The 83,149-nt window shown below is 68.4% G+C and carries 76 protein-coding genes, 2 tRNA genes and 1 pseudogene; 28 read left to right on the forward strand and 51 right to left on the reverse strand.

The window, feature by feature from the left end; all coding sequences use genetic code 11:
* Positions 1-11 precede the first annotated feature (11 nt).
* A complete protein-coding gene (locus HGK58_RS13185; RefSeq protein WP_349236224.1) occupies positions 12-749 on the reverse strand; it encodes a class I SAM-dependent methyltransferase in 738 nt (245 codons plus the stop codon).
* A gap of 100 nt (positions 750-849) precedes the next feature.
* Between HGK58_RS13185 and HGK58_RS13190 the strand changes: the two genes are divergently transcribed.
* Positions 850-1,467 carry a 3'-5' exonuclease gene (locus HGK58_RS13190; RefSeq protein ID WP_168628070.1) on the forward strand — a complete coding sequence of 206 codons (618 nt, stop codon included), beginning with the start codon at positions 850-852 and terminating at the stop codon, positions 1,465-1,467.
* Between the two features lie 106 nt (positions 1,468-1,573).
* Here the strand turns inward: HGK58_RS13190 and HGK58_RS13195 are convergent, their stop codons facing one another.
* Positions 1,574-3,064: a CoA-acylating methylmalonate-semialdehyde dehydrogenase gene (locus tag HGK58_RS13195; protein WP_210422946.1), complete on the reverse strand. Its 1,491-nt coding sequence runs from the start codon at positions 3,062-3,064 to the stop codon at positions 1,574-1,576.
* 108 nt (positions 3,065-3,172) lie between these two features.
* Positions 3,173-4,087: a LysR family transcriptional regulator gene (locus HGK58_RS13200; RefSeq protein ID WP_168628072.1), complete on the reverse strand. Its 915-nt coding sequence runs from the start codon at positions 4,085-4,087 to the stop codon at positions 3,173-3,175.
* 72 nt (positions 4,088-4,159) lie between these two features.
* On the opposite strand from HGK58_RS13200, the gene rmuC reads away from it, so the two are divergent.
* Together rmuC and HGK58_RS13210 are read left to right on the forward strand one after the other, a co-directional pair.
* A complete protein-coding gene (rmuC, locus tag HGK58_RS13205; protein ID WP_168628073.1) occupies positions 4,160-5,470 on the forward strand; it encodes a DNA recombination protein RmuC in 1,311 nt (436 codons plus the stop codon).
* 237 nt (positions 5,471-5,707) lie between these two features.
* A complete protein-coding gene (locus HGK58_RS13210) occupies positions 5,708-6,202 on the forward strand; it encodes a DUF2087 domain-containing protein (RefSeq protein ID WP_168628074.1) in 495 nt (164 codons plus the stop codon).
* Positions 6,203-6,288: 86 nt separating this feature from the next.
* Here HGK58_RS13210 and glpX read toward each other — a convergent pair whose 3' ends face one another.
* A complete protein-coding gene (gene glpX / locus HGK58_RS13215; RefSeq protein ID WP_168628164.1) occupies positions 6,289-7,227 on the reverse strand; it encodes a class II fructose-bisphosphatase in 939 nt (312 codons plus the stop codon).
* 221 nt (positions 7,228-7,448) lie between these two features.
* On the opposite strand from glpX, the gene fbaA reads away from it, so the two are divergent.
* On the forward strand, positions 7,449-8,474 hold the full coding sequence (gene fbaA, locus HGK58_RS13220; protein ID WP_168628075.1) for a class II fructose-bisphosphate aldolase: 1,026 nt from the start codon (positions 7,449-7,451) through the stop codon (positions 8,472-8,474).
* 140 nt (positions 8,475-8,614) lie between these two features.
* On the opposite strand, the gene HGK58_RS13225 is transcribed toward fbaA, so the two are convergent.
* From HGK58_RS13225 to HGK58_RS13240, 4 genes are read right to left on the reverse strand one after another with little or no spacing between them, the layout of a single operon-like run.
* Positions 8,615-9,748 (reverse strand): hypothetical protein, encoded by a 1,134-nt coding sequence (locus HGK58_RS13225; protein WP_168628076.1) that lies wholly within the window; start codon positions 9,746-9,748, stop codon positions 8,615-8,617.
* Positions 9,741-10,952 carry an ATP-binding protein gene (locus tag HGK58_RS13230; RefSeq protein WP_168628077.1) on the reverse strand — a complete coding sequence of 404 codons (1,212 nt, stop codon included), beginning with the start codon at positions 10,950-10,952 and terminating at the stop codon, positions 9,741-9,743. Before HGK58_RS13230 ends, HGK58_RS13225 begins: the two co-directional genes overlap by 8 nt.
* A 35-nt stretch (positions 10,953-10,987) precedes the next feature.
* Positions 10,988-11,527 carry a DUF6264 family protein gene (locus HGK58_RS13235; RefSeq protein WP_168628078.1) on the reverse strand — a complete coding sequence of 180 codons (540 nt, stop codon included), beginning with the start codon at positions 11,525-11,527 and terminating at the stop codon, positions 10,988-10,990.
* Entirely contained in the window at positions 11,524-12,564 is a 1,041-nt protein-coding gene (locus HGK58_RS13240) for a 4-hydroxy-3-methylbut-2-enyl diphosphate reductase (protein ID WP_168628165.1), read from the reverse strand. Before HGK58_RS13240 ends, HGK58_RS13235 begins: the two co-directional genes overlap by 4 nt.
* Positions 12,565-13,087: 523 nt before the next feature.
* On the opposite strand from HGK58_RS13240, the gene xseA reads away from it, so the two are divergent.
* The 5 genes from xseA to HGK58_RS13265 are packed head-to-tail and all read left to right on the forward strand — an operon-like array spanning position 13,088 to position 17,292.
* Entirely contained in the window at positions 13,088-14,365 is a 1,278-nt protein-coding gene (gene xseA / locus HGK58_RS13245; RefSeq protein WP_168628079.1) for an exodeoxyribonuclease VII large subunit, read from the forward strand.
* 10 nt (positions 14,366-14,375) lie between these two features.
* Positions 14,376-14,600 (forward strand): exodeoxyribonuclease VII small subunit, encoded by a 225-nt coding sequence (locus HGK58_RS13250; protein WP_193508984.1) that lies wholly within the window; start codon positions 14,376-14,378, stop codon positions 14,598-14,600.
* Positions 14,597-15,232, forward strand: coding sequence for a DUF4245 domain-containing protein (locus tag HGK58_RS13255; RefSeq protein WP_168628081.1), 636 nt, complete (start codon positions 14,597-14,599; stop codon positions 15,230-15,232). The genes HGK58_RS13250 and HGK58_RS13255 overlap by 4 nt, the downstream gene beginning before the upstream one ends.
* The gene (locus tag HGK58_RS13260; RefSeq protein ID WP_168628082.1) at positions 15,232-15,876 is read left to right on the forward strand and encodes a carbonic anhydrase; all 645 of its coding nucleotides are present in this window, start codon (positions 15,232-15,234) and stop codon (positions 15,874-15,876) included. Before HGK58_RS13255 ends, HGK58_RS13260 begins: the two co-directional genes overlap by 1 nt.
* 9 nt (positions 15,877-15,885) lie before the next feature.
* Positions 15,886-17,292, forward strand: coding sequence for a class II fumarate hydratase (locus HGK58_RS13265; RefSeq protein ID WP_168628083.1), 1,407 nt, complete (start codon positions 15,886-15,888; stop codon positions 17,290-17,292).
* A 200-nt stretch (positions 17,293-17,492) separates the two neighbouring features.
* Here the strand turns inward: HGK58_RS13265 and HGK58_RS13270 are convergent, their stop codons facing one another.
* From HGK58_RS13270 to HGK58_RS13285, 4 genes are all read right to left on the reverse strand, one after another.
* Complete coding sequence (locus HGK58_RS13270) at positions 17,493-18,263, reverse strand: hypothetical protein (protein ID WP_168628084.1); 771 nt, start codon at positions 18,261-18,263, stop codon at positions 17,493-17,495.
* Positions 18,264-18,301: 38 nt separating this feature from the next.
* A complete protein-coding gene (locus tag HGK58_RS13275) occupies positions 18,302-19,633 on the reverse strand; it encodes a PhoH family protein (protein ID WP_227411771.1) in 1,332 nt (443 codons plus the stop codon).
* A 195-nt stretch (positions 19,634-19,828) separates the two neighbouring features.
* The gene (locus HGK58_RS13280; RefSeq protein WP_168628085.1) at positions 19,829-20,962 is read right to left on the reverse strand and encodes an aminotransferase class V-fold PLP-dependent enzyme; all 1,134 of its coding nucleotides are present in this window, start codon (positions 20,960-20,962) and stop codon (positions 19,829-19,831) included.
* 15 nt (positions 20,963-20,977) lie between these two features.
* The gene (locus HGK58_RS13285; RefSeq protein WP_168628086.1) at positions 20,978-21,763 is read right to left on the reverse strand and encodes an isoprenyl transferase; all 786 of its coding nucleotides are present in this window, start codon (positions 21,761-21,763) and stop codon (positions 20,978-20,980) included.
* Between the two features lie 75 nt (positions 21,764-21,838).
* Here HGK58_RS13285 and HGK58_RS13290 point away from each other — a divergent pair, with 75 nt between their 5' ends.
* Positions 21,839-22,573 carry a hemolysin III family protein gene (locus tag HGK58_RS13290; RefSeq protein WP_168628087.1) on the forward strand — a complete coding sequence of 245 codons (735 nt, stop codon included), beginning with the start codon at positions 21,839-21,841 and terminating at the stop codon, positions 22,571-22,573.
* On the opposite strand, the gene HGK58_RS13295 is transcribed toward HGK58_RS13290, so the two are convergent.
* Complete coding sequence (locus HGK58_RS13295) at positions 22,554-22,850, reverse strand: hypothetical protein (RefSeq protein ID WP_168628088.1); 297 nt, start codon at positions 22,848-22,850, stop codon at positions 22,554-22,556. The two genes, HGK58_RS13290 and HGK58_RS13295, sit on opposite strands and share 20 nt — an antisense overlap.
* Positions 22,847-23,761 carry a mycothiol conjugate amidase Mca gene (gene mca, locus HGK58_RS13300; protein ID WP_349236225.1) on the reverse strand — a complete coding sequence of 305 codons (915 nt, stop codon included), beginning with the start codon at positions 23,759-23,761 and terminating at the stop codon, positions 22,847-22,849. Before mca ends, HGK58_RS13295 begins: the two co-directional genes overlap by 4 nt.
* Before the next feature lie 89 nt (positions 23,762-23,850).
* On the opposite strand from mca, the gene HGK58_RS13305 reads away from it, so the two are divergent.
* The gene (locus HGK58_RS13305) at positions 23,851-24,249 is read left to right on the forward strand and encodes a DUF4307 domain-containing protein (protein ID WP_168628089.1); all 399 of its coding nucleotides are present in this window, start codon (positions 23,851-23,853) and stop codon (positions 24,247-24,249) included.
* Between the two features lie 80 nt (positions 24,250-24,329).
* Positions 24,330-24,815 carry a transcription elongation factor GreA gene (gene greA / locus HGK58_RS13310; RefSeq protein WP_168628090.1) on the forward strand — a complete coding sequence of 162 codons (486 nt, stop codon included), beginning with the start codon at positions 24,330-24,332 and terminating at the stop codon, positions 24,813-24,815.
* Positions 24,816-24,831: 16 nt separating this feature from the next.
* On the opposite strand, the gene ilvA is transcribed toward greA, so the two are convergent.
* Both ilvA and HGK58_RS13320 read right to left on the reverse strand, forming a co-directional pair.
* A complete protein-coding gene (gene ilvA, locus HGK58_RS13315; RefSeq protein WP_193508994.1) occupies positions 24,832-26,064 on the reverse strand; it encodes a threonine ammonia-lyase in 1,233 nt (410 codons plus the stop codon).
* Positions 26,061-27,206 (reverse strand): AI-2E family transporter, encoded by a 1,146-nt coding sequence (locus tag HGK58_RS13320; RefSeq protein WP_168628092.1) that lies wholly within the window; start codon positions 27,204-27,206, stop codon positions 26,061-26,063. The genes ilvA and HGK58_RS13320 overlap by 4 nt, the downstream gene beginning before the upstream one ends.
* A 125-nt stretch (positions 27,207-27,331) precedes the next feature.
* On the opposite strand from HGK58_RS13320, the gene HGK58_RS13325 reads away from it, so the two are divergent.
* Both HGK58_RS13325 and HGK58_RS13330 read left to right on the forward strand, forming a co-directional pair.
* A complete protein-coding gene (locus HGK58_RS13325) occupies positions 27,332-28,546 on the forward strand; it encodes a crosslink repair DNA glycosylase YcaQ family protein (RefSeq protein WP_168628093.1) in 1,215 nt (404 codons plus the stop codon).
* A gap of 7 nt (positions 28,547-28,553) precedes the next feature.
* Positions 28,554-28,814 (forward strand): thioredoxin family protein, encoded by a 261-nt coding sequence (locus HGK58_RS13330; RefSeq protein ID WP_168628094.1) that lies wholly within the window; start codon positions 28,554-28,556, stop codon positions 28,812-28,814.
* Here HGK58_RS13330 and HGK58_RS13335 read toward each other — a convergent pair.
* Both HGK58_RS13335 and HGK58_RS13340 read right to left on the reverse strand, forming a co-directional pair.
* On the reverse strand, positions 28,811-29,701 hold the full coding sequence (locus tag HGK58_RS13335) for a M48 family metallopeptidase (protein ID WP_168628095.1): 891 nt from the start codon (positions 29,699-29,701) through the stop codon (positions 28,811-28,813). The genes HGK58_RS13330 and HGK58_RS13335 overlap by 4 nt on opposite strands.
* Before the next feature lie 110 nt (positions 29,702-29,811).
* The gene (locus HGK58_RS13340) at positions 29,812-30,378 is read right to left on the reverse strand and encodes a LemA family protein (RefSeq protein ID WP_168628096.1); all 567 of its coding nucleotides are present in this window, start codon (positions 30,376-30,378) and stop codon (positions 29,812-29,814) included.
* A gap of 146 nt (positions 30,379-30,524) precedes the next feature.
* Here HGK58_RS13340 and HGK58_RS13345 point away from each other — a divergent pair, with 146 nt between their 5' ends.
* Together HGK58_RS13345 and HGK58_RS13350 are read left to right on the forward strand one after the other, a co-directional pair.
* Positions 30,525-31,268, forward strand: coding sequence for an ABC transporter ATP-binding protein (locus tag HGK58_RS13345; RefSeq protein WP_168628097.1), 744 nt, complete (start codon positions 30,525-30,527; stop codon positions 31,266-31,268).
* Entirely contained in the window at positions 31,265-31,999 is a 735-nt protein-coding gene (locus HGK58_RS13350; protein WP_168628098.1) for an ABC transporter permease, read from the forward strand. The genes HGK58_RS13345 and HGK58_RS13350 overlap by 4 nt, the downstream gene beginning before the upstream one ends.
* A 4-nt stretch (positions 32,000-32,003) precedes the next feature.
* Here HGK58_RS13350 and HGK58_RS13355 read toward each other — a convergent pair whose 3' ends face one another.
* The 3 genes from HGK58_RS13355 to HGK58_RS13365 are packed head-to-tail and all read right to left on the reverse strand — an operon-like array spanning position 32,004 to position 35,967.
* Positions 32,004-33,407 (reverse strand): GH1 family beta-glucosidase, encoded by a 1,404-nt coding sequence (locus HGK58_RS13355; protein ID WP_168628099.1) that lies wholly within the window; start codon positions 33,405-33,407, stop codon positions 32,004-32,006.
* Positions 33,404-34,723, reverse strand: coding sequence for a D-arabinono-1,4-lactone oxidase (locus tag HGK58_RS13360; RefSeq protein ID WP_349236226.1), 1,320 nt, complete (start codon positions 34,721-34,723; stop codon positions 33,404-33,406). Before HGK58_RS13360 ends, HGK58_RS13355 begins: the two co-directional genes overlap by 4 nt.
* Complete coding sequence (locus HGK58_RS13365) at positions 34,720-35,967, reverse strand: alanine racemase (protein ID WP_168628100.1); 1,248 nt, start codon at positions 35,965-35,967, stop codon at positions 34,720-34,722. The genes HGK58_RS13360 and HGK58_RS13365 overlap by 4 nt, the downstream gene beginning before the upstream one ends.
* Before the next feature lie 158 nt (positions 35,968-36,125).
* Between HGK58_RS13365 and HGK58_RS13370 the strand changes: the two genes are divergently transcribed.
* Entirely contained in the window at positions 36,126-38,162 is a 2,037-nt protein-coding gene (locus HGK58_RS13370; RefSeq protein WP_168628101.1) for a hypothetical protein, read from the forward strand.
* Here the strand turns inward: HGK58_RS13370 and HGK58_RS13375 are convergent.
* The 8 genes and pseudogenes from HGK58_RS13375 to hisS form a co-directional block, all read right to left on the reverse strand.
* A complete protein-coding gene (locus HGK58_RS13375) occupies positions 38,159-38,851 on the reverse strand; it encodes a DedA family protein (RefSeq protein WP_168628102.1) in 693 nt (230 codons plus the stop codon). The genes HGK58_RS13370 and HGK58_RS13375 overlap by 4 nt on opposite strands.
* A gap of 327 nt (positions 38,852-39,178) precedes the next feature.
* Positions 39,179-39,252: transfer RNA gene (locus HGK58_RS13380), tRNA-Leu, on the reverse strand.
* A 49-nt stretch (positions 39,253-39,301) separates the two neighbouring features.
* Positions 39,302-40,615 (reverse strand): annotated as a pseudogene (locus HGK58_RS13385) (NAD(P)/FAD-dependent oxidoreductase); the annotation flags it as partial.
* Positions 40,616-40,624: 9 nt separating this feature from the next.
* Positions 40,625-41,869, reverse strand: coding sequence for a S8 family serine peptidase (locus tag HGK58_RS13390; protein ID WP_349236227.1), 1,245 nt, complete (start codon positions 41,867-41,869; stop codon positions 40,625-40,627).
* Positions 41,866-42,393 carry a DUF501 domain-containing protein gene (locus tag HGK58_RS13395; RefSeq protein ID WP_168628105.1) on the reverse strand — a complete coding sequence of 176 codons (528 nt, stop codon included), beginning with the start codon at positions 42,391-42,393 and terminating at the stop codon, positions 41,866-41,868. The genes HGK58_RS13390 and HGK58_RS13395 overlap by 4 nt, the downstream gene beginning before the upstream one ends.
* Positions 42,390-42,902 carry a septum formation initiator family protein gene (locus HGK58_RS13400; RefSeq protein WP_168628106.1) on the reverse strand — a complete coding sequence of 171 codons (513 nt, stop codon included), beginning with the start codon at positions 42,900-42,902 and terminating at the stop codon, positions 42,390-42,392. Before HGK58_RS13400 ends, HGK58_RS13395 begins: the two co-directional genes overlap by 4 nt.
* A 163-nt stretch (positions 42,903-43,065) precedes the next feature.
* Positions 43,066-44,346 (reverse strand): phosphopyruvate hydratase, encoded by a 1,281-nt coding sequence (gene eno, locus HGK58_RS13405; protein ID WP_168628107.1) that lies wholly within the window; start codon positions 44,344-44,346, stop codon positions 43,066-43,068.
* Between the two features lie 73 nt (positions 44,347-44,419).
* The gene (gene hisS / locus HGK58_RS13410; RefSeq protein ID WP_168628108.1) at positions 44,420-45,673 is read right to left on the reverse strand and encodes a histidine--tRNA ligase; all 1,254 of its coding nucleotides are present in this window, start codon (positions 45,671-45,673) and stop codon (positions 44,420-44,422) included.
* 43 nt (positions 45,674-45,716) lie between these two features.
* Here hisS and HGK58_RS13415 point away from each other — a divergent pair, with 43 nt between their 5' ends.
* Positions 45,717-46,295: a phosphoglycerate transporter gene (locus HGK58_RS13415; RefSeq protein ID WP_168628109.1), complete on the forward strand. Its 579-nt coding sequence runs from the start codon at positions 45,717-45,719 to the stop codon at positions 46,293-46,295.
* A gap of 85 nt (positions 46,296-46,380) precedes the next feature.
* Here HGK58_RS13415 and HGK58_RS13420 read toward each other — a convergent pair whose 3' ends face one another.
* Positions 46,381-46,902 carry a ferritin gene (locus HGK58_RS13420; protein WP_168628110.1) on the reverse strand — a complete coding sequence of 174 codons (522 nt, stop codon included), beginning with the start codon at positions 46,900-46,902 and terminating at the stop codon, positions 46,381-46,383.
* A gap of 9 nt (positions 46,903-46,911) precedes the next feature.
* Positions 46,912-47,589 (reverse strand): MazG family protein, encoded by a 678-nt coding sequence (locus HGK58_RS13955; protein ID WP_168628111.1) that lies wholly within the window; start codon positions 47,587-47,589, stop codon positions 46,912-46,914.
* 54 nt (positions 47,590-47,643) lie between these two features.
* Here HGK58_RS13955 and HGK58_RS13430 point away from each other — a divergent pair, with 54 nt between their 5' ends.
* Both HGK58_RS13430 and HGK58_RS13435 read left to right on the forward strand, forming a co-directional pair.
* Positions 47,644-48,411, forward strand: coding sequence for a type II CAAX endopeptidase family protein (locus HGK58_RS13430; RefSeq protein WP_168628112.1), 768 nt, complete (start codon positions 47,644-47,646; stop codon positions 48,409-48,411).
* Between the two features lie 42 nt (positions 48,412-48,453).
* Positions 48,454-50,547, forward strand: coding sequence for a RecQ family ATP-dependent DNA helicase (locus tag HGK58_RS13435; protein WP_168628113.1), 2,094 nt, complete (start codon positions 48,454-48,456; stop codon positions 50,545-50,547).
* Positions 50,548-50,623: 76 nt separating this feature from the next.
* Here HGK58_RS13435 and HGK58_RS13440 read toward each other — a convergent pair whose 3' ends face one another.
* The 8 genes from HGK58_RS13440 to HGK58_RS13475 form a co-directional block, all read right to left on the reverse strand.
* On the reverse strand, positions 50,624-51,991 hold the full coding sequence (locus HGK58_RS13440; protein WP_349236228.1) for an MFS transporter: 1,368 nt from the start codon (positions 51,989-51,991) through the stop codon (positions 50,624-50,626).
* Between the two features lie 148 nt (positions 51,992-52,139).
* Complete coding sequence (gene mfd, locus HGK58_RS13445; RefSeq protein ID WP_168628114.1) at positions 52,140-55,697, reverse strand: transcription-repair coupling factor; 3,558 nt, start codon at positions 55,695-55,697, stop codon at positions 52,140-52,142.
* Positions 55,698-55,886: 189 nt separating this feature from the next.
* A complete protein-coding gene (gene pth, locus HGK58_RS13450) occupies positions 55,887-56,465 on the reverse strand; it encodes an aminoacyl-tRNA hydrolase (protein ID WP_168628115.1) in 579 nt (192 codons plus the stop codon).
* Positions 56,466-56,474: 9 nt separating this feature from the next.
* Entirely contained in the window at positions 56,475-57,119 is a 645-nt protein-coding gene (locus HGK58_RS13455; RefSeq protein ID WP_168628116.1) for a 50S ribosomal protein L25/general stress protein Ctc, read from the reverse strand.
* A gap of 193 nt (positions 57,120-57,312) precedes the next feature.
* Entirely contained in the window at positions 57,313-57,828 is a 516-nt protein-coding gene (locus HGK58_RS13460; protein ID WP_349236229.1) for a gluconokinase, read from the reverse strand.
* A 4-nt stretch (positions 57,829-57,832) separates the two neighbouring features.
* The gene (locus HGK58_RS13465; protein WP_168628117.1) at positions 57,833-58,711 is read right to left on the reverse strand and encodes a carbohydrate ABC transporter permease; all 879 of its coding nucleotides are present in this window, start codon (positions 58,709-58,711) and stop codon (positions 57,833-57,835) included.
* On the reverse strand, positions 58,708-59,634 hold the full coding sequence (locus HGK58_RS13470; protein WP_349236230.1) for a sugar ABC transporter permease: 927 nt from the start codon (positions 59,632-59,634) through the stop codon (positions 58,708-58,710). Before HGK58_RS13470 ends, HGK58_RS13465 begins: the two co-directional genes overlap by 4 nt.
* A gap of 107 nt (positions 59,635-59,741) precedes the next feature.
* Positions 59,742-61,019 (reverse strand): sugar ABC transporter substrate-binding protein, encoded by a 1,278-nt coding sequence (locus HGK58_RS13475; RefSeq protein WP_168628118.1) that lies wholly within the window; start codon positions 61,017-61,019, stop codon positions 59,742-59,744.
* Between the two features lie 115 nt (positions 61,020-61,134).
* On the opposite strand from HGK58_RS13475, the gene HGK58_RS13480 reads away from it, so the two are divergent.
* Both HGK58_RS13480 and HGK58_RS13485 read left to right on the forward strand, forming a co-directional pair.
* Positions 61,135-62,004: an SDR family NAD(P)-dependent oxidoreductase gene (locus HGK58_RS13480; protein ID WP_349236231.1), complete on the forward strand. Its 870-nt coding sequence runs from the start codon at positions 61,135-61,137 to the stop codon at positions 62,002-62,004.
* 8 nt (positions 62,005-62,012) lie between these two features.
* Positions 62,013-62,759, forward strand: a complete 747-nt coding sequence (locus HGK58_RS13485) for an FCD domain-containing protein (protein WP_168628119.1) — start codon at positions 62,013-62,015, stop codon at positions 62,757-62,759.
* A 46-nt stretch (positions 62,760-62,805) separates the two neighbouring features.
* Here the strand turns inward: HGK58_RS13485 and HGK58_RS13490 are convergent, their stop codons facing one another.
* Together HGK58_RS13490 and HGK58_RS13495 are read right to left on the reverse strand one after the other, a co-directional pair.
* Positions 62,806-63,846, reverse strand: a complete 1,041-nt coding sequence (locus HGK58_RS13490) for a zinc-binding dehydrogenase (RefSeq protein ID WP_168628120.1) — start codon at positions 63,844-63,846, stop codon at positions 62,806-62,808.
* On the reverse strand, positions 63,843-64,838 hold the full coding sequence (locus HGK58_RS13495) for a sugar phosphate isomerase/epimerase (protein ID WP_210422949.1): 996 nt from the start codon (positions 64,836-64,838) through the stop codon (positions 63,843-63,845). Before HGK58_RS13495 ends, HGK58_RS13490 begins: the two co-directional genes overlap by 4 nt.
* Positions 64,839-64,967: 129 nt before the next feature.
* Between HGK58_RS13495 and HGK58_RS13500 the strand changes: the two genes are divergently transcribed.
* The 3 genes from HGK58_RS13500 to HGK58_RS13510 are packed head-to-tail and all read left to right on the forward strand — an operon-like array spanning position 64,968 to position 67,731.
* Positions 64,968-66,005: an Ldh family oxidoreductase gene (locus HGK58_RS13500; protein ID WP_168628121.1), complete on the forward strand. Its 1,038-nt coding sequence runs from the start codon at positions 64,968-64,970 to the stop codon at positions 66,003-66,005.
* Positions 66,002-66,940: an NAD(P)-dependent oxidoreductase gene (locus tag HGK58_RS13505; protein WP_168628122.1), complete on the forward strand. Its 939-nt coding sequence runs from the start codon at positions 66,002-66,004 to the stop codon at positions 66,938-66,940. Before HGK58_RS13500 ends, HGK58_RS13505 begins: the two co-directional genes overlap by 4 nt.
* Positions 66,941-66,993: 53 nt before the next feature.
* Positions 66,994-67,731 carry an orotidine 5'-phosphate decarboxylase / HUMPS family protein gene (locus tag HGK58_RS13510; protein WP_210422950.1) on the forward strand — a complete coding sequence of 246 codons (738 nt, stop codon included), beginning with the start codon at positions 66,994-66,996 and terminating at the stop codon, positions 67,729-67,731.
* A gap of 101 nt (positions 67,732-67,832) precedes the next feature.
* Here the strand turns inward: HGK58_RS13510 and HGK58_RS13515 are convergent, their stop codons facing one another.
* A complete protein-coding gene (locus HGK58_RS13515) occupies positions 67,833-69,254 on the reverse strand; it encodes a hypothetical protein (RefSeq protein WP_168628123.1) in 1,422 nt (473 codons plus the stop codon).
* Positions 69,255-69,366: 112 nt separating this feature from the next.
* Between HGK58_RS13515 and gndA the strand changes: the two genes are divergently transcribed.
* Positions 69,367-70,809: an NADP-dependent phosphogluconate dehydrogenase gene (gene gndA, locus HGK58_RS13520; protein ID WP_168628124.1), complete on the forward strand. Its 1,443-nt coding sequence runs from the start codon at positions 69,367-69,369 to the stop codon at positions 70,807-70,809.
* Between the two features lie 113 nt (positions 70,810-70,922).
* On the opposite strand, the gene HGK58_RS13525 is transcribed toward gndA, so the two are convergent.
* From HGK58_RS13525 to glmU, 7 genes are all read right to left on the reverse strand, one after another.
* Entirely contained in the window at positions 70,923-72,281 is a 1,359-nt protein-coding gene (locus HGK58_RS13525) for a CoA transferase (RefSeq protein WP_168628125.1), read from the reverse strand.
* 9 nt (positions 72,282-72,290) lie between these two features.
* Positions 72,291-73,535, reverse strand: coding sequence for an APC family permease (locus HGK58_RS13530; RefSeq protein ID WP_168628126.1), 1,245 nt, complete (start codon positions 73,533-73,535; stop codon positions 72,291-72,293).
* A 10-nt stretch (positions 73,536-73,545) separates the two neighbouring features.
* On the reverse strand, positions 73,546-73,998 hold the full coding sequence (locus HGK58_RS13535) for a hypothetical protein (protein ID WP_168628127.1): 453 nt from the start codon (positions 73,996-73,998) through the stop codon (positions 73,546-73,548).
* Between the two features lie 118 nt (positions 73,999-74,116).
* Positions 74,117-75,766 (reverse strand): catalase, encoded by a 1,650-nt coding sequence (locus tag HGK58_RS13540; RefSeq protein ID WP_168628128.1) that lies wholly within the window; start codon positions 75,764-75,766, stop codon positions 74,117-74,119.
* Positions 75,767-75,862: 96 nt separating this feature from the next.
* On the reverse strand, positions 75,863-77,557 hold the full coding sequence (locus HGK58_RS13545; RefSeq protein WP_168628129.1) for a long-chain-fatty-acid--CoA ligase: 1,695 nt from the start codon (positions 77,555-77,557) through the stop codon (positions 75,863-75,865).
* A complete protein-coding gene (locus tag HGK58_RS13550) occupies positions 77,557-78,534 on the reverse strand; it encodes a ribose-phosphate diphosphokinase (protein ID WP_168628130.1) in 978 nt (325 codons plus the stop codon). The genes HGK58_RS13545 and HGK58_RS13550 overlap by 1 nt, the downstream gene beginning before the upstream one ends.
* 34 nt (positions 78,535-78,568) lie before the next feature.
* Positions 78,569-80,002 carry a bifunctional UDP-N-acetylglucosamine diphosphorylase/glucosamine-1-phosphate N-acetyltransferase GlmU gene (glmU, locus tag HGK58_RS13555; protein ID WP_168628131.1) on the reverse strand — a complete coding sequence of 478 codons (1,434 nt, stop codon included), beginning with the start codon at positions 80,000-80,002 and terminating at the stop codon, positions 78,569-78,571.
* 104 nt (positions 80,003-80,106) lie between these two features.
* On the opposite strand from glmU, the gene HGK58_RS13560 reads away from it, so the two are divergent.
* Positions 80,107-80,178 (forward strand) — tRNA-Gln (locus HGK58_RS13560).
* A 39-nt stretch (positions 80,179-80,217) separates the two neighbouring features.
* Complete coding sequence (locus HGK58_RS13565) at positions 80,218-80,712, forward strand: MarR family transcriptional regulator (RefSeq protein WP_168628132.1); 495 nt, start codon at positions 80,218-80,220, stop codon at positions 80,710-80,712.
* A gap of 16 nt (positions 80,713-80,728) precedes the next feature.
* Here the strand turns inward: HGK58_RS13565 and HGK58_RS13570 are convergent, their stop codons facing one another.
* Together HGK58_RS13570 and HGK58_RS13575 are read right to left on the reverse strand one after the other, a co-directional pair.
* A complete protein-coding gene (locus HGK58_RS13570; protein ID WP_168628133.1) occupies positions 80,729-81,085 on the reverse strand; it encodes a TraR/DksA C4-type zinc finger protein in 357 nt (118 codons plus the stop codon).
* A gap of 179 nt (positions 81,086-81,264) precedes the next feature.
* Positions 81,265-83,082: an ABC-F family ATP-binding cassette domain-containing protein gene (locus HGK58_RS13575; protein ID WP_168628134.1), complete on the reverse strand. Its 1,818-nt coding sequence runs from the start codon at positions 83,080-83,082 to the stop codon at positions 81,265-81,267.
* Between the last annotated feature and the right edge of the window lie 67 nt (positions 83,083-83,149).

Consider the following 83,149-nt stretch of genomic DNA (forward strand, 5'->3'; position numbering starts at 1 on the left):
CGACCCCGACGCTACAGGCGAACGGCTCGGTAAGCGTGCGTCACATACGGCAGGTCGATGGTGCCGCTGTCGGCCAGCTCGGGCAGGGCGTCGGTCAGTTCGCGCAGCTCGCGGTCGATGCGCTCTTGGTTTGCGGCGTCCGCCCCGATGTAGAAGCTGCGCGAGCGGGCTAGATCCAGGATGCCGTCGGCCGAGAACGGCTTGGCCCAGTGGAATGTCTTCTCCTCGAGCACGCCGAACGGTTCGTGCACGATGGTGTCGCCGTTCGTGATCATGCGCTCCGCGACGCTCACGTGGCAGATCTCGCCGAACCGCCGGACCCATTCGACGCTCTCGTCGCGCACGTTCCAGATGAGTCCGAGCCGACCGCCGGGTCGCACCACTCTGCCCACCTCGGCCGAGGCGGCCACCGGTTCCACCCAGTGCCACGCCTGCGCGAACAGGGCCGTGTCGACGCTCGCATCCGGCAACGGCAGTCGCTCGGCCGAGCCGACGAAGGTGGGGACCCCGGGCACCGCGTCGTGCAGGCTGCGCAGCATCTCGGCATCCGGGTCCACCGCGACCACCTCGCGACCGTCTGCCACCAGCTGGCGGGTGAGCTTGCCGGTGCCGGCGCCGATGTCGGCAACCCGCTTGGGTGAATCGTCGAGCAGCCAGGCGACCGCCTCCTCCGGGTAACCCGGGCGGGCGCGCTCGTAGCTGCCGGATGCCCGGCCGAAGGATTGAGACAACGGTTGCTGTTTCGTCACGACACCATCGTTGCGTATCGGGGCGCCGTTCCGCCGCCGATCCGCAGGTGAGCGGGGCGTCGCTTCCTGTGGCGTCCGAGGCCCGTGAGACGATGCGCCCATGGCACTGAACTTCACCGCAATCGACTTCGAAACCGCTAACGGGAGCCCGGCATCCGCCTGTTCGGTCGGTTTGGTGAAGGTGCGCGACGGCAAGGTGGTCGACAAGACCGGCTGGTTCATCAAGCCTCCGCTGGGTGTCGACCACTTCAACGAGTGGAACGTGCGCATCCACGGCATCACGCCGACGGATGTCGCGGACGCGCCGCTGTGGGAGCTGCAACTCCCCGACCTGATCGCCTTCGCCGACGGAGATCCGCTGGTCGCCCACAACGCCGGCTTCGACATGGGCGTCATCAAGTCGGCGTGTGCGGCGAGCCTGATCGCCTGCCCGGACTTCGAGTACCTGTGCAGCCTGCAGGTGGCGCGCCGTACCTACAACCTTGACTCGTACCGACTGCCGGTCGCGGCGATGGCTGCCGGATTCGAGGACTTCGACCACCACAACGCGCTCGCCGACGCCGAAGCGTGCGCGGCCATCGTGGTGCACGCGGCGAAGCGGCACGACGCGCTCGACGTCGCGCACCTCGCGCAGATCGCCGGGGTGCGGATGGGCGCGATCGGCGTCGGCGCCCTCACCGCGGCCGCCGAGCGCACCGGGAGCATGGCGCTCAGCTGAGGCCTTGGGCCTTAACCCGTCTCAAGGAATTTTGGCTTCAAGCGCCCTGTTTGGGGCATCCGGATGCTCCGGTGACCGAAGTCTCCTTGAGACGGGTTAAGCGTGCCTAGTTGTGCTCCGGGAAGCCCAGGTTGATGCCACCGTGCGACGGGTCGAGCCAGCGGCGGGTCACTGCCTTCTCCTGCGTGAAGAAGCGCACCCCATCCGGGCCGTATGCCTTGGTGTCGCCGAAGAACGACGCTTTCCAGCCGCCGAACGAGTGGTACGCGACCGGGACCGGGATCGGCACGTTGATGCCGACCATGCCTACCGACACCTCGCGCTGGAAGCGCCGTGCGGCACCACCGTCGTTGGTGAAGATCGCGGTGCCGTTGCCGTACGGGCTCGAGTTGATGAGCTCGACACCCTCCTCGAAGCTGCCGACACGCAGCACCGACAGCACCGGGCCGAAGATCTCGTCCTGGTAGATCTTCGATGTCGCCGGCACCTTGTCGATCAGGGTCGGACCGAGCCAGAACCCGTCCGGCTCGCCGTCGACCTCGGGGTCGCGGCCATCGACGACCAGCTCGGCGCCGTCACCGTTCACCGAGTCGATGTAGCTCTTGACCTTGTCCCGGTGCTCGCGCGTGATGAGCGGGCCCATGTCGGTGCCGCGCATCCCGTCGCCGGTCCTCAGCCCCTTCATCCGCTCGCCGATCTTTGCGATGAGCTCGTCCGCGATGGTGTCCACCGCGATCAGCGCACTGATCGCCATGCAGCGCTCGCCCGCCGAGCCGAAGCCCGCGTTGACGGCGGCGTCCGCGGCCAGGTCGAGGTCGGCATCCGGAAGCACCAGCATGTGGTTCTTCGCGCCGCCGAGAGCCTGCACGCGCTTGCCGTGCTTGGCCGCGGTCTCGTAGATGTACTTCGCGATCGGAGTGGAGCCGACGAACGAGATCGCCTTGACGTCCGGATGCTCGAGGATCGCATCCACCGCGACCTTGTCGCCATGCACGACGTTGAGCACGCCCTCCGGCAGACCGGCCTCGGTGAAGAGACGGGCGAGCCAGTCGGATGCGCTCGGGTCCTTCTCGCTCGGCTTCAGCACCACGGTGTTGCCCGCCGCGATCGCGAGCGGGAAGTACCACAGCGGCACCATCGCCGGGAAGTTGAACGGGCTGATGATGCCGACCACGCCGAGCGGTTCGCGCGTCGTGTAGACGTCGACACCGGTGGAGACGTTCTCGCTGTACTCGCCCTTGAGGAGATGAGGGATGCCGACCGCGAATTCGACGACCTCTAGGCCGCGCGAGATCTCGCCGTGCGCATCCGAAAGCACCTTGCCGTGCTCGGAGGTCAGGATCTGCGCGAGCTCGTCGCGGCGGGCGTTGAGCAGCTCGCGGTAGTTGAAGAGGATCGCCTGGCGCTTCGCGAGCGAGGTCTCTGCCCACGCTGGGAAAGCGGCCTGAGCGGAGGCGACGGCATCGCTGACATCGCCAGCGGTGGCCATCCGCACCTCCTTGGACGTGGTGCCGAGCGCCGGGTTGAACACCGGCGCGGTGCGGGTGGATTCGCCCTCGAACGGGCGACCGGAAACCCAGTGGTTGAGGATGGTCATCACTAACCGTGCTTTCTCGTCATTGAAGTGCCTTGCACCCAGTCTGCTCGGCCGCGAGTCTGCATTCAAGGAGAGAAGGCGCACTGTGCGTGTGCGTTTGTGCACGCCTCAGCGCACGGGCGGCACCAACTCGTGGCTGCGCTCCCGCACTTCGCGGTGCAACGCCTCACGCACGATCGCGACTGGCTCGAGCATGAGGTTGTCGCGGCGGCCGGCCAGTGAGTACTGCAGCCGGATGTCGACCTCACGCGGCAGCACAGGCACCAGCGCCGCATCCGGTTCGGCCATGAACGCGTGCAGCAGGCCGATCCCGGCGCCGCGACGGGTCGCCTCGAGCTGGGCGAACACGTTCGTCGACCCGAATCCGACGTGGCCGCCGAGCACCGGCACCAGGTCGAGGTCGCGCACCGTCAGCAGCGCGTCGACGTAGTAGACAAGCGGATGCGCGTGCAGGTCGGCGAGCGAGCGGATCGGCGGATGCGCGTCCAGGTAGGACTGCGACGCATAGAGGCGCAGCGCGTACTCGGCGAGCGGCTCGAGCGGCAGGTGCACGCTGGAGGCGCCGCCGATGGTGACCGCCAGATCGAAGCCCGAGCTGCGCAGGCTGAGCGGACGGGTCGAGGTGACGAGCTCGATCGTGATGCCCGGATGCTCATCCCGCACCCTCGTCAGGGCGGGTGCCGCGATCGCCGCACCGAACGCATCCGGAGCGACCACACGCACCGTGCCAAGCGCCCGGCCGGCGCCGCCCGACGCGGCGGCCAGCACCTGCTCGACGATCTGCTCGATGCCTGCCGCGCGGGACGTGATCTCGCGGCCGATGGCGGTGAGCTCCCATCCGTCGGCGCCGCGGTCGAGCAAGCGAGTGCCGAGGGACTGCTCGAGGCGGCTGATGCGCCGCCGCACCGTGGTGTGGTCGACGCCGAGGAGCGAGCCGGCCGTCACCAGCCGGCCGGTGCGCGCGACGGCCAGCAGGAACCGGATGTCATCGACGCTCACCTCGCTGGGTGTGCCACGGGTCATGAGCCAACTTTAGGACGCCGCACGCCGACGGATGTGACCGCCGATGTCCGAGGCCGCTGAGACACTGGGTCCATGGACCCGATCATCGCTCTTCTCCTCGGACTCGTCGTCGGACTCGCAATCGGTACGGTCGTCGGCGCACTGGTGGTGCGCTCGCGCTCGGCCGGCACTGCCAACGGTGCCGACCCGGCGGTGCTCCAGGCGCAGCACCAGGCGGCGCTGGCCGAGCTCCGCGCGCAGGAGCTGGCCGCGCAGGCCGCCCTCGGCAGCGAGCTGGCGTCGGTGCAGGCGACCGCGGATGCGTTGCGCGAGCAGGTGGTGTCCCTCCAGACCCAGCAGCGGGAGCTGGCCGAGCGGCAGCGTGCCGAGCAGCAGGCGCAGGCGGAGCGCGAGCGCGCCGAGAGCAAGGTGCTGCAGCTGCTGACCCCGGTGCAGGAGACCCTGCGCACCATGCAGCACAAGGTCACCGAGCTCGAGACTCAGCGGGAGCGCCAGCACGGCGAGCTGTCGCAGCAGCTGAAGTCGGCGACCGAGTCGGAGGAGCGACTGCGCAGCACCGCCGAGGCGCTCGCATCCGCGCTCAAGAGCAACAGCACGCGCGGCGTGTGGGGCGAGACGCAGCTGCGGAACGTCGTGCAGGCGGCCGGGCTGATCGAGCGGGTCGACTTCGACGTGCAGTCGCAGGTGAGTTCGGATGCCGGGGTCGGCCGCCCCGACATGGTCGTGCACCTGCCCGGAGGCAAGAACATCGCAGTTGACGCGAAGGTGCCGTTCAACGCCTACCTGGAGGCGAGCCAGATCCCGGTGACCGCGACCGGCGACGAGGGCGCCAAGCGGGAGGCGCTGCTCGGTCAGCACGTCAAGGCGATGCGGTCGCACATCGACGCGCTGGCCAGCAAGGCGTACTACGCGGGGCTGGATGCGTCGCCCGAGCTGGTGATCGCGTTCATCCCGAGCGAGTCGCTGGTGTCGAGCGCGATGGAAGCCGACCCGGCGATCATGGACTACGCGTTCGGCAAGCGGGTCGCCCTCGCGTCGCCGGTGACGCTGTGGTCGGTGCTGAAGACGGTGGCGTTCAGTTGGCAGCAGAACGTGCTGACCGAGGATGCCAAGCTGCTGTTCGACCTCAGCCGCGAACTGTACGGGCGCCTGTCCCGGCTGTCCGACCACATCGAGAAGCTGGGGCGTTCGATCGAGCGCAGCGTCAAGGACTACAACGCATTCGTCGGCTCGATGGAGCGCCAGGTGCTGCCGAGCGCTCGCAAGCTCAGCGCGCTGGACGAGTCGCGCGTGCTCGGCACCCTCACCGGCATCGAGGAGGCGCCGCGCGAGCTGACCGCGTTCGAGCTGACCGCGGTGGGCGCTGCCGACGCGGCTGACTGACCGCGGCCGGCGAACGCCGCGCGAATGTGCGAGAGCGCGTGCAATATCCGGTGCTCTCGCACAATCGGGCCGCGCTCACACCCCGCCAACCCCGGATGCACCATACGCGCCCGTTCCGGACATCCGCGGGCCTTTCGCTCCCCCGCGCCCGTTCCGGACATTCGCGCCAGGTCCGCGGGGCGCGGATGTCCGCACGAGGCGCGCTTGGGCGGATCGAGCCCGCCTACGATCGAAGGCATGTCGAATCAGTGGAGGCGTGTAGCTGCCGCCCTCGCGAATCCGGATGCCAGGCGCGTCTACGCGGAACTGGTCGCCGCGGAAACGGCAGCGCCAAGTGTCGCCAAGCGCGACAGGGCCATCCGAACACTGGCGACAGCCGGACTGATCGAGCCCGACGCATCCGGAACCCCACGCACCAACCCGACAGTCTTCGCCGACCTGCTTGCCGAAGCCGCCGAACCGCGTAAGGAAGGGGTCGACCGGTTCATCGTCGACGGGCGGATCGCCCAGTACCCGGCACGTCCCACGGAGCGCCTGGAGGTGCTGCGCTGGGCGGTTGGAACGGCGGTGACACCGGATGAGGTGCTCACCGAGTCCGAGGTCAACGAACGGCTTGCGGAGCTGACGGACGACTTCGCAACCCTGAGGCGCTACCTCGTGGATGCCCGGCTGCTCGAGCGCACGCCATCCGGAACGTCCTACGCGCGGACCGCCCCGACCGACCGCGCCTGAGTCATCCGCGGGTCGAATTCGACCAGCGCGCGGAAGGTGCACCCGCGCGAGGGTCTCGTGGCACGCGCATCCGCAGCGCTAGCGGCCTACTCGTCCAACCACTTCGAGACCAGGTGATCCGCCGAAACCCGACGGATGGTGCCCGACTTCGAGCGCAGGATGATGCTCTCGGTGTGGATGATCGGCCCCTTGCGCTGCACGCCCGCGACCAGCTCACCGTTGGTGACGCCTGTCGCGACGAAGAAGGTGTTGTTGCCCTTGACCATGTCGTCCAGGCTGAGCTTCGCGTCGACATCCAGTCCGGCCGCGATCGCGCGCTGCCGCTCAGCGTCGTCGCCCGGCGCGAGGCGCCCCTGCATGAAACCACCAAGCGCCTTGATCGCGCACGCGGTCGTGATGCCCTCGGGGCTGCCGCCGATGCCGACGCACAGGTCGATGCGCGACCCGTAGCGTGCCGCGTTGATGCCACCGGCCACATCGCCGTCCAGCATGAGCCGGGTGCCGGCGCCGGCAGCACGAATCTCATCGATCAGCCCGATATGGCGGGGCCGGTCCAGCACGGCGACGATAATGTCGCTCGGCTCCTTGCCCTTGGCTTTCGCCAGCTCCCGGATGTTGTCCCCGATCGACTGGTCGATGTCGATGACACCGTGCCCTTCCGGCCCGGTGACGATCTTGTCCATATAGAACACGGATGACGCATCCAGCATCGTCCCGCGCTCGGAGACCGCGAGCACCGACAGCGCGTTCTGTCGCCCCGCCGCGGTGAGCGACGTCCCGTCGATCGGGTCGACCGCGATGTCGCACGCCGGGCCCTCGCCGTTGCCGACGAGCTCGCCGTTGAACAGCATCGGCGCCTTGTCCTTCTCGCCCTCGCCGATCACGATCAGACCGTCGAACTCGACCGTGCCGAGGAACTTGCGCATCGCATCCACCGCGGCACCGTCCGCCGCGAGCTTGTCTCCCTTGCCGATGTACGGCCAGGCGCGGATCGACGCCGCTTCTGTCGCGCGCACCAACTCCATGGCGAGGTTGCGGTCGGGCTGTTTGATCTTGTCGGCTGTATCTGCGCTCACACGGCAACCCTATTGACAGATTGCGGGTTCCTCACGGGCAGAGCGCCCGAAAGAACTCAGTAACTTTCGCCGAGAGGCAAGTTGAGCGCGCTTTACAGCATGCGCCCAGTGCTCTCACCATGACCACTCAATAGACTCGGGGCACGACCGTCTGCGTAGAAGGAGATGCAATGCCCGTCGCCACCCCGGATCAGTACGCCGAAATGCTCGACAAGGCCAAGTCCAACGGATTCGCCTACCCGGCATTCAATGTCTCGTCATCCCAGACCGTCAACGCGGTGCTCCAGGGCCTCGCCGAAGCCGGTTCCGACGGCATCATCCAGGTCTCGACCGGTGGCGCCGACTACTTCGCCGGCCAGAGCGTCAAGGCCCGCGCATCTGGCGCTCTCGCGTTCGCCGCATTCGCCACCGAGGCCGCCAAGAACTATCCGATCAACATCGCCCTGCACACCGACCACTGCCCGAAGGACGCCCTTGACGGGTTCGTGATGCCGCTGATCCAGGCATCCGAGGAGCAGGTACGCGCCGGCGGCAACCCGATCTTCCAGTCGCACATGTGGGACGGCTCCGCAGTGCCGCTCGAGGAGAACGTGCAGATCGCGAGGGACCTGCTGCCCCGGATGAAGAACATCAACTCGATCCTCGAGGTCGAGATCGGTGTGGTCGGCGGCGAGGAGGACGGCGTCAGCCATGAGATCAACGAGAAGCTCTACACGACGCTCGAGGATGCCGAGGTCATGGTCGAGGCACTCGGTCTCGGCGAGAACGGGCGGTACATGGCGGCGCTGACCTTCGGCAACGTGCACGGCGTGTACAAGCCGGGGAACGTCAAGCTGCGCCCGGAAATCCTCGGTGAGATCCAGCAGGGTATTGCCAAGAAGTACGGCAACGGCACCAATCCACTCGATCTGGTGTTCCACGGCGGTTCCGGCTCGAGCGACGAGGAGATCGCAACCGCGGTGCGCAACGGCGTCATCAAGATGAACATCGACACCGACACCCAGTACGCGTTCACTAGCTCGATCGCCGACTACATGCTGAAAAACTACGACAGCGTGTTCAAGATCGACGGCGAGGTGGGCAGCAAGAAGATCTACGACCCGCGCGCGTGGGGGAAGGTCGCCGAGTCGGCGATGGCGCGGCGTGTGGTGGAGTCGACCCAGCACCTCGGTTCAGCGGGCCAGTCGATCGGCTGAGCCGGTCGCTCGCGGGCCGGGCACTGTCGGCCGGACGCGCTGCTCGGGCTAACCGCGCCGCCGTTTGTTGACCGCGCGCGGGCTTAATCCGGCGCGCGGTCAACAAACCGGCGCGGCGTTCAACTAGGAGCGGCACGGCGTCAGTCGTCGGGGGACACCCGGAACCGCAACCGGATGCGTTCGCCTCCCTGCCAGCTGAGGTCGTGCACCGCGGTCTTCAGGGTCAGGTAGTGCGGTGCGAGCAGGGTCACGCGTCGCCCCTCCGGCAGGTGCACGTCGATGCTCATCGCGACAGCGACGCTGCCGTCCACTTCGTCCCGCAGCTCGATCATGAGCTGCGGGCGGTCAAGGCTCGGGTCGTCCAGCACCGCGCGCACCAGCCCGTGCAGCGCAGCGCGCTGGTACGGCGTCATCAGGTCGGCCAGGTTTTCCGGGTCGACGACGGTCATCCGGCGCCCGCGCGCGATCGAGTCAAGCCAACTGCGGTTGGACCGCTCCACCAGCTCCTCGCGCAGCGCCCGCGCCAGCACGGCCGCCTCGGCCCGGTCCGCTTCCGTTGCCTGCCCGCTCGCCGCGACGCGCTCGAGCACAGGGGCAACGCGCATCCGGATGCCGGTCAGCTCCGAGCGCAGCAGGCGCAACCGCACGGACTCGCCGAGCAGCTGACTCGAGATCGGCGACCGCGAGCGCCGCCCCGCCCAGCGCAGCACCCGCAGCACGCACTGCTGCTGGAAGACCACCCCGCCCACGGTGGCGATCAGCGGCGGCGCCGCCGCGATGACCAGTCGGGACGCGGGCGGCCAGACGCCGTCCTGGTCGGAGTACACGAGCGCGCCGGCCGCGGCGGTCACGAGGGTCGTGGTACCGCCGATCCACAGCATCCGGTAGGCCGACGTATAGGGAGTCAGCGACGCGAGCGCGAACGCGGCGATGAGGCTGGTCCACCAGTGCTCGATCCGGATCTCGGCATCGACGTAGCCGAACGCGGAGAGGAACAGCCCCGCCCATGCGAACGCGAGCGGCACCAGGGTCCGGCGCGGCGTGAACGCCCCCCGCTGCGGTCGGGTCATCACGAACACGAGCGAGCAGGCGGCCACGCAACTGCCGAGCGCGAGGAGCTGCAGCCACGCGCGCGGGGTGGACTCCAGCTCGGAGACAATCGTCACCAGCCCGTACCCGCAGGCGAGAGCGGCGAACACGAGCGGGACGACCGGTCCGGTGAACCAGCTCAGCGGGTCCACCTCGTGCGGCGACCGGCGCCACTCCTCACGCATCCGGCACCCGCTCCTCCGCCAGCGGAACCGCGATCATCACCGACGTGCCGCTGCCCGGGCTGGACCAGAGCCGTACCTGCCCGCCGGCAGCCTCGATCCGGCCGATGATCGAGCCGCGGATGCCGAGCCGGTCGGCAGGAATCGCGTGGGGGTCGAAGCCCGCACCGTCATCCGTCACCATCACGGTCAGCCGGCCGTCGTTCGCCTCGAGGTAGACCTGCGCTTCGGTCACCCCGGCGTGCTTGAGCACATTGTCGAGGCACGCGGTGAGCGCCCCAACGGTGGCCTCGAGGGCATCATTGGTCAGCGGCACGTGCACCGCGTCGCCGCCGGTCACATCCACGGTCAGCCCGCGCCACTGCAGCTCCCGGATGACGGCGAGCAGCTCGTCGCGCAACCCGTCGCTCGGGTGCTCGTCGGTCGGTTCGCTGGCGATGCTGGCCTCCGCGAGCGCCTCCAGGTCGCTCCGGATGCGATCGGCGGCGCGTGCGTCGAGCCTCCCGTGCGATGCGGCGAGCGCGTTCAGGTCATTCAGCACGGTGTCGTGAACGAGGGCGGCGACCTTCTCCTCGAGCTGCCGCTGCCCGGCGAGCCGAGCGGTTTCCGCCTCCAGTTCATCGAGATTCGGCACCCGGCCGGGTTGCGATTCCCGGATGCGGTCCAGCACCACGATGATGATGAGATACAGGATCCAGGTGAGCAGTGGGCCGTTGCCGAAGGCGATCGGCGCACCGGCGGTGAGCGCGGCAGCGACAGTGGAGAGCGCGCCGAGCGCGAAGCCGGCCGAGCACCAGCTGATGCCGGAGATCAGCCGAGGCCCGATCGGGCCGACCAGCACCAGCGCGCACGACAACCGATTCAGCAAGTAGGCGCCATCGGTCGCCAGCTCCGGCTCTGCGGTCAGCAGGGACACCTGGTAGACGAAGTTCGCGACGGTGCCGATGCCTAGGAACAGCGAGCCACCAGCGCGATTCGGGCGTAGGACGAGCAGGAACAGGGTTGCGGCGGTCGCGGCGAGAGTCAGCACGGGCACTATCGCGCCGGTGGGGTCCGATCCGGCCACCGCGAGGTCGAGCGCGATGAGGGCGGCCACGAGCAGGTAGACCGCGGCAATCGCCCAACCCGCGCGCACAATCGAGCGTGCGCTGACGGTGGCAGCGAAATCACGTGGTGGCACCGCTACCCGCACGCGTCCAGCTTGCACGAGCACATGCTACTAGCGGGCAGTGCGCGGGACGGCTAGCCCGGTACGGCGGCCGACGTGATGTAGTCGATGAACGCCGGATCGCCGAGGAGCAGCACCGAGATGACGATGGAGACCGCCACGATCCCCACCACCGCACCGACAAGCGGAACCCACCAGGACTGCTTGCCCCGCATGAGCAGCCTCACCGCGAAGTAGGCGGTCGCCGCCCAGATGAGGCCGTGCAGCACCAGCGCAACGACGCCGAGCACCGCGGTCAGCTCGGTCGGCTTGTAGTCGCCGATGCCCTGCTGCGTGTACAGAGTCTGCACGGTGTCGCCGAGCGCGAGATAGCCGGGCGCCGACTGGAACACGCTGATCACGCCGACCGCGAGCAGCATGACAGTGAAGAAGCGGTTGGCCAGCCCTGCCCCAGTGGTCTCCGGCAGCACGGGGCGGGTCATCGGCAACTTCGCCTCGTGCACCTCCTGAGTGGCGGGCTCCGGCATCCGGCCCCCGGATGCGCGAATGGCGGCCTGCTGCTCAGCCGGGGTCGCGTACTCCCCGAACTCGGGACGCTGCCTATCGGTGCTCATTTCTGCCAGTCGAGACGGCGCGTGCGCCCGCCGAGGGCGCGCTCGTCCTGCTTGCCGTTCAGGTCCTTGCGGAGTTCCTTGGGCAGGGAGAACATCAGGTCCTCCTCTGCGGTGACGACCTCGGCGACGTCGTTGTAGCCCGCGTCGGACAGCTGGTCGAGCACCTCGCGCACGAGGACTTCCGGAACGGATGCGCCGGAGCTGACCCCGATCGTGCGCGCGCCGTCCAGCCAGTCCTGCTGGATCTCATCCGCGTAGTCGACGCGGTACGCGGCCTTGGCGCCGTACTCGAGCGCGACTTCGACGAGCCGCACCGAGTTCGACGAGTTGGAGGAACCGACGACGATGACGACATCCGATTCCGCCGCGACCTTCTTGATCGCCACCTGGCGGTTCTGGGTCGCGTAGCAGATGTCGTCGCTGGGCGGGTCCTGCAGGTTGGGGAAGCGCTCCCGCAGCCGGCGCACCGTCTCCATCGTCTCGTCCACGCTCAGGGTCGTCTGCGAAAGCCAGACGACGTGGTCAGGGTTGTCGACTTCGACGGTGTCGACATCTTCCGGTCCGTTGACGAGGATGGTGCGCTCGGGCGCGTGACCCATGGTGCCCTCGACCTCTTCGTGGCCGGCGTGTCCGATGAGGAGGATCTGGTAGTCGTCGCGCGCGAAGCGCACCGCCTCACGGTGCACCTTGGTGACGAGCGGGCAGGTCGCGTCGATCGCCTGCAGGTTGCGCTCCTGCGCTCCGGCTACCACGGCCGGGGAGACCCCGTGCGCGGAGAACACCACGTGCGAGCCCTCGGGGACCTGGTCCACCTCGTCGACGAAGATCGCCCCTTGCCGCTCGAGCGTGGAGACGACGTGGACGTTGTGGACGATCTGCTTGCGGACGTACACCGGAGCGCCGTAGTGCTCCAGCGCCTTCTCTACGGCAACGACGGCACGATCAACCCCGGCGCAGTAGCCGCGCGGGGCGGCGAGCAGCACCTTTTTGGGTCCGTCGACCGCGACATTGGCCAGTCGGCCACGTTGGATCGGCATCCGCGGGGTCTGAAGAGTGACCGCGCCGTTCGTGATTGTCACGCCTCCAGTCTAGGTCGAGGCGGTTGGCGGGTCGCTGGGTGCCGGATCCGGGTGGCGGGTGCTCGTCGGGACCTGGTGCACCGTTTCGGACTTCCGCGCCCAGGTGACCGTGCCGCGCCTGTTCCGGACAACCGCGCCCGGTGCGCAGGGCGCGGATGTCCGGAGCGGGCGCGAACGGCAGAAGTGCGTACGCCCGGGACTGAGTGGCAGCCATCCGCGCGCCGGCTTGTTGACCGCGCGCCACTTCAAATGGGTGCGCGGTCAGCAATCGGCGGCGCAGTCGGCCCATTTTCGGTGGTCGAGCCTGTCGAGACCTTCGAACCCATGTTGTGCAGGACATCCGGTCGCTAAGCGCCCGGATGCCCGACAACTTGCCACCGGGCGGCACTATCTCCTGCACATCAGGGGATGTCCTACATAGCAGGGGCACGGGCTGGGGACGGTGACCGGATGCGTCGGTGGGATCCCCTAGCCTGAATTCATGACCGATGCGACCCAGGCCGGCCAGCCCTCCCAGGTGCACGGTCCGGCGACGGTCGACGCCCCCTGGCCCGTTGCCCTGCTGTCAAGCAAGATCAAGGGCTGGATCGACCGCCTCGGCACCGTCTGGGTCGAGGGCGAGCTCACCCAGTGGGGCGTGTCGGGCGGCAACGTCTACGGCAAGCTCAAGGACCTCACCGCCGACGCGACCATCAGCTTCACGATCTGGTCCTCGGTGAAGGCGAAGATCCCTGCCGACCTCGCTCAGGGCGACCGCGTGATCGCCCTGGTCAAGCCGAATTACTGGGTCAAGGGCGGCACCCTGACCATGCAGGTCTTCGACATGCGCCACGTCGGACTCGGCGACCTGCTCGAGCGGCTCGAGCGGCTCCGGCAGACGCTCAAGGCGGAGGGGCTGTTCGACGCCGACCGCAAGAAGCCCCTCCCGTTCCTGCCCGGCGTGATCGGCCTCATCACCGGCAAGGACTCCGACGCCGAGAAGGACGTCCTGCGCAACGCGCAGCTGCGCTGGCCGTCGGTTGCCTTCCGCGTCGTACACACCGCGGTCCAGGGCGACCGCGCCGCCGCCGAGGTGACGAGCGCCATCCGCAGGCTGGACGCTGACCCCGATGTCGACGTCATCATCGTCGCGCGCGGTGGAGGCGACTTCCAGAACCTGCTCGTCTTCAGCGACGAGAAGGTCGTGCGCACCGCAGCCGCAGCGAACACCCCCATCGTGAGCGCGATCGGCCACGAGGCTGACCGCCCGCTGCTCGACGACGTCGCCGATCTGCGGGCATCCACGCCGACGGATGCGGCCAAGCGAGTCGTGCCGGATGTCGCCGAAGAGCTCAACCGCGTGCAGCAAGCGCGCGCACGCGTACTCATGCGCGTCACCAACACCGTCAACCACGAGATCGACCGCCTCTCCCAATTGCGCTCGCGCCCGGTGCTGGCCTCGACCAGTTGGCTCATCGACACCCGCGCGGACGAGATCACCCGCTGGGTGGCACGCGGAGCGGAACTGACCGACCGCCTGCTCGAACGCTCCTGGCTGCAGGTCGCCGAACTGGTGTCGGGCTTGCGCGCCCTCTCCCCCCAGCGCACCCTGGACCGCGGCTACGCGATCGCGCAACTGCCCGACGGTTCCGTGCTCAAGGCGGCAGCCGACGCCCCCACCGGCACAGCACTCCTCCTCACCCTCGCCGACGGCAAGCTGGACACAACTGTCGACGGTGTGCATCCGGGCATTGACGCCGGTGACGGCGACGCTCGGTAGTCTTGATCTCGTGGCGGACACAGCAAACGACGACATCGCGAACCTCAGCTATGAGCAGGCGCGCGACGAGCTGGTGCGAGTCGTCGCCCAGCTCGAGCAGGGCTCGTCGACACTCGAGGAGTCGCTCGCCCTCTGGGAGCGCGGCGAGGCGCTCGCGCGCCGCTGCGAGGAATGGCTCATCGGAGCCAAGGCCCGACTCGACGCCGCACGTGCAGCGGCGGAACCAGGCACATGAGCCGACCGAAGCAACCCCGGATCGTCGCTGAGCTCGGACGCCCGGAGACGCCGGAGGAGGCCGCGGCGCGCAAGGCCGAGTCCTCCCGCGCGCACCGGGAGAGCAAGACCCTGTACGGCCTCATCGGCGCACTGCTCGCGTCGCTGGCGATCGTCATCCTGATCGTGCTGGTCGTGGTTCGTCCCGACCCGGAACCCCGCGAGCCCATCGACTACCAGAGCCTCGCCGCCGAGGCAGAGGCGAGCCTCGGCGCCGACCTCGCCGCCCCTGACCTGCCCGAGGGGTGGACAGCGAACTCCGCCCGCGTCGAGACCGGTGCCGACGACATCGCCAGCTGGTACATCGGCTTCATCACACCGGACAACCAATTCATCGCGGTGCGCCAAGGCGTCGACGCCAATGCGACCTGGCTGGCGAACGCAGTGCAAGAAAATCGCGCAACCGGCGAACGCAGCGTGGCCGGCACCGTCTGGGACGTGTACGACCGCCGCAGCGTCGACCCCACGGGTAACTTCGCGTACTCGATGACCACGACCGAGGGCGACAGCTTCGCTCTGCACGGAACCGCCGACGATGAGGAGTTCGACGTGCTCGCAACCGCAATCGCAGAGCAGCTGGGCTGGAACGACTGATGCCCGATACGTCGCCAGCGAGGGCCTGGCACGAGCTCAAGCAGGGAAACCAGCGCTTCATCAGTGGCAAACCGCGCCATCCGCGGCAGAATGTCGAACGCCGTGGAGAGCTCGTCGGGCGGCAGGAACCGTACGCCGCGTTCTTCGGCTGCAGCGACTCCCGGCTGGCTGCCGAGATCATCTTCGACCTCGGCCTCGGCGACATCTTCGTCGTGCGCAACGCCGGGCAGATCATCTCCGACTCTGTGCTCGGCTCGCTCGAGTACGCGGTCGAGGTGCTCGGAGTGCGCCTCATCGTCGTGCTCGGTCATGACGAATGCGGCGCTGTCCGGGCGGCCATCGACTGCCTTGAACCGGATGCGCGCGACCTGCCCCCGCACATCCGGAACCTGATCGAGCCGATTCTGCCCGCTGTCAACCGGGTGAAGAGCAACGGTGACGGCCGCCCGGATGCCACCGAGGTGGGCCGCGAGCACCTCCGCGACACGGTGGCCGACCTCGTGCGAGGCTCCGAGCTTCTGAGCGATGCAATCGCCGCGGGTACGCTGGCTATCGTGGGCGCGAACTACCGCCTACTCGAAGGCATGGCAGTTCCGGATGTCGTCATCGGCGACATCGGCGAGCCGGCAGCCGATCATCGCTAGCAGCAAAGGATGTTGAAGTCCGTGAGTGACACAGAGTTCCGGATCGAGCATGACACGATGGGTGAGGTGCGCGTCCCGAAGAGCGCCCTCTACGCCGCGCAGACGCAACGCGCTGTCGAGAACTTCCCCATCTCGGGCAAGGGTCTCGAGCCCGCGCAGGTGATCGCGCTCGCGCGGGTGAAGCGGGCGGCCGCGATTGTCAACGGGCAGCTGGGCATCATCGACTCGTCCATCGCTGACGCCATCGTCGCGGCAGCCGACCGCATCATCGCGGGCGAGCACCTTGACCAGTTCCCGATCGACGTCTACCAGACCGGCAGCGGCACCTCCTCCAACATGAACATGAACGAGGTGCTCGCCAACCTCGCATCCGCCTCGCTCGGCAGCACGGTGCACCCGAACGATCACGTGAACGCCTCCCAGTCCTCAAACGACGTGTTCCCCACGTCAGTGCACGTCGCCGTCACCGGCGCGCTGCTCGGGGACCTCATCCCGGCGCTGGAGCACCTTGCCGGCGCGCTCGACGAGAAGGCCGCGCTGTGGGCCGACGCGGTGAAGGCCGGCCGCACCCACCTGATGGACGCCACCCCGGTCACCCTCGGCCAGGAGTTCGCGGGCTACGCACGCCAGATTCGCCTCGGCATCGAGCGGGTCCAGTCCACCATCGGCCGGGTCGCGGAGGTGCCGCTCGGCGGCACCGCGGTCGGCACCGGCATCAACACCCCGAAGGGCTTCCCGCAGAAGGTCATCGCGGTGCTCGCCGACGACAGCGGCCTGCCGATCACCGAGGCACTCGACCACTTCGAGGCGCAGGGCGCCCGCGATGGGCTGGTCGAGGCATCCGGTGCACTCCGCGTTCTCGCCGTCTCGCTCACCAAGATCAACAACGACCTGCGCTGGATGGGCTCGGGCCCGAACACCGGTCTCGCTGAGCTGCACATCCCCGACCTGCAGCCCGGCTCGTCGATCATGCCCGGCAAGGTCAACCCGGTCATTCCGGAGGCTGTGCTCATGGTGTGTGCACGCGTGATCGGGAACGACGCGACGGTTGCCTGGGCGGGCGCGAGCGGCTCCTTCGAGCTGAACGTCGCGATCCCGGTCATGGGAACCGCGCTGCTCGAGTCGATCCGGCTGCTCGCGAACTCGTCGGTGGTGCTCGCCGACAAGACCATCGCCGGCCTCGAGGCGAACCTCGAACGGTCCCGCGCCCTCGCCGAGTCGAGCCCGTCGATCGTCACCCCGCTCAACCGCGTGATCGGCTACGAGGCCGCCGCGAAGGTCGCCAAGAACGCCGTCGCCAAGGGCATCACGGTGCGCGAGTCGGTCATCGAACTCGGCTTCGTGGAGCGCGGCGAGATCAGCATCGAACAGCTCGACTCGCTGCTCGACGTGCTCAGCATGACCCACCCCAACTAGGTCGGTTGTCTTCGCGCGAGGCGCCCGTCAGTCGGTGACGACGGGCGCCTTTCGCATCCCTGTTATGCAGGACATTCGGCGGCTTATGGGCTCGGATGCCTGACAAGACCCCCGCGACGGGCCGAATTTCCTGCACAACAAGGGATGTCCTGCATAACAGGGCGAGGTCTCGACAGGCTCGATCACCGGCGGCTTCACCGTCAGTCGGTGACGACGGGCGCCTTGCGCAGCACCTCACCGTCGATCGCGGTGACAAGGCGACCGTCCAGTTCGTCCGAGAGTTGGATGGGCAGCAGCAGCGGCACCCGATCGCGGGGGTTCGGCTCGCACGCGCCGATGCCATCCGCATTCGGGGTGCCGTCCGGGTTGTCTGGCCGGCCGTAGTAGACGGCTACCTCGACGGAATCGGCATTCTCGACCACCACCGCCTGACGCGGGATGCAGTTCGGGTCGCCCTCGACGAGCACCACCAGGTTCGCGAAGTCGAGGGCTGCGTAGCCCGGCGACGGTTGGCGACCGATGATGCCGCCGGCGGTGTCGCCTTCCGGGAGCTCGAGCGTTGCGAGCGAATAGAGGTACGGCGGTTGCCGCCGTTCGCCGTCGACGCTCTGGTACGCGATCGGCGCGACGTAGACGAGGTCGTTCGAGGCGGCGCCGACCGAGGTGACGACCCGGTTGACGACCAGCGGCTCCTCGCCCCACATGCGTTGCATGGCGGATGGCGGCGGCTCCTCCACCGGCAGCGCGGCCTGATACGACTGCCACGCGACGAATCCGCTGACCGCGAGCACGACAACGCCGACACCGGCGATCGCGCGGTAGACGGCGAACGCTGCCCCGCTCGGCTCGTTGACGTGCGGGTCGCGATAGCTCCAGGCGACCAGCACCCGCCACTGGCCGCGCGGCCAGAACAGCCCCCAGACGAACAGCACCGCGAGGCTGACGAGCAGGACGAGTGGCAGGGCGATCACCACTCGACTTTATTCGCTCCGCGCACCACCCGGCTGACTCAGGCCAGTTCGTTCGATTCGAGCAGCTGCGTCACGAGTGAGGCGATCTCCGAGCGCTCCGAGCGGGTGAGCGTGATGTGCCCGAACAGCGAATGGCCCTTGAGTGTCTCGATGACGGATGCGACACCGTCGTGCCTGCCGACGCGCAGGTTGTCCCGCTGTGCAACGTCGTGTGTGAGCACCACCCGCGAGTTCTGCCCGACACGGCTGAGCACCGTCAGCAGCACGTTGCGCTCAAGCGACTGGGCCTCGTCGACGATCACGAACGCGTCGTGCAGCGAGCGTCCCCGGATGTGCGTGAGCGGCAGCACCTCGAGCAGCCCGCGGTGAAGCACCTCGTCGAGCACGTTCTGGGACACCACAGAGCCCAGTGTGTCGAAAACCGCCTGGGCCCACGGGTTCATCTTCTCGGCGGCGTCGCCTGGCAGGTAGCCGAGCTCCTGCCCGCCAACCGCGTAGAGAGGGCGGAAAACCATGATCTTCCGGTGCTGCTGCCGTTCGAGCACCGCCTCGAGGCCGGCACACAAGGCGAGAGCCGACTTTCCGGTCCCCGCGCGCCCGCCGAGCGAGACGATGCCCAGCTCCGGGTCGAGCAGCAGGTCGATGGCGAGCCGCTGCTCGGCGGACCGACCGTGCAGCCCGAACACATCCCGGTCACCGCGCACCAGCCGGACCGTGCCCTTGCCTCTGACGCGGGCGAGCGCCGAGCCGCGGTCGGAGTGGATGACGAGCCCGGTGTTGACCGGCAGGTCGGCGACCTGCGGCAGCTCGAGAGTCTCGTTGTCGTACAACTCGGAGACCTGTGCGGAGCCGAGATCGATCTCGGCGATCCCGGAGAACCCGGAGTCCACCGCCAACTCGGCCCGGTACTCCTCGGCAGCGAGACCGACCGACGCGGCCTTGACCCGCAGCGGCAGGTCCTTCGAGACCACCGTGACATCGAACCCGTCGTTTGCCAGATTGAGCGCGACCGCCAGGATGCGCGAGTCGTTGTCGCCGAGCTTCAGCCCCGACGGCAGCGCATCCATGCTCGTGTGATTCAGTTCGACCCGCAGTGACCCGCCCTCCCCCACGGTGATCGGGAAGTCGAGTCGTTCGTGGGCAACCCGAAGGTCATCGAGGATGCGGAGTGCCTGGCGCGCGAAGTATCCGATCTCCGGATCGTGTCGCTTGCCCTCGAGTTCCGAGATGACGACGACGGGCAGAACGACCGAATGCTCCGCGAAGCGGAAGATGGCGCGCGGATCGGAGAGCAGCACCGACGTGTCGAGCACATACGTCTTCTCAGCCTGCGGCGTTGTCACCCCCGTCGCCTTGGTCGTGCCGGACAACTTCTTGGGGGTGTTGCTCGAGGCCAATTGCGACTCCGTTCCCGAGCGCTGCACGCTCGGAACTCATCCAACGGCCACTAGCATCGACAAGCGAACTTATGTGGCCGCTTCGACCAGGTGCCCTACCTGATGTCACTGACGCTACGGTGCCGAGCGTTCTGGGCGTCCAGCGACACGCCCGACGAAACCTTCTGTTCAGATCGTGGTCGACGTCGCGAATGCGGCGAGCGCCATCCGGAGCATTCCGAGCGTCTCATCGCTCGTGCTGACGTGGGCACTGAGGCGAACGTGACCGTCGCGGACGGTTGCGCTGAGGCCCTGGTTGAAGAGCGCCGCGGCAAGCGCCGTCAGCTGGTCGGGAGCGGGCTCGAGCACCACGATTCCCGCCCGTTCGCGCCTGTCACGGGGCGACGACACCGGAATGGCGAACTCGTCGGCCACCTCGATCACCCGATCGACCCGCTCAGCGATGCGCTCGTTGACCGTATCGACGCCGACCGCTGCGATCGATTCCAGCGCGGACGCGAACCGCGCTTGGGCTACCGGGCTGCCGCGGGTCACCTGGAACGCGTCGATACCGGATGGCGGTGCCGGGATATCCGGTCCATCCGGGAACTCCTCGCCGACGACGAACCCGGAGAAGACCGGGGTGAGCCGCTCGAGCGCCCGGTCGCTCATCGCCAGAAAGCCGTTGCCCCAGCCGGCGCGCACCCACTTCTGGCCGCCCGACGCGATGACGTCGGCCACTTCGTACGGCGCGTCCACGACGCCGAAACCCTGCACGGCATCCACGATGAGGAGCCGGTCGCCGATGACCTGGCGGATGCCCTCGAGGTCGGCGAGGTAGCCGGTGCGGTAGTCGACCAGGCTCACGGCGACCGCGACAGTCTTCGGGGTGAGTTGCTCCTTCACGATGCCAGCGGTGACCCGGCCGGCGTTCACGTCGTCATCCCATTCGATGAACTGCGGCACCACGACGCCGAGGGCCTCGGATGCGCGGACGGCTGCGAACGTCAGGCTCGGGAACTCGCGGCCGGAGAGCAGCACTCCGCCGGTGAGTCCGAACATCGCATGCATGAGGCCCGTGCTGGTGTTGGGCTGGAAGGTCACCTGCTCGGCGGGGAACCCGGTGAGGGTCGCGACGGCCTCCCGCACGCGAGCGTCCTCATCGAGGAAGCGCTCGATCGAGCCGAAGCGCGCCCGGCGCAGCAGCTCGACGTGCGCCTGCTCCTCCTCGGCGGCGGCGCGTCCCATCGGCCCGACTCGGGCGAAGTCGAGGTAGCCGGGCTCCTCCTCGAACTGATCGGCGTATTCGTCAATCGTGGTCATGGTCGTCTCCTTCGACTACTGGCCGAAGCGGCGGTGCCTGGTTGCGAAATCGCGTAGCGCGCGAAGGAAGTCGACCTCGCGCAGGTCGGGGCCGAGTGCCTCGACGAAGTAGAACTCGCTGTGTGCGCTCTGCCACAGCATGAAGTCGCTGATGCGCTGCTCACCCGACGTGCGGATGACGAGATCCGGATCGGGCTGCCCCCCGGTGTAGAGGTGCTCTCCGATGAGCTCGGGGGTGAGGATCTCCGCGAGCGAGTCGAGGGTGCCGCCCTCCGTCGCCTGCTTGCGCACGATGCTGCGCATGGCATCGGCGATCTCGCGTCGCCCACCGTATGCCACGGCGAGGTTGATGTGCAGCCCGTTCTTGTTCGCGGTGCGCTCCTCGGCGCCCTTCAACGCGGCGACCAGCGCGGGCGGCAACCCTTCGGTGGAGCCGACATGCTGCACCCGCCAGTCCCGGTAGTGCGACAGGTCGTCGGCGAGGTCCGCGATGATCTCGAACAGGTCGTCGAGTTCGTCGCTCGTGCGGCCCTGCAGGTTGTCGGTGGACAGCAGGTAGAGCGTCGCGACCTGGATGCCCAGGTCGTCGCACCAGACGAGGAACTCGCGGAACTTGGCCGCGCCGGCACGGTGACCGTGACCGGCGGTTTCCAGTGCCCGCTGCCTGGCCCAACGACGATTGCCGTCCAGGATCATCGCGACGTGTTTCGGCAACTGCTGGCCAGCGAGCCAGCGCCGGATCCGTCGCTGATAGAGCCCATAGAGGAATCCGGGCCCCCACTGCGCTTCCCGCTTTCGCACGTGCCTACGCTAGTGCACCAATTGCCGCTAGTGACTCTCAGCTTGACGTTATCTCTCGCGCAATAGTCTTTGGCAATGACCGCCGATTCACGCCACCAGGGCACCCAGAACGATCCGGGCGAGGACCTGCCCAACGTTCCGCTGCTTGACGACGCTCGTGATCACCCGGTGGAGATCAAGCCGACCTGGCGCGGGTGGATCCACGCGGCAACCTTCCCGCTGACCATCGTGCTCGGCGTCATCCTGATCGGCATGGCCGACGGTACGGCAGCCAGATGGAGCTCGGCGGTGTTCGTGTTCTCCTCGATGCTGCTCTTCGGCGTCTCTGCGCTGTACCACCGCCTGAACTGGGGCGAGCGGGCGAAGCGTATGCTGAAGCGCTTCGATCACGCCAACATCTTCATCCTCATCGCCGGCTCGTATACGCCCATCAGCGTGCTCGCACTGCCGGAAGAGAAGGCGATGCTGCTGCTCAGCCTCGTCTGGACAGGCGCGCTGCTCGGCATCGTGTTCCGTGTGTTCTGGATCGGCGCCCCGCGCTGGCTCTACGTGCTGCTGTACCTGCTGCTCGGCTGGGCTGCGGTGATGTTCATCGCCGATTTCTTCGCCGCCAACTGGGTGATGATGACGCTCATCATCATTGGTGGCATCTGCTATTCAGCCGGCGCGGTCGTCTACGGGATGAAGAAGCCCAACCCGTTCCCGGGTAAGTTCGGCTTCCACGAGATCTTCCACACGCTGACCCTGCTGGCGTTCCTCTGCCACTGGACCGGCATTTTCCTGGTGGCGGTCAACCCGCCCGTGGTGTGACGTCGGGGTCCACCGGCTCATCGGGCGCTCCGCCGTCGGGGCCGCCGTCCGGGTGCTCCCCCGTCTCGGCGGCGAGCCGCTCGGCCTCGAGTTTCTCCTTGACCTCGCCCCGATAGCGGGTCCGGCGCATCCGGCGTGTCATGTCCAGGATGAGCAGGACGGTCGCGGCCGCGACAAGGAAGGTGATGGCGAAGCCGATCCAGGTCGGTGTCACATCGTTCGGGTCGAATTCCTCGGATGCGAGGAGGACGAGCCCTAGCTGCTGGATGACGGTCATGGGTGCTCCGAGTTCAGTGGGATGCCGGCAAAGAAGTCGTCTTCGGGGAGGTCGGAGAGCACGAGACTGCGCACCAACTGGAAGTCCTCGTACGGCCAGGCGTCCGCCTGCACGTCGTTGGGCCAGAAGAAGAAGGTGCTGTCCGGCGCCACCTGGCTCGCGTGCGCGCGCAGTGCCTGGTCGCGGCGCTCGAAGTAGTCTCCGCAGTGGATGTGGGTCGTCGCCAGGTCAGGTCGATCTCCGACCCGCTCGAGGTAGCCCTTCAGCTCCTCCACCTTGGGCGATTCCGGGTCGCGTCGCTCGATTTCGGCGAGGATGGCGCGGAAGCGTGAGGCGTTGAAGATGCGGTCGTAGTACAGCTTCGAGACCTGCCACGGTTCGCCGGCATCCGGGTACTGCGCCGGGTCGGCGGCGGCTTCGAGCGCGAAGACACCCACCTGGTGGGTGCGGATGTGGTCCGGATGCGGGTATCCGCCGTTCTCGTCGTAGGTGACCAGAACCTGCGGCCGGAACTCACGGATGATGCGCACCAGCGGCTCGGCGGAGATCTCGATCGGGATGGACGCGAAACTGTCCGGGCGGATGATGCCGTCCTCGGGCATTCCGGAGTCGGTGTAGCCGAGCCAGCGATGATCGAAGCCGACAACGTCCCTGGCGCGCTGCAGTTCGTGCCGGCGCAGGCCAGCCATGTCGCGCTGCGCCATCCGGAAATCGGACGGGTGGGAGTGTTCGAGCCCGGCGTTGAGGATGTCGCCGGCCTCGCCGCCGGTGGCGCTCACCACCAGCACATGCACACCGTCGTCGGTCAGCCGCGAGTACGTGGCCGCGCCCTTGCTGGACTCGTCATCCGGGTGGGCATGGAAGGCAAGCAAGCGACGGTCGGCCGGTCGGCCGGTCTCGCTGGGTGTCACGCCGCTCCTTACAAATACGCCTAGCCTTGAAGGGTCCGGATCCGCACCGGCATCCGGGACAGTTCAACCCTAATCGGCATGGGAGACATGTGACCGACACCACGATCGAGGAGCGCTACGGGCGCACACCGGGGCGCGCTCGACGCGAGCGCCTCATCCTCATCGTCGCCGGGGTCTTCTTCGGCCTGGTCGTCGGCGCGTGGGTCATCTGGGCGGGACTCGACAGCGTCTCCGGCGGGCTGGACACACGCGATCTCGGGCACAAGGTGAACGACGAGTTCAGCGTGGACGTGCAGTACGAGGTGACGGTGCCGCAGGGAACCGAGGTCAGCTGCGCGCTGCAGGCGCAGAACGACAAGCACGCGATCGTCGGCTGGAAGATCGTCGAGCTGCCGGCATCCGACTCCTACACACGCCGCTTCACCGAGGAGGTTCGCACGAGCGAGCTGGCTGTCACAGGCTTGATCTACCGTTGCTGGCTAACATAAGATAGTCCGAATCGCTAGAGAGACCGGTCGTGTGGCCGGTCTCATTTCTTTGACAGCGACGAAAGCACGAGGAGAGCACTATGGCTGACGACACTGCCGTCACCTGGCTGACCCAGGAGGCGTACGACCGTCTCACCAACGAACTTGAGTACCTGAGCGGCAAGGGCCGCGACGACATCGCGAAGCGTATCGAGGCAGCGCGCGACGAGGGCGACCTGAAGGAGAACGGCGGCTACCACGCCGCCAAGGAAGAGCAGGGCAAGATCGAGGCCCGCATCCGCCAACTGACGGTGCTCCTGCGCACCGCCAGCGTCGGCACACCCCCGGATGACGGTGTCGTCGAGCCGGGCATGATCATCACCGCGAAGATCGCCGGCGACGATTCCACGTTCCTGATCGGCAATCGAGAGATCGCCGGAGACTCCGACCTCGACGTCTACAGCGAGCAGAGCCCGCTTGGTGCCGCCATCATCGGCCACAAGCAGGGCGAGACTGTCACCTACACCGCGCCGAACGGCCGGGAGATCACGGTCGAGCTGCTCACGGTGAAGACCTACTCCTTCTGAACCGCATCGAGTCGAGTCAGAAGTCGACGCGCGGGTCGTAACCGGCCGACCGCAGCTTGTCCAACACCTGCTGGACATGCTCGGGGCCGCGGGTCTCGAGGCTGACCTCGAGTTCGACGTCGTTCAGCAGCGCGCCCTTGCCGTGCCGGGTGTGCATGACCTCGACGACGTTGGCGCTGACATCCGAGATCAACTCCGCGACGCGCGCGAGCTGGCCTGGTCGATCCGGCAGCATGATGCGCAGCTTGAGGTAGCGATCGGATGCGGCGAGACCCTGTGAGATGACGCGCTCCATCACGAGCGGGTCGATGTTGCCGCCGGACAGCAGCGCCACGGTTGTGCCGAGGTTCTTCACCGCCCCGGTGAGGATGGCCGCGACGGCGACAGCGCCGGCCGGCTCCACTACGAGCTTGGCGCGCTCGATCAGCACGAGCAACGCCCGGGCGGTGTCATCGTCGCTGACGGTGACGACCTCGTCGACCAGGGAACGCACGAGCTCGAAGTTCAGCTTGCCGGGCTTGCTGACCGCGATGCCGTCGGCGATGGTCGGCGCGATCGGCACCTCGAGCGGCTTACCCTCCGCCAGCGATGGCGGATAGGCCGCGGCGTTCTGCGCCTGCACGCCGATCACGCGGATCGCCCGCCCCTGAGCCCGGGCCCGCTCCTTCATCGCGACCGCGATGCCGGAGATCACCCCGCCACCGCCGATCGGGACGATCACCGAGTCGAGGTTCGGCACCTGGTCGAGCATCTCGAGGCCGAGAGTGCCCTGCCCGACGATGACGTCCTCATGGTCGAAGGGGTGGATCAGCACCGCACCGGTGCTCTGGGCGAATTCGGCGGCGGCGCGCAACGGCTCGTCGACGGTGTGCCCGCGAAGGATGACCTCCGCCCCGTACCCGCGCGTCGCCTGAAGCTTCGGCAGGGCAACGCCGACCGGCATGAAGATCGTCGCGCGGATGCCCAGCTCGCGAGCGGCGAACGCGACGCCCTGCGCGTGGTTCCCGGCGGATGCTGCCACCACGCCTCGCGCGCGTTCCTCTTCCGTCAGCCGGGACAGCCGATAGTAGGCGCCGCGGATCTTGTACGAACCGGTGCGCTGCAGGTTCTCGCACTTGAGGTACACGGGCGAACCGAGCACCTCGGCCAGGTAGTGGGAACTCTCCATCGGCGTGACCTGCGCCACGCTCGACACGATTTCGCGCGCCTCCTCGATCCGGATGAGAGAAGGCGCGTTGTCAGTGATCACCGTGGGATGTCCTCGAGTTGTGGGTTGTTGTCTGTTCGCCATCGGCCGCTCGCGACGTACAGGATCATCGCGTTGGCGGTCGCCACGATCGGCACCGCGAACAGCGCGCCGGGGATGCCCGCGACGTAGCTGCCGGCGGCGACCGCCAGGACCACTCCGAGCGGATGCACCTTCACCGCGTTGCCCATGATCAGCGGCTGCAGCACATGGCTTTCGAGTTGCTGCACGGCTATCACGATCGCGAGCATGATGAGCGCGATCACGATGTCCTTGTAGACCAGCGCGATGAACACCGCGAGCGCACCCGTGACGACCGCACCGACGATCGGGATGAAGGAGCCGAGGAACACCGCGATCGCGATGGGCACCGCGAGTGGCAGGCCAAGGAAGAATGCCCCGAGCCCGATGCCGATGGCGTCGATCGCGGCGACGAAGATCTGCACCCGCGCGAAGTTGCTCAGGGTGACCCACCCGACCGCACCTGCCCCGTCGACCGCCAGGCGCGCCCGGCGCGGGAACAGCCGGACGACCCAGTGCCAGATGTTGCGGCCGTCGATCAGGATCAGCAGCGACGCGAACAGGGTGATCAGGAGACCGGCAACCAGGTGTCCAGCGGTGGAACCGACCGAGAGCACGCCGCTGACCCAGACGCTCGCATCTCGCTGGATCGTATCGACGAAGCCCTCGCCGAACTCCGAGAGTTGCTCCTCGGTGATGTGCAACGGCGACTCGAGCAGGACGTCCTTGAGCCGCTCCCATGCGACGAGGGACTGCGCCTGAAGATCCGGCCAGCCGGCTCGGATCTGGGTGACGATGAGGAAAATGAGCGCGGTGATGACGCCGACGGCGGTAAGCGCGGCCGTCATCACCGCAAGCCATTTCGGCCATCCCTGCCGTTGCAGCCACCCGGCGAACGGCACGAGCAGCGAGGAGACCAGCACCGCGATCATCAGCGGCACGACGATCACACGCAGCTGGATCACGAGGAAGACCAGCAGCGCGGCCACTCCGGCCATGAGCAGAATGCGCCATGACCATGCGCCCGCGATCTGCACGCCGACAGGGACGGCGTCTTCCACGATCCGGCGCCGTGACAGCGGCACCTGCGGCCGTGCCGGACGGGATCGTTTGCCGAAAATCACCGTCTCAGTCTAAATGGGACGATTCCGCCTCCGACGCTATATTCCGGTAACGGAATGCAGACCGGCCTTGTGCGCCGCCAGACTCTGTTGCGGCAGCGTCGGAGGCTCCGACTAGGGTCGATTCTGTGGTGGACTCCCTCTCGCTCGCGCAAGCGCGCCGTGTCGCGCTGGCTGCGCAGGGCTTCGGAAGGCAGCCGTCAGGCGGCGCCGGAACCCGGCAGCTGGCAGCCGGTATCCGGAAGCTCGGGCTGTTGCAACTCGATTCGGTGAACGTGTTCGAGCGCAGCCACTACCTGCCGCTCTATGCTCGGCTCGGCCCGTACGACCGGGCAGCCCTCGACCGGCTCACCTTCGCCCGAGGGGCATCGCACACCGAGTACTGGGCGCACCAGGCCGCCATCATCCCGGTCGACACCAGACCGCTGTGGCGGTGGCGGATGGACCGGATGCGCGAGCGCGAGGGTGTGCAGTGGATCGCGGGGCACACCGGATTGCGGGACTGGCTGCTCGCGGAGCTGCGCGACAACGGGCCGATGCGCGCGAGCGACATCGAACACGACTCGAACAAGCGCAGCGGTCCATGGTGGGGCTGGTCCGACGTGAAGCAACTGCTGGAACTGATGTTCCTCTACGGCGATGTCGTCACGGCCGGGCGTACCAGATTCGAGCGCACCTACGCGCTGCCGGAGCAGGTGCTGTCCGGCGACGTGCTGGAGAGGACCGTGCCGCGCGAGGAGGCGCAGCGGATGCTCGTCGAGCACGCGACCCGCGCCCACGGCATCGCGACCACCCGCGACGTCGCGGACTACTACCGCATGCGGAACGACGAGACTCTGGCGGCCCTGCGCGCGCTAGAGGACGACGGCATCATCAGCCATGTCCGCGTCGACGGCTGGAAGGCACCGGCGTGGCTGCATCGTGACGCGCGCATCCCACGCCGCATCGAGGCGACCGCGATGCTCTCACCGTTCGACCCCGTGGTGTGGGAGCGCGCACGCACCGAGCGGCTGTTCGGCTTCCACTACCGGATCGAGATCTACACACCGGCGCCGAAACGCATCTTCGGCTACTACAGCCTGCCGATCCTCATCGACGAGGAGATCGTCGGACGGATCGACCTGAAGAGCGACCGGCAGGCGGGCGCGCTGCGGGTGCAGTCGGCGTGGCACGAGCCGGATGCCGACCCGGGCGCCGTGGCCGACCGCCTCGCTCCCCTGCTTACGACGACCGCCGAGTGGCAGGGACTGGAGCGTGTCGAGTTCGCGGGCGCCGGGAACCTCTCATCCGCTCTTGCGCAGCTCTTCCCGGCTTCGGAATCCTCGAAGCTCGCTGCGCGTTAATGCCATCATGCGAGTCCAGCTCTTCACGTCGTCATTCTGCGGTGCCTGCACCGCGACCCGCGAGGTGCTGACGCAGGCGGGAACGTGGGTGCCGTCTGCCGAGATCCAGGAATTGAACGTCGCGCAGGCCCCCAAGGACGCCGAGGCGGCCGACATCCGGAGCACGCCGACCGTGATCATCAGCACCGACGACGGCGCTGAGGTGTTCCGCTCCGAGGGCGTGCCGACGCTTCCGCAGGCCCTCGCTGCGATGGCCCGCGCGCTCTAGAACTTCGTCGCGTTGTCGAGCAGTCGACGGATGCGGTCCTGCACCGGAGGGTGAGTCGAGAACATCCGGTCGATGACGCCGGGCTTGATCGGGTCGTTGAACCACATATGCGCCATGGTCGAGTTCTGCCGCTTCATCGGACGACCGGCCTGGCTGATCTTGTGCAGCGCGCTGGCCAGGGCCTCCGGGTGCCTGGTGGTGAGGGCACCGGTGGCGTCGGCGAGGTACTCGCGCTGACGTGAGACGCCGGCCTGGACGAGCCCAGCGACCAGCGGCGCGATGATCATCGCGGCGAGACCAAGGATGAGCAGGATCGGGTTTCCGCTGTTGTTGTTGCGGTTGCCGCCCGAGAACCAGGTCATCCGCAGCAGGATGTCGCTGATGAAGCCGATGGCCACCACGAGCCCGAACACGATCATGGTGACCCGGATGTCGTAGTTCTTGACGTGGCCCATCTCATGGGCCATCACGCCCTCGAGCTCGGAATCGCTCAGCAGTTCGAGCAGGCCGGTGGTCGCCGCGACCGAAGCGTGCTCCGGGTCACGTCCGGTGGCGAACGCGTTCGGCGCCGGATCGTTGACGATGTACACCTTCGGCATCGGCATGCCATTGGTGATCGCGAGGTTCTCCACCGTGCGATACAGCCGCGGGTCGTCCTGCTTCTGGATCTGCCGCCCGCCGGCGATCGCAAGCGCCTGGCTGCTCGCCGCGAAGTACTGGATCACGACATAGATGAGCGCGCCGATGATCGTGCCGATGAGGATCGACCAATTGCCCGTGCCGGCCCACATGTAGTTGGCAATCAACCCGAGCCCGCCGATGATGAGCAGGAACACCAGAATGATCAGCACAGTGTTGCGCTTGTTGCGCGCTATAGCGCTGTACATGTCACCCTGTCTGTCGTGTGTGTAGTGGAGAGGATCTCGATGCGCGCCTGGCGGCGCTTCCTCGATCTTGAACTTACGGTTGAGGCTTCTACGAAGCGTCAACCTTCAGTTCAAAACTGCACGCGTGGCGGCTCGGCGATCGCTGCCGGCTCCGAGACCTCGAAGAACTCGCGCTCGTGGAAGCCGAGACCACGCACGAACAGGGTGTTCGGGAAGACCTTGATCTTGGTGTTCAGCTCGCGCACACCACCGTTATAGAAACGGCGGCTGGCCTGGATCTTGTCCTCGGTGTCGACCAGCTCGCCCTGCAGCTGCAGGTAGTTCTGGCTGGCCTGCAGCTGCGGGTACGCCTCGGCGACCGCGAAGATGCTCTTCAGCGCCTGCTGCATGTGGTTCTCCGCGGCGGATGCCTCTCCCGGCGTCTGTGCCGTGAGGGTCTCGGCGCGCGCCTTCGTGACGTTCTCGAAGACGGACTTCTCGTGCGCTGCGTAGCCCTTGACCGTTTCGATCAGGTTCGGGATGAGGTCGGCACGCCGTTTCAGCTGAACGGTGATGTCACTCCACGCCTCGTCAACGCGAACGTTCAGCTTCACCAGGCCGTTGTAGGTGGCCCACAGGTAGATGCCGACGATCACGGCGAGGGCAACGACGATGCCGACGACGATGAGTATTTCCATGGTCTTGAAGTCTCCTCTTGGCTGCGGGTGCCGCAGCGAACACCCCTCGTGGGCTACTCAACTATATCGAGCGCGGGCTGTGCGGCCGCCGAATCCCGCCTGCGTCAGGCCAACACTGGGGGAACATCCGGGGTTACTGTTCTGGCATGGAGCACTCGGCACTGGCGCTGAGAATCGACGGGCTCACAGTCCGCCGAGGCAGGAACGTCGCGGTTCGCGATCTCGACCTCTCGTTGGCCCGGGGCGAGCTAGTCGGACTGCTCGGACCAAGCGGGAGCGGGAAGACCACTCTCATGCGCTCGATCGTCGGTGTGCAACGCCTCGAGTCGGGCACCGTCACCGTGCTCGGGCAGAGCGCCGGATCGCCGCCGCTTCGCCATCGCGTCGGCTACGTCACCCAGGATGTCAGCGTCTACTCGGACCTGACCGTGCGGGAGAACCTGAGCTACTTCGCCACGGTGCTCGGCGTCGGCGGCGCCGAGATCGACCGCGTCGTGGCTGCCACCGACCTCGGCGGGCAGCTGAAGCAGCTCGCCGGCTCCCTGTCCGGTGGGCAGGTCAGCCGGGTATCCCTCGCCGCGGCACTGCTCGGCACGCCGGAACTGCTCGTGCTCGACGAACCGACGGTCGGCCTGGATCCGGTCCTGCGATCGGAGCTGTGGGGACTGTTCCGTGAGCTCGCGCGCGGTGGCGTCACCCTGCTCGTGTCCAGCCATGTGATGGACGAGGCGACCCGCTGCGACCGCCTGCTGCTCATGCGGGACGGCGAGATCCTGGCCGACACCACACCGCGACAACTGCTCGCGGACACCGGCACCAGCGATGCCGAGGAGGCCTTCCTTGTGCTGATCGAACGGCACCCGGGCGAGCGGACCGAGGAGCGGTCATGAGCATCCGCCGTACCTTCTCGACGACCGGGCGGGTGCTGCGCCAGATCTCCCACGACCCACGAACGGTCGCGCTGCTGCTCGTGGTGCCGAGTTTGCTCATCGGCCTGGTCGCGTGGCTGTTCTCCGATACCGACGTTTTCGAGCAGGTGGGGCCGGCCATGTTGGCGCTCTTCCCGTTCATCATCATGTTCCTGGTCACGAGCATCGCCACCCTGCGCGAGCGGCGCAGCGGCACCCTCGAGCGACTGCTGTCGATGCCGCTCGCCAAGCTCGAGTTCATCCTCGGCTACACCTTCGCGTTCGGACTGCTGGCCGTCCTGCAGGCCTCGATCGCTGTCGCGTTCGCGGTGTGGGTGTGCGGCCTCGAGATCGACGGGCCGCTGTGGCTGCTGCTCTGTGTCGCACTCGCGGATGCCGTGCTCGGCACGACACTGGGCCTGTTCGCGAGTGCGTTCGCGCGCACCGAGTTCCAGGTCGTGCAGTTCATGCCATTGATCGTGTTCCCGCAGGTGCTGCTCGGCGGCATCTTCCTGCCCCGCGAGGACATGCCGGATGTGCTGTACGCAATCTCCGACTGGCTGCCGCTGTCGCACGCGATCGACGCACTCAACGCCGTAGCGGGCGACACCGAAGATGCCGCCTACGTCGGCGGCAAGCTGCTCATCATTGGCGCGTTCGCGCTGGGCGCGGTGATTCTCGGCGCGATCACCCTGCGTCGCCGCACCGCGTGAGCTCTCAGCGCGCCGCGAGTACGCGCTGCAACCACTGGAATGACGACTTCGGGGTGCGGTCGAGGGTGTCGAAGTCCACATGGACGAGGCCGAACCGCTGCGAGTAGCCGGCAGCCCACTCCCAGTTGTCGAGCAGCGTCCACACGTAATAGCCGCGCAGGTCAATGCCCGGAACCGGTTCGATCGCCTCGGCGAGGTGGTCGGCGAGGTACCGGATGCGTTTGCCGTCCCTGACGGCGCCGTCGTCATCCGGTTCGTCGGGGAAGCTCGCGCCGCCCTCGGTGATGTACACCGGCGGCAGCACCTCTCCATACCGCTCGGACAACTGCTTCAGGGTCACGGTCAGGTAGTCCGGCGCGATCGGCCAGCCGAACCCGGTCTCGTCGTACTCCGGCCAGGGCGCGAGCGAGAACGGGATGTTCTTGACGTCGGGGGTTGTGCCATCCGGAGTGTCCTCATCGGCTGGAGCACCGGAACGCACCCGGATCGGCATGTAGTAGTTCACGCCGTAGAAGTCCAGCGGCTGATGGATGGTTTTCAGGTCGAACGAGTCGACCTCGGTGAGCGCGCGGAACAGCTTGCCCGCGCCGAACGGGGGCTTCGGGTAGTGCCCGAGCAGCACCGGGTCGGCGAAGATGCGGTTGTGGAGCAGGTCGAGCAGCTTCGCGAAGTACCGGGCCCTGATCCCCCGTGCCGGGACGACGGGCGCGTGCACGTTGCTGATGCCGACCCCGCCGGCGACACCAGTCGCGCGGAGCGCCTGGACGGCGAAGCCGTGGCCGAGCAGCTGGTGGTGCGCGGCCGGCAGCGCGTCGAACAGGAGTGTCGAGCCGGGCGCGTGGAGGCCGAGCGCGTAGCCGTTCAAGGTCACGGTCGTCGGTTCGTTGATGGTTACCCACGAATCGATCCGGTCACCGAACGCTTCACCGGCGAGCAGCGCGTAGTCGCCGAGCCGATACGCGGTGTCGCGGTTCATCCACCCGCCGCGTTGTTGCAGCAGCAGGGGCGTATCCCAGTGGTAGAGCGTCGCCATCGGCCGGATGCCTGCGTCGAGCAGCGCGTCGATCAGCCGGTCGTAGAACGCAATGCCGTCCTTGTTGCCGGCGCCGATGCCATCCGGCTGGATTCGCGGCCAGCCGAGCGAGAAGCGGTACGAGTCGATGCCCAGCTGCTTCATCAGTTCGATGTCGTCCCGGTAGCGCTCGTAGTGGCCGGTCGCGACCTCGGCGGTGCTGCCATCCTCGATGCGGCCGGCCTGGGTCATGAACGAGTCCCACGTCGACGGGCCGCGACCTCCGCGCCGCACTGCACCCTCGACCTGGAAGGCCGCGGTCGACACCCCGATCGTGAAGCCTGGCGGGATCCGGGCGCCCAGCGCTTCCGGATCGTGTGCGTAATCTCCAGTCATCGGCCGAGAACTGTGTCCAGGTACTCGTTTGCGAATAGCCGCTCCGGGTCGAGTCGATCCCGAAGCTGAACGAACTCACCGAACCGCGGATAGACCATGGATAGAGATTCTGCATCCTGAAAGTGAATCTTTCCCCAATGCGGGCGGCCCTCGAACTCGCGGAACAGCGCGTCGGCCGCGCGGAAATATTCGGTCGGCTCTTCGCGGAAGTACCGGTGCACGGCGATGTACCCGGATGCGCGGCCGGTTGCCGTCGACAGCCAGAGGTCGTCGGGTGCCGCCGCGCGCACCTCGACTGGGAACGAGATGCGCCAGCCGCGGGAGTCGATGAGCGACCGAAGCGCGCGCAGGGCATCCGGGACCTGCTCCAACGGGATGCTGTACTCGAGCTCACGGAACCTGACACTGCGCTGCGTGGTGAAGACCGAGGTCGACACGTCGGTGAACTCGCGGTTCCCGGTGAGCCGGGTCGCGAGCCGGTTGATGCCCGGCACCAGCCGCGGCGCGACGGCGCCGACAACGCAGGTCAGGCCGAACACGCGGTTGGACATCACCCGGTCGTCGAACCAGCGCCGGACCGGTCCCAGTGGGGCGCGGGGCGAGTCGGCCGGCAGGCGGGTGTTGTTCTTCGTCAGCACGGTTCGGGTGTGCGGGAACCACAGGAACTCGAAGTGGTCGACGGATGCCGCGCGGTGCTCGAATGCATCGACGACGGCGTCGAACGGTTCCGGCCGTTCGATCGCGCCCAGCACGAACGCGGGAACGCACTCGATGGTCACCTCGGTGATGACGCCCAGGGCCCCAAGCCCGAGCGCGACCGCCGGCAGCAAGTCAGCGTTCTCGCTCGCGCTGACACGCAGCACAGTGCCGTCGCCGGTGACGAGCACGAGCCCGCGCACCTGGGTCGAGACTCCACCGAAGCGGGCGCCGGTACCGTGCGTGCCGGTGGAGATCGCGCCGGCGATGGTCTGCCGGTCGATGTCGCCGAGGTTCTGCATCGCCAGCCCGAGGGGCGCCAGCAGGTCGGGCAGCTGCCACAGGCGGGTGCCCGCGCCGAGTGTGACGAGGTTGCCGTCCACCGCGAGGACCCCGGCGAGCCCGTCCGGCTCGATCAGGATGTCGGTGGCCACCGCGATGCCCGTGAAGCTGTGCCCGGCGCCCACCGCCTTGACGCGTCGCCGCTGCTCGGCCGCGCGGCGCACGATCGCCACGACCTGATCGGTGGTCGTCGGCGACACCCGCTCGGCCGGCTGCGCCATGGCCGATCGACCCCAGTTGCTCCACGCGGGCGCCGTCCCGGCGCGCGGCGTGCTCACAGGAACGCCTTCCCCTCGCCTCGGTAGGTCGGGATGCTCTCCACCAACCGATCACCGTCGATCACGTGGAGGGTGTTGACGTGCTCGCTGAGCTCGCCGGCCTTGGTGTGGCGCAGCCAGACCCGGTCGCCGATGCGCAAGCTTGTCGCGTCACGGCCCGTGACCGGTGTCTGCACCTCCCCTGCCTGCTCGCGCGGAAGCATCCGCAACTCCCGCGGCCAGGCAACGCGTGGCAGCCGGTCGGCCCCGGGCGGTCCGGATGCGATCCAGCCGCCGCCGTGCAGAGTCGCGATGCGCGATCGTGGCTTGCGGACCACCGACAGCGCGAGGGCTGCGGCCGGCGCCGGTCGGAATGAGCGGTACCCGTCGAACAGGTGCGGGCCGAACAGCCCGCTTCCGGCCGCGATCTCGGTGACCGCCTGCTCGGCGCTGGTTGTCTCGAGTGAGCCGGTGCCGCCCCCGTTGACGAACTCGAGGTCCGCGACGTGGCGGACGGCGGCGACCGCCGCAGCCCGGCGTTCCGCCAGCTCTGCAGCGGATCGGCGCTTCATCCAGCGCAGCATGGCCGCCCGCGCCGGCTTGCCGGCCGGGGCATCGGCGACGCCTGCGAGCTGTCCCTCATAGGCCATCATCCCGACGAGCCGGAATCCGGGCCGCCTCGCGATCGCCTCGGCCAGCGCTCTGGCCTGTTCGGGGCTGTGGACTGGTGATCGCCAGGTGCCGACATGGCCGAGCAGGCGCGAGTCCCAGGACGCGTCCAATTCCAGGCACAGCCGCATTGCCTGCCGCCGGGCGGGAGATACCACCGCGTCGATGAGGTCAAGTTGGTCCAGCGAATCGACCATGAGCGTCACCGTGGACGCCAACCGCGGGTCGTTCGCGAGTGCACCGATGGCCCACCGATCGGCGCTCGGGTAGCCGACCACGACATCCGGCGTCGACCCGGCGGCGAGCGCCTCTGTGGCGAGCCACAGCCCCTCGGCGAGCGTGTAGGCCAGCACACCGCGATAGCCGGGCACGCGCAGCACCGCGTCCATGACACCGCGCGCCCGCACCGACTTCGACGCCACCCGGATTCTCGTCCCGTTCGCGCGACCGAGCATGTCGAACGCGTTGTGGCTCAGCGCGGGCAACGAGAGAACCGCGAACGGCGGATCGAGGTGCGCCGTCGCGGACTCGAGTGCCGCCCAGTAGGCGGCCGGGTCGTCACGCCACGCAGCCGTCGCTGGTCGAGTGAGCTCCATCGCTTCACCGCCTAAGTTTCGAGTGCCTGTCGACTCAACACTATTCATGGTGTGACGCGGGTGACCGGCAACCGACCGAGGGAGTCTCAGGGGTGTTGAGTACCCTTGAGACGACACCACCCGACCACAGCCCTTGGACCAGTGTGCACACCACAGCGATGCAGCGAGTAACCTCGCGCTGCGGCACCACGATCGTGGCCGCCTTCATCGCTGTCGGCGCTGTCCTGACGTTGACCGGTGCCACCGGGTTCGAGGTGCGCGATGAAGAGCGGGGCGAGGAGGCGGCCGCCGCTCAGGCAGCGCGGATCACCAGCCCAGCCGATGGAGCGTTCATCGGCACCGACTCGGTGACCATCAGCGGCACCAAGGAGGTCGGTGCAGGCATCCGCTTCGAGGATGGCCCCGCCGGCTGCGCGATCGCAGCGAACGCGGAGCTGACCTGGAGCTGCACCGCGACCGGCTTGCCGAACGGCGCCGGATACGTGCTGCAGGCCGTTCACATCGCCGCGGACGGCGAGGAGACGGCACTGGATCCGGTGACGATCCATGTTCTCGCGCCGCCCAGCATCGCCGCCAATGGGCCGATCCTGACCACCGGGATCATCTCCGGCGCCGCGCATCCGGGGTCGACGATCGTGCTTCGAGTCAGCGGGTCGGATCAGGTGTGCCCGGGCGTCGCGCGCGGTGACGGATTCTGGTCCTGCTCGATTCCCACTTCCGGCCAGCACATGGTGTCCGCCTCGCAGTCCCATCCCACGATCGGCGGCGGGCAGCGATCGAATCAGTCGGGCACCGTTCAGGTGATGGTGGACAAGGAGCTGCCGGATGCGCCGATCATCACTTCTCCCCGCTCCCAGTCGCGGCTCGAGCGACTGCCCGCGACGGTGACGGGAATCGGCGAGGCGGGTGCGCGGGTCGACGTCTACCTCGACGGCCTGATCGTCTGCCGGGCCACCGTGGAGGGGACGCGCTGGTCCTGCCAGTTTGCGAACGTGCCGAACGGCTCGCACACGCTGCAGGCGCTGCAGCGCGACATGGCCGGTAACTTCAGTTCGCCGAGCACCCCGATCACCGTGTGGATCGGTCCGCGAGAAACGGCACCCAAGCCGGGCGATCCGCCCACGGACGCGCCCGAGCCGGAGCCCGAGGAGCAACCCGAGGCGACACCCACTCCAGCGCCGACGCCGGGCGAGCCGACGCTGCCCGACTGGCCGCCGTCGGGTGCTGCGCCGCCAACCCTCGAGGAGGCGCTCACCAACTGGGGCACGCCCACGGGGTTCGGCACCCGGTTGATGACGCCCGCTGGCACACTCGCGGGCGGCAACTGGCTGCTCGCCCTCGGCATCGCCGGCGGGTTCATCGCGCTCATCGCCGTGCCGATGCGACTCTTCGCGACCACAGTGCGCCCGCACCTGCGCGGCCTTCGGCTGACCGGCCGGAACCGGGGCGCCCTGCCCGCTGATACCGCCGCGACCGGGATCCGCCCGTGGCTTGCGGGGATCGTCCCGCTTGCGGTGACAGCGGCGCTTGTGGTGTTCTCCGGCGGGCTTTCCGGGGAGGTGCGCTACCTTCGGCTGGCCTTCTCCGTCGCAGTCGGCCTGACCATCCTCAACGTGGTCGGGGTTGCGGTGGCCAGCGCTCTGGCGTCCCGCGCGGTTCGGATCAGCGGCAGGCTGGTGTTCGTGCCGGCATTGCTGATCGGCGCCGGCGTGACGGCGATCATCTCCCGCTGGTTCGAGTTGAACCCGCCGTTCATCGTCGGCGTCATCATTTCTGCGGTATACGCGGTCGCGTTGCCGGTCGTGAAGCGCGCGATCGTCTCGCTCGCCGTGCTGGTGTCGCTCGCGCTGCTGGCCACGCTCGCGTGGGTGCTGCACTCCGCGATCGGACCGGTCGAGGGCTTCTGGGGCTCGATCCCGAGCGAAGTGCTGGCGACGATCACCATCGCCGGTTTCGGCTCCGTCATCATGCTGCTGTTGCCGGTCGGCGCTCTGCCCGGGCGGGTCCTGCTCGAATGGTCGAAGCTCGGCTGGCTCGTCGCGGCTCTGGCGTTGACGACACTCGGCGCCGCGGTGCTGGTGGGCGAGGCGCTGCATCCGGTCAACGCGATCGTACTGTCGTCGGTCGCCGTCGTCTTCGCCGCGTTCGCTGTCGCCGCGTGGGGCTGGACCCGGTTCGTGCGCCCCGCCGACTAGCCGCGGTCGGCGCGGCTGCCGACCGGTTCCGGGGTGCGCTTCTTCTCGGCGCGAATGGACCGGATGCGCACAACCAGGAACAGGCTGATCGCGATGACCACGGCGCCGATCACGGCGTACTGCAGCACGTCGGCGTAGCCCTCGACGAGGTGCCAGTTCTCCCCCAGCAGGAAGCCCGCGAGCACGAAAATGGTGTTCCAGATCAGGCTGCCCGCCGTGGTGAGTGCGATGAACAGCGGCAGGTTCATGCGTTTCACGCCGGCCGGGATGGAGATCAGGCTGCGGAAGATCGGGATCATCCGGCCGAAGAACACGGTCTTCGCCCCGTGCCGGTCGAACCATGCCTCGGCCTTGTCGACATCCTCCACGCGGATGAGCGGGATGCGTTCGGCGAGCCAGCGCATCCGGGAGCGCCCCAGCATCGCGCCGATCGCATAGAGGGCGAGCGCGCCGACGATGGAGCCGAGGGTCGTCCAGACGATGACCTCGAGGAGGCCGAGGCTGCCCTGGCTCGCAGTGAAGCCGGCGAGGGGCAGGATGACCTCGCTCGGCAGGGGCGGAAACAGGTTCTCGGCTGCGATGGCGATGCCGGCGCCGAGACCGCCGAGGGTCTCCATGAGGTTGACAGCCCAGCCGGCGATGCCGGTGAGGGCGTTTTCGGGCGCGGTGGAAGTAGGAAGAAGAATCATGGGATACGCGAAAGCGTACCGGCGGTGCCTGAGTGCGAGGTTGGCGGCTGCCGCTACGCGTGGACGGAGCACGAGACCGCCGCCCGTAGACGCCCACCGCACCCGCGGCCTCGCACTCCGTCCCCGTTTCGCTCGCGTTCGCGTCGCGCGGGTGCATTATGCAGGCGCGGGTGCTGCAACACCCGCGCGTGAACAGAAGTCCCGCGCGCGGGTAGTTTATCCACGCGCGGGTCCAATTCGACCCGCGGATGGAAGTTCGACCCGCGTGACGGGGATCTCGACAGGCTCGATCACCGAGCGGGGGCCGACCGCCGAGGGCCGCCGGGGTGCCCCCACAGGGATTCGAACCCTGACTTGGACGATTTTAAGTCGTCTGCCTCTGCCAGTTGGGCTATGGGGGCGCACGAATGCAACCCCGAGCCTACCGAGTCAACTGCGGGACGCTCAGGCCTTCGGCCGGGACGCGAACTCCTCGAAAGCCGCACGCGGGGTGATGCGGTCCTCAAGGGAGACGACGTCGCGGCGGAACAGGAAGTTGACGATCCAGTTCCCGAACACGCGAACCTTGCGCTCCCACATCGGGATGGCGAGGCCGTGGTAGCCGCGGTGCATGACCCAGGCGGGCAGGCCCTTCACCGCGAGCCGACCGGACTGGAAGACACCCTCGTACAGGCCGATACCGGCGACAGCACCCTGGTTCTTGTGGAAGTAGTCCACGGGCGCGTCACCGCGGAGCTCCGCGACAACGTTCCTGGCCAGACGCTTGCCCTGCCGGACAGCGTGCTGAGCGTTCGGAACGCAGAACCCGCCGACGCCGCCGCCGGTGAGGTCCGGAACGGCACTCACGTCGCCAGCGCCCCACGCATCCGGAACGACCCCGTTGTCATTGATGACCTTGAGGTCGGCCTGCACGCGCAGTCGTCCGCGCTCTTCCAGGGGCAGGTCGGTGTTGCGCAGGACCGGGTTGGCCATGACACCGGCGGTCCACACGATGGTGTCCGACTCGAACGACTCACCGGTGGAGAGCTCGATCCTGCCGTCGACCGCCGACACCAGCTGGGTGTCGAGGTGCACCTGCGCGCCGCGCTGGGCGAGGTTCTTCAATACCCAGTGGCTGGTCTCGAGGGAGACCTCGGGCATGATGCGGCCCATAGCCTCGATGAGGTGGAAGTGGGTGTCCTCGAACGAGAGGTTCGGGTAGTGCCGGATGAGGTAGCTCGCCAGGCTGCGCAGCTCACCGAACGTCTCGATGCCGGCGAACCCGCCGCCGACGACCACGAAGGTCAGCAGGCGGTCGCGCTCGGGGCCGGGGGGAAGGTTCGCTGCCCGGTCGAAGTTGGTGATGAGACGGTCACGCACGGCGATGGCCTCTTCGATGTTCTTCATGCCGATGGCCTCATCGGCGACACCCGGGATCGGGAAGGTGCGCGAGACCGAACCGGCGGTCACGATGATGATGTCGTAGTCGAGCTCGTACGGCTCCGCACCCTCGGGTGAGACGGTGGCCTTCTTCTCGGCATGGTTGATACCGGTGACGCTCGCCGTGATGACCCTGGTGCGCTTCAGGTGACGCCGGTGGGCGACCACCGCATGGCGGGGTTCGATCGAACCAGCCGCGACCTCGGGGAGGAACGGCTGGTAGGTCATGTAGGGTCGCGGGTCGACCATAGTGACCTCGGCTTCACCGCGACGCAGCCACTTCTCGAGCTTGCGCGCTGTGTAGAAGCCGGCATAGCCACCGCCGACGATCAGGATTTTTGGCACTGATCTATCTTACCCCTCGTATCGAGTGCCCCTGACCCGGCGCACGAACGCCACGGTCCACCAGACCACAACCACGCCGAATCCGGCGTAAACCAGCAGCGGGATGCCGACATCGCGCAGTTCGTGCAGCGTGGGCAGTACGCTGCCCATCGGGTTGGGCACCCCGGCGGAATCCTCGGCCGGGGCGGGCTCCGGGGCCGCCGGAACCGGCACTGCGGTGACCTCGGGCTCGACGGCGGCGCGCCGGTGCAGCCGGATCCACTCGGTGAGCTGGGCGGCGGGACTGGTGTCGGCGGCGGGAACGTCCGCGGTCACCGCGGCTGCGGCATCCAGCAGTCCGTACCCGTAGATCGGGCTCGGCACTTCGCTGCCGACCGGGCGGGCGGTCGCCGTCACCCTGTTGATGACGTCGCCCGCGCTGAGCTCCGGATGCGCGGCCCGCACGAGCGCGACAACGCCGGCGACGATGGGGGTCGCGCCGCTGGTGCCCGCCCATGAGTAATAGCCGCCGCCGGGCGCCGCGCCGACGAGTTCCTCGCTCGGGGCTGAGACGGAGATGGTGATGCCCTGCGATGAGGCGTCCCAGCTGGCCTTTCGGCTCCGGTCGACGCCGCCGACCACGAGCACGCCCGGCATGGTGGCCGGTGCGCCCACCTCGGTGGTGCCGCTGCCGCGGTTGCCTGCTGCGGCGACCACGACCACGTCGTGCTCCATCGCGTACAGGAACGCCTCGTCCCAGCTTTCCGGCCACTCGAGCGTGTTGCGGGTGAGGGACATGTTGATGACGTCCGCTCCGTTGTCGACCGCCCAGCGCACCGCCGTCGCGATCTGCTCATCCGCTCCCAGCTGACCGGCGCCGAAGCCCATCGAGACCGCCAGCAGGTTGGCTTCGGGCGCAGCGCCGATGATGCCGCTGTTGCCGCTGTGTCCGCGACCGGCGAGCAGCGAGGCGACCATGGTGCCGTGCTCGCTGTTGTTGCCGACCGGGGTTTGGCCGTTCGGGGTGCCGACGCCCGAGACATCCGTGCCGCCAGCGACCGCACCCACCAGGTCGGGGTGTGTGGCGTCGATGCCGGTGTCGATGACCGCGACGGTCACCCCGGCACCACGCGTGGTGTTCCATGCCTGGCTGATGCCGTAGTCGGCGAGCCAATACTGGCGGTCGCGCACCGCGTCGGCCGACGCGGTGGGTCCGACGAGCAGCACGGATGCGGCGACGCCCAGCGCCGCGATGCCGGCGAGCGCCCGCCTCACTCGGCCACCTCGTCGATGCCGTAGTCGGCGCACTCGCACACCTGCGGCGACCAGCTGCCGCGGTCGAGGGCGCGGTCGCCGATCGGGTTCACCCCCGGCCCGGTCGCGAGGGCATGCGCGGCGAGCGCGTGCAGGCACTTCACTCTGGTCGGCATGCCGCCGGCCGAGATGCCGTCGATCTCGTCGACGTGCCCGAGCTGTGCGCGGTCGGCGAGGTAGGAGTCGTGGGCTGCCGCGTACGCGTCGCGCAGCGCCGCGTCGTCGGCGAGCAGCTCAGTGAACTCGGCCATCACCCCGTCGGCTTCAAGGGTCGACATGGCGGCGGTGGCCACCGGATGGCTGAGGTAGTAGGTGGTCGGGAACGGGGTGCCGTCATCCAGTCGGGGCGCCGTCGCGACCACGGTCGGCGCGCCGCAGACACAGCGCGCGGCGATGCCGACGACCCCGCGCGCGGGTCGCCCCAGCTGCGCGGAGACAATCGCGATGTCCCGCTCGGTCGGCGGGTCGAAGGGCGGGCGTGTCATGGCGCCCCCGGCGAACCCTGGATGACCGGGGCGACCAGCTCGTCCGGTGCAGCATCCGACAGCCCCGCGGTCAGGAAGGACGACAGCATCATCGCGGCCCAGTCGACCTGAGTGGTCTGCAGTTCGTCGCTGATCGGCTGGCCGTCCTGCGTGCTGAGCGTCTGGCCGTCGTCGATCACCAGGTAGCTGTACTCCCCCGGATAGACGTAGTTGAGGCGTTCGCGCGCCTGGGTCTCGATGTAACTGGGGTCGTCCCAGCGCGCCTTCTCGTCGGCGAGTTCCTCCACGCCGGCCTCCTGCTGCCTGACCTGCTCCTCGAGCTGGGCGATCTGCTGGCGCTGCTCGATGAAGACCTTCAGCGACGGCGCGAGCACGACCACGGTCAGCACCAGCACGACCAGGGTCGCGATCGTGAACCCAGACATCCGGATGCTGCGCAACCAGCGTGCGTGCGCGCTCTCCTGCGGCAAGCGCACGGGTACGCGCTGAGTTCTCTCACGCCTGGGCATGTATCGAGCCTAAAGGCCGTTCGCTGGGTGAGCGTGACGTGGCGCCCGGTGTGGCTGGTTGGCGCAACAGCGCCCGCGCAGCTCCCCGAGGGGTCGGAAACCGGCCTTCCCGCCCACGCGAAGGGCAGTTAGCGACCCCTCGGGGAGCTGTGCGACGGCGCGATCAGGCGGTGAAGCGCGGGAAGGCGCTGCGGCCCGCGTACACCGCGGCATCCGCGAGCTCCTCCTCGATGCGCAGCAGCTGGTTGTACTTGGCGACCCGCTCGCTGCGGGCCGGCGCGCCGGTCTTGATCTGGCCGGCATCCGTTGCCACGGCGAGATCGGCGATGGTGGTGTCCTCGGTCTCGCCGGAGCGGTGCGACATCACGACTGTGTAGCCGCTGCGCTGAGCCAGCGAGACGGCGTCGAGGGTCTCGGTGAGCGTGCCGATCTGGTTCACCTTGACCAGGATCGAGTTCGCCGACTGCCGCTCGATACCCTGCGCGAGGCGCTTCGGGTTGGTGACGAAGAAGTCGTCGCCTACCAGCTGCACGCGGCTGCCGAGCTCGCGGGTGAGCGCGGCCCAGCCGTCCCAGTCGTCCTCCGACAGCGGGTCCTCGATCGAAACGAGCGGGTACGCGCCGAGCAGTTCGCCGTAGTAGGCGACGAGCTCGTCGTTGCCAATCTGCTTGCCCTCGAACAGGTACTTGCCGTTCTCGAAGAACTCGGTCGAGGCGACATCCAGTCCCAGCGCGATATCGCTGCCGGGGGTGAACCCGGCCTTCTGGATGGCTTCCATCAGCAGGTCGAGCGCTGCCCGGTTGCTGGCGAGATCCGGGGCGAATCCTCCCTCGTCGCCGAGGCCGGTGCTGAGCCCCTTGTCGTGCAGGATGGCCTTCAGCGCGTGGTACGTCTCGACGCCCCAACGCAGCGCCTCGCTGAAGCTGTCCGCGCCGACCGGCAGGATCATGAACTCCTGGATGTCGACGTTGGTGTCGGCGTGCGCGCCGCCGTTGATCACGTTCAGCATCGGCACCGGCAGCACGTGCGCGTTCGGTCCGCCGAGGTAGCGGAACAGCGGCAGGTCGGCAGAGTCGGCCGCGGCTTTTGCGACCGCGAGCGAGACGCCGAGTAGCGCGTTGGCGCCCAGCGTGGACTTGTTATCGCTGCCGTCGAGCTCGATCATCGCGGCGTCGATCAGGCGCTGGTCGGTGGCGTCGAAGCCCTCGAGAGCCGGCCCGATCACGTCGAGCACGGCGTCGATGGCCTTCAGCACGCCCTTGCCGCCGTAGCGGCCCTTGTCGCCGTCGCGCAGCTCGTAGGCCTCGAAGGCGCCGGTCGACGCACCGGACGGGACAGCAGCGCGCGACACCGTGTCGTCATCGAGGAGCACCTCGACCTCGATCGTCGGGTTGCCTCGTGAGTCCAGGATCTCCCGTGCGCCAATTGCCTCGATCAATGCCACGACGGGCCTCCTTCGTTGGTGTGGGTTTGCTGCCGGCGCAATCCTACTGGCCGGCTTTGCGTGAAGTCCGGGGTCAGCCGAGGTCGCGCAGCTCGAGCTCGGCGGCCGACGTGACATCGGTTCCGACGAACGCGAACCGGCTGAACCCGGATGCGGCGAGCGCGTCGAGCGCGGACTTCACGTTCTTGGGGCGCTTCTCCAGACGCACCCGGTAGCCGACCGTGGCGAGCTTGGATTTGAGGGCGACCAGCGTCGCCGGCTCGACATCCGCGTCGTAGAGCAGCGCGACGGTCTCGCCCGCCGCCTCGTCGGGCAGCTCGACCAGGTCGACGATGCGCTCGAAGCCGATTGAGAAGCCGGTGGCGGGGACGTCCCGGCCCAGGAAGCGGCCGACCATGCCGTCGTAGCGGCCACCGCCGCCGAGCGAGCTGCTCGACTCCGGGTGCGCGACCTCGAAGATCGCGCCGGTGTAGTAGCCCATGCCGCGCACCAGGTTTGGGGAGAAGACCAGCCGCGCATCCGGGACTCCCGCGCGGATCGAGCGCAGCGTGCGGTAGGCGTCGATGTCCAGCCAGGCGGGCGGCTCGTCCAGCAGCGACCAACCGTCGTCGGCGAGGGTCGCCGCGGCCTGCAGGGTCGGGCCGACCACCGGGGAGTCGGTGATGCCGTGCTCCCGCAGTTCGGCGACGACACCGTCGACGCCGATCTTGTCTTCCTTGTCGATGGTGATCATGGCGCGCTCGTGGTTCTCGCGGGCGATCCCGAAGTGGTCGAGCATGGCGACGAGGATGCGGCGGTCGTTGATCCGGATGGACCAGCCGGTGAGGCCGAGGGCGCGCAGGGTCGCCGCGGTCGCGGTGAGCAGCTCGAGTTCCGCGAGCGGACCGGCTTCGCCGATGATGTCGATGTCGCACTGCATGAACTGGCGGTAGCGCCCCTTCTGCGGTCGCTCTGCTCGCCACACCGGAGCGATCTGGATGGCGCGGAACACCGCGGGAAGCTCGGCCTGGTGGCTCGCATAGAACCGCGTGAGCGGCACGGTCAGGTCGAAGCGCAGGCCGAGGTCGGCGAGTTCGAGCGGGTCGGTCGCGGCTGTGAGGTCGTCGTTGGTCAGGCCGCGCTTCATGACGGCGAAGGCGAGCTTCTCGTTGTCGCCGCCGAGGCCCGCGTGCAGACGCGAGCTGTCCTCCATCACCGGGGTCTCGATCTCGTCGAAGCCGTGCGCCCGGTACTGCTCCCGGATGACCGCGAGCACCCGCTCGCGGCGGGCCTTCTCTGCGGGCAGAAAGTCGCGCATCCCGCGCGGGGGGTTCACCGGGTTCGCCATGCATCGATTCTGGCAGGTCGCCGGACGTGCCTACGATCGACCCATGTCCTCGCTTGACGAACTGGTGGGAGCCGTCGAGGGGCTCCGCGCCGCCCGCGGACGCGTCGTGGTCGGCGTGTCCGGCTTCGGCGGCGCAGGCAAGACGACGCTCGTGCGCGCCCTGCTATCCGCTGTCGACGGCAGCGCGCGCATCCGGGGGGATGACTTCCTCGACCCGGAGCGCTCCAAGCACCGGTCGGTGGACTGGGACGGGGTTGACCGTTCGCGGCTGCTCGAGGAGGTCATCGTGCCGTTTCGTGCCGGGCGCGCCTCCGCGTACCGACCGACGGACTGGGTGACCGGTGGGCTGGGCGACCCGCATCCGGTGCCGGATGCAGCTGTGCTGATCGTCGACTCGGTGGGGTTGTTCCATCCGGAGCTGGACGGCGCGTTCGATCTCGCTGTCTGGGTCGACTGCGAGCTTGCCGTCGCCACCGCACGCGGCAAGGCACGGGATCGCGCCGACGGCAACGACCACGACCGGCTCTGGGACGAGGTGTGGATGCCCAACGACCGCGACTTCGCCGAGCGCTTCGACCCGCGCTCCGCGGCCGACCTGGTGTACCGCGCCGACGCGCACTGAACCCGCCCGACGGTGCTGCAGTTTGTTATCGATGCGCCCGCTGTAGCACCCGCATCGATAACAAGCGGAGCAGCGTTGCGGATGCCTAGACGCCGCCGCCGGCCGCGGCCGGAGCGCTCGGATCCTCGCCCTCGCCGATCGCTTCGCGCACCAGGTAGTTCTCGATGTCGAAAAGGTTCTCGGCCCGCTCGATGATGGTCAGCAGCGTCGACATCGACGCGACCTCCTCGACCTGCTCCTTCAGGAACCACAGCATGAACTGCTCGCCGAGCGCGTCGTTCTCCGCCCGCGCGGCGGCGAACAGCGCCTCGATCTGCTGGGTCACGCGCTTCTCCTGATCCAGCGCGAGCGCGATCGGCTCACGCTCGTTCGCGAAGTCGTTGCGCACCGGCGGCACTCCGGGGATTTCGATCCCCAGATTCCGGTCGAGCCGGTACTGCACGAGCATCATCGCGTGGTTGCGCTCCTCGAGCGCCTGCCGGTAGAAGTGCTTCGCGAGCTGGGGCAGGTCCCGGTTGTCGTACCAGACCGCGATCGCGATGTACTGCTGCGAGGCCGAGAACTCGTTGCCGATCTGCGTCTGCAACAACTGGTCGAAGGATGTCATGCCTCGACGCTACCGGCTCATCCCCCGTGACGTCTGCGCCTCGGCCGCATCCTCAGCCTCCCGGATCTCGTCCTGCAGAAGCCGCAGCCGCGCCCGCAGCGCGCGCTCCGCGTCCAGCCCGCGGGCCTTCGCCGACGTCACGACTGCGAGCAGCACGTCGCCGAGCTCATCTTCGGAGGATGGGACCGGCACATCCGGCAACTCCACCTCGACGCCGTGGGCCTTCCCGACGAGCTTGTCGGCGAGCAGCAGCGACGGCATGCCGTGCGGGATGCCGTCGAGCACGCTCGTGCGGTGCGGCTTCTCAGCCGCCTTCAGGTGCTCCCAGTTGGCCATCACCGCGTCGGGTGTATCCGCAACGATTTCACCGAAGACGTGCGGATGCCTGCCAACCATCTTGCGGGTCATCTGTTCCGCGACATCCTCGATGGTGAACTCCTCGCCCGGCGTGTGCGCGGCGATGTCGGAGTGGAAGATGACCTGGTACAGCACGTCCCCGAGCTCCTCGATCAGGTCGTCGCGGCTGCCGGACTCGATCGCGTCGACCAGCTCGAAGCACTCCTCGATCAGGTAGCGCACGAGCGACTCGTGGGTCTGCTCGCCGTCCCACGCGCATCCGCCTGGCGCGCGTAGCCGCTCGAGCACGGCGATCAGTTCATCGAGCTTGGGATGCGGGGCGGCAGTCATGCGTCAATCCTGCCACCGCCGTGCTGGCAGCCGAGCGACTGCGACAATGGGGCGGTGCTGCCCGTCGACCACCCGCTCGCCCCGGCGACCTACGGAGTGCTGCTGGTCGGTCTGATCGCGGTGCTCGTGACCCGGGCCATCCGGAAGGACCGGCGCGAGTACCAGCGCTTCAAGCGGTACCGGACCACCCGGCGCAGGCAGGCGCTGTACCGCAAGTGGCTCATCGAGTCGTTCGCCTGGTTCGGCGGCTCGGCGCTGGTCGTGCTCCTGCTGGTGTGGCCGTACCTGCCCCTGATGCTTGAGGAGGTCGACCACTGGCCGGCGGTGAGCGCCTTCCACGACCTGCTCGAGGAGGGCGGCGCGCTCGCCCAGTGGCTGATCGGCGGCGGCTCCCTGGCGTTGCTGGCGGTGATCACCCTGTCGGTGTTCCTGGCCAGGAACGCGACCGAGCAGGTGCCCACGATCGGCGACATCCATGCGCTGCTGCCCCGCAACCGTGCCGAGCTGCGGTTCGGTGCCCTGCTGTCGGTCAACGCCGGCGTGGTGGAGGAGCTGCTGTTCCGGCTCGCGCTGCCGGTGCTCATCTTCGCGGTCGTCGGGGACGCGTTCGCCGCTGTGGTCGCGAGCGTCCTGGTCTTCGGGCTGCTGCACGCCTACCAGGGCGCTCCGGGGCTGATCGCCAGCCTGGTGGTCGGCGCGATCCTGATGGCGATCTTCCTGCTCACGGGCAGCATCCTGTGGCCGATCATCGTGCACGCGCTGTTCGACCTGCGCTCGCTCGTGCTGATCCCGGTCGTGGTCTACCGGGTGCATGAGAAGTAGCCGCCCAGCGCGCGTGTCGGCGGCACCTGCCAAGCTCGTTGGATGACCGGCACCCGCGAGCAGGCTCTCGACATCCTTCGCACCCTCGTCGGCCGTGATGACGCCGATTTCCACGATGGCCAGTTCGAGGCGATCAGCACCCTCGTCGACGATCGTCGTCGCACGCTCGTGGTGCAGCGCACCGGATGGGGCAAGTCGGCGGTGTACTTCGTCGCAACGCTGCTGCTGCGCCGGCGGGGCGCGGGTCCGACGATTCTCGTCTCCCCGCTGCTGGCGCTCATGCGCGACCAGATCGCGGCCGCGCGCCGCGCCGGTGTCCGTGCGGTGGCGATCAACTCCACCAACCCGCACGAGTGGGCCGAGATCCAGACTCTGCTGCGCGACGACGAGGTCGACGTGCTGCTGGTCTCCCCCGAGCGCCTCAACAATCCGACGTTCCGCGACGAGCAGCTGCCCTCGCTCATCGAGCGCATCGGCATGCTCGTCGTCGACGAGGCCCACTGCATCTCGGATTGGGGACACGACTTCCGACCCGACTACCGTCGCCTGCGCGACCTGATCGCCGTCATCCCCGACGGCGTGCCGGTGCTCGCCACGACCGCGACCGCCAACAGCCGAGTGGTGACGGATGTCGCGGAGCAGCTCGGCGGCGCGTCCGTCGTCACGATCCGCGGCCCGCTGGCGCGTGGGTCGCTTCGCCTGGGGGTGCTTCGACTGCCGGATGCTGCGACTCGCCTCGGCTGGCTGCTCAGCCACCTGGGCGACCTGCCCGGCAGTGGGATCATCTACACGCTCACGGTCGCGGCCGCTGAGGACACCGCGCGGCTGCTGCGCGAGGCGGGGCACAGCGTGCGCGCCTACACCGGGCAGACCGACACGGCCGAGCGGGAGGAATCCGAGCGCGCGCTCAAGGCCAACGAGGTGAAGGCGCTGATCGCCACCAGCGCGCTCGGAATGGGCTTCGACAAGCCCGACCTCGGTTTCGTGCTGCACCTCGGCGCGCCGAGCTCGCCCGTCGCGTACTACCAGCAGGTTGGTCGCGCCGGCCGCGCCACCGAGAACGCGGACGTGCTGCTGCTGCCCGGCAGCGAGGACGAGGCGATCTGGGAGTACTTCGCGACCTCATCGATGCCGACGCAGGAGCGCGCCGAACGGGTGCTCGAGGAGTTGGCGCTCGAGGCGGGCGCCCCGCTGTCGACGCCCGCGCTCGAGGCGAGGGTGAACATCCGGCGCACCCGGCTGGAGTTGCTGCTCAAGGTGCTCGACGTGGACGGTGCGGTGCGGCGGGTTCGCGGTGGCTGGGTGTCGACAGGGCAGCCCTGGGTCTACGACGCGGATCGATACGACCGCATCGCCGCCGAGCGGGTCGCCGAGCAGCAGCACATGCTCGACTACGAGCGCACCGATGCCTGCCGCATGGAGTACCTGCAGCGCTCGCTCGACGATGAGACGGCCGCGCCGTGCGGTCGGTGCGACAACTGCGCCGGCGTGTGGTTTCCGAGCGCGGTGGAGACGGATGCCGCCAGTCGCGCCTCCTCGTCACTCGATCGCGTTGGGGTGGCTCTCGAGCCGCGGGCGCAGTGGCCGACCGGCGCCGACCGGCTCGGTGTTCCGGTGCGGGGGAACATCGCGCCGGCAGAGCGGATGCTGGAGGGTCGCGCACTCGCGAGACTCACCGACCTCGGCTGGGGCAACACACTGCGTGAGCTGTTCGCGCCGGGCACGCCGGACGCGCCCGCCAGCCAGGCACTGATTGCCGCGTGCATCCGGGTACTGGCCGACTGGGGTTGGGACGAGCGACCGGCAGCGGTCATGTCGATCCCGTCGCGCAGCAGGCCGCTCCTGATCGAGTCGGTCGCGCATTCTCTGGCCGGCGCGGGACGACTGCCGTACCTTGGCGCCCTCGCACTGACCGGGTCGGGGCCGTCGGGCGAACCGGGGGGCAACAGCGCCTACCGGCTCTCGAGCGTCTGGGGCGCGTTCGAGCTGCCGCCTGCCGGCACGCTGCCCACCGGGCCGATCCTGCTCGTTGACGACCTGGCCGACAGCCGGTGGACCCTCACGGTCGCGGCGCGTGAACTGCGGCTGGCAGGAGCTACCGCCGTACTGCCGTTCGCGATCGGCCTGCGCGGCTGAGCGGCCTGCCCGGTCGACTTGCCCACTTCGGCCCCGGTTCGGGCCGAAAAGTGGGGCGAAAGTGGGCAACTCGGCTTCAGGGGCGCAGGTCCTCGACCGGCTCCGAACCGGGCACGGTGGTCTTCGGCATCCCGAGTCCCGCAGCAGCCGTCACGATCGCCACGACCAGAACACCGGCGAACACCGCGGTCGATCCGGCGATGATGTCGTCGGCGCCGGGCTGGGTGGCGGTGCTGCCGAAGATCGCGTTCGCTATCGCGCCGAAGATCGCCACGCCGACGGCACTGCCCACCGACCGGGCGAACATGTTGGCGCCGGTGGCCACTCCACGCTCGCTCCAGCCGACGCTCGACTGGGCCGAGACGATCGTCGAGGCACCCATGAATCCCATGCCGAGCCCGATGATGAAGCAGGCGGCGCCAGTGATCCACACCGATGGCGTCGAGGCGAAGGCGACCAGCACGGCGGCGCCGACAATCGCAACGGCGAGGCCGATCAAGATCGTGAAGCGAAAGCCGAAGCGGAGATACAGGTGACCCGCCCACGCCGCCGAGATCGGCCAGCCAAGCGTCAGCGCCGCCAGGGCGAGACCGGCAACGATGGGCGCCACGCCCAGCGAGCCCTCCAGGTAGGTCGGCACGTAGCTGGTCAGACCCATCAGGATCGCCCCCATGCCAAGGCTGATGAGCACCGTCTGCCGCAGCAAGCGGCGCGAGAACACCCACAGCGGGAACACCGGTTCGGCAGCACGGCGCTCCACTGCCACGAAGCTGATCAGCAGAGCGAGGCCGCCGCCGAAGCATCCGATGCTCTGCCACGACATCCACGCCCAGGCGTGACCGCCCTCGAGCAGACCGAGGATGAGCAGCGACATTGTGCTCATCAGGAGCATCGCACCGGCGATATCGACCTTGTGCTGTTTGCGCGGCACCGTCTCGCGCAGGTGGCGCACGAGCAGCCAGGCGGCGAACAGGCCCAGTGGCACGTTGATGAAGAAGATGCCGCGCCAGAAGCCGAACTGGGCGAACACCCCGCCGAGGGTCGGACCGACGACCGCCGCGATCCCCCACACGGCCGAGATGTAGCCCTGCACCCGGGCGCGCTCGGCCACCGTGTAGATGTCCCCGACGATGGTGACTGCGGTCGGCTGGACGGCGCCTGCGCCGATGCCCTGGATGGCGCGGGCCACGATGAGCGCGGGCATGCTCCACGCCAGCCCGCACAGCACCGAGCCCACCAGGAAGATGCCGATGCCGAGCAGGATGATGGGCTTGCGCCCGACCATGTCCGAGAGCTTCGAGTAGACCGGCACCGTGACCGCTTGGGTGAGCAGGTAGATCGAGAAAAGCCAGGGGAACAGCGAGAAGTCGCCGAGCTCGTCCACGATGGTCGGGATCGCGGTCGCCAAGACGGTCGAATCGATGGCAACCAGGCCGATCGTCACAAGGACGGCGAGCAGTGTCGGTCCGCGCTCGGACCGCAAGCCGATGGACAGGTCCTCCTCCTCAGGTGAGCCGACAGCCAGCCGCGTCGTCCGGCGGATCCACGCTACACCGGTGCTGTGCTCCCCGCCTCACAACGCGGGCAGAGGCTCAGGATGCGGTTTCGGCGGCGGACTCGGCCGGCGCCGGCTCCAGGGCCGGGTAGATCGCCCCGAGCAGGGTCGTCACCCACTCGATGAGGGCGGCGTCCGAGTCCAGTTCGGGCAGGGGCAGCATCACGGTGCGTGGCTGCGCGAGGTAGCGCGCGCCCGGGTACATGCGCTGCAGTCGCACCTGGATCGAGTCGACCAGCTCCCGCCCGACGATCCGCAGCTTGCCTGCGGCGCTGACGACCTCGCTGAGCCCGGCCTTCTGCGCCTGCCGGCGCAGCCGCGACACCGCGATCAGGTTGTGAACGGGCTGCGGTGGTTCACCGTACCGGTCGGCCAGTTCCTCGAGGACGAGGTTCAGGGCATCCGGAGCGGCCGAAGGGCCACTGGCCGCCGACAGCTTCTGGTACGCCTCGAGCCGCAACCGCTCGCTCTCGACGTACTCCTCGGGGATGTGCGCGTCGACCGGCAGCTCCAGTCGCAGCTCGGTCTGCCCCTCCGCGACCTCGCCGCGGAAGGCGCCCACCGCTTCGCCGATCATCCGCAGGTACAGGTCGAAGCCCACACCGGCGATGTGCCCGGACTGCTCACCGCCCAGCAGGTTGCCGGCGCCGCGGATCTCGAGATCTTTCAGCGCGATCTGCATGCCGCCGCCGAGTTCGTTGTTCGCCGCGATCGTCGCCAGCCGGTCGTGCGCGGTCTCGTTCAGCGGCTTCTCTGCGTCGTAGAGGAAGTAGGCATAGGCGCGTTCGCGACCACGGCCGACCCGCCCGCGCAGCTGGTGCAGCTGGCTCAGCCCGTACTTGTCGGCGCGGTCGATGATCAGGGTGTTCGCGTTGGTGATGTCGATGCCGGTCTCGATGATGGTCGTCGACACGAGCACGTCGAACTTGCGCTCCCAGTAGTCGACCATGACCTGCTCGAGGACGCCCTCCGACAGCTTGCCGTGCGCCACCGCGATGCGTGCCTCCGGCACCAGCTCGGCGATCTGCGCGGCGACCCGGTTGATGGACGACACCCGGTTGTGCACGAAGAACACCTGCCCCTCGCGCAGCAGTTCGCGCCGGATGGCTGCGGCAACCTGCTTGTCGCTGTACGGGCCGACATAGGTGAGGATCGGATGCCGGTCCTCCGGCGGGGTGGCGAGCGTCGACATCTCCCGGATGCCCGTGACCGCCATCTCGAGGGTGCGCGGGATCGGGGTCGCGCTCATCGCCAGCACGTCGACGTTGGTCTTGAGCTTCTTGAGCGCTTCCTTGTGCTCGACGCCGAAGCGCTGCTCCTCGTCCACGATCACCAGGCCGAGATCCTTGAACTGGATGCTCGAGCTGAGCAGCCGGTGCGTTCCGATGACCATGTCGACGGTGCCGTCGAGCAGGCCGGCGAGGGTCTCCTTGCTCTCCTTGTCGGTCTGGAACCGGCTGAGTGCGCGCAGGTGCACCGGGAACCCGGCGAACCGCTCCGCGAAGGTCTCGAAGTGCTGCTTGACGAGCAGCGTCGTCGGGACGAGCATCGCGACCTGCTTGCCGTCCTGGATGGCCTTGAACGCGGCGCGCACCGCGACCTCGGTCTTGCCGTAGCCGACATCGCCGGAGAGCAGGCGGTCCATCGGGATCGGCCGCTCCATGTCTGCCTTCACCTCGTCGATGGTGGTCAGCTGGTCGGGCGTCTCCGCGAACGGGAACGCCTCCTCGAGCTCCCTCTGCCATGGCGTGTCTTGGCCGAACGCGTGGCCCTTGCTTGCCATCCGGGCCGAGTACAGCTTGACCAGTTCGACGGCGATGTCGCGCACTGCCCGGCGGGCGCGGCCCTTGGCGGCCGACCAGTCGCTGCCGCCCATCTTGCTCAGCGTCGGCGTCTCCCCGCCGACGTACCGGCTGAGCTGGTCGAGCTGGTCAGTCGGAACGTACAGCTTGTCGCCGGGGTAGCCACGCTTCGACGGCGCGTACTCGAGCAACAGGTATTCGCGGTTGTTCTTCACCGGGTTGCGTCCGCCGGTGCTGACCTCGCGTTGCACCAGTTCGATGAACTTGCCGATGCCGTGCGTTTCGTGCACGACGAAGTCGCCGGCCTTGAGCTGCAGCGGATCGACCACGTTGCGGCGGCGGCTCGCGAGCTTCTTCACCTGCCGGCTGTCGTAGCCGACCGAGCGGCCGAAGAACTCGGTGTCGTTGAGCACCGCGAGCTGGGCTTCGGATGATTCGAAGCCGGCCTCGACGGACGCCTGCAGCAGGTAGGCGACCCCGCCCTCGGCATCCGGTGGCAGCGCGTCGACGATGCGCGCGGCCAACCCCGCTTCGGACAGCACGTCGGAGGCGCGTTCGACGAGTCCGTGGCCGGTTGCGGCGATGACCACGGTCCAGCCGCCCTGCAGCAGGCCGCCGACGTGTTCGAGCGCGCCCTCGGCGTGTCCGGCGAAGCTCGGCACCGGCGCCGCTTCGACCGCCAAGTAGTCGTCGTCTTCGCTGGCGCCGCTGTGGAACCCGCTGAGCGTCCACCACGGGCCGTCCGCGCGCTCGCGCAGCTTCTCCAGGGTGAGGAAGTCGCCCGCGTCGAGACTGATCGGTGCACCGGCGCCGAGCGTCGCGGCATCCCAGGCGGCGGCGAGGAACTCGCGGTTGGTCTCGATGAGGCTGACCGCGCGGGCGGCGACGCGCTCGGGCGTGACCACCGCGAACGAGGTGCCCTCGGGCAGATAGTGGTTGATCGGGACGAGCCGCTCGACCAGCCCGGGTGCGAGCGACTCCATTCCCTCGACCGGGATGCCCTCGCTGATCTTCGCGAGCATGCCGGCGAGACCCGGGAACTCGTGCTGCATCTCCCGCGCGCGCTGCTTGACCGACTCGGTGAGCAGCAGTTCGCGGCTGGGCGGCAGTTCGAGCTCGCTCAGCGGCTCGTCGAGTGAGCGCTGGTCGGCGACCGAGAACCAGCGCAGCTGTTCGACCTCGTCGCCGAAGAAGTCGACGCGCACCGGGTGCTCGGCGGTGGGCGGGAACACGTCGAGGATGCCGCCGCGCACCGCGAACTCGCCGCGCCGGGTGACCATGTCGACCCGGGTGTAGGCGAGGGCGACCAGTTGCTCGGCGAGCTGGGTGAGATTGTAGCCGCGGCCGGCCTCGGTGAGCACGACAGGGTCGATGCTGAGCAGGTCATCGGAGAGGGGCTGCAGCGCGGCGCGGACGCTGGAGACGACGATGATCGGATGCTGCGGGTCCTGCTGCCACGCGTGCAGCCGGCGCAGGGTGCGCAGGCGCTTGCCGACGGTCTCGGCGCTGGGACTGAGGCGCTCATGCGGCAGGGTCTCCCACGCCGGGAACTCGAGCACCTCGGCATCCGGCAGCACACTGCCGAGCGCATCGCGCAGGGCCTCGGAGTCGCGCCCGGTGGCGGTGATCGCGAACAGCGCGCCCGGGGTCTGCTGGCGCTGGAGCAGGCCGCCGAGCAACGGCGCGCGCAGCCCATCGACGAGCGAGAAGTCGGCGCTGCGCGTCGCATACGCGAGGGCGTCCTCGAACGTGCGGGCGCGGTTCAGCCTGGCACTTAAGCCCTCGAGTATCACCGGACAATTGTACGCGGCGCCCACTGACCTGTTCCTGTCCAGCTGGCCACGCCTCACCGCGCGTCTATCTGGACGCGTCACTGGTCTCGCGGGGTCGATAACGGCCCTTCCGCGTGCGCGGCAGGGGCAGTTTGCGACCCCTCGGGGATGCCCGCAGCAAATCGAGCGAGGGCTGTGGGCGGGCGGATGCTAGGCAGGCGAGTGGAAGCGCTGCTGCGCGGAGGTGAGCCCGTCGGCGACGATCGCCTCCACGGCGTCTGCGGCATCCGCCAGCAGATTCGGCAGCGACTGCTTCTCGGTCGACGTGAAGTTGCTCAGCACGAAGCCCGCCGCATCCTGACGCCCTGGCGGGCGGCCGATGCCGACGCGCACCCGGATGAAGTCCCCAGTGCCGACCGCGGCGATGATGTCCCGGATGCCGTTGTGGCCGCCGGGTCCGCCACCGAGCTTCAGCCGCACGGAATCGAACGGGATGTCGAGTTCATCGTGCACGACCACCAGACGCTCAGGGCCCAGCTTGTAGTACTTCAGCAGCCCGGCGACCGGGCCGCCGGACAGGTTCATGTAGGTGTTGGTGCCCGCCAGGATCATCCGGCCGGCCGGCGAACGCACCTCGGCGACCATCGCGTTGGCGCGGTGCCGCTTGAAGTTCGCCGAGGTGCGCTTGCCGAGTTCCTCGACGACCATCTCGCCGACGTTGTGCCGATGCGCGGCGTAGCCGGGCCCGGGATTCCCGAGCCCGACCACGAGCCACGCATCCGCGCTCATCGGCGCGGGTTACTCTGCAGCCTCTTCGGCGGCTTCCTCGCCCTCGGCGGCCTCGGCGGCCTCCTCGGCCTCGCCCTCGGCCTCTTCGGCGACGACGGCGGCGGGCACGATGATGTTGACGACGAGCGCGTCAGGGTCGTCGAGCAGGATCGAGCCGGACGGCAGCACGAGGTCCTTGGCGTGGATCTGCGTGCCCTCCTCGGCGCCTTCGATGTCGACGGTGATGCGCTCCGGGATGTGGGTCGCCTCGGCCTCGAGACGCAGGGTGTTCAGGTCCTGCATCGCGATGGTGCCGCTGAACGACTCGCCCTCGAGGTGGATTGGGACCTCGACCTGCACCTTCTCGCCGCGCTTGACGATGATCAGGTCGAGGTGCTCGATGAGCTGACGGACCGGGTCCTTCTGCACGTCCTTGACGAGGACCATCTCGTTCTTGCCCGCGATGTCGAGCTCGAGGATCGCGTTGGCCTTGCGCAGCAGCAGCATGGTCTCGTGGCCGGGGAGGCTCACGTGCTGCGGGTCGGTGCCGTGTCCGTAGATGACGGCGGGGATCCGGCCGGCCGCACGCAGGCGCCGGGCGTAGCCCTTGCCGAAGTTCTCGCGCAGTTCGGCAACCAGGTGGTTGTCGGTGGTGTCGGCCTTCTTCTCAGCCATGTCTGTCTCCTTCGCGGGCCCAGCCCGCTTCATTGAAGTGGATTGCTTGTCAACTCGAACGCTTGCCGCGTGAGGAAAAACCCTGGTCTAGGCGAAAGACTGGAGTGCCCGCTCACCGCGTCGATAACGGATGCCGTGAGAGCATCCCTCGCCGAAGTTCAATCAGTCAGTGTAGCGGACGGCGCGGTGCCCGTCACACGGAGGGCGCGGCAGCCAGCGTCGCCACCACGTCGTCGACGATCTCGGCCGGTGCCCGGCTGATGTCCACCACGACGCCGGTCTCATCGGCGGCGAGCGGCTCGAGGATCGCGTACTGCGAGCTCAGCAGCTCGTGCGGCATGAACTCGTGCTCGCGCACCATGATCCGCGCCTCCACGAGTTCCATCGGTCCCTCGGCGTCGACCACGAACAGGTCAGGTGCGCTCTCCCGCAGCAGGTCGCGGTACTCGCGCTTGAGCGCGGAGCACGCGGCGACGATGCCCGACGAGGAGCCGTCGGCGAGCACCCGGCCGACCTCCTGCAGCCATGGGCGCCGCTGCTCGTCGGTCAACGGCACCCCGGCCGCCATCCGGACGATGTTCTCATCCGGATGCAGCCGGTCACCGTCGATGAACCGGACGCCCAGTCGCCGCGCGAGCAGCGTCCCGATGGTCGACTTGCCGGAGCCCTGCACGCCCATCACGACGATGGGCGGAAGTGGTGCCTTCACGCGTCTACCCCTTGGTCGCGCCGGCGGTGAGGCCGGACACGATGTACTTCTGCGTGAACAGGGCGATGACCATGATCGGCACCGTCACGACCACCGCGGCAGCCATCAGGCCACCCCAGTCGATGCTCGCGTAGGCGACGAAGTCGAAGATCGCCACCGGCAGTGTCTTGGTGCGGGAGCCAGAGAGCACGAGCGCGAACATGAAGTTGTTCCACGAGAAGATGAACGACAGGATGCTCGCGGTCGCGATCCCCGGCACCGACAGCGGCAGCACGATGCGCATGAACGCGCCGATCGGGGTCAGCCCGTCGACCTGCGCCTGCTCCTCGAGCTCGATCGGGAGCGAGTCGAAGAACGACATCATGATGTACACGATGAGCGGCAGCGAGACGAACATGTGCGACAGGATCAGCACCTCGTAGCCGCCAACCATGCGCATGTTGGAGAAGATGAAGTACCACGGCACGAGCAGGCTGACGCCGGGGATGACGCGCGCGAGCAGCACGAGCGCAGCCGACTTCTTCATGACGAAGCGGCTCATCGAGTACGCAGCGGGCAGGCCGAGGATGAGCGACAGCACCGTCGAGCACAGGCCGATCCAGAAGCTGTTGAAGATGTACTGCGTGTAGTTGGCCTGGCCGAACACCGTCTCGTAGTTGCCGAGCGTGGGCGTGAAGTTGAACGCCGCCGCCGGGTTGTAGATGTCGACGTTCGTCTTGAACGACGCAAGCAGCATCCAGATGATCGGCGCAACGAACGTGATGACGACCAGCACGAGCATCGTCACCCGGAACAGTTTGTAGCCGCCGCCGCGCTTGCGACGCTTGAGCGGCTTCGGAGCGGTGACCTCAGCGGCCACGGCGGGAGCTGTCGTGGTGGTCATAGCGAGCTCCTCTTCTTGCGCAGGGTCAGTATCCAGATGCAGCCGATGATCATCAGGAAGAACAGGATGAGCACCGTAGAGGACAGCCCGTAGCGGTTGTAGTCGAAGCTGAGGCCGTACGCGTAGACGTTGAGTGTCTCGACCTCGTGGAACGAGCCGCCGCCCTTGCCCTTCGTCGCGTACAGGATGTCGAAGGTCTTGATGGCGTCGATGCCGCGCAGCAGGATCGCGGTGATAAAGGTCGGCATCACGAGCGGGAAGGTGATGTACCAGAACCGCTGCCAGGCGTTCGCGCCGTCGACGTGTGCTGCCTCCTCCGGCTCGTCGGAGAGCGAGGTCAGGCCCGCGAGCAGGATGAGCACCACCATCGGCGTCCACTGCCAGATGTCGACGAACATCAGGGTCGGCAGCGCGGTGTCCTGTCCGGACAGCCACGGCTGCGCCGGCAGACCCATCCACTTCAGCAGCTGGTTGGCGAAGCCGATGTTCGGCTCGAAGATGAGGCGCCACATCATGCCGACCGCGACCGGGGTGGCGACGAGCGGCAGCAGGATGGCGACGCGCACCCACTTCTCACCGCGGAACGGGCGCCACAGCAGCAGCGCGATCGCCATGCCGAGCACCATCTCGATGCTCAGCGCGCCGACGGTGAAGAACACGGTGCGTCCGACCGCGGGCCAGAACCGCTCGGTGTCACTGAGCACCGTGAGGTAGTTCTGGAGGCCGACGAAGTCCGACTCAGCGCGCACTGACCCAGATGCGTCGGTGACGCTCAGGTACAGGGTCCAGCCGACCGGGAAGACGATCATCAGGGCGACGAACGCCATGGCGGGGGCGGCGAGGACCCACTTACGGTGCTGGTTGGCCCAGCTGGAAAGCGAGTGCCCGATACCGGGTTTCCGGGTGGTGGCGGTAGCGCTCACGTCTCACCTCTCTTCCCGCAGGGCGTGGGGGCACTGGGGTAATGCAGTAGGGGGAATTGCTGGGGGTCGGGCAGGCAGTTGGCCTGCTCGCCCGACCCCCGAGGGTATTACTTGTTCTCGCCGTCCAGGAACGCCTGGAACTTCTCGTGCGCGTCAGCGATGACCGAGTCGACGTCACCGCCGGTGATCGCCTCTACGATCGGCGCGCCAACGATCTCGCGGGCCTCGGCAACCGAGATCACGAGCGGACGGTCGTAACCGACGCCGGTCTCCGAACCGATCGCGACCGCTTCGGCGAGCGCAGGCGGGAAGGATGCCGTGCCAGCCGGGTCGGCCCAGACCGAGTCACGTGCACCGGGCACGCCGGCCTCCTGGATGTCGAGCGTCATCTCGGGGCTGGTGGCCCACTCGATGAACTTCCACGCGTTGTCCTGGTTCGGCGACGCCTCGTTGATGCCGAGAGCCCACGACGGGACGTTGTACGGCTTGGAACCGGCAGGACCCGCCGGGAACGGCGCGAACCCGACACTGTCGGAGACGGTCGAGTTCTCGGCCTCGGTCAGGTTCTTGTACAGGCTGCTCGCGTCGGTGTAGAACGCGGCGTTGCCCTGCGCGAAGATCGCTGCGGCCTCGGGCCAGCTCATGTCGGTGCTGACGTTCTCGGGTCCGTAGTTGTTCAGCAGGCCGCCGTAGTACTCGTACGCCGCCTTGGCCTCGGGCGAGTCGATGACCGACTTGCCGTTCTTGATGAAGTCACCACCGAAGCTGTACAGGAAGCTGGAGAACTGGGTCACCGCGGCCGAGCGGGCGGTGCGCGCCACGAAGCCGGCGACACCGGGGTTGTCCTCGGAGATCACCTTGGCGGCGTTTTCGAGGTCATCGAGGGTTGCGGGCACGTCGAGCCCGGCCGCCTCGAGCAGGTCGGTGCGGTAGTAGAGGACTTCCTGCTCGGTGATCGTCGGAACGCCGACGACGGAGCCTTCCCAGGTCGTGGCACCGACCGGGCCGGACTGGAAGTCGTCCCAGTTCCAATCGGAGTTCGCGGTGACGCGGTCGCTGATGTCAGCGAGGTAGCCGTTCTGCGCGAAGAGCTTGCCCTCCTGCAGCGGGCGGTACATCATGACGTCGATCTCGTCGGTGCCCGCGTTGAGCTTCACGTTGTACTGGTCGGACAGCTGGTCCTCACCGAGCTGGGTGAGCTCGACGGTGAGGCCGGTGTCCTTCTCGAACTCGGAGATCCGGTCCTTGATGATGTCGGTCCAGACGTGGTTGGCGAGGGTGACGCGGACGGTATCCGAGCCCTCCCCCGCTGAAACGGAAGTGCAGGATGCCAGCGCACCCATGGCGAGAACGGCGGCCGCGGTTACCCCGACTGCCTTGAACATTGACTGATGCTTCACTGCATCTCCTCTTCTGTCTTGCGCGTGCTGTGTCGCGCATTACCCGGGGGTGGCATCACCCAGATGCCGAGAAGTAAGACTACTCTAATAAATCATACGAATGGTCATCCGAGACCGGAAAGTGATCCCGGCAAAGCAGCCGGACCAGAAGGGCACCACCGAAATGCAGATCGACCTCAGCGGCAAGTTGGCAATCATAACCGGAGTCGGAAAGGGCATCGGGCGAGCGATCGTCAGGACGCTCGCGGAAGAGGGCATGACCACGGTCGCGCTGGATGTCAGCGAGAGCGACCTCGCCGAGGTCGGCGATGAACTGGCCGGACTCGGCGTCCACCGCCAGTACCAGGTGGACATCCGGGACTCCGCCCGGATCGACGAGGTCATCCGAGCGGTGCGCGATGAGTTCGGCCAGATCGACGTGCTGGTCAACAACGCCGGCGTCGGCGGCAACGGCCCGATCGAGTCGCTGAGCGAGGAGGTCTGGGACTTCAGCCACGACGTGAACCTCAAGGGCACCTTCCTGATGTGCAAGGCGGTGATCCCGACGATGAAGGAGCAGAAGCGCGGGCGCATCATCAACGCGGCCTCGTTCGCGGCCATCGTCCCGAGTATCGGCAGCGTCGCCTACGCGACGTCCAAGGCTGCGGTCGCGCACTTCACACGCGGCCTGGCCGGAGAGCTCGGGCCGTGGAACATCACGGTCAACGCCTACGCGCCGGGGATGATCCCGACCACGCTCAACCACTTCGCCGAGCTGCCGCAGGAACAGCAGGACCGCCTGCTCGACACGCTCAGCCTGCGCGAGTGGGGCAGCAAGGAGGACATCGCGAACCTCATCTGCTTCCTCGCATCCGATCAGGCGCGCTACATCACCGGCACGCTGATCGACATCAGCGGAGGTAAACTCGCCACTCAGATACCGCGCGTCGCATACGATAACGCCGCCGCGGCCGGCGAGTACACGTTCTAGGAGTGCGGATGTCTGAGCTGACCTCCCCTGAGATCCAAGCGCTTCGCTCGCGCTCGCGCATCGGCACCGGCCTGTATGCCCACGTCGTGGAAGTGCTCGGCCAGGAGATCATCAACGGCGACCTGCCGGAGGGCGCGATCGTCTTCGCCGACCAGCTGTGCGAGCGCCTCGGCGTCTCCCGGTCGGTGGTGCGGGAGAGCCTGCGCACGCTGAGCTCGATGGGGCTGATCGAGGCCCGACCCCAGGTGGGAACCCGGGTGCTGCCGGAATCGAGCTGGGACCTGCTGAACCCGCACGTGGTCAAGTGGCGCGGTCAGGGACCCGACTACGTTCGCCAGATGCGCGAGATGCTCGAGCTGCGGCTGGGTCTCGAGCGCACCGCGGCGCGGCTCGCGTCGAAGCGCATCTCGCCGGAGAACGCCCAAGCGGTCATGGCCGCAGCGCAAGCGATGAAGGTCGCGTTCGACGGCCACGACACCAGGCGGTTCTTCGAGGCGGATGCTGTCTTTCACCGGCTGCTGCTCGAGGGCACAGACAACTCGGTCATCGCCCAGCTCGCGGACACGATCGGCGCGGTGCTGCACGTACGCGGCGCGGACACCCGGCCGGGCATGCACGACCTGACGATCGAGGCGGTCGAGCGGCACATCGCACTCGCCCAGGCGCTGATCGATGGCGACACCGACCAGGCGCAGGCCTCCGCCCTCGAACTGGTCGAGGGCACGCTGCTGGAGTTCGGCGGCGACCAGGGCTGATGACGAGTCGGGCCCGATCAGCCGATCGGGCCCAGACCGTGCGTGATCAGCCGGGCATCACCATGACGGACTTGATGTTCCGTCCCGACTCCATGTGCTCGAACGCCTGCTCCCAGTCCTCGAGGTCGTACACCCCGCCCAGCACCGTCGCGGTGTCCAGGCGACCGGTGGAGAACAGTTCGAGCACGCGCTCCCAGGTGGTCCAGGTGTGCGAGAACGAGCCGTAGAGGGTGACCGCCTTGGCGACGAGCGGGTCGAGGCTGAAGCCCAGCGGCTGCGGGCCCCATCCGATCTTCACGATCGAACCAAGCGGGCGCACCAGCTCGAGGCCCTGCTTCAGCGCCGCGCTCACCCCGGTCGCGTCGACCACCAGGTCGGCACCGAGACCGTCGCCGACGCTCCGGATGACGTCGGCCGGATCTTCCGTGGTGATGTCGACGGTGATGTCGGCGCCGAGCAGCTTCGCCTTCGCGAGCCGCTCCTTGTCGACCGGGGTGCCGAGCACGATCGTGGTGCCCGCTCCCCTGAGCTTGGCCATCTGCAGCGACAGCGCGCCGATCGCGCCGATGCCCTGGATGACGACGACATCGCCCGGGTTGACTGGCGCACGCTCGACGAGCGCGTTGTAGGCGACAGCGAACGGCTCGGTCATCGCGGCCTGCTCGAACGTGACGTTGTCCGGGATGCGGTGCAGCACGCGCGGCTCCGCCTGCAGCAGCTGGCCGAACGCGCCGTCGCGGATCGCGCCGTAGCCCTGCCGCTTCGGGCACAGGTTGTAGCGGCCCGTGCGGCACAGCGCGCACGTGCCGCAGATGGACGCCGCGGTCTCGCACACGACACGGTCGCCGACCGCCCAGCCCTCGACGTCGTCGGCGACGGCCGCGATGACGCCGGCCGTCTCGTGCCCGAGCACGACGGGAAGCCGGGTCTCCCAGCTCTGCTTGTTCCGCCACATGTGGATGTCGGAACCGCACACTCCCACCGCGCGCGCCGCGATCAGCACCGTGCCGGGTGCCAACTGCGGCTCGGGGACCTCCCTCACCTCGACGTCGCCATCCGCTTCGCCGAACTTGACGAGCGCCTTCACGCGCCCGCCTCCCGCTGCTTGGTGAGCGCCGGCTGGGCGAGGCTGGGCAGTCCCGCCGCGGCGCGTGCCCGCTCGTGGTTCTCGACGCGCACCGCGGTCGAGCCGCCGAAGTAGCGCTCGCGCGCCTCGCGCAGGTACTCGACCGACTCGAGCATCTCGCCCATACCGTTGACGCCGTCCTCGATGCTGATCCAGCCGTCGTAGCCGGCACCGCTGAGGGTCGTGAAGATGCGGTCGTAGTCGTTGAGGCCCTTGCCGATCACGCCGTGCTGCAGCAGCGGCGAGTAGCCGATGGTGCCGTCGCTCTGACGCAGGTCGTCGAGCGAGCCGCCTGGCGCGAGGGAACGGTCGGATGCCTGCATAGTCACGACCCGGTCGATGACCAGGTCGAGGAAGTCGGCCGAGTCGTCGCCGGCGACGATCGCGTTGGACGGGTCGTACTGCACGCCGAAGTGCACGCGGTCGTCGATACGGTTCACCAGCTCGAGGAAGACCTCCTTCTTCTGCGCGAACTCGGGGTACTTCCAGTGGCCGTCCTTGTAGTGGTTCTCGATCGCGAGGGTGATGTCGAGTTCGCGCGCGAGCGGCAGCAGCGACTCGATCGCCTCGGTCACCCAGTCCAGTCCCTGCTCGAGCGAGACCTCCGGATGGCGCTGGCCGGACAGCACGCGCGTGCTCGCGCCGGGCCCTCCCAGCCGCGAGGTGATGCGGATCATCTCGGCCTCGCGGTCCAGCTCGGCCTTGCGCACCTCGGGGTCGGGGTTGGTGAAGTCGGGCGATGCGCACAGCATCGGCATCTCGAAGCCGGCCGCCGCCAAGTCGTCGCCGACGCGGTCGACGAAATCGTCGCCGGTCTCCCAGAACATGCCCGAGTAGAGTTCGAGACCGTCGGCGGGCAGCACGCGCGCCTTCTCGATCCACTCGAACACGGTCATGGTGCGCTTGACCGCGATTGCGTCAAGGTCACCCTTCGGGAAGACACTGATCCTCATTGAAATACCCCGTTTCACAAGCCGCGCTTGCGCGCTGTACGAGATAAGTATGACGTATAGGATTAATGCCGTGCATCACGCGAATGGCGGCGATGCGCATCGGCGCAGACGAGAAGGGCTGAGCGGCCAATGGTGATCGACGCGAGCGAACTCGAACAATGGGCGACTCGGCTGCTCGAGCAGTGGGGCTATGCACCGGCGGATGCCGCGTACCTCGCCGGCTCCCTCGTTGACGCCAACACCCGCGGGGTGGACTCCCACGGTGTCGTGCGACTGCCGGCCTACGAGCGCCGGATCACCGCGAAGCTCGTCGACCCGACCGCGACACCCGAGGTCACGGTCAACGGCGCCATCGCGGTGGTCAACGCGAACGGCACCGCGGGACAGCTCGCCGCGCGCGCCGCAGTGGACGCGCTGCTCGAGACGACCGAGACATCCGGCGTCGGCACCGCCGTCGTGCATGGCAGCGCCCACTTCGGCACCGCCGGCTACTACGCCCGCTCGCTCGCGGCGCACGGGAGGGTCGCGCTCGTCGTATCGAACTCGGAGCCGGCGGTTGTGCCGTTCGGCGGCCGGGACGCGCTGCTCGGCACCAACCCGTTCGCCTTCGCGGCGCCGACCACCGGCGACCCGATCAGCCTCGACATGGCGACCAGCACGAGCGCGATGGGCAAGGTGCTCATCGCCCAGGCCACAGGCGCGCCGATCCCGGATACCTGGGGCGTCGACTCGACCGGAACGCCAACCACCGACCCGAACGCCATCCGGGCGCTGCTGCCGGCCGGCGGGCCGAAGGGGTACGGGCTCGGCTTCCTCATCGAGATCCTCGCCGGCGTGCTGAGCGGTGCCGCGATCGCGCACGGCATCGGCAACATGTACCAGGACTTCAGCAAGCCGCAGGATGTCGGGCACTTCATGTTCGCCATCGACATCAAGCGCATCATGCCGCTCGACGTGTTCACCGAGCGGATGCGAGAGCTCATCGACGCAGCGCATGGCACCGCTGCCGCCGAGGGCCACAGCGAGGTGCTGGTCCCCGGTGAGCCGGAGGAGCGCACGCGCCGCGCACGGCTGAGCGATGGGATCCCGCTTGCCGACGAGACCGTGACCGAGCTGACCGAGCTCGGCCGCACCTACAACACCGATTTCCCCGGAGCCGCAGCATGAAGGTCCTCCTGCCCACCTCGCTCGAACTGACGTTGGACGCCGACGGCGTCGAGCCGGTGCTCTACGACCCCAGCCTGCCGGTGCCAGCAGAGCACGAGGACGCCGAGGTGCTGGTCGTGTGGGGCAACCCCGACGACCAGCTGCGCGATGCGGCAGCGCGGCTTCAGTCGGTGCGGCTCGTCCAGACTCTCGCAGCCGGGCCGGATGCCGTGGTCGCCGCCGGATTCGTCGACGCCGCGCACATCGCATCCGGGCGCTCGCTGCATGACAGGCCGGTGACTGAGCACGCGCTCGCGCTCGTGCTGGCCGCTGCGCGCCAGTTGCACACTCTGGTGCGGGCGCAGCTGGGGCACCGCTGGGCCTCCGAGCTCGGTGGGATGCAGCCGGAGAAGAACCCGGACGTGTTCACGACATTGCGTGACGCCAACGTGCTGATCTGGGGCTTCGGCGGGATCGCGCGCACGCTCGCGCCGCTGCTCACCGCGCTCGGCGCGAACGTCACGGGAGTCGCGACGAGCGCACGCGAGGACTCCGGCTTCCGGGTGATCGCGGTGGATGACATCGAGTCCGAGCTGCCGACGGCCGACGTGCTGCTGATGATCCTGCCGTCGGTCGCATCCACCCGGCACGCGCTGAGCGCGGAGCGGATCGCCCTGATGTCGAAGCACGCCTGGCTCGTCAACGTTGGCCGCGGCTCGACAGTCGACGAGGATGCCCTGATCGACGCGCTGGCCGCGCGCCGCATCGGCGGTGCCGCCCTTGATGTCACGAGCGTGGAGCCGCTGCCGCCGAGCTCGAGGCTCTGGGACCTGCCCAACGCGATCATCACGCCGCACGCCGCGGGCGGGCGACCGCTCGGCGCCAGCGCCCTGATCAGCGAGAACATCGCGGCGATCGCGGCCGGGAGCGCGCCGCGCAACCTCGTCGAGCGCTAGACAAGCCGCATCCGTCAGTCGAGTCTTCTCTTCGCGAAAAACTAAGGAGAACCGTGTCAACGTCGATCCGCGACATCACCCGCGAGACCCTCGAGCGCCCGCTCGTGCAGATCTCGCTCGACCTCACCAACAACGATGAGGCGCTGCGCACCGCCGCGATCGCCGTCGAGGCCGGCGCCGACTGGATCGAGGTGGGCACGCCGCTGGTGCTCGCGGAGGGGCTGCACTCGGTGCGGGCGCTGCGGAAGGAGTTCCCGGACCACCCGATCATCGTCGACCTGAAGACCATGGACGGCGGCTACCTGGAAGCCGAGATGATGGGCGACGCGGGCGCGGACGCGGTCATCGTCATGGGGCGCGCGCACGATGCGACTATCGCGCGCGTGATCGAGGCGGGCGAGCAGTTCGGGATGCTCGTCATGGGCGACGACCTGGGCGCACCCGATCGGGTCGCCGAGTGCGCGCGGCTCGAGCAGCTTGGTGTCGGGATGGTCATCCACCACATCGGCTACGACCACCGCGGGATGCACCCCGAGCTCGGCCTGACTCCGCTCACCGACCTGCCGGCGATCGTGGCAGCCACCACAGTCCCCGTGCAGGCGGTCGGCGGCTTGAGCATCGATCAGGCGGTCAGCTGCCCGGAGATCGGGGCGCCCATCGTCGTGTTCGGCGCGCCGCTCGCGATCGACGGCGAATCATTCAGCGCGGCGAGCGGCGACCTGCTCGGTGTGCTCACCGAGGCCTGCGCGCGCGTGCACGCCGCGCCGATCGTGTACCCGGCGACAAGCTGACCGAATTCGAGGAGCAACTACTCCCCCGTCGACGAAAGATCCTTGAAACCGCGTCGGCAGAACCATTCCTCCTCGAATCGCGTCGCGGCTGCCCGCTGTTCTCAGCCGAAGAAGTCGCCGAAGTCGCCGAGGTCGCCCAGCCCGTCGAGCAGGCCGCCGATGGCCAGGCCGCCGAGAACGCCGCCGATCACTCCGGAACCACTGGAGCCGTAGCCACGCGGGGCGCCATAGCCATAGCCCCCGTACTGGGCCGCCTGCATGTGCTCAAGGTCGGCTCGGGCGATGGCTGCGGCCTCCGCCGCCAGGGCGGCCGCGCGGCGGGCACGCCTGATCGCGGGCTCAGGCTCCCGCTCTGTCGGAAGCTCAGCGAGTTCACGCTCCGCCTCGGCGAGACGGGTTCGGGCATCCGGACCCACCGGTGCCCCGTAGTCCAGCACGAGCCCGCGCGCCGCGGCGATCTGTCGTTCGGCGTCATCCATCGCGGTGACGAGCTGCGCACGCAACCGCTCACGCCGATCCGCCTGCTGGGTGTGCTCCGCAACCGCATCGTCCAGCGCGGTGTTCGCCTGGCGGATGGCCGAGAGCGCGCCCACCGGATCGCGGAGCGAGCCGGGTGCCGGCAGGCTCGCCAACGCGCGCTCGAGGCGCTCGATCGCCGGATCGATGGTGGCGCGCCGCGTCGCTTCAGGCAGCTGCCGGGCCGCGGCCAGTTCGGCGTTCGACTCGGCGACCATCGCGGCGAGGGCAGCCTCGGCCTTGATCGCTTCGACCTCGAAACTGTCGACGGCGTCGACCAGCGCCTCGGCGCGCTGCGTCGACTCGGCAGCCGCCCGCAGCGCCGCTGAAGCCTCGGAGCCGCGGGACGCGGTCAGGCGGGCATCCGCCACCTCGGTGCTGCGCTGGGCGAACTCGAGCAGTTGCTCGGCCTGATCCGCGTTTGCCGCGATCGGGTCGAGCGCGCCCGCTGAGTACCGCTCGGCGAGGCTCGCGAGGGTTGCCCGGGCGGACGGCAGCGACTGCCGGATGCGTTCGACCTCCGCCCGCACGCGGTCGATCTCGGACGGGACCCTGTGCGCTTCCGCACGGCGGGCGGCGAACGCGTCGGACTGCTCTCTCAGCGAGGATTCCGCCGACTGGCACAGGGAGATGATCCGCTCGTTCCAGTCCCGCCGCTGCTCGTCGGTGTCCGGCACGTGATCGCTCAGGCGCTGGTTCAACTGGAACGCCTCGCTCAAGCGCTGCTTGGCGCGCTGCAGCGCCGCCCCGAATTCGGCGGCAGCGGCATCGCCGAACTCGGCAATCGCGAAACCCAGGTCGTCGCTGGCCAGGCGGACACGCTCGTCGGCACGCACGAGCGCGGACCCCGCCCGCTGTTCCAGTTCCGCCAGCTGCCCGGCGACCTGACGCTCCTGCTCGATCCGCTGCTGGTTTCTGCGGGCACGCGAGCGGAGCACCGCGACGGTGATGGTGATCCCGACGGCCAGCGGCGCCGCAATGACCAGGAGCAGCACGACCAGATCCATGGAGCGATCCTAGCCAGCCAGCATCCGCGGACCACCCGGTCGCAAGGCTCGCGCGATGTAGCACCCACTCGCGCCCTACTAGCCTTGAGGAGAGACCGATCAGGGAGCGAGCATGGACAACACGGGCAAGGCAAACATCGGCGTCGTCGGCTTGGCGGTGATGGGCTCCAATCTTGCCCGCAACCTCGCCAGTCGCGAGGGCAACACGGTCGCGATCTACAACCGTTCACCGCAGAAGACCCGCGAACTGGCGTCCCAGCATCCGGAAGCCGGGTTCGTGCCCAGCGAGACGATCGAGGAGTTCGCGGCGTCGCTGAGCCGCCCGCGAACCGCGATCATCATGGTCAAGGCCGGGGAGCCGACGGATGCCGTGATCGACCAGTTGGCCGCGGTGTTCGAGCCCGGCGACATCATCGTCGACGGCGGCAACGCGCTGTTCACCGACACCATCCGGCGCGAGAAGGCCATCACCGAGACCGGGCTGCACTTCGTGGGCGCCGGGATCTCCGGCGGCGAGGAGGGCGCGCTGACCGGGCCGAGCATCATGCCGGGCGGGTCAGCCGAGTCGTACCGCACGCTCGGACCGATCCTGGAGTCGATCGCCGCGCGCGTCGACGGCGTGCCGTGTGTGACGCACGTCGGCACTGATGGCGCAGGGCACTTCGTGAAGATGATCCACAACGGCATCGAATACGCCGACATGCAGCTGATCGCCGAGGCCTACGACCTGCTGCGCCACGTCGCGGGTCACTCCCCCGCGGCGATCGCCGACATCTTCGCCGAGTGGAACAAGGGCCCGCTGGAGTCGTACCTGATCGAGATCACCGCCGAAGTGCTGCGCCAGGTGGATGCCCGCACCGGCAAGCCGTTCATCGACGTCGTGCTCGACGAGGCCGGGTCCAAGGGCACCGGCGTGTGGACCGTGCAGAACGCGCTCGACCTGGGTATTCCGGTCGGCGGGATCGCGGAGGCGGTGTTCGCGCGCGCGGTGTCCAGCCATCCGGAGCAGCGCAAGGCGGTGCAGGCGAAGGTCGACGCCCGCCCGGAGACTGCTGTCGTCGGGCACACCTTCGAGGAGGATGTGCAGGCCGCGCTGTACGCGTCGAAGATCGTCGCGTACGCGCAGGGCTTCGACGCGATCCTCGCTGGTGCCGAGAAGTACGGCTGGGAGATCGACCCCGGCGCGATCGCGACGATCTGGCGTGGTGGGTGCATCATCCGGGCGCAGTTCCTGAACCGCATCGTTGACGCGTACGCCGCGAACCCGGATGCGCCGACCCTGCTCGCCGACGACTACTTCATGCAGGCGATCAAGGACGGCGAGGTCGCCTGGCGGCGCGTGGTGTCGACCGCTGCGCTGTCGGGGGTGCCGGTGCCCGGGTTCGGGTCTGCGCTGGCGTACTTCGACTCGCTCGCGTCCGAGCGGCTGCCCGCCGCGCTGGTGCAGGGGCAGCGGGACTTCTTCGGCGCCCACACCTACAAGCGCGTCGACATGCCGGGGACGTTCCACACGCTGTGGAGCGGCGACCGCACCGAGGAGCAGCTCGAGGAGTAGCGCCAGCATCCCGAGGGGTCACATAGCGCCCTTCACTGCGGCACGAAGGGCAGTCCTCGACCCTTCAGGGTCTCGACAGGCTCGACCACCGGGGCGCGACCACCGAGGACGGGTCACCAGGTGGCTGCGTCGGAGCCGAGGTCGCGCGCGTGCAGGCCCCAGGCCAGCGGGGCGCCCTCGATCGTGAGCGGCGGCAGCAATCGCTTCGCCGGTCCCCACTGGGTCGCCTCATCCCGCGTCGGCAGCGCATCCAGCGTCGCCTCGGCGGCATCGTCGCCCTCGCCCGCCGACGTCAGGACCAGCGCCGTGCGCGCCAGCGACAGCTGCGCGATCGACCCGCGCCCCTCCGTCACCGCCATCGTGAGTCCCCGCAGCACCGCGGCCGCCACGAGGTACCCGGTCGCGTGGTCGAGCGCCTGCACCGGCAACGGCACAGGCTTGTCCGCGCCCGCCCAGCGCATCCCACGCTCGGCGATGCCCGCCGACATCTGCACCAGGGAGTCGAAGCCGCGCCGGTGACTCCACGGTCCGGTCCAGCCGTAGGCGTCGAGCGACACGTCGACGAGTCCGGGCCGCAGCTCGGAGCGTGCGCGCGCTCCGAGCTCGAACCCGTCCAGCGCGCCGGGACGGTACCCCTGCACCACGACATCCGCCTCGGCGACCAGCGCGCGCAACTGCTCCAGCCCGGCAAACTCGTGCGCGTCGAGCCGCGCGGTGCGCTTGCCGATCGTCAGCTCCGGCACGATCGCCGGCTCGTTCCAGTCCGGCGGGTCGATGCGCAGCACGCTCGCACCGAGCCCGGCGAGCAGCCGCGTCGCCACCGGGCCGGCGATCACCCGGGTGAGGTCGAGCACGCGCAGGCCGGCCAGCGGCCGCCCGGCCGTCGGCTGCCAGCCTCCGCCTGGACGCCCGGCTAGTCCGTCCCGCCACGCCACGAGCGGCTCCTCGGCCACCGCCATGCCCTGCGGGTGTCGCCGCCACTCGATCGTCGACCGCATGACTGCCGCGCATCCGCCCGCCTCGACGACCTCATCCTCGAGCTCTTGCGCCGGCCACTGGGCGACCGCCCGCGCCACCGCTTCGCGATCGTCCGCGACGCCGAGCACCTCGAGCGCCACCGCCTTGTGGCGCGGCGCGTTGGTGTGCAGCCGGATCCAGCCATCGGATGCGCGATAGTCGCCCGCGATCGGGTCCCACGGTGACGGCACCTGCCAGCCGACGGGCGTCAAGGTCATCCCGAACCACCCGGAGGCGAGCGCCCGGTCCACCGTCACGGTGGGCGCTGCCCCGGCGGTGGCGCTGACCAGCTCGGATGCCGCGAGCCCGGCCGCGCCGATGGACGCCACCGCCAGCTCGGTGACCGGGAACGCCGAACGCAGCGAGCCTCGCCCGGTGGTCGGCTGTAGGCGCTCGACCAGGTCGTGCCCGCCGCCGAGCGCGGACCAGAAGCCGTCGACCACAGGATCGCCCATGTCCCGAGACTAGGTGCGAATCCGCCTTTTTGTCAGCATGCGTGTCAGCATCCGCAGCGTCAGCCCGAGCGCGAGCACGCCCGCGGTCACGACGAGCGCCTGCCAGGGCAGCGTGAACGCGAGCACCAGGCATCCGATCAGGCCAGCGATCTGCACGACGCGCGGCAGCCACCGATCGGATGCCCGCTGCCGCAGTGCGGACGCGTGCGCGAGCGCGTAGTAGCAGAGCACGGCGCACGAGCTGAAGCCCACAAGCCGTTCCGGCTGCAGGAAGACCACACCGGCGATCGCGAGGCACGCGATGACCGCCTCGGCGAGCGCCGGCGCGTGCGTGCGCGGCGAGATCCAGGCCAGGCCGGCGGGCAGTTCACGGTCGCGCGCCATCGCCAGCGAGGTGCGCGACAGGCCGGCGAGGATGCCGGCGAGCGAACCGAGGCACGCGATCCCGGCGACCACGCGGATGATGGTGTCCCAGGGTGCGGCGTTGCCGACCAGGTCGGCGACCGGCGTGGCCGTCGCGGCCAGCGCATCCGTGCCGAGCAGTGCGACGCACAGCACGCCGAGGGTGCCGTAGACGAGCAGCGTGATGGCCAGCGCGGTGATGATGGCCCGTGGCAGCGTGCGCTTCGGGTTGCGCACCTCCTCGCCGAGAGTTGCCATGCGCGCGTACCCGGCGAACGCGAAGAACAGCAGTCCGGCCGACTGCAGGATGCCGTACGGGCTGCCGGGCGTGAGCGCGCCGAGCCCGGGCGCATCCGCGGGCGGCGAGACGAGCGCGGCGATGACGACCGCCACGATGCCGCAGAGCACGACGGTGACGATGCCCGCGCTGATCGCGGCGGTGCTGCGGATGCCGGTCATGTTCACCACCGCGAGCACGACGATCACCATTACGGAGACCGCACGGGCCTGCTCTGGCCACAGGTAGCTGCCCGCGATGAGCGCGATCGCCCCCGCCGACGCGGTCTTGCCCGCGAGGAACAGCCAGCCAGCGGTGAAGCCCGCGAGCGGACTGATCTCGGCGCGCGCGTAAGCGTAGGTTCCGCCGGATACCGGATGCACCATCGCCAGTTGCGCCGAGCTGAGCGCGTTGAGGGTCGCGATCACCGCCGCGATGGCGAGGCCGATCAGCAGCCCACCGCCGGCGACCTGCGCCGCGGGCGACCAGACGAAGAACACCCCCGCGCCGACCATCGAGGCGAGCCCGATGACGACCGCCTGACGGATCCCGAGGCTGCGTTGCAGCGTGTTCATTTCCCCCAGCCTATTCGGCGGCGAAGGTGGGGCGGATGTCGTTGACCGTGTCCTTCAGCACAGCGTGAGCGAGCGCATCACGCGCCAACTCGATCGCGTGCGCGCGGTCGCGTTCGTTGAAATACCAGCGCGCGCACGCGAGCACCGGGAACCCATCGAGGGTGAAATACCAGCCGAACCCGCCGTAGCGCTGCTCGCTGCGCGCCTGCGGGAGCATCCGGTTTTCCTCTTCGACCATCCGCAGGGCGTCGGCGCGCGCCTCATCGACGGAGGCGAACACCGCGGTGCGGCGCCCCAGCGGCCGGAAGTTGCCGGATACCAGTTGCCACACCACCGCGCTGCCGGCTCCGGCGCGCAGTGTCTCGTCGACACCAGCGACCCGGTTCAGGTGGCCGGCCCACGCCGCGAGCCGCGGATGGCGCGGCGACGGGAAACGTGTGAACACGATTCGCGCTGTCCCCATCGACTGATCACCCCCTGATTGCCGTTATCCAATCGAAACCGGGTGAACGAGCGCCCACGGCTGACCCAACGCGCGGTGAACGCGATGTGAGACGGGGCGGAAATCGAGTCCCCCGGGCTCAGGCGGCGTGCATCACCCGTTCGTCGGGCACGCAGTGGGTCATGGTGAGTCCTTCCACTTCGCGCGGGCCGTTCTTGCCCAGGTTCTGCCGGCGGCGCTGATCCTCGTCGGTGAGGGTCTGCCCTGGCAGCGGGTCCATCCCCTTCACCTCGTCGATGCCGATGCCGAGCCCATCGCCCACCCTCTGCCCGAGCTCGTCATCGACCAGGTAGAAGTGCCACAGCATCCGTTCTTGCACGGCGCGCGCCGCCTGGCCGATCAACATCACGAAGTTGCCGACGAGGTCGTCCTTCTCCCACTGCTCCAGCAGTTGGTAGCGCTGCCCGGCCTGCAGGTAGTCGTTGATGCGCGGGATGCGGGCGCGGGTGAGCCGGCCGCTGAGTTCCGGACCCTCGATGTCCTCGGTCTGGTACTGATCCTCGCGCAGGCCGCCGGTGATCGACGGCTCGTAGTTGACGTGCGGGTTCTGTCTGTCGCCCAGGTCCACCTGGTATGCCATCTGGCCGCCGCGCTGGTTGGTCGCCACCTGCGCCTTCGGCGCGTTGACCGGCAGCTGCAGGTAGTTCGAACCCACCCGGTACCGTTGCGTGTCGCTGTAGCTGAAGGTACGACCGACCAGCATCTTGTCGTCGGAGAAGTCGAGCCCGTCGACGAGCACGCCGGTGCCGAACGCGATCTGCTCGTTCTCGAGGTGGTGGTCGCTGACGTTGCGATTCAGCGTCATGGTGCCGACCAGTTTCGGCGGGAAGTCCTGCTCCGGCCACGTCTTCGTGTCATCCAGCGGGTCCCAGTCGAGTTCCGGATGCTCGTCATCGCTCATCAGCTGCACGTAGAGATCCCATTTCGGGTAGTCGCCGCGCTCGATCGCCTCGTACAGGTCTTTTGAGGCATGCCCGGTGTCATGCGCCTGGATACGCGCGGCATCCTCCTCGGTCATGCTCTTGACACCCTGATGCGGCTGCCAGTGGTACTTCACCAGCACGGTGTCGCCTGCCTTGTTGCACCACTTGTAGGTGTTCACCCCGAAGCCCTGCATGTGCCGGTAGTCGGCGGGGATGCCGCGTGGGCTGAACAGGTTCACCAGCATGTGCAACGACTCCGGCGACTGCGACATGAAGTCGAAGATGCGGCTCGGGTCCTGCCGGAAGGTCACCGGATCCGGCTTCAAGGAGTGGATCACGTCGGGAAACTTGATCGCGTCCCGGATGAAGAACACGCCGAGGTCGTTGCCGACGAGATCCCAGTTGCCGTCTTCGGTGTAGAACTTCACCGCGAAGCCGCGCGGGTCACGGGCCGTCTCGGCTGAGTCGCGGCCGCCGATCACGGTCGAGAACCGGATCGCCACCTCCGTTTTCTTGCCCGGCTGCTGGAACAGCTTCGCGCGCGTGTAGGTCGACACCGGCTCGTCGCCCCACTTGCCGGTCGCCTCGAACTCGCCGAAGGCCACGAAGCCGCGCGCGTGCACGACGCGCTCCGGGATGCGCTCCCGGTCGAAGTGGCTGATCTTCTCGAGGAACTGGTAGTTCTCGAGGGTGGCTGGTCCGCGCGGACCGACCGTGCGCTGGTTCTGGTTGTCGTAGACCGGATGCCCCTGGCGGTTGGTCAGGATCTCCCGGTCATCACCGTGGGCGTAGCCGTCGTCGGCCATGATCGCTCCTTTGAGAATCTCCCCCGGCCAGTCCAACAAGGCGGCTCTCGGGTGTCAACGACCCTCACCTCAGAGGTCACCGGGAACCCGGCGCCGTCAGCGCTTGATGAGCCGCTCGCGCACCTTCCTGCGGAGCACCTTGCCGATGAGCGACTTCGGCAGCTCGTCCACGTGGATGACCTGTTTCGGCACCTTGTAGGCGGCAAGCGACGACCGTGCCTGCTCCCGGATCGCCGCTTCGTCGAATTTCGCTCCGGGGGCCATCACCACCGCGGCGACCACCTCTTCGCCGGAGTGCGAGCTGGGCAGCCCGACGACCGCGGCCTCCGCGACACCCGGGTAGGCGCGCACAGCTTCCTCCACCTCGCTCGGCGACACGTTGAAGCCGCCGGTGATGATGAGCTCCTTGATCCGGTCGACGATCCGCACGAACCCGGCATCGTCGATGCTCACAATGTCGCCGGTTCTGAACCACGGCGCCCCGCCGTCGGTGGACTCAACGAACACCGCGGCGGTCGCATCCGGGTTCTTCCAGTAGCCACTGAACACCTGCGGGCCACGGACGATCAGCTCGCCCTCCTCGCCCGCCGGCCGGTCGACGGTCGGGTTCTCGGGGTCGACGACGCGCGCCTCTGTGCCAGGCAGCGGCAGGCCGACCGTGCCGGCGCGCCGGGTCGGACCGACCGGGTTCGCCATCAGCACCGGGCTCGCCTCGGACAGGCCGTAACCCTCGACGAGGTAGCCGCCGGTGAGCGCCTCCCACGGTTCGACAACGGATGCCTGCAGCGGCATTGCCCCGGAGATGGCGATCTGGATGCCCTTCAGCGAGACGCCCTTCTCCTTGGCCCGGCTCATCAGCCGCTCGTAGATCGGCGGGACGGCGGGCAGGAACGTCGCCGGATGCTTCTTCACCACATCCAGCACCAGATCGGGGTCGAACTTGGGGAACAGCACCAGCCGGGCGCCCATGCTCATGGCGAAGGTCAGGCACAGAGTGAGCCCGTAGGCGTGGAACATCGGCAGCACTGCGTACACCACCGCGGTTCCGCGTGGCACGGTCGGCACCCACGCGCGCGCCTGCGCGGCGTTGGAGGTGAGGTTCAGATGGGTGAGCGTCGCACCCTTCGGGTAGCCGGTGGTGCCGCTCGTGTACTGCAGGATCGCGACATCGTCGGCGGTCGGGCGCACAATCCGCGGCTCGATCCGGTCGGTCTTCAGCAGGTCCTTCCACAGGATGGTGCCGCTCACCTTGCTGGTGAGCGCCGCGCGGGACTCGCGGGCCTTGGCAACCGGCAGGCGGAGCATGGCACGCATCGCCAACGGCAGCTCTTCGGCGATGTCCACCGAGATGACGCGCGCGACGCCGAGGTCCTTCGGGAAGTCCTGAATTGTGGCGACGACGTTGTTCCAGGCGATGACGGTGTGCGCGCCGTGATCCTCGAACTGGTGGCGAAGCTCACGCGGCGTGTACAGCGGGTTATGCTCGACGACGATCGCGCCGAGCCGCAGCACCGCGTAGAACGCGACAACATGCTGCGGGCTGTTCGGCAGCACCAGCGCGACGGTGTCGCCCTTCTGCACGCCGAGTCGGCGCAATCCCTCCGCGGCACGCTCGATCTGCTCACCGAGCTCGGCGTAGCTGGTGGTGCGCCCGAAGAACTGGAGGGCGACGTTGTCGGGGTAGGTCCGAACCGACTCCTCGACGAGGTCGTAGAGCGACCCGGTCGGAAGCTCCAGCTCCTCCGGCACGCCGTCGGCGTAGCTGGAGAGCCAGGGCCTGGGGTAGTCCATCAGGCCGCGCCGTCGAACATCGAGGTCACTGACCCGTCGTCGAACACCTCGCGGATGGCTCGCGCCAGCAGCGGCGCGATCGGCAGCACAGTGAGGGTCGGGAACCGCTTCTCCTCCGGCACCGGCAGGGTGTCGGTGACGACCACGGAGTCGATGAATTCGGACTGCAGCAGCTGCGTAGCCGGGTCGGAGAAGACCGCATGGGTGGCTGCGACGACGACGCCGATGGCGCCGGCCTTCTTCAGCGCCTCCGCCGCATGCACGATGGTGCGTCCGGTGTCGATCATGTCGTCGACCAGCAGGCAGACGCGACCCTCGACCTCACCGACGATCTCGTGCACCGACACCTTGTTCGGCACCAGCGGGTCGCGGCGCTTGTGGATGATCGCCAGCGGCGCACCCAGCTTGTCGCTCCACAGGTCGGCCACCCTGACGCGTCCCATGTCGGGCGAGACGACGGTGAGCAGGTCCTTCGGCAGTTTCGCCTTGAAGTGCTCGAGCAGCACCGGCATCGCGAACAGGTGGTCGACCGGACCGTCGAAGAAGCCCTGGATCTGGGCGGCGTGCAGGTCGACGCTCATGATGCGGTCGGCGCCTGCGGCCTTGAACAGGTCCGCGACGAGTCGCGCCGAGATCGGCTCGCGGCCACGGCCCTTCTTGTCCTGGCGGGCGTACGGGTAGAACGGGGCAACCACGGTGATGCGCTTGGCGGATGCTCGCTTGAGCGCGTCCACCATGATCAGCTGCTCCATGAGCCACTCGTTGATCGGTGTGGTGTGCGACTGGATCACGAACGCGTCGCATCCGCGCACGCTCTCGTCGTAGCGCGCGTAGATCTCGCCGTTCGCGAAGGTGCGCGCATCCGTCGGCACCAGCTCGGAGCCCAGCTCCGCAGCGATCTGCTCCGCGAGCGCGGGGTGCGCCCGTCCGGAGACGAGCACGAGCCTCTTCTGACCGCTGATCTTGATGCCGGACACGTCTCTCGCTCTCTGCCGGTGAACCGACGCTTTGTTAGTCCTGCTCGCCGTCAGCAGCCGCGGCGGCGTCGGCCGCAGCGGTTCCCGCACGGTTCTGTACGACCCACCCCGTGATGTTCCTCTGCGGAGCAACGTTGAGGGCCAGCGCACCCGCTGGGACGTCTTTGCGGACCACCGTGCCGGCGCCCGTGTAGGCTCCGTCGCCAATTCTAACCGGGGCGACGAACACGTTGTGCGAGCCGGTGCGCGCGTGCGAGCCGACCACGGTGCGGTGCTTGTTTACCCCGTCGTAATTGGCGGTGATGGTTCCTGCGCCGACGTTCGAGCCGACCCCGACCTCGGTGTCGCCGATGTAGCTGAGGTGCGGCACCTTGCTGTTCTCGCCGATGGTGGCGTTCTTGGTCTCCACGAAGGTGCCGATCTTGCCGCCCGCGCCGAGGTAGGTGCCCGGCCGCAAGTAGCTGAACGGGCCGACGGATGCGCCGGCGCCGATCACCGCGAGCGTGCCGTCGGTGCGCTTCACGGTCGCACCCTCGCCCACCTCGCAGTCGACGAGGGTGGTGTCCGGGCCGATGGTGGCGCCACGTTCGACCTTGGTGGCACCCTTCAGCTGGGTGCCGGGGAGGATCTCGACGTCCTCGGCGAGGGTCACGTTGCGGTCGATCCAGGTGGTGGACGGGTCCTGCACGGTGACGCCCGCGCGCTGCCAGCCGCGCACGATCATCCGGTTCAGCCGCTCGCCGAGCTCGCTCAGCTGCACCCGGTCGTTGACGCCGGAGACCATCCAGCTCTCTGCAACCGGGGTTGCCTCGACGGTGGATCCGGATGCGCGCAGCAAGCCGACCACATCGGTCAGGTACTTCTCGCCCTGCGCGTTGTCGGTGCCGATGCGCGGCAGCTGCTCCCGCAGCGCGCGGGCGGAGAACACGTAGCTGCCGGAGTTGACCTCGGTGATGGCCAGTTCGTCCTCGGCGGCGTCCTTCTGCTCGACGATGCGGTCGAGGCTGCCATCGGCGGCGCGCACGACACGGCCGTAGCCGGTGGCGTCGTCGAGGAGCGCGGACAGCACGGTCGCGGCGGCGCGGGCGCTGCGGTGCGCGGCGATGAACTCGCGGAGGGTGTCGGCGTCGAGCAGCGGGACGTCGCCGCTGACCACCACGACGTCTCCGTCGAAGTCACCCGGTAGCGCGTTCAGCGCAACCTCGACCGCGCGGCCGGTGCCGGGGATGTCGTCCTGGTCGCAGATCACGCACTCCGGCAGCAGGGCGCTGGCCGCCTCGGCGACCTGGTCGCGTCCGTGGCGGACGACGGTGATGATGTGGGACGGTTCGAGGGCCCGCGCGGTGGCGAGCACGTGGCCGAGCAGCGGGATGCCGGCCAGCGGGTGCAGGACCTTCGGCGTCGAGGACTTCATCCGGGTGCCCTGCCCGGCGGCGAGCACGACGACGGCGAGATTCTGGTCGGTCATGCGCACAACTTTACCGATCGCCTCCCCGGCGGCCGCCGCGTGCGCCGTGAACCGACGAGTGGAGACGGATGCTTCTGGCAGACTTGAGTGCGCGCGAAGCGCGGTCCGCCTTGGTGTAACGGCAGCACGACAGCCTTTGGAGCTGTTAGGTCCAGGTTCGAATCCTGGGGGCGGAGCAACGCTCATCCGGATGCGGCGGGCGGGATAATGAGTGGATGCGCTCACACGACGAGGTCGACCGGATCGTCGATGCGTGGTCCCGGGAACGGGCCGACCTGGACTTCGCTCCACTGCAGATCCTGTCCCGCGTCGGCCGACTCTCGAAGCACCTGGATCGGGCGCGACGGGAGGCGTTCGGCGCATCCGACCTGGAATCGTGGGAGTTCGATGTGCTCTCCGCCCTGCGCCGGGCAGGCACGCCGTACCAGCTGAGCCCCAAGCAGCTGCTGCAGCAGACGCTCGTGTCATCCGGGACCATGACCAACCGCATCGACCGCCTGGTCGAACGTGGCCTGGTGCAGCGCCGCACCGACCCGAACGACGGCCGCGGCATCATCGTGACGATGACCACCCGCGGGCGGGAGAGCGTGGACAGCGCGATCAGCGAACTGCTGCAGCACGAGCGCGAGCTGCTGGGTGCGCTGTCGCCCGCGGAGCAGGACCGGCTGGCCACCCTGTTGCGCAAGCTGAGCCTGGACTTCGAGCAGTAACGTCGCGGACGTCGGACTACATCAGGTCGGCGTGCTCGACGCAGGCGCGCGCGTACGGCCTGGCGGCCAGGCGTTCGTAGCCGATCGGCTTGCCACACACCTGGCACAGGCCGTAGGTGCCCTCGTCGATGCGTTTCAGGGCATCCGTGATCTCGTGCAGGCGGCGTTGCGACTGGCGGAGCAGCGCGTCGGTCTGCGACCGCTCGTAGGCGAGGGTGACACCTTCCGGGTCATGTTCGTCATCGTTGTTCGAACCCTGCCGCGCGTCGACGATTGCGCTGATGTCCGCGCCTAGCTCGCCGAGCAGGCTCACGGTCTCGTCCCGCTCCTTCAGCAGCAGGTCGCGGTAATGGTCGACATCCAGCCGACTCATCGAAGCATCCTCGCTCGAACCATGCATGACAGTGTGGCAGACCCGCGACGAAATGGCGCTCTCATCGGCGCAAAGCGGTTCTGGCGGGCGATGGCGGTGCATCGAGTCGGGACATTTGCCCGCTTGGGCGGGCATACCGGGTAAGACTCCCGACTCGATGCAGCTACTGGATGCTGGGGTCAGGACTCGAGTTGCTCGGAGAGCTCGATCCAGCGGTTCTCGAGTTCTGCGGTCTCCGCTTCCAGGGCGGTGAGTTCGGCGGTGATCGTACCGAGCCCCTCGTAGTCGCTCTGGTCGTGCGCGGCGAGCTGCTCGTGCTTCTTCGCGATCTGGTCGGAGAGTTTCGCGAGCTTGCGGTCGATCGCCGAGACCTCCTTCTCGGCGGAGCGGCGGTCGGCGCCGGAGAGCGCGGCGCCGGTGTCCGACGCGACCGCCTGGTTGGCCTTTCCCGCGTCCGGTTTGGCGGCATCCGGTTTCGTCGTCGTCCCGGTCCGCGCGGTCGCTCGCAGCTTCAGGTACTCGTCGACGCCGCCCGGCAGGTGCCGGAAGTGCCCGTTCAGCACCGCGTACTGCTGGTCGGTGACCCGCTCGATGAGGTAGCGGTCGTGGCTGACGACGATGAGGGTGCCGGGCCAGTCGTCGAGCAGGTCTTCGATCGCGGCGAGCATGTCCGTGTCGAGGTCGTTGGTCGGCTCGTCGAGGATGAGCACGTTCGGCTCGTTGAGCAGGATGAGCAGCAGCTGCAGCCGGCGCTTCTGCCCACCGCTGAGGTCGCGCACCGGGGTGGCGAGCTGCGCGCTGGAGAAACCGAGCCGCTCGAGGAGTTGGCCGGGCGTGAGCTCCTTGCCGCCGGCGACGTAGGAGCGCTTCTGGCGGGAGACGACATCCGTAACCCGGTCGTCGAGGATGTCGGCGAGCTCGCCGAGCCGCTGGTCGAGCATCGCGATGCGCACTGTCTTGCCGCGCTTCACCCTGCCGGCGGTCGGCTCGATGGTGCCGCCGACCAGTCCGAGCAGGGTCGACTTGCCTGCGCCGTTCGCACCAAGGATGCCGGTGCGCTCGCCCGGCGCGATGCGCCAGGTCACGTCGCGCAGGATCTCGCGACCGTCGAAGCTGACGGATGCGTCGAGCACGTCGACGACGTCCTTGCCGAGCCGCGCGACGGCGAGCTGCTGCAGTTGCACGGTGTCCCGCGGTGGCGGTTCATTGCTGATGAGCTCGAGCGCGGCGTCCATGCGGAACTTCGGCTTGGCCGTGCGTGCCGGTGCTCCGCGACGCAGCCAGGCGAGTTCCTTACGGGCGAGGTTCTGCCGTTTCGCCTCGGATGCTGCCGCCATCCGGTCGCGTTCGACGCGCTGCAGGATGTAGGCCGCGTAGCCGCCCTCAAACGGCTCGATGATGCGGTCGTGGACCTCCCAGGTGGCGGTCGAGACCTCGTCGAGGAACCAGCGGTCGTGGGTGACGACGACCAGGCCGCCCTGGCCGGACGGCCAGCGCCGCTTCAGGTGCTCGGCGAGCCAAGCGATGCCCTCGACGTCGAGGTGGTTGGTGGGCTCGTCCAGGAAGATGACGTCCCAGTCGCGCGTGAGCAGGGCGGCGAGCGCCACCCGGCGACGTTGCCCGCCGCTGAGGGCTGCCATCCGGGACTCCCACGGGATGTCGCGGACCAGCCCGGCGATGACGTCGCGCACGCGCGGGTCGCCGGCCCATTCGTGTTCGGCGCGGTCGCCGACGATGGCGGCGCCGACGGTGAGGTCGTCGGGGAGCTCGTCCGCCTGGTCGAGCATGCCGAGGGTGACGCCGCCGCGGCGGGTGACGCGTCCGGCATCCGGGTCGAGGCGACCGGAGAGCAGGCGCAGCAGGGTCGACTTGCCGTCGCCGTTGCGGCCGACGACGCCGACGCGGTCGCCCTCGTTCAGGCCGACGGTGACCGAATCGAAGATCACGCGGGTCGGGTACTCGAGGTGCAGCGCTTCCGCGCCGAGCAGGTGGGCCATTCCCCCAAGGCTACCTGCGGGCCGCCCGCCCATTGAGTCGGGAGTAGTTGCCCAAATGGTCCGGTCC

Origin of the sequence: Cryobacterium sp. BB307 (genome assembly GCF_012274275.1) — a bacterium.
In the GTDB taxonomy this organism is placed as follows: Bacteria; Actinomycetota; Actinomycetes; order Actinomycetales; family Microbacteriaceae; genus Terrimesophilobacter.

Excerpts from the sequence above, each read along its gene's own strand:
- HGK58_RS13260 (WP_168628082.1), top strand. The coding sequence starts at position 15,232 with ATGCCCGATACGTCGCCAGCGAGGGCCTGGCACGAGCTCAAGCAGGGA.
- HGK58_RS13505 (WP_168628122.1), top strand. The coding sequence starts at position 66,002 with ATGAAGGTCCTCCTGCCCACCTCGCTCGAACTGACGTTGGACGCCGAC.
- HGK58_RS13355 (WP_168628099.1), bottom strand. The coding sequence starts at position 33,407 with ATGACTGGAGATTACGCACACGATCCGGAAGCGCTGGGCGCCCGGATC.
- HGK58_RS13195 (WP_210422946.1), bottom strand. The coding sequence starts at position 3,064 with ATGACCATCCTCAACCACTGGGTTTCCGGTCGCCCGTTCGAGGGCGAA.
- HGK58_RS13485 (WP_168628119.1), top strand. The coding sequence starts at position 62,013 with ATGTCTGAGCTGACCTCCCCTGAGATCCAAGCGCTTCGCTCGCGCTCG.
- HGK58_RS13465 (WP_168628117.1), bottom strand. The coding sequence starts at position 58,711 with ATGACCACCACGACAGCTCCCGCCGTGGCCGCTGAGGTCACCGCTCCG.
- HGK58_RS13475 (WP_168628118.1), bottom strand. The coding sequence starts at position 61,019 with ATGTTCAAGGCAGTCGGGGTAACCGCGGCCGCCGTTCTCGCCATGGGT.
- HGK58_RS13240 (WP_168628165.1), bottom strand. The coding sequence starts at position 12,564 with ATGCCGATCCAACGTGGCCGACTGGCCAATGTCGCGGTCGACGGACCC.
- fbaA (WP_168628075.1), top strand. The coding sequence starts at position 7,449 with ATGCCCGTCGCCACCCCGGATCAGTACGCCGAAATGCTCGACAAGGCC.
- HGK58_RS13515 (WP_168628123.1), bottom strand. The coding sequence starts at position 69,254 with ATGGATCTGGTCGTGCTGCTCCTGGTCATTGCGGCGCCGCTGGCCGTC.
- HGK58_RS13265 (WP_168628083.1), top strand. The coding sequence starts at position 15,886 with ATGTTGAAGTCCGTGAGTGACACAGAGTTCCGGATCGAGCATGACACG.
- HGK58_RS13200 (WP_168628072.1), bottom strand. The coding sequence starts at position 4,087 with ATGACCCGTGGCACACCCAGCGAGGTGAGCGTCGATGACATCCGGTTC.
- HGK58_RS13340 (WP_168628096.1), bottom strand. The coding sequence starts at position 30,378 with ATGGAAATACTCATCGTCGTCGGCATCGTCGTTGCCCTCGCCGTGATC.
- pth (WP_168628115.1), bottom strand. The coding sequence starts at position 56,465 with ATGAGCGCGGATGCGTGGCTCGTGGTCGGGCTCGGGAATCCCGGGCCC.
- hisS (WP_168628108.1), bottom strand. The coding sequence starts at position 45,673 with ATGGCGAACCCGGTGAACCCCCCGCGCGGGATGCGCGACTTTCTGCCC.
- glmU (WP_168628131.1), bottom strand. The coding sequence starts at position 80,002 with ATGACCGACCAGAATCTCGCCGTCGTCGTGCTCGCCGCCGGGCAGGGC.
- HGK58_RS13235 (WP_168628078.1), bottom strand. The coding sequence starts at position 11,527 with ATGAGCACCGATAGGCAGCGTCCCGAGTTCGGGGAGTACGCGACCCCG.
- greA (WP_168628090.1), top strand. The coding sequence starts at position 24,330 with ATGGCTGACGACACTGCCGTCACCTGGCTGACCCAGGAGGCGTACGAC.
- HGK58_RS13435 (WP_168628113.1), top strand. The coding sequence starts at position 48,454 with ATGACCGGCACCCGCGAGCAGGCTCTCGACATCCTTCGCACCCTCGTC.
- HGK58_RS13565 (WP_168628132.1), top strand. The coding sequence starts at position 80,218 with ATGCGCTCACACGACGAGGTCGACCGGATCGTCGATGCGTGGTCCCGG.
- HGK58_RS13290 (WP_168628087.1), top strand. The coding sequence starts at position 21,839 with ATGACCGCCGATTCACGCCACCAGGGCACCCAGAACGATCCGGGCGAG.
- HGK58_RS13570 (WP_168628133.1), bottom strand. The coding sequence starts at position 81,085 with ATGAGTCGGCTGGATGTCGACCATTACCGCGACCTGCTGCTGAAGGAG.
- HGK58_RS13210 (WP_168628074.1), top strand. The coding sequence starts at position 5,708 with ATGTCGAATCAGTGGAGGCGTGTAGCTGCCGCCCTCGCGAATCCGGAT.
- HGK58_RS13190 (WP_168628070.1), top strand. The coding sequence starts at position 850 with ATGGCACTGAACTTCACCGCAATCGACTTCGAAACCGCTAACGGGAGC.
- HGK58_RS13400 (WP_168628106.1), bottom strand. The coding sequence starts at position 42,902 with ATGCCCAGGCGTGAGAGAACTCAGCGCGTACCCGTGCGCTTGCCGCAG.
- HGK58_RS13500 (WP_168628121.1), top strand. The coding sequence starts at position 64,968 with ATGGTGATCGACGCGAGCGAACTCGAACAATGGGCGACTCGGCTGCTC.
- HGK58_RS13575 (WP_168628134.1), bottom strand. The coding sequence starts at position 83,082 with ATGGCCCACCTGCTCGGCGCGGAAGCGCTGCACCTCGAGTACCCGACC.
- HGK58_RS13330 (WP_168628094.1), top strand. The coding sequence starts at position 28,554 with ATGCGAGTCCAGCTCTTCACGTCGTCATTCTGCGGTGCCTGCACCGCG.
- HGK58_RS13365 (WP_168628100.1), bottom strand. The coding sequence starts at position 35,967 with ATGGAGCTCACTCGACCAGCGACGGCTGCGTGGCGTGACGACCCGGCC.
- HGK58_RS13415 (WP_168628109.1), top strand. The coding sequence starts at position 45,717 with ATGTCCTCGCTTGACGAACTGGTGGGAGCCGTCGAGGGGCTCCGCGCC.
- HGK58_RS13420 (WP_168628110.1), bottom strand. The coding sequence starts at position 46,902 with ATGACATCCTTCGACCAGTTGTTGCAGACGCAGATCGGCAACGAGTTC.
- HGK58_RS13540 (WP_168628128.1), bottom strand. The coding sequence starts at position 75,766 with ATGGCCGACGACGGCTACGCCCACGGTGATGACCGGGAGATCCTGACC.
- HGK58_RS13255 (WP_168628081.1), top strand. The coding sequence starts at position 14,597 with ATGAGCCGACCGAAGCAACCCCGGATCGTCGCTGAGCTCGGACGCCCG.
- HGK58_RS13530 (WP_168628126.1), bottom strand. The coding sequence starts at position 73,535 with ATGAACACGCTGCAACGCAGCCTCGGGATCCGTCAGGCGGTCGTCATC.
- HGK58_RS13955 (WP_168628111.1), bottom strand. The coding sequence starts at position 47,589 with ATGACTGCCGCCCCGCATCCCAAGCTCGATGAACTGATCGCCGTGCTC.
- HGK58_RS13495 (WP_210422949.1), bottom strand. The coding sequence starts at position 64,838 with ATGAGGATCAGTGTCTTCCCGAAGGGTGACCTTGACGCAATCGCGGTC.
- HGK58_RS13295 (WP_168628088.1), bottom strand. The coding sequence starts at position 22,850 with ATGACCGTCATCCAGCAGCTAGGGCTCGTCCTCCTCGCATCCGAGGAA.
- glpX (WP_168628164.1), bottom strand. The coding sequence starts at position 7,227 with ATGGAGTTGGTGCGCGCGACAGAAGCGGCGTCGATCCGCGCCTGGCCG.
- HGK58_RS13225 (WP_168628076.1), bottom strand. The coding sequence starts at position 9,748 with ATGCGTGAGGAGTGGCGCCGGTCGCCGCACGAGGTGGACCCGCTGAGC.
- HGK58_RS13535 (WP_168628127.1), bottom strand. The coding sequence starts at position 73,998 with ATGGGGACAGCGCGAATCGTGTTCACACGTTTCCCGTCGCCGCGCCAT.
- xseA (WP_168628079.1), top strand. The coding sequence starts at position 13,088 with ATGACCGATGCGACCCAGGCCGGCCAGCCCTCCCAGGTGCACGGTCCG.
- HGK58_RS13345 (WP_168628097.1), top strand. The coding sequence starts at position 30,525 with ATGGAGCACTCGGCACTGGCGCTGAGAATCGACGGGCTCACAGTCCGC.
- HGK58_RS13395 (WP_168628105.1), bottom strand. The coding sequence starts at position 42,393 with ATGACACGCCCGCCCTTCGACCCGCCGACCGAGCGGGACATCGCGATT.
- HGK58_RS13335 (WP_168628095.1), bottom strand. The coding sequence starts at position 29,701 with ATGTACAGCGCTATAGCGCGCAACAAGCGCAACACTGTGCTGATCATT.
- HGK58_RS13480 (WP_349236231.1), top strand. The coding sequence starts at position 61,135 with ATGGTCATCCGAGACCGGAAAGTGATCCCGGCAAAGCAGCCGGACCAG.
- HGK58_RS13280 (WP_168628085.1), bottom strand. The coding sequence starts at position 20,962 with ATGACCACGATTGACGAATACGCCGATCAGTTCGAGGAGGAGCCCGGC.
- HGK58_RS13545 (WP_168628129.1), bottom strand. The coding sequence starts at position 77,557 with ATGGACTACCCCAGGCCCTGGCTCTCCAGCTACGCCGACGGCGTGCCG.
- HGK58_RS13370 (WP_168628101.1), top strand. The coding sequence starts at position 36,126 with ATGCAGCGAGTAACCTCGCGCTGCGGCACCACGATCGTGGCCGCCTTC.
- rmuC (WP_168628073.1), top strand. The coding sequence starts at position 4,160 with ATGGACCCGATCATCGCTCTTCTCCTCGGACTCGTCGTCGGACTCGCA.
- gndA (WP_168628124.1), top strand. The coding sequence starts at position 69,367 with ATGGACAACACGGGCAAGGCAAACATCGGCGTCGTCGGCTTGGCGGTG.
- HGK58_RS13455 (WP_168628116.1), bottom strand. The coding sequence starts at position 57,119 with ATGGCTGAGAAGAAGGCCGACACCACCGACAACCACCTGGTTGCCGAA.
- HGK58_RS13525 (WP_168628125.1), bottom strand. The coding sequence starts at position 72,281 with ATGGGCGATCCTGTGGTCGACGGCTTCTGGTCCGCGCTCGGCGGCGGG.
- HGK58_RS13375 (WP_168628102.1), bottom strand. The coding sequence starts at position 38,851 with ATGATTCTTCTTCCTACTTCCACCGCGCCCGAAAACGCCCTCACCGGC.
- HGK58_RS13350 (WP_168628098.1), top strand. The coding sequence starts at position 31,265 with ATGAGCATCCGCCGTACCTTCTCGACGACCGGGCGGGTGCTGCGCCAG.